Annotated in this window: 108 protein-coding genes and 3 pseudogenes (1 of these 111 running past the window's edge); 50 read left to right on the top strand and 61 right to left on the bottom strand. The window is 33.3% G+C overall.

Going from position 1 to position 115,343, the window contains the following annotated elements; all coding sequences use genetic code 11:
* Positions 1–424: the 3' end of a lactonase family protein gene (locus AC5ZCW_RS16390; protein ID WP_496120859.1), read on the top strand. 689 nt of this gene lie to the left of the window's left edge; 424 of the gene's 1,113 nt are visible here — the last part of the coding sequence; its start codon lies beyond the left edge, outside the window; it ends in the stop codon at positions 422–424.
* A gap of 143 nt (positions 425–567) precedes the next feature.
* On the opposite strand, the gene AC5ZCW_RS16385 is transcribed toward AC5ZCW_RS16390, so the two are convergent.
* The 5 genes and pseudogenes from AC5ZCW_RS16385 to AC5ZCW_RS16365 all read right to left on the bottom strand — a co-directional run.
* The gene (locus tag AC5ZCW_RS16385) at positions 568–1,914 is read right to left on the bottom strand and encodes a DEAD/DEAH box helicase (RefSeq protein WP_496120858.1); all 1,347 of its coding nucleotides are present in this window, start codon (positions 1,912–1,914) and stop codon (positions 568–570) included.
* A 102-nt stretch (positions 1,915–2,016) separates the two neighbouring features.
* Positions 2,017–2,781, bottom strand: coding sequence for a TIGR02757 family protein (locus AC5ZCW_RS16380; RefSeq protein WP_496120857.1), 765 nt, complete (start codon positions 2,779–2,781; stop codon positions 2,017–2,019).
* Positions 2,774–4,471, bottom strand: coding sequence for an LIC_10190 family membrane protein (locus AC5ZCW_RS16375; protein WP_496120856.1), 1,698 nt, complete (start codon positions 4,469–4,471; stop codon positions 2,774–2,776). Before AC5ZCW_RS16375 ends, AC5ZCW_RS16380 begins: the two co-directional genes overlap by 8 nt.
* Positions 4,471–4,917, bottom strand: a pseudogene (locus AC5ZCW_RS16370) (ABC transporter ATP-binding protein); the annotation flags it as partial. The pseudogene AC5ZCW_RS16370 and the gene AC5ZCW_RS16375, both read right to left, overlap by 1 nt.
* A 219-nt stretch (positions 4,918–5,136) precedes the next feature.
* Positions 5,137–5,349 (bottom strand): annotated as a pseudogene (locus AC5ZCW_RS16365) (ATP-binding cassette domain-containing protein); the annotation flags it as partial.
* Between the two features lie 223 nt (positions 5,350–5,572).
* Between AC5ZCW_RS16365 and AC5ZCW_RS16360 the strand changes: the two are divergent.
* Entirely contained in the window at positions 5,573–5,857 is a 285-nt protein-coding gene (locus AC5ZCW_RS16360) for a hypothetical protein (protein ID WP_343542058.1), read from the top strand.
* Positions 5,858–5,892: 35 nt separating this feature from the next.
* On the opposite strand, the gene AC5ZCW_RS16355 is transcribed toward AC5ZCW_RS16360, so the two are convergent.
* From AC5ZCW_RS16355 to AC5ZCW_RS16325, 7 genes are all read right to left on the bottom strand, one after another.
* Positions 5,893–8,673, bottom strand: a complete 2,781-nt coding sequence (locus AC5ZCW_RS16355) for a T9SS type A sorting domain-containing protein (RefSeq protein ID WP_496120855.1) — start codon at positions 8,671–8,673, stop codon at positions 5,893–5,895.
* 361 nt (positions 8,674–9,034) lie between these two features.
* Positions 9,035–9,337, bottom strand: coding sequence for a DUF6787 family protein (locus tag AC5ZCW_RS16350; RefSeq protein WP_111366773.1), 303 nt, complete (start codon positions 9,335–9,337; stop codon positions 9,035–9,037).
* A 31-nt stretch (positions 9,338–9,368) separates the two neighbouring features.
* Positions 9,369–9,803, bottom strand: coding sequence for a DUF6146 family protein (locus AC5ZCW_RS16345; RefSeq protein ID WP_496120854.1), 435 nt, complete (start codon positions 9,801–9,803; stop codon positions 9,369–9,371).
* A 192-nt stretch (positions 9,804–9,995) separates the two neighbouring features.
* Positions 9,996–10,559 carry a DUF937 domain-containing protein gene (locus tag AC5ZCW_RS16340; protein WP_343542055.1) on the bottom strand — a complete coding sequence of 188 codons (564 nt, stop codon included), beginning with the start codon at positions 10,557–10,559 and terminating at the stop codon, positions 9,996–9,998.
* 102 nt (positions 10,560–10,661) lie between these two features.
* Positions 10,662–11,612 carry a D-2-hydroxyacid dehydrogenase gene (locus AC5ZCW_RS16335; RefSeq protein ID WP_281631972.1) on the bottom strand — a complete coding sequence of 317 codons (951 nt, stop codon included), beginning with the start codon at positions 11,610–11,612 and terminating at the stop codon, positions 10,662–10,664.
* A gap of 96 nt (positions 11,613–11,708) precedes the next feature.
* The gene (gene serC / locus AC5ZCW_RS16330; protein WP_281631973.1) at positions 11,709–12,779 is read right to left on the bottom strand and encodes a 3-phosphoserine/phosphohydroxythreonine transaminase; all 1,071 of its coding nucleotides are present in this window, start codon (positions 12,777–12,779) and stop codon (positions 11,709–11,711) included.
* Between the two features lie 93 nt (positions 12,780–12,872).
* Positions 12,873–13,940 (bottom strand): acyl-CoA reductase, encoded by a 1,068-nt coding sequence (locus AC5ZCW_RS16325; RefSeq protein ID WP_496120853.1) that lies wholly within the window; start codon positions 13,938–13,940, stop codon positions 12,873–12,875.
* Between the two features lie 181 nt (positions 13,941–14,121).
* On the opposite strand from AC5ZCW_RS16325, the gene AC5ZCW_RS16320 reads away from it, so the two are divergent.
* From AC5ZCW_RS16320 to AC5ZCW_RS16270, 11 genes are all read left to right on the top strand, one after another.
* The gene (locus AC5ZCW_RS16320) at positions 14,122–14,472 is read left to right on the top strand and encodes a 4Fe-4S dicluster domain-containing protein (RefSeq protein WP_111366760.1); all 351 of its coding nucleotides are present in this window, start codon (positions 14,122–14,124) and stop codon (positions 14,470–14,472) included.
* Positions 14,473–14,643: 171 nt separating this feature from the next.
* A complete protein-coding gene (locus AC5ZCW_RS16315) occupies positions 14,644–15,807 on the top strand; it encodes a hypothetical protein (protein ID WP_496120852.1) in 1,164 nt (387 codons plus the stop codon).
* 257 nt (positions 15,808–16,064) lie between these two features.
* A complete protein-coding gene (ychF, locus tag AC5ZCW_RS16310) occupies positions 16,065–17,159 on the top strand; it encodes a redox-regulated ATPase YchF (protein ID WP_012024533.1) in 1,095 nt (364 codons plus the stop codon).
* 369 nt (positions 17,160–17,528) lie between these two features.
* Positions 17,529–18,206 carry a TIGR02117 family protein gene (locus AC5ZCW_RS16305; protein ID WP_496120851.1) on the top strand — a complete coding sequence of 226 codons (678 nt, stop codon included), beginning with the start codon at positions 17,529–17,531 and terminating at the stop codon, positions 18,204–18,206.
* A gap of 7 nt (positions 18,207–18,213) precedes the next feature.
* Entirely contained in the window at positions 18,214–18,894 is a 681-nt protein-coding gene (locus AC5ZCW_RS16300; RefSeq protein ID WP_496120850.1) for a hypothetical protein, read from the top strand.
* A 90-nt stretch (positions 18,895–18,984) separates the two neighbouring features.
* On the top strand, positions 18,985–19,899 hold the full coding sequence (locus AC5ZCW_RS16295; RefSeq protein WP_177210199.1) for a YihY/virulence factor BrkB family protein: 915 nt from the start codon (positions 18,985–18,987) through the stop codon (positions 19,897–19,899).
* 115 nt (positions 19,900–20,014) lie between these two features.
* Entirely contained in the window at positions 20,015–20,539 is a 525-nt protein-coding gene (locus tag AC5ZCW_RS16290; RefSeq protein WP_496120849.1) for an NADPH-dependent FMN reductase, read from the top strand.
* A complete protein-coding gene (locus AC5ZCW_RS16285; protein WP_496120848.1) occupies positions 20,540–21,520 on the top strand; it encodes a transglutaminase domain-containing protein in 981 nt (326 codons plus the stop codon).
* Positions 21,521–21,596: 76 nt separating this feature from the next.
* A complete protein-coding gene (gene pncB / locus AC5ZCW_RS16280) occupies positions 21,597–22,772 on the top strand; it encodes a nicotinate phosphoribosyltransferase (protein ID WP_496120847.1) in 1,176 nt (391 codons plus the stop codon).
* Between the two features lie 163 nt (positions 22,773–22,935).
* Positions 22,936–24,804 (top strand): DNA topoisomerase IV subunit B, encoded by a 1,869-nt coding sequence (locus AC5ZCW_RS16275; RefSeq protein ID WP_496120846.1) that lies wholly within the window; start codon positions 22,936–22,938, stop codon positions 24,802–24,804.
* A gap of 49 nt (positions 24,805–24,853) precedes the next feature.
* Entirely contained in the window at positions 24,854–27,574 is a 2,721-nt protein-coding gene (locus AC5ZCW_RS16270) for a DNA gyrase/topoisomerase IV subunit A (RefSeq protein WP_343542027.1), read from the top strand.
* Between the two features lie 51 nt (positions 27,575–27,625).
* Here AC5ZCW_RS16270 and AC5ZCW_RS16265 read toward each other — a convergent pair.
* Positions 27,626–28,594, bottom strand: a pseudogene (locus AC5ZCW_RS16265) (AAA family ATPase); the annotation flags it as partial.
* Between the two features lie 78 nt (positions 28,595–28,672).
* On the opposite strand from AC5ZCW_RS16265, the gene AC5ZCW_RS16260 reads away from it, so the two are divergent.
* Positions 28,673–29,176, top strand: a complete 504-nt coding sequence (locus AC5ZCW_RS16260; protein WP_496120845.1) for a hypothetical protein — start codon at positions 28,673–28,675, stop codon at positions 29,174–29,176.
* Between the two features lie 60 nt (positions 29,177–29,236).
* Here AC5ZCW_RS16260 and AC5ZCW_RS16255 read toward each other — a convergent pair whose 3' ends face one another.
* The 11 genes from AC5ZCW_RS16255 to murQ all read right to left on the bottom strand — a co-directional run bounded on the left by AC5ZCW_RS16255 (position 29,237) and on the right by murQ (position 38,999).
* Positions 29,237–31,021, bottom strand: a complete 1,785-nt coding sequence (locus AC5ZCW_RS16255) for a cytochrome-c peroxidase (RefSeq protein WP_496120844.1) — start codon at positions 31,019–31,021, stop codon at positions 29,237–29,239.
* A 68-nt stretch (positions 31,022–31,089) separates the two neighbouring features.
* The gene (locus tag AC5ZCW_RS16250; RefSeq protein ID WP_343542024.1) at positions 31,090–32,568 is read right to left on the bottom strand and encodes a PhoX family protein; all 1,479 of its coding nucleotides are present in this window, start codon (positions 32,566–32,568) and stop codon (positions 31,090–31,092) included.
* A 161-nt stretch (positions 32,569–32,729) separates the two neighbouring features.
* Complete coding sequence (locus tag AC5ZCW_RS16245; protein WP_496120843.1) at positions 32,730–33,365, bottom strand: 3'-5' exonuclease; 636 nt, start codon at positions 33,363–33,365, stop codon at positions 32,730–32,732.
* Positions 33,366–33,367: 2 nt separating this feature from the next.
* Positions 33,368–35,287 carry a DUF294 nucleotidyltransferase-like domain-containing protein gene (locus AC5ZCW_RS16240; RefSeq protein ID WP_496120842.1) on the bottom strand — a complete coding sequence of 640 codons (1,920 nt, stop codon included), beginning with the start codon at positions 35,285–35,287 and terminating at the stop codon, positions 33,368–33,370.
* 160 nt (positions 35,288–35,447) lie between these two features.
* Entirely contained in the window at positions 35,448–35,819 is a 372-nt protein-coding gene (locus tag AC5ZCW_RS16235) for a DNA topoisomerase IV (RefSeq protein ID WP_177210189.1), read from the bottom strand.
* A 280-nt stretch (positions 35,820–36,099) separates the two neighbouring features.
* Positions 36,100–36,675 (bottom strand): DUF1572 family protein, encoded by a 576-nt coding sequence (locus AC5ZCW_RS16230; protein ID WP_343542015.1) that lies wholly within the window; start codon positions 36,673–36,675, stop codon positions 36,100–36,102.
* A 98-nt stretch (positions 36,676–36,773) separates the two neighbouring features.
* Positions 36,774–37,346 (bottom strand): pentapeptide repeat-containing protein, encoded by a 573-nt coding sequence (locus AC5ZCW_RS16225; protein WP_496120841.1) that lies wholly within the window; start codon positions 37,344–37,346, stop codon positions 36,774–36,776.
* Positions 37,334–37,648 carry a type II toxin-antitoxin system RelE/ParE family toxin gene (locus AC5ZCW_RS16220; protein WP_496120840.1) on the bottom strand — a complete coding sequence of 105 codons (315 nt, stop codon included), beginning with the start codon at positions 37,646–37,648 and terminating at the stop codon, positions 37,334–37,336. The genes AC5ZCW_RS16225 and AC5ZCW_RS16220 overlap by 13 nt, the downstream gene beginning before the upstream one ends.
* Positions 37,633–37,863 (bottom strand): hypothetical protein, encoded by a 231-nt coding sequence (locus AC5ZCW_RS16215; RefSeq protein WP_111424143.1) that lies wholly within the window; start codon positions 37,861–37,863, stop codon positions 37,633–37,635. Before AC5ZCW_RS16215 ends, AC5ZCW_RS16220 begins: the two co-directional genes overlap by 16 nt.
* A 27-nt stretch (positions 37,864–37,890) precedes the next feature.
* Positions 37,891–38,112: a DUF6095 family protein gene (locus tag AC5ZCW_RS16210; protein WP_496120839.1), complete on the bottom strand. Its 222-nt coding sequence runs from the start codon at positions 38,110–38,112 to the stop codon at positions 37,891–37,893.
* A 74-nt stretch (positions 38,113–38,186) separates the two neighbouring features.
* On the bottom strand, positions 38,187–38,999 hold the full coding sequence (gene murQ / locus AC5ZCW_RS16205) for an N-acetylmuramic acid 6-phosphate etherase (RefSeq protein ID WP_496120838.1): 813 nt from the start codon (positions 38,997–38,999) through the stop codon (positions 38,187–38,189).
* A gap of 165 nt (positions 39,000–39,164) precedes the next feature.
* Between murQ and AC5ZCW_RS16200 the strand changes: the two genes are divergently transcribed.
* The 3 genes from AC5ZCW_RS16200 to AC5ZCW_RS16190 all read left to right on the top strand — a co-directional run bounded on the left by AC5ZCW_RS16200 (position 39,165) and on the right by AC5ZCW_RS16190 (position 44,064).
* The gene (locus AC5ZCW_RS16200; RefSeq protein ID WP_496120837.1) at positions 39,165–40,316 is read left to right on the top strand and encodes a helix-turn-helix domain-containing protein; all 1,152 of its coding nucleotides are present in this window, start codon (positions 39,165–39,167) and stop codon (positions 40,314–40,316) included.
* Between the two features lie 66 nt (positions 40,317–40,382).
* A complete protein-coding gene (locus tag AC5ZCW_RS16195; RefSeq protein ID WP_496120836.1) occupies positions 40,383–41,528 on the top strand; it encodes a helix-turn-helix domain-containing protein in 1,146 nt (381 codons plus the stop codon).
* Positions 41,529–41,685: 157 nt separating this feature from the next.
* The gene (locus AC5ZCW_RS16190; protein WP_496120835.1) at positions 41,686–44,064 is read left to right on the top strand and encodes a TonB-dependent receptor; all 2,379 of its coding nucleotides are present in this window, start codon (positions 41,686–41,688) and stop codon (positions 44,062–44,064) included.
* A gap of 71 nt (positions 44,065–44,135) precedes the next feature.
* Here the strand turns inward: AC5ZCW_RS16190 and AC5ZCW_RS16185 are convergent, their stop codons facing one another.
* Together AC5ZCW_RS16185 and AC5ZCW_RS16180 are read right to left on the bottom strand one after the other, a co-directional pair.
* Complete coding sequence (locus AC5ZCW_RS16185; RefSeq protein WP_177210180.1) at positions 44,136–44,804, bottom strand: ZIP family metal transporter; 669 nt, start codon at positions 44,802–44,804, stop codon at positions 44,136–44,138.
* A gap of 91 nt (positions 44,805–44,895) precedes the next feature.
* Positions 44,896–45,660, bottom strand: coding sequence for a class I SAM-dependent methyltransferase (locus AC5ZCW_RS16180; protein WP_343542003.1), 765 nt, complete (start codon positions 45,658–45,660; stop codon positions 44,896–44,898).
* 150 nt (positions 45,661–45,810) lie between these two features.
* On the opposite strand from AC5ZCW_RS16180, the gene AC5ZCW_RS16175 reads away from it, so the two are divergent.
* The 3 genes from AC5ZCW_RS16175 (at position 45,811) to AC5ZCW_RS16165 (ending at position 48,206) form a co-directional block, all read left to right on the top strand.
* A complete protein-coding gene (locus AC5ZCW_RS16175) occupies positions 45,811–46,974 on the top strand; it encodes a THUMP domain-containing class I SAM-dependent RNA methyltransferase (protein WP_343542001.1) in 1,164 nt (387 codons plus the stop codon).
* 287 nt (positions 46,975–47,261) lie between these two features.
* Positions 47,262–47,498 carry a hypothetical protein gene (locus tag AC5ZCW_RS16170; protein ID WP_177210177.1) on the top strand — a complete coding sequence of 79 codons (237 nt, stop codon included), beginning with the start codon at positions 47,262–47,264 and terminating at the stop codon, positions 47,496–47,498.
* Positions 47,499–47,510: 12 nt separating this feature from the next.
* Positions 47,511–48,206, top strand: a complete 696-nt coding sequence (locus AC5ZCW_RS16165; RefSeq protein WP_496120834.1) for an aspartate/glutamate racemase family protein — start codon at positions 47,511–47,513, stop codon at positions 48,204–48,206.
* A gap of 133 nt (positions 48,207–48,339) precedes the next feature.
* On the opposite strand, the gene AC5ZCW_RS16160 is transcribed toward AC5ZCW_RS16165, so the two are convergent.
* Genes AC5ZCW_RS16160 through rlmD form a run of 3 tightly spaced genes read right to left on the bottom strand, consistent with a single transcriptional unit; the run spans position 48,340 to position 51,103 of the window.
* A complete protein-coding gene (locus AC5ZCW_RS16160; protein WP_177210175.1) occupies positions 48,340–49,179 on the bottom strand; it encodes a DUF6048 family protein in 840 nt (279 codons plus the stop codon).
* Positions 49,151–49,684, bottom strand: a complete 534-nt coding sequence (locus AC5ZCW_RS16155) for a DUF6452 family protein (RefSeq protein ID WP_343541996.1) — start codon at positions 49,682–49,684, stop codon at positions 49,151–49,153. Before AC5ZCW_RS16155 ends, AC5ZCW_RS16160 begins: the two co-directional genes overlap by 29 nt.
* Before the next feature lie 6 nt (positions 49,685–49,690).
* Positions 49,691–51,103, bottom strand: a complete 1,413-nt coding sequence (rlmD, locus tag AC5ZCW_RS16150) for a 23S rRNA (uracil(1939)-C(5))-methyltransferase RlmD (RefSeq protein ID WP_496120833.1) — start codon at positions 51,101–51,103, stop codon at positions 49,691–49,693.
* A 159-nt stretch (positions 51,104–51,262) separates the two neighbouring features.
* Here rlmD and AC5ZCW_RS16145 point away from each other — a divergent pair, with 159 nt between their 5' ends.
* On the top strand, positions 51,263–52,312 hold the full coding sequence (locus AC5ZCW_RS16145) for a sensor histidine kinase (RefSeq protein WP_496120832.1): 1,050 nt from the start codon (positions 51,263–51,265) through the stop codon (positions 52,310–52,312).
* Between the two features lie 69 nt (positions 52,313–52,381).
* On the opposite strand, the gene AC5ZCW_RS16140 is transcribed toward AC5ZCW_RS16145, so the two are convergent.
* From AC5ZCW_RS16140 to AC5ZCW_RS16130, 3 genes are all read right to left on the bottom strand, one after another.
* Positions 52,382–53,368, bottom strand: coding sequence for an aldo/keto reductase (locus AC5ZCW_RS16140; protein WP_496120831.1), 987 nt, complete (start codon positions 53,366–53,368; stop codon positions 52,382–52,384).
* Between the two features lie 156 nt (positions 53,369–53,524).
* Entirely contained in the window at positions 53,525–54,412 is an 888-nt protein-coding gene (gene cysM, locus AC5ZCW_RS16135) for a cysteine synthase CysM (protein WP_281632029.1), read from the bottom strand.
* 1 nt (position 54,413) lies between these two features.
* A complete protein-coding gene (locus AC5ZCW_RS16130; RefSeq protein ID WP_343542633.1) occupies positions 54,414–55,205 on the bottom strand; it encodes a serine O-acetyltransferase in 792 nt (263 codons plus the stop codon).
* A 190-nt stretch (positions 55,206–55,395) separates the two neighbouring features.
* Here AC5ZCW_RS16130 and AC5ZCW_RS16125 point away from each other — a divergent pair, with 190 nt between their 5' ends.
* Positions 55,396–56,097: a DUF1003 domain-containing protein gene (locus tag AC5ZCW_RS16125; RefSeq protein ID WP_281632030.1), complete on the top strand. Its 702-nt coding sequence runs from the start codon at positions 55,396–55,398 to the stop codon at positions 56,095–56,097.
* A gap of 52 nt (positions 56,098–56,149) precedes the next feature.
* Here AC5ZCW_RS16125 and AC5ZCW_RS16120 read toward each other — a convergent pair whose 3' ends face one another.
* Entirely contained in the window at positions 56,150–56,434 is a 285-nt protein-coding gene (locus AC5ZCW_RS16120) for a DUF2752 domain-containing protein (RefSeq protein ID WP_177210168.1), read from the bottom strand.
* A gap of 108 nt (positions 56,435–56,542) precedes the next feature.
* Here AC5ZCW_RS16120 and AC5ZCW_RS16115 point away from each other — a divergent pair, with 108 nt between their 5' ends.
* Positions 56,543–56,716, top strand: coding sequence for a hypothetical protein (locus tag AC5ZCW_RS16115; protein ID WP_008462622.1), 174 nt, complete (start codon positions 56,543–56,545; stop codon positions 56,714–56,716).
* Between the two features lies 1 nt (position 56,717).
* A complete protein-coding gene (locus AC5ZCW_RS16110; RefSeq protein WP_496120830.1) occupies positions 56,718–57,269 on the top strand; it encodes a DUF8465 domain-containing protein in 552 nt (183 codons plus the stop codon).
* Positions 57,270–57,417: 148 nt separating this feature from the next.
* On the opposite strand, the gene AC5ZCW_RS16105 is transcribed toward AC5ZCW_RS16110, so the two are convergent.
* Positions 57,418–58,413: a hypothetical protein gene (locus AC5ZCW_RS16105; RefSeq protein ID WP_496120829.1), complete on the bottom strand. Its 996-nt coding sequence runs from the start codon at positions 58,411–58,413 to the stop codon at positions 57,418–57,420.
* An 87-nt stretch (positions 58,414–58,500) separates the two neighbouring features.
* Here AC5ZCW_RS16105 and AC5ZCW_RS16100 point away from each other — a divergent pair, with 87 nt between their 5' ends.
* On the top strand, positions 58,501–59,625 hold the full coding sequence (locus AC5ZCW_RS16100) for a cysteine desulfurase family protein (RefSeq protein ID WP_496120828.1): 1,125 nt from the start codon (positions 58,501–58,503) through the stop codon (positions 59,623–59,625).
* 289 nt (positions 59,626–59,914) lie between these two features.
* Here AC5ZCW_RS16100 and AC5ZCW_RS16095 read toward each other — a convergent pair whose 3' ends face one another.
* From AC5ZCW_RS16095 to AC5ZCW_RS16085, 3 genes are all read right to left on the bottom strand, one after another.
* A complete protein-coding gene (locus AC5ZCW_RS16095) occupies positions 59,915–60,475 on the bottom strand; it encodes an L-threonylcarbamoyladenylate synthase (protein ID WP_496120827.1) in 561 nt (186 codons plus the stop codon).
* Between the two features lie 122 nt (positions 60,476–60,597).
* Positions 60,598–61,761: an acyltransferase family protein gene (locus AC5ZCW_RS16090; RefSeq protein WP_496120826.1), complete on the bottom strand. Its 1,164-nt coding sequence runs from the start codon at positions 61,759–61,761 to the stop codon at positions 60,598–60,600.
* 156 nt (positions 61,762–61,917) lie between these two features.
* Positions 61,918–62,883: a WaaS/CpsH family glycosyltransferase gene (locus AC5ZCW_RS16085; RefSeq protein ID WP_496120825.1), complete on the bottom strand. Its 966-nt coding sequence runs from the start codon at positions 62,881–62,883 to the stop codon at positions 61,918–61,920.
* Between the two features lie 60 nt (positions 62,884–62,943).
* Here AC5ZCW_RS16085 and AC5ZCW_RS16080 point away from each other — a divergent pair, with 60 nt between their 5' ends.
* Positions 62,944–63,711, top strand: a complete 768-nt coding sequence (locus tag AC5ZCW_RS16080; protein WP_496120824.1) for a lipopolysaccharide kinase InaA family protein — start codon at positions 62,944–62,946, stop codon at positions 63,709–63,711.
* On the opposite strand, the gene AC5ZCW_RS16075 is transcribed toward AC5ZCW_RS16080, so the two are convergent.
* Positions 63,692–64,462, bottom strand: a complete 771-nt coding sequence (locus AC5ZCW_RS16075; RefSeq protein WP_496120823.1) for a glycosyltransferase family 2 protein — start codon at positions 64,460–64,462, stop codon at positions 63,692–63,694. The two genes, AC5ZCW_RS16080 and AC5ZCW_RS16075, sit on opposite strands and share 20 nt — an antisense overlap.
* Positions 64,463–64,483: 21 nt before the next feature.
* Complete coding sequence (locus AC5ZCW_RS16070; RefSeq protein WP_496120822.1) at positions 64,484–65,548, bottom strand: glycosyltransferase family 9 protein; 1,065 nt, start codon at positions 65,546–65,548, stop codon at positions 64,484–64,486.
* Between the two features lie 129 nt (positions 65,549–65,677).
* Between AC5ZCW_RS16070 and AC5ZCW_RS16065 the strand changes: the two genes are divergently transcribed.
* Positions 65,678–66,433, top strand: a complete 756-nt coding sequence (locus AC5ZCW_RS16065; protein ID WP_496120821.1) for a glycosyltransferase family 2 protein — start codon at positions 65,678–65,680, stop codon at positions 66,431–66,433.
* A gap of 140 nt (positions 66,434–66,573) precedes the next feature.
* Here the strand turns inward: AC5ZCW_RS16065 and AC5ZCW_RS16060 are convergent, their stop codons facing one another.
* The 3 genes from AC5ZCW_RS16060 to AC5ZCW_RS16050 all read right to left on the bottom strand — a co-directional run bounded on the left by AC5ZCW_RS16060 (position 66,574) and on the right by AC5ZCW_RS16050 (position 70,582).
* On the bottom strand, positions 66,574–67,545 hold the full coding sequence (locus AC5ZCW_RS16060) for a WaaS/CpsH family glycosyltransferase (protein WP_496120820.1): 972 nt from the start codon (positions 67,543–67,545) through the stop codon (positions 66,574–66,576).
* 177 nt (positions 67,546–67,722) lie between these two features.
* A complete protein-coding gene (locus tag AC5ZCW_RS16055) occupies positions 67,723–69,498 on the bottom strand; it encodes an LTA synthase family protein (RefSeq protein ID WP_496120819.1) in 1,776 nt (591 codons plus the stop codon).
* Positions 69,499–69,766: 268 nt separating this feature from the next.
* Complete coding sequence (locus AC5ZCW_RS16050; RefSeq protein ID WP_177210156.1) at positions 69,767–70,582, bottom strand: 2,3,4,5-tetrahydropyridine-2,6-dicarboxylate N-succinyltransferase; 816 nt, start codon at positions 70,580–70,582, stop codon at positions 69,767–69,769.
* Between the two features lie 361 nt (positions 70,583–70,943).
* On the opposite strand from AC5ZCW_RS16050, the gene AC5ZCW_RS16045 reads away from it, so the two are divergent.
* The 3 genes from AC5ZCW_RS16045 (at position 70,944) to AC5ZCW_RS16035 (ending at position 73,667) form a co-directional block, all read left to right on the top strand.
* Positions 70,944–71,477: a PAS domain-containing protein gene (locus AC5ZCW_RS16045; protein WP_496120938.1), complete on the top strand. Its 534-nt coding sequence runs from the start codon at positions 70,944–70,946 to the stop codon at positions 71,475–71,477.
* Positions 71,478–71,633: 156 nt separating this feature from the next.
* A complete protein-coding gene (gene ruvX / locus AC5ZCW_RS16040; RefSeq protein ID WP_177210155.1) occupies positions 71,634–72,047 on the top strand; it encodes a Holliday junction resolvase RuvX in 414 nt (137 codons plus the stop codon).
* 126 nt (positions 72,048–72,173) lie between these two features.
* Positions 72,174–73,667 (top strand): malate:quinone oxidoreductase, encoded by a 1,494-nt coding sequence (locus AC5ZCW_RS16035; RefSeq protein ID WP_177210154.1) that lies wholly within the window; start codon positions 72,174–72,176, stop codon positions 73,665–73,667.
* A gap of 39 nt (positions 73,668–73,706) precedes the next feature.
* Here AC5ZCW_RS16035 and AC5ZCW_RS16030 read toward each other — a convergent pair whose 3' ends face one another.
* Positions 73,707–75,929, bottom strand: coding sequence for an FUSC family protein (locus AC5ZCW_RS16030; RefSeq protein WP_496120818.1), 2,223 nt, complete (start codon positions 75,927–75,929; stop codon positions 73,707–73,709).
* A gap of 199 nt (positions 75,930–76,128) precedes the next feature.
* On the opposite strand from AC5ZCW_RS16030, the gene def reads away from it, so the two are divergent.
* The 3 genes from def (at position 76,129) to mazG (ending at position 78,134) form a co-directional block, all read left to right on the top strand.
* Positions 76,129–76,719: a peptide deformylase gene (def, locus tag AC5ZCW_RS16025; RefSeq protein WP_008462650.1), complete on the top strand. Its 591-nt coding sequence runs from the start codon at positions 76,129–76,131 to the stop codon at positions 76,717–76,719.
* Between the two features lie 60 nt (positions 76,720–76,779).
* Complete coding sequence (locus AC5ZCW_RS16020) at positions 76,780–77,265, top strand: DUF5606 family protein (RefSeq protein ID WP_095930921.1); 486 nt, start codon at positions 76,780–76,782, stop codon at positions 77,263–77,265.
* A 98-nt stretch (positions 77,266–77,363) separates the two neighbouring features.
* Positions 77,364–78,134: a nucleoside triphosphate pyrophosphohydrolase gene (mazG, locus tag AC5ZCW_RS16015; protein WP_496120817.1), complete on the top strand. Its 771-nt coding sequence runs from the start codon at positions 77,364–77,366 to the stop codon at positions 78,132–78,134.
* Here mazG and AC5ZCW_RS16010 read toward each other — a convergent pair.
* A complete protein-coding gene (locus AC5ZCW_RS16010) occupies positions 78,131–78,814 on the bottom strand; it encodes a Crp/Fnr family transcriptional regulator (RefSeq protein ID WP_496120816.1) in 684 nt (227 codons plus the stop codon). The two genes, mazG and AC5ZCW_RS16010, sit on opposite strands and share 4 nt — an antisense overlap.
* A gap of 202 nt (positions 78,815–79,016) precedes the next feature.
* Between AC5ZCW_RS16010 and AC5ZCW_RS16005 the strand changes: the two genes are divergently transcribed.
* The 8 genes from AC5ZCW_RS16005 to AC5ZCW_RS15970 all read left to right on the top strand — a co-directional run bounded on the left by AC5ZCW_RS16005 (position 79,017) and on the right by AC5ZCW_RS15970 (position 87,640).
* Positions 79,017–81,404, top strand: a complete 2,388-nt coding sequence (locus tag AC5ZCW_RS16005) for a heavy metal translocating P-type ATPase (RefSeq protein WP_496120815.1) — start codon at positions 79,017–79,019, stop codon at positions 81,402–81,404.
* A 114-nt stretch (positions 81,405–81,518) separates the two neighbouring features.
* Complete coding sequence (gene ccoS, locus AC5ZCW_RS16000) at positions 81,519–81,710, top strand: cbb3-type cytochrome oxidase assembly protein CcoS (protein WP_095930917.1); 192 nt, start codon at positions 81,519–81,521, stop codon at positions 81,708–81,710.
* A gap of 2 nt (positions 81,711–81,712) precedes the next feature.
* A complete protein-coding gene (gene ccoN / locus AC5ZCW_RS15995) occupies positions 81,713–83,899 on the top strand; it encodes a cytochrome-c oxidase, cbb3-type subunit I (RefSeq protein WP_177210149.1) in 2,187 nt (728 codons plus the stop codon).
* A gap of 7 nt (positions 83,900–83,906) precedes the next feature.
* Positions 83,907–84,101 carry a cbb3-type cytochrome oxidase subunit 3 gene (locus AC5ZCW_RS15990; RefSeq protein ID WP_202001081.1) on the top strand — a complete coding sequence of 65 codons (195 nt, stop codon included), beginning with the start codon at positions 83,907–83,909 and terminating at the stop codon, positions 84,099–84,101.
* A 2-nt stretch (positions 84,102–84,103) separates the two neighbouring features.
* Positions 84,104–85,042, top strand: a complete 939-nt coding sequence (locus tag AC5ZCW_RS15985) for a cbb3-type cytochrome c oxidase N-terminal domain-containing protein (protein ID WP_496120814.1) — start codon at positions 84,104–84,106, stop codon at positions 85,040–85,042.
* 10 nt (positions 85,043–85,052) lie between these two features.
* On the top strand, positions 85,053–86,471 hold the full coding sequence (ccoG, locus tag AC5ZCW_RS15980) for a cytochrome c oxidase accessory protein CcoG (protein WP_343543593.1): 1,419 nt from the start codon (positions 85,053–85,055) through the stop codon (positions 86,469–86,471).
* Between the two features lie 12 nt (positions 86,472–86,483).
* Positions 86,484–86,933, top strand: coding sequence for a FixH family protein (locus AC5ZCW_RS15975; protein ID WP_343543591.1), 450 nt, complete (start codon positions 86,484–86,486; stop codon positions 86,931–86,933).
* A 5-nt stretch (positions 86,934–86,938) separates the two neighbouring features.
* The gene (locus tag AC5ZCW_RS15970) at positions 86,939–87,640 is read left to right on the top strand and encodes a sulfite exporter TauE/SafE family protein (protein ID WP_496120813.1); all 702 of its coding nucleotides are present in this window, start codon (positions 86,939–86,941) and stop codon (positions 87,638–87,640) included.
* A 21-nt stretch (positions 87,641–87,661) separates the two neighbouring features.
* On the opposite strand, the gene hemN is transcribed toward AC5ZCW_RS15970, so the two are convergent.
* The 8 genes from hemN to prfB form a co-directional block, all read right to left on the bottom strand.
* Positions 87,662–89,026: an oxygen-independent coproporphyrinogen III oxidase gene (gene hemN, locus AC5ZCW_RS15965; RefSeq protein WP_343543587.1), complete on the bottom strand. Its 1,365-nt coding sequence runs from the start codon at positions 89,024–89,026 to the stop codon at positions 87,662–87,664.
* A 120-nt stretch (positions 89,027–89,146) separates the two neighbouring features.
* Positions 89,147–89,623, bottom strand: a complete 477-nt coding sequence (locus AC5ZCW_RS15960) for a hypothetical protein (RefSeq protein ID WP_496120812.1) — start codon at positions 89,621–89,623, stop codon at positions 89,147–89,149.
* Positions 89,624–89,729: 106 nt separating this feature from the next.
* Entirely contained in the window at positions 89,730–90,077 is a 348-nt protein-coding gene (locus tag AC5ZCW_RS15955) for a hypothetical protein (protein ID WP_496120811.1), read from the bottom strand.
* A 97-nt stretch (positions 90,078–90,174) separates the two neighbouring features.
* Positions 90,175–90,597: a DoxX family protein gene (locus AC5ZCW_RS15950; protein ID WP_177210142.1), complete on the bottom strand. Its 423-nt coding sequence runs from the start codon at positions 90,595–90,597 to the stop codon at positions 90,175–90,177.
* A 122-nt stretch (positions 90,598–90,719) separates the two neighbouring features.
* Positions 90,720–92,348 (bottom strand): acyl-CoA carboxylase subunit beta, encoded by a 1,629-nt coding sequence (locus tag AC5ZCW_RS15945; protein WP_496120810.1) that lies wholly within the window; start codon positions 92,346–92,348, stop codon positions 90,720–90,722.
* Positions 92,349–92,493: 145 nt separating this feature from the next.
* Entirely contained in the window at positions 92,494–93,492 is a 999-nt protein-coding gene (gene lpxD / locus AC5ZCW_RS15940; protein WP_496120809.1) for a UDP-3-O-(3-hydroxymyristoyl)glucosamine N-acyltransferase, read from the bottom strand.
* A 333-nt stretch (positions 93,493–93,825) separates the two neighbouring features.
* Positions 93,826–94,272: a peptide-methionine (R)-S-oxide reductase MsrB gene (gene msrB, locus AC5ZCW_RS15935; RefSeq protein ID WP_343543579.1), complete on the bottom strand. Its 447-nt coding sequence runs from the start codon at positions 94,270–94,272 to the stop codon at positions 93,826–93,828.
* Positions 94,273–94,366: 94 nt separating this feature from the next.
* A protein-coding gene (gene prfB / locus AC5ZCW_RS15930) for a peptide chain release factor 2 (RefSeq protein ID WP_177210138.1) occupies positions 94,367–95,465 on the bottom strand; the annotation gives its coding sequence in 2 pieces (ribosomal slippage) (positions 94,367–95,401 and positions 95,403–95,465; 1,098 coding nt in all).
* A 152-nt stretch (positions 95,466–95,617) separates the two neighbouring features.
* Between prfB and AC5ZCW_RS15925 the strand changes: the two genes are divergently transcribed.
* Complete coding sequence (locus tag AC5ZCW_RS15925; RefSeq protein ID WP_343543574.1) at positions 95,618–96,637, top strand: threonine aldolase family protein; 1,020 nt, start codon at positions 95,618–95,620, stop codon at positions 96,635–96,637.
* A 129-nt stretch (positions 96,638–96,766) separates the two neighbouring features.
* Here AC5ZCW_RS15925 and AC5ZCW_RS15920 read toward each other — a convergent pair whose 3' ends face one another.
* Entirely contained in the window at positions 96,767–97,087 is a 321-nt protein-coding gene (locus AC5ZCW_RS15920) for a YbaB/EbfC family nucleoid-associated protein (protein ID WP_008462685.1), read from the bottom strand.
* Positions 97,088–97,231: 144 nt separating this feature from the next.
* Between AC5ZCW_RS15920 and AC5ZCW_RS15915 the strand changes: the two genes are divergently transcribed.
* From AC5ZCW_RS15915 to AC5ZCW_RS15905, 3 genes are all read left to right on the top strand, one after another.
* Positions 97,232–99,292, top strand: coding sequence for a S9 family peptidase (locus AC5ZCW_RS15915; protein ID WP_496120808.1), 2,061 nt, complete (start codon positions 97,232–97,234; stop codon positions 99,290–99,292).
* A gap of 71 nt (positions 99,293–99,363) precedes the next feature.
* Positions 99,364–100,404: a cysteate synthase gene (gene capA / locus AC5ZCW_RS15910; RefSeq protein ID WP_008462690.1), complete on the top strand. Its 1,041-nt coding sequence runs from the start codon at positions 99,364–99,366 to the stop codon at positions 100,402–100,404.
* A gap of 347 nt (positions 100,405–100,751) precedes the next feature.
* Entirely contained in the window at positions 100,752–101,645 is an 894-nt protein-coding gene (locus AC5ZCW_RS15905) for a LamG domain-containing protein (RefSeq protein ID WP_496120807.1), read from the top strand.
* 105 nt (positions 101,646–101,750) lie between these two features.
* Here AC5ZCW_RS15905 and AC5ZCW_RS15900 read toward each other — a convergent pair whose 3' ends face one another.
* A complete protein-coding gene (locus tag AC5ZCW_RS15900; RefSeq protein ID WP_496120806.1) occupies positions 101,751–102,770 on the bottom strand; it encodes a DUF481 domain-containing protein in 1,020 nt (339 codons plus the stop codon).
* Between the two features lie 355 nt (positions 102,771–103,125).
* On the opposite strand from AC5ZCW_RS15900, the gene AC5ZCW_RS15895 reads away from it, so the two are divergent.
* Positions 103,126–104,031, top strand: coding sequence for a LamG domain-containing protein (locus AC5ZCW_RS15895; protein ID WP_496120805.1), 906 nt, complete (start codon positions 103,126–103,128; stop codon positions 104,029–104,031).
* Between the two features lie 45 nt (positions 104,032–104,076).
* Here the strand turns inward: AC5ZCW_RS15895 and AC5ZCW_RS15890 are convergent, their stop codons facing one another.
* The 6 genes from AC5ZCW_RS15890 to gcvT all read right to left on the bottom strand — a co-directional run bounded on the left by AC5ZCW_RS15890 (position 104,077) and on the right by gcvT (position 110,200).
* Positions 104,077–104,280 carry a hypothetical protein gene (locus tag AC5ZCW_RS15890; RefSeq protein WP_496120804.1) on the bottom strand — a complete coding sequence of 68 codons (204 nt, stop codon included), beginning with the start codon at positions 104,278–104,280 and terminating at the stop codon, positions 104,077–104,079.
* Positions 104,281–104,745: 465 nt separating this feature from the next.
* Positions 104,746–105,117 carry a hypothetical protein gene (locus tag AC5ZCW_RS15885; RefSeq protein WP_496120803.1) on the bottom strand — a complete coding sequence of 124 codons (372 nt, stop codon included), beginning with the start codon at positions 105,115–105,117 and terminating at the stop codon, positions 104,746–104,748.
* A 22-nt stretch (positions 105,118–105,139) separates the two neighbouring features.
* Positions 105,140–105,562: a hypothetical protein gene (locus AC5ZCW_RS15880; RefSeq protein ID WP_496120802.1), complete on the bottom strand. Its 423-nt coding sequence runs from the start codon at positions 105,560–105,562 to the stop codon at positions 105,140–105,142.
* Between the two features lie 287 nt (positions 105,563–105,849).
* The gene (locus tag AC5ZCW_RS15875; RefSeq protein WP_012024626.1) at positions 105,850–106,563 is read right to left on the bottom strand and encodes a YebC/PmpR family DNA-binding transcriptional regulator; all 714 of its coding nucleotides are present in this window, start codon (positions 106,561–106,563) and stop codon (positions 105,850–105,852) included.
* Positions 106,564–106,878: 315 nt separating this feature from the next.
* Complete coding sequence (locus tag AC5ZCW_RS15870; RefSeq protein WP_496120801.1) at positions 106,879–108,915, bottom strand: S41 family peptidase; 2,037 nt, start codon at positions 108,913–108,915, stop codon at positions 106,879–106,881.
* 202 nt (positions 108,916–109,117) lie between these two features.
* Positions 109,118–110,200: a glycine cleavage system aminomethyltransferase GcvT gene (gene gcvT / locus AC5ZCW_RS15865; protein ID WP_496120800.1), complete on the bottom strand. Its 1,083-nt coding sequence runs from the start codon at positions 110,198–110,200 to the stop codon at positions 109,118–109,120.
* A 281-nt stretch (positions 110,201–110,481) separates the two neighbouring features.
* Between gcvT and AC5ZCW_RS15860 the strand changes: the two genes are divergently transcribed.
* The 3 genes from AC5ZCW_RS15860 (at position 110,482) to AC5ZCW_RS15850 (ending at position 112,696) form a co-directional block, all read left to right on the top strand.
* The gene (locus tag AC5ZCW_RS15860; RefSeq protein WP_496120799.1) at positions 110,482–111,330 is read left to right on the top strand and encodes an NAD(P)H-hydrate dehydratase; all 849 of its coding nucleotides are present in this window, start codon (positions 110,482–110,484) and stop codon (positions 111,328–111,330) included.
* Positions 111,331–111,540: 210 nt separating this feature from the next.
* The gene (locus AC5ZCW_RS15855) at positions 111,541–112,323 is read left to right on the top strand and encodes a HipA family kinase (RefSeq protein ID WP_177210125.1); all 783 of its coding nucleotides are present in this window, start codon (positions 111,541–111,543) and stop codon (positions 112,321–112,323) included.
* On the top strand, positions 112,313–112,696 hold the full coding sequence (locus tag AC5ZCW_RS15850) for a DUF3037 domain-containing protein (RefSeq protein ID WP_496120798.1): 384 nt from the start codon (positions 112,313–112,315) through the stop codon (positions 112,694–112,696). The genes AC5ZCW_RS15855 and AC5ZCW_RS15850 overlap by 11 nt, the downstream gene beginning before the upstream one ends.
* 355 nt (positions 112,697–113,051) lie before the next feature.
* On the opposite strand, the gene AC5ZCW_RS15845 is transcribed toward AC5ZCW_RS15850, so the two are convergent.
* Positions 113,052–114,170: a pectate lyase family protein gene (locus AC5ZCW_RS15845; RefSeq protein WP_496120797.1), complete on the bottom strand. Its 1,119-nt coding sequence runs from the start codon at positions 114,168–114,170 to the stop codon at positions 113,052–113,054.
* 244 nt (positions 114,171–114,414) lie between these two features.
* Here AC5ZCW_RS15845 and AC5ZCW_RS15840 point away from each other — a divergent pair, with 244 nt between their 5' ends.
* Positions 114,415–114,987 carry a Crp/Fnr family transcriptional regulator gene (locus tag AC5ZCW_RS15840; RefSeq protein ID WP_343543551.1) on the top strand — a complete coding sequence of 191 codons (573 nt, stop codon included), beginning with the start codon at positions 114,415–114,417 and terminating at the stop codon, positions 114,985–114,987.
* The last annotated feature ends 356 nt before the right edge of the window (positions 114,988–115,343 follow it).

Genomic DNA, 115,343 nt, shown 5'->3' with positions numbered 1-115,343 from the left:
TTTGGTTCAAGAATTGGATGGAACTTTAACAACATTAAGTTGGGATAAAACGGGAAGTTTAAAAGTAGTTGCAGAAACAAGTATCCTTCCAAAAGATTTTAAAGGCGGCACGGGAGCTGCGGCAATCAAACTTTCGCCTGACGGAAACTTTTTATATGTTTCAGACCGTGTAGATGCCAATGCTATTTCAGTTTACAAAATTCTTAAAACAGGAGCTTTAGAATTGGTAGAGCAGCAAAGCACTTTAGGAAAAGGTCCACGTGATTTTGCAATTGATCCAACAGGAAATTATCTTTTAGTAGGACATCAATATACTAATGATATAGTTATTTTTAAGAGAGACATAGCAACAGGAAAAATTACAGACACTGGAAGAAGAATCCAGATGTGCTCACCAGTTGGGCTCTTGTTTACGAAAATTTAGTAAAAAAAGGTTCTAAGGTGCTGAGAAGCTAAGCTTCTAAGGTTAAAAAAGGGTAAAGATTCTTTGAATCTTTACCCTTTTTTAGTGTTATATAAAAAACTTAGAACCTTAGCAACTTAGTAGCTTAGCATCTAAAAAAAAAGTTATTTTTTCTTCTTCTTTTCATTTCTCGTCTTCAACATATTTCTGTTAACAGAACCATGTGTTTTCTTTTTTGTTTTTGAAGGACCACCAAGATTGACTTTTTGGTTCTTTTTAGATTTTTCGTGAAAAGCGCCGTCACCTTCTAGTTTCGGTTTTTTCATTAAAAACTTTCTTGGCAATTTGTCTTTTTCAGCTTCAATAAGCTTTTCTGAGATTTCTACTTCTTCAGGAAAATCAGCAATTTCAAGTTCCTGATCCATTAAAAGTTCTGTTGCTATTTTGAATTCTTCTTCTCTTGGAGTAACAAAACTGATTGCTGTTCCTGTTGCGTCTGCACGCCCTGTACGACCAATTCTGTGCATGTAAAGCTCTGGTTCTTCTGGAAGTTCAAAGTTGATTACGTGCGTAATATTAGAAATATCCAAACCTCTCGCCATAACGTCGGTTGTAATTAAACCACGAAGATTTCCTTCTTGGAATTCAGCCATTGTACTCAAACGATAATTTTGAGATTTATTCGAGTGAATTACACCAAATTGTCCGTCAAAAATCTCATCAATACGATTGAAAAGCATATCTGAAATCTTTTTGTTGTTTACGAAAACTAGAATACGGCTCATACTTTCGTCAGTTTCTAGTAAGTGTTTTAAAAGATTTACTTTTGTGTTAAAGTTCGGAACATTGTAAGTAATCTGAGTAATTTTCTCAAGAGGAGTCCCTGAGGGTGCTAATGTTACTTCTTCAGGAAAATCAAAATAATCATTTAAAAGATCATCAACTTCATCTGTCATCGTTGCCGAGAACAGAATATTTTGACGTTTTGTTTTCATCATTGCAAAAAGCGAAGTTAGCTGTGGTCTGAAACCTAAATTCAGCATTTCGTCAAACTCATCAATAACTAATTTTTGTGTTTCGTCAAAACGAACTACAGCATCAAGAGCTAAGTCCATAGTACGTCCAGGAGTTCCAACTAAGATGTCAACACCTTCGTAAACGGCTTTTTTCTGTGTATTGATGTTTACGCCTCCGTAGATACCTAAAGTTTTAACCGACATATATGTAGTCAGTTTTTCTACTTCTTCAACCACTTGAACTACTAATTCGCGGGTTGGCACAAGGATTACGATTTTTGGCGTATTGGTATGTGTAAATTTGTAGAGCTTTAAAAGAGGCAGTAAGTAAGCAAATGTTTTACCAGTTCCGGTTTGTGCAATTCCCATCATATCACGACCAGACATGATTACAGAAAAAGATTTTTCTTGAATAGGAGTAGGCGTAACAAATCCTAATTCGTCAACTGCTTTTTGTAATGATTTTGGAAGATTAAATTTTTCGAAAGTGCTCATTTGCTTTAAATTTTGTGCAAATGTACGTTAAATTCATGGTTTGTTTATCAAATTCTTAAAATCATCTGATAATTTATTAATCTAACTGGTTAATTTTCAATATTAAAACCCTTCAAAAACGCCTAGTCCAAACAAAGCAAAATCGTATTTTACAGGATCTTGGGCATCCATTTCTCTTAACTTGGTATCTAATTCAAGCAGCGCTTTTGCATCATTTTGCTTTCGCGAAAGAATTCCAAGTTTTCGAGCAACATTTCCAGAATGAACGTCAAGAGGACAGGATAAAACAGATGGTGAAATGCTTTTCCAAATTCCCAAATCGACTCCTTTTGAATCTTGACGCACCATCCATCGCAGATACATGTTAATTCTTTTTGCCGCTGAATTGTTTAGCGGATCTGAAATGTGTTTCTGAGTTCGAGCTAAATGATCTGTTTCGAAGAATATTTTTTTGAATTCACTTATGCTTTTCTGTAGACTGTCTTTTTCCTGATTTTTAGCAAAAACAGATTCTAGTCCGTTGTGATTTTCGTAGATATGTTTTAGACCTTTTATGAAACCTGCAAAATCATGTCCGTTAAAGGTTCTGTGTACAAAAGTTTCTAGTCTTGCCAAGTCTTCATCGGAATGTGACATAACGAAATCGTAAGGTGTGTTTCCCATTAATTCCATCATTTTATGCGAATTCTTAATAATCATTTTACGGTTTCCCCAAGCAATTGAAGCGCTTAGAAAACCGGCGATTTCAATATCTTCTTTTTGAGTAAAAATATGTGGAATCTGAACAGGATCACTTTCGATAAAATCCTGATTATTATATTGGATGACTTTTTCGTCTAGAAATTCTTTAAGTTCTGTACTATTCATTTTTAGTAAGGTCTTTGGCGTAAAATCCGTCTTTTAAATTATTGGTGCGCATTTGCGGAATAATATGATAATATTTTTCAAAATAATCCAGTTGCTGTTTGTCAACGCAAGGAAGGTCACCATTGCCATTTGCCCAGAAAAAATTATTTTTTACAGGAGAATTATATTTTAGATTTCCTAACTGAATAGATTCAAAGGTAGTGCTGCTTTTTGAGTTTTGATACGGAAAAACAATGTTTTTTATAGAAAAATTGCTGATCTTCAGCATGAATTTATGACTGGAAAATCCATTAAGATTTACAGAGAAAAACAGTACAATGCAAGTTGGAAAAAGGGATGCGATGAGAAAATATTTGATTGTATTTTTGCCATAAAAAATACATGTAAAACAAAAGAGGGAAAAGAACAATATAAAGTTCATAAAGAATCGATACTGAGGCGAAGTCAACCCTAATAGGAGTAATTGTAAGATCATTACAAAATAAAGAATCCAAAGCGCTTTTTTGTTTTGGTATTTAGAAATGAAAAAAGGCACAATCAGTATTAGAAAAACACTTATTTTATTGAATAACCCGTGCAATTTTGGCATAGAGAGCCAATGTAAAAATAATTCGGCAAGAGTCATTTTATTGTATTGTGATGCACTTACAAAAAAGCCATAGTACTTAACCTGATCGTAATAAAAATCTTGTATTACATTCGGAATTGCGTAATCTGCCGTAAAAGAATTAATCTTTGAAGGAAAAATTGGCGACCCACAGATAATCATATTTTTTATTATGAAAAGAGCGGCAATAAAAATGGCGAGCATCGCTGGTTTTAGCAGTTTTTTTGAAAGTGGGCGAAAATGATAACCCAAAAGAATAATTGGGATTACAGCAAAAGTTAAAGTCGTATTTTTTATATAAAGCAGAAACAGAACAAGTATTACAATAAGATTGAAAGTTTCAGAATTTGTGTTTTTAAAATTTTCTAAGAAATAAAAGAAAATAATAAATGAAAAAACATAAACGGGAATATCTGGAGAAGGCGCACTTATGAATTGAAAAAAGAAAATATTGAATAAAGGCAGCAATCCGACTAGTAAATAGTTTTTATTGTCATTTTTGCTGTATTCGTTGAGTTTTTGAATAGAAAATACATTTCCTAATAATAAGCAAAAGCCGCTTAAATCATTAAAATTTTTGTATAAAAAAGAAAAGCTAAAAACACTTTGTGTAATATGCCAACCACTTGTCTGCCCATAGAACAAATGGAGATTTACAAGTCCTTTTACAAAGCCATATTCGTTAAGCCATTTTATAGTTTGAATATAATAGGATTCATTATCAATTACAAAAGGAATTGAAGAACATTGTAAAATAATAAGAACAGAAATAACAGTTAGGATAATTTGTAAGCTTTTTTGTAACTGCTGTAATTCTAATAAAAATGACTTATAAACATTAATAATCTGATTGTAAAATTTTAGTAATAAAAAAACATTCAGAAGTAATAAAACGATATGAAATTCAATATTAATTCTTCCAAAAATAGCCCAAATGCTTGCAAGAATAGTCGCTAAAAATAACCCTAGGATAGAAGTAATTACAAAATTTTTAGTATTGAGGTTTAGTATCTTATCCAAACCAAAACCTAAATTAATGGTTGTAAATAAAATATAAATCCAGCTAATCGCAATTAGGATCATTAATTAAGAATTTGTCCGTCGGACATTACTAATTTTCTATCAGCCATATTAGCCAATTCTTCGTTGTGGGTTACAATTACAAAGGTTTGTCCGAATTCGTCTCGAAGCTGAAAAAATAATTGATGCAAGTTTTCGGCAGAATGTGTGTCCAGATTTCCCGAAGGTTCGTCTGCAAAAATTACATCTGGTTTATTGATTAAAGCTCTTGCAACTGCAACACGCTGCTGTTCTCCGCCCGAAAGTTCGCTAGGTTTATGGTTGATTCTATGTGAAAGTCCGAGATAGGAAAGGAGTTTTCTTGCTTCTTCTTCCGTTTCGGCTGTTTTTTTTCCTGCAATGTGAGCCGGAATACAAACGTTTTCTAAAGCTGTAAATTCAGGCAATAGCTGATGAAATTGAAAAATGAAACCTAAATTCAAGTTTCTAAAATCAGATAAGACTTTGTCTTGCTTGCTTTTCTTTTTGAAGTAACGATTGTAGTAAAAAAGTAATAAAAGAGTAGGTATGAGTATTATTGTCCATGTTCCATAACCGAAAATGTTGTTTTCTATTTTACTTCTAAAAAACAATACAAATACTGCCAATAAAATGAAATAAAAGGCTCCTAACCAAGTAATGATTTTGAAGGCTTTTTTCTGATTTGAATTGTCGTTTTTGATGTCTTGCAGTTCTAAAACATTTTTACCATTGATGGTTAGAGATGAATCTGGGTTATGGTCTGGTTTGTCAAGAGTTCCTAAAATCTGCAATAAAGTAGTTTTACCAGCACCCGAAGCTCCAACTATAGAAACAATTTCGCCTTTTTTAATATGTAGATCTACTCCTTTTAAAACTTCAAGTTTGTCGTAGAATTTATGTATGTTTTTTGCGTGTATCATGTAGTGAAACTGTTTTTACAAAGAAACGAAGATTATGGTCAAAATCAAATTCTAAAAATCAAATTCCAATATGTAAAAATCCAAATTCGAAAAAGAGCGGAGTGACTTTTCTAAAATCGGTATATAAATTGATATGGGAATGTTGGAAATTAAATTTAATAAATAAGTAAAACTACTTTGAAGAATTATTTTTAATTTCGATTAACTTAAAAGTGAATGTGTTATGCAAGATTTAGAAGTTGCAGAAGATGATAGAATGTCAAAACTGCTTATTGGATTGGTTTTGGACGGAATTGGTATGATTTCTTTCTCGATCCCGCTTCTTGGCGAATTTTCGGATGTTATCTGGGCGCCAATTGCTGGTATTATTATGGCAAAAATGTATAAAGGAAGAGTAGGTAAGGTTGCAGGGGTTTTAACTTTTTTGGAAGAGATTATTCCGTTTACTGATGTGATCCCGTCTTTCACTTTGACATGGATTTATACTTATTTTTTTCAGAAAAAATAGAAAAGACGGCTCAAAGCCGTCTTTTCTGTATGTTGCTATTGCACAATTATTTTCTTCACATATTGTGTTTTCTTTGTCTGAGGATTTACGACTTTAATCAAGAAAACTCCTTTTGAATGTAATTGAATATTCTCTTGTGTGTTTCCTCTAATTTTTTGCTTTAACAATTCTTTTCCAAAAACATCATAGATTTTTAAATCTGAAACTTCTGTTTCTTCGCTCTCAATGAGTACAAAGAAAGTTCCTTTACTTGGAATTGGCCAAACGTTAAAAGCATTATTTTTATTTTCTTTAATACTATCGTCTGTTCCTAAAGTTAAACTTTGTCCGCTAATGACGTTTACTTTTCTTTTCATAGTTCCTCCTTCAGAATCGGTTACAGTAAATTCAAAAGAGCACAATCCGTTTGAAGCAGGAGTAAAGGCAACAACATTAGTATTTAGAGTTGCGTTTCCGTTTATTACATTTGAAATTGCGTAAGAAACTCCATTTGTAAAACCTCTAGATAATTTTTGAATATTGATGTCTATTTTGTTTCCGTTTGGAGATTCGTAATGAGGCAAAGACATCCATTGTAAATATTTGTCCAGATTAGTATAACCATCTAAATCAGGATCTGCGTTAGCGTCTGAGAAATCTCCAATTGCAGAGTTTGCATTTGTTCCAATGATGTTTTCCCACCAATTTGGCAGTCCGTCCTGATCTGAGTCCCAATTTGAATCTCTAACTTCTGTTGGATAACTTTCAAAACCTCCAGCATCAGCTTCATTATCAGGGAATCCAGGTTTTCCTGTTACGCTTCCAACTGCAGAATATGTTCCGTTTAATGTTTCTGAGATGATTCGCTGATCATGATCATCAAATTCAGGCTGTGTGCATCCAACATCAGAAAGAACAATTTTATATGCATTTTTTGCAGATTGGGTAGTTACATAAGAAGGAAAAAATGGTGTATTGACGAAGTTGTCATAAGGAACCGTGTTTCCTGAAGCTTTTCTGCCTAGTGTCTGATTACTTTCATCGAAATACCCAGGCATTACATTTCCGTTAAAATAGCATCGCTGCATTCCTGTTCCAATGCCTTCATTTTGTTGATTGAAAGCGACAAATATTTTGGATCCTGCACCTGGTTTGTAATAGTTGTTTACGAAGTTAACTTCTTTTGTTCCTCCGTCAGTTGTTCTTCCTCCCCAGTTGTAAACTACATTATTGGTAATATCCATTCGTCCTGTATAAGCGCCACTGCCGTCTAATCCGCCACCAAGACTCCAGTTTCTACCATAACAATGCGCTAATAGGTTATGATGAAAACTTCCTATATCGCCGCCAATTGTGGCAGCATAACCGTGTTCTGTTCCTGCTGGGTAATTTTGGTGATTTGCTGCATTTAGAGCTTCAGAAATAAGTGTTCTTTGAAGAGTTATATTTTTCCCAGATCTTGAACTGAACGATTCATCAATCGTCCAACTAATAGAGCAATGATCAATGATGCTATTATCAGCTCCCGTAAGTCCCATTCCGTCATAAGTAGGCCCAGCGCCAATTCTAACTCTTAGATTTTGCACAACGGCATCATTTCCTGTCACGCCAAAAGGAGCAGAACGAATACAGATTCCTTTTCCTGGTGCAGTTTGTCCAGCTACAGTTACGTAAGGCTGGCTTAAAACAAGTCGAGATTGCAATTGAATAACTCCAGAAGTATGAAAAACAATTGTTCTTGGGCCAATATCATTTGTAACAGCTTCGCGAAAACTTCCAGGGCCGCTGTCATTGAGATTAGTTACAGCGACTACTTTTCCGCCACGTCCGCCACGTGCAAAACGGCCATATCCTTCAGCATCAGGGAAAGCGAGTTGGGCTGGACGAAAACGCCAAATATTTCCCTTTTCAACTCCGTTCGCTAAAACTTCGTCAATACGCCAATAATAAGTTGCGCCTGTATATAATCCATTTACTTGATAAGAATTGTTGGCTAGAGCTTGATTTCCTTTGAATTCTGGAGAAGATGTTGTAGCATTGTCAACAGCTGTTTGGTCTGTTCCAAAATAAATATTATGAGATACAGCACCAGAGCCAACAGTCCATTGCAATAATTTTCCAGTAGATGTTAATTCTACATGTTCGTCGTTTTGTTTCGGATCCGGATTTGTTGCTTGATGCGAAATATTAGGTGTATTTAATTCAAAACCATTAAAGATGAAGTTTTTCACACTTTCTGTTCCTGAAGTTTCTGCGGCGATTAGAATTACAACATCGGTTCCTGTCGTAGCTTGAAATTTTAAATAACTAGATGCTGCATCGGCAGTTTTTGTAGCTCTTACGGTCGGAATTAGATTATCAACTACCAAATTTCCATTAACAGAAATATCAATTGGACTGAAGGTACTTGTTGTAGGGCTGTCAACGTTGTTGAAGAAAGCTAATAATGTATGTTCTCCTGTAGCTAAACCGCTTATTTTAAGTTCGATTTGAGCACCTAGATTTGCGGTCGTGCCTTTTACTGTAAGTCCGTCACAGACCAATCTGGCATAGTAAGGAGCCTGAATTCCCGCTTTATACCAGTTGGTTCCTAAAGCATCTCCGTTGTTTCCAACGCGAGTAATGGTAAATGTAACTCCATTTTCGGTATAGGTGCTAGTGTTGCCAGAAGCGATTACCCAAGCAGTATAATCAGGGTCGTTTACTTCTGCTTTAGGTCTTCCTGACTGATCAAAATCAATTTTTACAATCGGATTTTGGGCAAAAATTTTGTTTACCGGAGTAATTAGGCAGATTACTGCCACTACTACGGAGAGTTTTAAGTAATTTTTCAGCATGTCAAATTGTGGTTTGGTTAGTAAGCAATAATTTATGTCGAAGAAATTAAAAGACTGATTATCAGTTATGAATAATTAATTTCGACTATTGTAAAGTTTATTATTACTTAAAATAAAACCATCCTGCACAATGCTGTTCTGCTTGATGTATTATTGTGAAATCTAGCTAAAAACAATAGTATTCTCTTCTTTTGCGCTAATTTTTTTAATACTCGATATCTGATAAATATAGGGATTGATCAAAATAAAGCTTATAAAATATAATTAATTGAAGAAGATGATAAAGAAATTAAAAAAATAAGAATGAAGGGAAATCTTAACCAGAACGGTTTTTGAAATTTAAAAGAGAAGAAGAAGAAGGCTAATCTTTAAATAAAAAACCAAGGCCCATATTTTTAAGCATTTTCTTTTCGAAGTTCCAAAAGAATTTGAACTGTCCAAAAATTGTTCCGATGGCAACCAACAAAACCTGATAAATTGGAAAGATAATAATAAGACGGATAAGTGTAAACCAACCTCCAAAATCTTCTTTAGTAATTCCCAGCCAAACGCAGAAAGGTTTAGACAGCCAAGCAGATGCCGATCCTGTGATGGCAAAAACGATAAATATAATTATGGCTTGTAAATTGGAGGTGATACCCCAACGCTTTTTTAATCTGTTCATTGCTATTTGTAATGATTACAAATATAGTGTATTATCTTGATGGAACATAACCCCAAAGCTTTTGTTTGTAAGTATTTTGAAAATAAATCATGTAATTGTAAATTAAGTAATTTACTTCGTAGCCATAATGAATATCTGGACGATAATCTATTGACATTTCATACAAATTTGGGTTATAACGCTGTGGCTGTAAAACGCGATTATTCCATTCTGTAACATATAAAATGTTTTTGTTTTCAAGATATTGTAATGAATGATAATTTCGAGGGTAGGCTCTAGAAACAAGCCAATTGCTAAATCCGTTGTCAATAATTATTACTTCGTATTCAAGAGAATCATTTGCAATTCTGACAGTATCACTTATTTTTTTTGCTGCGACATTATCCGTACTTGCAACCTTCTGAGAAGCAGAAGAACAAGCAATAATAGTAAGTAAAACAATTAATATGGAAATGCATTTTTTCATAGCCTAAATTTACGATATTTTTTTAGGTTCAGAAAGGCAAAGGTTCAAAGTAACAAAGGTTTAACATTCTTTTGAAGGTTCTAAGGTGCTAAGTTTCTAAGCTTTCTTTTTGGTTGTGTGCATAAAAGTAAAAAGCTGTTTGCTTCGCAAACAGCTTTAAAAACTTAGTATCTTAGAACCTTAGTGTCTTAACTATTTACTCCCAAACAATTTTCCAATAAAACCTGCAATTCCTCCTTTGCTTTTGGTAACTACAAGAACATCGGCAACATCAACTTTTCCGTCGTTATTTTGGTCGAGGCCAAATTGCATTCCGTATTTTGAGATGGTATCCATTATTCCAGAAGCTTGTCCGCTGTTTCCTGAAATGGAGTTTATAATATCTGAAATTTGAAAACTGTTATCGTTTGGGTCTTTTGCTTTATTTACTAAAGAGCCTAAAATCTGCGGAATTAAGTTGGAAGCAACTCCATTTGAATCGGCACTACTTAATCCGAATTTTTCTCCTAGATTTCCGCTCAATTGCTGCTGAATCTGTTGCACAACTGGATTACTGCTATCAATAGATGAGTTTCCATTGAATAAACCGGCAATTTGATCTGTGTTTCCTTCAGAAACAATCTTTTTTAAGCCTTCAAAAATAGAACTGCTTGTTTCGTTAATTACGGCTTCATTATGTTCATTTGGAACAGCAGAATTGTTTACAACTGCATCACCTCCATATTGCTGTACTAATTGGGTTAATTGTTCAAACATGATATTTAGGATTTAGATTAGAACTCAAATTTAAACAAAAAAAGAAAGGGATTTATTAAACTGTGTTAATAAATCCCTTCTAAGTAATTTAATTATAGTTAATTAGCTTAACAAAGTGATAATCTGTGATGCTAATTCTGTACCAATTCTGTCTTGTGCTTCTCCAGTTGCAGCTCCGATATGAGGAGTCAAAGAGATTTTAGAGTGCATTAAGATTGCCATTTCTGGTTTTGGCTCGCTTTCAAAAACGTCTAAACCAGCAAAAGCAACTTTTCCAGAATCTAAAGCTTTTACTAACGCTACTTCATCAATAACACCACCACGAGCACAGTTTACAATTCCAACACCATCTTTCAATATTTCAAATTCTTTCTCTCCAATGATGTATCCGTTTTGAGCAGGAACGTGTAATGTAATGAAATCTGATTCTTTAAATAAAGACTCTAAAGATTGAGAAACAATTTTAGTTGTAATTGACTGTCCGTCAAAAAACTCAACTTTTACATCAACTTCAGGAATAAAGCTATCAGCAGCGATAACTTTCATTCCTAAACCAAGAGCCATTTTTGCAGTAGCTTGTCCGATACGACCAATACCAACAATACCTAAAGTTTTTCCTCTTAATTCAGTTCCGTTTGCGTAAGCTTTTTTCAAACCATCAAAGTTTGAATCTCCTTCAAGAGGCATATTTCTGTTAGAATCATGCAAGAAACGAACACCAGAAAATAAGTGTCCAAAAACCAATTCAGCAACAGATTCTGAAGATGAAGCTGGAGTATTAATTACATGGATTCCTTTGCTTTTAGCATAATCCACATCGATATTGTCCATACCAACACCACCACGTCCGATGATTTTGATTCCAGGACAAGCATCGATAATATCTTTACGAACTTTAGTTGCACTACGAACTAAAATTACGTCAATGTTGTTTTCGTTTATATAGTTAGCTACTTGTTCTTGAGCTACTTTTGTAGTGATAACTTCAAAACCACCTTTTTCTAAGGCTAGAATTCCGCTTTTAGAAATTCCATCATTTGCTAATACTTTCATTGTATTTATTGTTTATTTGGTTAATCGTTTAATTATTTAATCGATAACCAAGCTATTTGATTTTTCTTTTTTGTAAACTGAGACTGAGACTGAAAACTAAACTTTAGATTCTAACGCTTTCATTACATCAACCAAAACCTGAACGCTTTCGATTGGCATAGCGTTGTAGATAGAGGCTCTGTAACCACCAACAGAACGGTGTCCTGGCAATCCAGAAATATTTGCAGCTTTCCATAAAGCGTCAAAAGTTTCAGTGTGATCAGGATTGTTCAATAAGAAAGTTACATTCATGTTAGAACGATCTTCTACTGCAGCAGCACCTTTGAATAATGGGTTTCTGTCGATTTCAGCATAAAGTAATTCAGCTTTTGCGTTGTTTAATTTTTCAACAGCAGCAATTCCGCCTTTTTCTTTAATCCATTGTAATGTTAAAAGAGAAACGTAAACAGCAAATACAGGCGGAGTATTGTACATACTTTCTCCTTTAATGTGTTTAGCATAATCTAGCATGCTTGGAATAGTTTTTCCGTTTTTGCCTAAGATTTCTTCTTTAACGACTACTAGAGTAGTTCCAGCAGGTCCCATATTTTTTTGAGCTCCAGCGTAGATTAAGTCAAATTTAGAAAAGTCTAATTCGCGTGAAAAAATATCAGAACTCATATCGCAAACTACAGGAACATTTGTTGCTGGAAATTCTTTCATTTGAGTTCCAAAGATGGTATTGTTACTTGTGCAGTGGAAATAATCAGCATCAGCTGGAATTTCGTAACCTTTTGGAACATAAGTATAATTGTCTTCTTTTGAAGAAGCTACGACAACAGTCTCACCGAAAAGTTTAGCTTCTTTGATCGCCGCAGTTGCCCACGTTCCAGAATCTAAATAAGCAGCTTTTCCGTTTTCTTTCATTAAGTTGTATGGTGCCATTAAGAATGCTGTGCTAGCACCACCTTGTAAAAATAAAGCCTGATAACCTTTTCCCTGAAGACCTAATAATTCTAAAGCAAGGGAACGAGCTTCCTCCATAACTGCCACGAAATCTTTGCTTCGGTGCGAGATTTCAAGGATAGATAACCCTGAATCATTAAAATTTAAAATTGCTTTTGATGCCTTCTCAAAAACTTCCTGAGGTAAAATACTTGGTCCTGCGCTGTAGTTGTGTTTTTTCATGGTTGTTGTTAATAGTCGAAAATTTTAAAGACGCAAATTTCGGCAATAAGAGCCGAAAAAGCGTTAAAATATTCGAAATAATTAAACAATTTATTACTTTGTTGTTAACAAAAACGTTATAGTATCGACATTGTCTGCGTAATCCCACAATTGCGGTTTTTGGGTTTCGCCAAATGCTGTACTATTTGCAATTAAATTAGTGCTAACAATACACTGAATTTGATCTGTGTCTTCCTGAAGGCGTTTTTCTAATTCTTCAAGATTTTCATAATATTCGTAAAAAACACTCGAAATAGGCGAAGCATAACTCGAATCTTCTTTTAAAGTCAAAAATCCGTTGTCTAATAATTTGAAATTACTCATTAAAAATACAGCTTTATTATAATCATAATTATTAGCGTATTTTTCATAATGAATAACATCTTGATATTTGAATATTGCCTGAAAAAATGCTTCAAAAGAATAGTCTTTCGGAATAAAAAGTTTAGAAACATTTCGGCATCCTAAACCAAAATATCTGAAAATATCTTCTCCAAGAGCTTCTAAATCTTCATTGGTTTCTTTTCCAGTCAAAATCGCGGCCGAATTTCTGTTTTTACGAATAATTGAAGGCTTATCTTTAAAATAATATTCAAAATAACGAGCAGTATTGTTGCTTCCGGTTGCAATTACGGCATCAAAGTTTTCAAGTTTTCCTTCTACGAAAGTGATTTTATCTTTGAAACTTTCATCAACAGCAATTAAATATTTAGCTAAAAATGGCAATAAATGCTCATCGTTTGATGAAGTTTTGATTAAAGCTTTGTTTCCTGTAATTAAAACCGATAAGAAATCATGAAAACCAACCAGTGGAATGTTTCCAGCTAAAATTAAAGCAACGGTTTTTGGCTTTTCATTATTTTCATCAATTTTATAAGCCGAAAGCCATTTGTCAATGTTTTCTTTTGTCAAAGCTTCAGCCCAAGATTGTATAGAGAAATAAACTTGTTCAGGAGTATACCATCCATTATGAGATTGCGATAAATGAATCAGGTTGTTGAAATCATCAAAAAAGATATCATTATATAAAACGTCAGATTTTTGCGCAGAAGCGTCTTCAGAAAACTGACTTAAAAATTTTCCTAATTCAACAAAAACACTTTTTTTTGTTTCTAATGTCATAATGTTTGTTTATGAATTGTTTTGATTGTAATTTTGCACAAAAATAAGCATAATTAAGTCGAAAGACAAAAAGTCCAAAGTCGAAAGTCCAAAGTTGAAAAGGCTTTTATCCTTTTTACTTTAATCCTTTCAAACTTTATGGCTTTAAACTTTATGACTTTTAAACTTTAAGACTAAAAAGATGGCAATTATTATAACTGACGAATGCATCAATTGTGGGGCTTGTGAACCAGAGTGCCCAAATACAGCAATATATGAAGGAGCAGATGATTGGAGATATAAAGACGGGACAAGTCTTTCTGGAAAAATAGTTTTACCTGACGGAACTGAAGTTGACGCTGATGATGCGCAAACTCCAATTTCTGATGAAATTTATTATATCGTACCAGGAAAATGTACAGAATGTAAAGGTTTTCACGATGAGCCGCAGTGTGCTGCTGTTTGTCCTGTTGACTGTTGTGTACCTGATGACAATCACGTTGAAGACGAAGAAACTTTATTAGAAAGACAAGCTTTTTTACATAACGAGTAAAAATTGCTATAGAAATAGTATAGAATCCTGAGCCGAAAAACTCAGGATTTTTTTTTTACCCTGATTTCAGGTATTTTAGAAAGTCAGTTTCTTGATAGTGAATGTTTTATTTTTAGACTATTGCTTAATTGTTAGAAAAATAATACTTTAGTTGAAAAAATAACAATGCCTATGAAGAAATTGCTACTTTTATTTATTGTTTTGCTCAGCTACGTAAGCGTTTTTGCACAAAAGGAAGAGTATTCTATTATTGTTAAGGATATAGAAACTTTGGAGCCAATACAAAATGCCACGGTTAAAATAATGAAAACCCAGCAGATTTTATTGAGCAATGAAGAAGGAAAAGTTACTTTTATGCTGACAGGAGGATCTAATGTTCAGGTTTCTGAAACTAATTATGAAGATTTAACTGTGCGATGGACTTCTTTAAATGGAGATCAAAAATTTGTTATTTATTTAAAGAGTAAAAACAATAAATTAGATGAAGTAGTTTTGTCTAAGGAATCTCCAGAAAAAATACTGCAGAAATTGGTTAACAATTCTACAAAGAAAATTAGTATTTCCCATAGACAGAAAGTATATGTTAGAGAATTTTTTATGCTCGACAATCAGTATACGTATTATAATGATGGATTGGTAAATTTTCAATTTGATAAAAATAATAATGCAACTACTTTATTGGTTGAGCAAAATCGCTCTTATGGACTATTAGAAACAGATGTAAGTGCTGATTTAAAAGGATATAATCTGAATAATATAATGGAGAATTATTTAAATTTTAAATACTTAGAGCCATTATTAGATCCAAAAGCCAAAAAGGAATATGATTTTACAACCAAAGGACATTCGAAAAACAAAAATTACTACATAATGTCGGTTGTTCCGCTGGATAAGGCCAAAGAAGCGATTGATAATTTCGAAATTATTTATGATCCTTTAAAAAAAATTATTGTAGAATATACTATTTCTGTTACTCCTGCGACTCTTGATAAAGTGGAAGAGAAGACAAAAGAAGGTGAAAAAAACATCACAAAATCGTTTGTCAAAGTAAATTACAGATGGGATGGAACCGATTATTATTTACTGAGTTCAAATGAGGAAATTGGTTATAATGTTGTTTTAAAAGATAAAACTAAAAATATACAAGTGAGAAATAGTTTTGTCACGACAGGTTTTAATAAGCAGAATTTTACTTATAATGAAAGTGACGTTTTTAAAGAAAAATCACTTTTCAATAAAAAGAATAAAATCTTAACGAATTACTGGGATATATCTGGTTTTACAGCTACCGATGAAGAAAAAGCAATCATCGCATCATTAGAGTTTAAATTGTAATTAAATAAATAGGAAAGAAAAATCCCGAACTTCATTTGTTCGGGATTTTCTTTTTTAAGAAATAACGTTAATCGATCAAGCAGAAAAAGAACTCTTTATCAAATTGCATTAATGTAAATATTTAATTCGCTAAAGAGTTATTAAATCTTATATTTGCAAAATTTTATTGCCGAAACGATTCATTTTGACAATAACCCAAAAAGCATATAACAGGTCTGAGTATTTAAAGGCCGATTAAAATAAATAGAAACAAACAGATGAAAGCAGGAATTGTAGGATTGCCAAATGTTGGAAAATCAACATTATTTAATTGTTTATCTAATGCAAAAGCGCAGAGTGCAAACTTTCCGTTTTGTACTATCGAACCTAATATTGGTGTTGTAAACGTTCCAGATCCAAGAATCAATAAATTGGAAGAATTGGTAAAACCAGAGCGCGTTCAAATGGCAACTGTAGATATCGTAGATATTGCAGGTTTGGTAAAAGGAGCAAGTAAAGGTGAAGGTCTTGGAAACCAGTTTTTAGGAAACATTAGAGAGTGTAATGCTATTATTCACGTTTTACGTTGTTTTGACAATGATAATATTGTACACGTTGACGGAAACGTAAATCCAATTCGTGATAAAGAAACTATCGATATTGAGTTGCAGTTAAAAGATCTAGAAACTGTTGAAAAGCGTTTAGAAAAAGTAAAACGTGCTGCAAAAACAGGAAATAAAGAAGCTCAGGCAGAAGAAGCTTTATTAAACAGAATTAGAGAAGCTCTTTTGCAGGCAAAATCTGCAAGAACAATTGTTCCTCAAAACAACGATGAAGAAGTTTTGATGGAAGCTTTCCAATTAATTACAGCAAAACCAGTTTTATATGTTTGTAATGTTGACGAAAGTTCTGCGGTAAACGGAAACAAATATGTAGATCAAGTTCGTGAATTAGTAAAAGATGAGGAGGCTGAAGTTATTGTACTTTCAGTAGGAGCAGAGGCAGATATCACGGAATTAGAAAGCTACGAAGAGCGTCAAGTTTTCTTAGAAGATATGGGATTAGAAGAGCCAGGAGCATCAGTTTTAATTCGTGCGGCTTACAAACTATTGAAACAGCAAACTTACTTTACAGCTGGTGTAAAAGAAGTTCGTGCTTGGACAATCAATATTGGAGCAACTGCTCCGCAAGCAGCTGGAGTTATCCATACCGACTTTGAAAAAGGATTTATCCGTGCAGAGGTGATTTCATACGATGATTACGTTCAATATGGTTCTGAAGCAAAAGCAAAAGAAGCTGGAAAATTCAGAGTTGAAGGAAAAGAATATATCGTAAAAGATGGTGATGTAATGCATTTCCGTTTTAACGTTTAATTTTTTTAGATAATAGAATAAAGAACAAAGAATAAAGACTAAAACTGCTGGAGAGATTCAGCAGTTTTTTTTATACCTAAAAGTTAATATTCACAAAGTATGTCATTTCGACGAAGGAGAAATCTTCGCAAGTAGCTCCGCTAGAAAATCACCAATCTTTGTCGAGTTTCTAGCGGAGATTTCTCCTTCGTCGAAATGACAAACCGTACTTTTGTGTTGTAGTTTTCAAAAAAAATCCATTTAAATCTGCGCTTTCGCGAAAGCGAATCTGTAAAATCTGCATTCCATTTTAGCAACAGGAAATTTTTGGCTCAAAAATTGGTTACAGAAAAAAATAACCAATTACTAATCTAAAATCGACCAATCAAAATGCTAAAAAAATCATTCAAAATCCTAGGCTGGATGCTTTTTGGAATCTTTAGTTTTCTTGCTTTGTATATTTCTTCTGTTTTAATTATTTCAAAAATTACAGTTAATTCAGATATTGCAAAAGTAGAAGAGCAAGATGCCGTTCCCATTTACATTCTTTCAAACGGAGTACATACCGATATTGTGGTTCCGATAAAAAATGAAATCAAAGACTGGCGAAACGAAATTCAGTTTAATCAAACTCAATCAAAAGATTCTTTAATGAATTATATTGCTTTTGGTTGGGGTGATAAGGGTTTTTATCTTGAAACTCCAGAATGGTCAGATTTAAAAGCAAGCACAGCTTTTAAAGCCGCTTTTGGAATCAGTTCATCTGCTGTACATGCTACATTTTTTAAGCAGTTAAGAGAAGGTGATGATTGTAAACGTATTTTAGTTTCTAAAGAGAATTATCAAAATTTAGTTAATTATATCTCCAATAGTTTTAGCAATCCAATTCATCCACAATGGATTGAAGGTCACAGCTACGGGCGAAAAGATGCTTTCTATGAAGCTAAAGGAAGTTATAGTCTTTTTTATACTTGCAATACTTGGGCAAATAATGCTTTAAAAGCAGCTAACCAAAAAGCAAGTTTATGGACGGTTTATGATAAAGGGATTTTCTGTCACTACAAATGATTCTGCTATGAAAAAGATAGTTTTAATTGTAGCAATACTAGCTGTAAGCATTTCTTGTAAAAAAGTAGACGCACCAGCAGAATGCGTAGAAGGATGTGCGACTTTTTATTTTGAAAAACCACAGCCTGACAATAATTCTGAGTTAGATCGTTTTCCGAGTAAATTTAGAGGATTGTATGTAAACAATGATTCAACTTTTATAAGAATTGAAGAAGATAGAATTCTAGAAGAATATTTTTGGAAGTTCAAAATTCATACGCTTAAATTAGATTCACTAAAGGCTGAATGCGATATTGTTGATGGCAAATTAGTGGTGAAGGAGACAAGATATACTTATGATATGCTACCAAAAGGCGATTCAATTGAATTAATTCAAAAAAGCATCGATACGTTGTTTAGGTTTTCTCTTTATGAAAAAGCAAAACGAATTGATGGACAATTAATTTTGAGTAAAAAAGATTCTATATTTTGGAAGGTTCGATTTGTTTCACTTGATAAAAACACACTCAAGTTTAAAAATCTGTACGATTTGAAAGATTTGAAAAAACTTGATTCTGTAACTAAAATAAAAGCAAAAAAGCTTGATTCTATTTCGTATTTGATGAAACCAGCAAGAAGCGAATTCAAAAAGATCTTTAAAATTAAACATTTAGGATACGATCAGGAATATAAAAAGGTCTCTAAATAAACATGGGAAAAATATAAAATTCGGCTAAAATCTGAGAAGTGCAACATTTTCATTAATGCTTAAATTTGAGTGAATATCAAAAATAAGCAAATGAAAAATCATAATATCTTTTCGAAAACTTGGTATTTATTAAAAACAACATTTTTAGAATTCAACGATGACAATGCGATAAAGTTAAGCGCGGCGTTATCTTATTATACCATTTTTGCTTTGCCTCCTTTGTTGATTATTATAATTACCATATGTGGCTTCTTTTTTGGGGAAGAGGCAGTCACAGGTCAATTATACGGTCAGATAAATCGATTGGTCGGGAATAATGCTGCTGTACAGATTCAGGAGGCAATCAAAAATGTTCAATTATCAGACAGTAATGTCTTTGTAACCGTGTTTGGAGTTGTGATGCTTTTAATTGGAGCATCAGGAGTTTTTGCCGAAATTCAGAGTTCAATTAATTACATCTGGGGACTTCGTGCAAAACCAAATAAAGGCTTGAAAAAATTTATTCAAAACAGATTAATGTCATTTTCGATGATCGTTTCTGTTGGATTTTTAATGCTGGTCAGTTTAATGCTCAATGCTACACTCGACGTTTTAAATGCCCGTTTAAAACTTTATTTTCCAGATACAACAATATACCTTTTTTATGTTGTAAATCTTGTGATTGTTTTTGCTAGTATCACATTGCTTTTTGCTATTATATTCCGAACTTTACCAGACGGTATTATCAAATGGAAAGATGCTTTTATAGGCGCTTCTTGCACTGCTATTCTATTTATGATAGGTAAATTTGCAATTGGACTGTACTTAGGAAATTCAACTGTTGCAAGTGTTTACGGGGCAGCGGGTTCTGTAATTATAATTTTGGTTTGGGTATATTATTCGGCTATTATTTTATATTTTGGAGCAGAATTTACAAAAGTTTATGCCAAAGCTTTCGGTGGAAGTATTTCGCCAAATGATTATTCTGTAGAAATACAAAAAGAGATTTTTGAAATAGAAAATTAATATTAAACCATATAAGTAATATAAGAAAATTTAAGTTTGTCTTCTTTAATTAAAAGGCAAAGTTTTTTAAATGAACCTATATTACTTAAATGGTTGAAAAAAACAAATACCACATATGAAAATAATAGCCTTTGGAGGAAGTAACAGTAAGCACTCAATCAATAAACGTTTAGCTACTTATGCATCAAGTTTGTTTGAAAATGCCGAAGTTGAAGTTTTAGATCTTAACGATTTTGCAATGCCAGTTTTTAGTGTAGATCTTGAAAAAGAAATAGGTCAACATGAAGTGGCGCAAGCATTCCTGAATAAACTTAAAGAAGCTGATATTCTGGTTATTTCAATGGCAGAAAATAACGGGAATTATTCGGTTGCTTTCAAAAATGTTTTCGATTGGAGTTCAAGAATCGAAAAAGACGTTTTTCAGCATAAGCCAATGTTATTATTGGCAACTTCTCCAGGAGGTAGAGGAGGTGCATCTGTTTTAGGAATTGCGCAGAATCTTTTCCCTCGTTACGGGGCAGAAATTAAAGGAAGTTTCTCATTGCCAGCATTTGGCTCGAATTTTGATTTACAAGAAAATAAAATCTCTAATCCAGAATTGGATCAGGAACTGAAAGATATTATTAAATCAAATTTTTAAATGCCACAAAAAAAGATTGCCCTTATTTTCTTTTTATTAAACATTATTTCTGTTCATTTTGCTTTTTCTCAGAAGATTAGCGAAGTTGATAAAATAGTTGCAAAATACCCAAAAAGCTTTGATAGCACAGAGAAATTAGCTGACAAAATCGAAAAAGATTTTGATTCGGATTATGATCGTGCGCGCGCTATTTATAGCTGGATTGCCTTCAATATAAGATACGATTACAATGCATATTTGAATCCGCCGAGAACACAAGGTTTCAGTTATTCTTCGGAAGCCGAAAAACAGCGAAAAATAAAACAACTGAATGATAATCTAATTCAGAAAGCTTTTAAATCTAAAAAAGCGGTTTGTGAAGGATTTACAGCTCTATATCAGCATTTAGCCTCTTTGATGGGAATTAAATGCGAAATTATTCGTGGCGATTCTAAGATTTCAGTGCGAGATATAGGTAGAAAAAACACTTCGTCCAATCATGCATGGAATATCGCTTTGATCGATAAAAAATGGCGCTTAATTGATGTGACTTGGGGACAAGGCTATTATGACAGCAGTAAAGGCAGAATGGTAAATGATTTTAATCCTGCTTATTTTGATACCGATCCAGATTATTTCTTTGCCAAACATTTTCCAGATTCTGGAACTTTTTTAGGTAATAGATTAAGTAAAGACGATTTTCTAAATGGTCCGTTAATTTACAATACAACAGTCGAAAAAGATTATAAAATTAAATCGCCCGATTCCGGAATAATTGAAGCTAGAAATGGGGATAAGATTACTGTTGAAATCAAAAATGTTTCAAAATCCAATCAGGTTTTTTATTTAAATAAAAAGAATCAGCCAGTAAAAGTTCAAAACCCGAAAGAAAAACGAGGAGGATTAGAATTCCAAATAGGCATTGATAACAATATTGGAGATTATATTACTGTTTTTGTTGACGGCAATAGTGTTGTTTCTTTCAAAATAACTTCAAAATAATCGATTAAGAAACCAGCAATTTTCATCTTTTCTGAAATTGGCGTATCTTAGCCAGAACGATCCGAATTTGAACACTATGGAAGCGACTTTTCTGAAATCAATCTTAGATAATGATTTCTATAAATTTACAATGCAGCATGCTGTAATTAAACTTTTTCCAAAAGCAAAAGTTCGTTACGGATTTATAAATCGAGGTAAACATGTCTTCCCAGAAGGATTTGCAGATTTACTTCGAAAATCTGTTGATGCATTATCTGAGCTTCGTTTAACAAAAGAAGAAAAAAGTTATTTAGCTCATTATTGTCCTTATCTTGATCCGACTTATTTAGATTTTCTTCAAGGTTATAGTTTTGATCCGTCTGAGGTTGAGATTAGTCAGGAAGGTTCAGAAATTTCAGTAACAGTAGAAGGTTATTGGTACAGGACTATTTTATGGGAAGTTCCTTTAATGGCGCTTATTTCGGAGCTTTTTTATAAATCAAATCATTTAATTCGTTTAAATGATGAAGCCATAAAAGAGCTTACAAAAGAGAAAATCGATAATTACAATAAATTAGGAGTTTCGATTTTAGAATTTGGCACTAGAAGACGTCATTCTTACGATGTTCATGATTTAGTCAATGAAACTTTAAGAGCCTACGGAGGAAACAGTTTTATTGGAACCAGTAATGTGCATTTTGCAATGGTTAACAACAGAAGGCCTTTAGGAACGCATGCTCACGAATGGTTTATGTTTCATGCCGCACAATATGGTTTTCAGGTCGCGAATTTTATAAGCCTGGAAAACTGGACGAAAGTGTACGGCGGTGATCTTGGAATCGCTTTAACGGATACTTATACTACAGAAATATTTTTCAACCAATTCGATAAAAAATATTCTAAGCTTTTTGATGGTGTTCGACATGATAGCGGCGATCCAATTGAGTTTGCCCAAAAAGTAATTGCTCATTATAATAAAATGGGAATCGATCCAAAATCAAAAGTTATTGTTTTTTCAGATTCTTTAAATTACGATAAAGTAAAAAAGATTGTCGATTTCTGTCAAGACAAAATAAAAATGTCATTTGGAATCGGAACAAATTTTACTAACGATGTTGGACTTCCTGCTATGAATATGGTTATAAAATTAACCGACACAAAACCTGATAATGTGCATTGGCAAGGAGTGGTAAAACTTTCTGACGAGAAAAACAAAAACACAGGAACGCCCGAAATGATTGCTCTGGCAAAAGAAGTGCTCGGAATCAAATAGTATTTTTTTTGACAAAAAAGCAGTTTTTTATAATTTTACGCCCCATTTTGTTTTAAAATCAATTTAAATAGATTTCAAACTGTTATTATTCATAACAAAAAGAAAATACGCTTTCATTTTTTACTAAGAAATGGTACATTAGCAAAAAATCCTAAATTCATATATGCTAGAGCAAAATCAATATACCGAAGATAATATTCGTTCACTTGATTGGAAAGAACATATCCGTATGCGTCCGGGAATGTATATCGGAAAACTTGGAGACGGTTCTTCTCCAGACGATGGTATTTATATTCTATTAAAAGAGGTTTTAGATAACTGTATCGATGAGTTCGTAATGGGCTCTGGAAAAACGATTGAGGTATCGATTAAAGACAAAACGGTTTCGGTTCGTGATTATGGACGTGGAATTCCGTTGGGGAAAGTGGTCGATGTAGTTTCGAAAATGAATACAGGAGGAAAGTATGATTCTAAAGCTTTTCAGAAATCAGTTGGTTTGAATGGTGTCGGAACAAAAGCAGTAAATGCGCTTTCTACTTATTTCCGTGTAGAATCGGTTCGTGATGATAAACAAAAAGCGGCAGAGTTTTCTGCTGGAAATTTAGTTTCAGAAGAAGATGTAATTGATACTACAAAACGTAAGGGAACAAAAGTTACTTTTACTCCAGACGAAACGATTTTCAAAAACTATAAATTCCGTTTAGAATACGTTATTAAAATGGTGAAAAACTATTGTTACTTAAACAATGGTTTGACTATTATTTTCAACGGAGAAAAATACTATTCAGAAAATGGGCTTCGTGATTTATTAGAAGAAACAATCAGCGAAGAAGATTTAGAATATCCAATTATCCACTTAAAAGAGCATGATATAGAAGTTGCGCTTACGCACAGTAAAACGCAATATAGCGAGGAATATCACTCTTTTGTCAACGGTCAGAATACAACACAAGGAGGAACGCACTTAGCCGCTTATCGTGAAGCTGTTGTAAAAACAATTCGTGAGTTTTACAATAAGAATTTCGAAGCATCAGATGTTCGTAAATCGATTGTAAGTGCGATTAGTATTAAAGTAATGGAACCGGTTTTTGAGTCGCAGACCAAAACAAAATTAGGTTCTACAGATATGGGTTCTGATGATGGAACACCAGCAGTTTCTGTTCGTACTTTCGTAAACGATTTTATCAAAACAAAGTTAGATAATTATCTTCATAAAAACCCAGCAACTGCTGAGGCTTTATTGCGTAAAATTCTTCAAGCAGAACGCGAGCGTAAAGAATTATCAGGAATTAGAAAACTAGCTACAGATCGCGCTAAAAAAGCGAATCTTCATAATAAAAAATTAAGAGATTGCAGAGCGCATCTTCCAGATACAAAAAACCCAAGAAACTTAGAAAGTACGCTTTTTATTACCGAGGGAGATTCGGCTTCTGGATCGATCACAAAGTCGCGTGACGTGAATACGCAAGCCGTTTTCAGTTTGCGTGGTAAGCCTTTGAATTCATACGGAATGACGAAGAAAATCGTGTATGAAAACGAAGAATTCAATTTACTGCAGGCAGCGCTTGATATCGAAGACGGATTAGAAAAATTACGTTACAATAATATCGTAATCGCAACCGATGCCGATGTCGATGGAATGCACATTCGATTGCTTTTGATTACGTTCTTTTTACAGTTTTTCCCAGAATTAATCAAAGAAGGGCATTTGTATATTTTACAAACACCACTTTTCAGGGTTCGAAACAAAAAAGAAACCATTTATTGTTATTCTGAAGAAGAAAGAAAAGACGCCATCGAAAAATTAAAACCAAAACCAGAAATCACCCGATTTAAAGGTTTAGGAGAGATTTCGCCAGATGAGTTTAAGAATTTTATTGGAGATACAATCCGCCTTGATCCAGTTATGATGGACAAGCATACTTCAATTGAACAGTTATTGTCTTTCTATATGGGTAAAAACACACCTGATAGACAAGATTTTATTATCAAAAACCTGAAGGTTGAGATTGATGAGCTAGAGGAGGTTTAAAAGAAAGAATTATAGAAGAATTTTTTAGTATTTATACTGAACAAAATATATGAAAGACGAAGAAGACGATAACATAATTCCAAACGACGACGAGAATAATCAAGATGAAAACCATATTGATGACAATCAAAATGGAGATGACGATGAGATTATCGATGTAGATGCGAAGCATTTCGAAGGACAGCATTTTTACGAAAATCAGGAAGAAGAAGGCGAGGACGTTATTACCAAAGTAACGGGCATGTACAAAGACTGGTTTTTGGATTATGCTTCATATGTAATTCTGGAACGAGCAGTTCCTGCTATCGAGGATGGATTTAAACCTGTTCAGCGTCGTATTATGCACTCTTTAAAAGAGCTGGACGATGGTCGTTATAACAAAGTTGCCAATGTTGTTGGTCACACCATGCAGTATCACCCACATGGAGATGCGAGTATTGGTGACGCCATGGTGCAGATTGGTCAGAAAGATTTATTGATTGACTGCCAGGGAAACTGGGGAAATATTTTAACAGGTGACGGAGCAGCTGCTTCGCGTTATATTGAGGCACGTTTATCCAAATTTGCTTTGGAGGTTTTATATTCTCCAAAAATTACCGATTGGGGTGTTTCGTATGATGGTCGTCGTGCAGAACCAAACAATCTCCCTGTAAAATTCCCATTGCTTTTAGCACAAGGAGCAGAAGGTATTGCAGTTGGACTTTCTACAAAAGTATTGCCTCATAACTTCAATGAATTGATTGATGCTTCGATCAAGATTTTAAAAGGAAAATCGTTTACGCTTTATCCTGACTTTATGACTGCTGGTATTGCTGACGTGTCAAATTATCATGATGGAATGCGTGGCGGACGTGTGCGTGTGCGTGCTAAAATTTCGCAATTAGACAAAAATACGTTGGTGATTACACAGATTCCGTTTTCGACCAATACATCGAGTTTAATTGACAGTATTTTGAAAGCCAATGAAAAAGGTAAAATCAAAATCAAGAAAATTGAAGACAATACTGCTGCAGATGTTGAGATTTTAATTCATCTTTTCCCAGGTGTTTCACCAGATAAAACAATTGATGCATTATTTGCTTTTACAGCCTGTGAAACTTCTGTAGCGCCTTTAGGATGTGTTATTGAAGATAACAAGCCATTATTTATTGGGGTTTCTGAAATGTTGAAAATTTCAACGCACAGAACAGTCGATTTGCTTCGTCAGGAATTAGAAATTCAATTAGAAGAATTAAAAAATAAGTGGCATTTTTCTACTTTGGAGAAAATATTCATACGTGAAGAAATGTATATCGACTTCAAACTTTATGGAGACAGAGAATCACTTTACAAATATTTGTATGACCGTTTTGAGCCTTTCAAGAAATCATTCGTTAGAGAAATCAATGATGATGATTTACAGCGTTTGACTCAAATCCCGATGATTCGTATTACACGTTTCGACTCTGATAAAGCTGATGATTTAATCGCTAAGTTGGAAGATGAAATGAAAGAAGTGGAGCATAATCTGGAACATTTAACAGATTTTGCAATTGCCTACTTCACCAAATTAAAAGAGAAATACGGAAAAGGTCGTGAACGCCAAACAGAACTTCGTGTTTTTGATAACGTAGAAGCTACAAAGGTAGTTTTAAGAAACACAAAACTTTACGTAAACCGTGAAGAAGGTTTCGTAGGAACAAGTTTAAAGAAAGACGAATACGTAGGAGACTGTTCTGATATTGATGATGTTATCGTGTTTTTACGAGACGGAACATTAATGATTACCAAAGTAGATGCCAAAACATTTATTGGAAAAGACATTATACACGCCGCAGTTTTCGATAAAAACGATAAACGTACTATTTACAATATGATGTATCGTGATGGGAAATCTGGACCGTCATATATTAAACGTTTTAATGTTACGGGAGTAACGCGCGATAAAGCTTACGATTTAACTAACGGAACAAATGGTTCGCAAGTAGTTTATTTTTCACACAATCCAAATGGAGAAGCTGAGGTAGTTACTATTTTGCTTCGTCAGGTAGGAACGATTAAAAAACTGAAATTCGACATTGATTTTGCTAAACTGGCCATTAAAGGCCGTGGATCAAAAGGAAATTTGGTGACCAAATATCCAATTAAGAAAATCGAATTAAAAGAAAAAGGAATTTCAACTTTATTGCCAAGAAAAGTTTGGTTTGACGATACTGTAAAACGTTTGAATGTTGATGCAAGAGGTGAACTGTTAGGTGAATTCAAGCCAAGCGATAAAATTTTAGTAATCAGCCAAAGCGGTAAATTAAAAGTTATTATTCCAGAATTATCGACTCACTTTGAGGAAGATATGATTGTCCTAGAAAAATGGAAACCTAAAAAACCAATTTCTGCTATTTATTATGATGGTGAAAAAGAACGTTACTTCTTAAAACGTTTCCTTGTAGAAAATGAAGGAAAAGAAGAAAGTTTTATTACAGACCACCCAAATTCACAGCTAGAGATCGTTTCTACGGATTATCGTCCAGTAGCGCAATTGGTTTTTGCCAAAGTCAAAGGTGTTCAAAAAGACGATTTGCATATTGATGTAGAAGACTTTATAGCCGTAAAAGGTTTCAAAGCTCTTGGGAATCAATTGACAACTGATAAATTAAGGCAGGTTAACTTGTTAGATCCGCTTCCTTATGAAGAGCCAGTCGAAGAAGTTCCTGAAAAACCAGAAATTCCAGAAGATGATTCTGTGGAGACAGAATTAGATGACGACGGCCAAATAGGCTTGGTTTTAGAATAAAAAAAAGAAACGCTAAGATTAATTTCTTAGCGTTTTTTTTATAGAGTTAAATTAATTCTCAATCACGACAGATTCTGCTATAATCCATTTCACTTCGTTGTTTTCAATAATTACTGATATATTGTCGTTGTCTTTAACTTCTCCAGAGATAATCTTTTTAGCTAGAGGCCTTCTTAAATGTGTCCTAATGATGTTTTTGATAGGTCTTGCACCATATTTAGCATTATAACCGTTTTCAGCCAAATACAGTTTGGTTTCAAAAGGAATTTCTACTGTGATTTTACTATTGTTTAATAAATCAATGAATTCTTTTTTAAGGTGAATCTCAAATATTTTTAGTGCATTTTCTTTATTAATTGGAGCAAAGGGTACGATTTCGGTCAATCGCCCTAAAAATTCGGGCCTGAAGTAATTTGCCATAATTTCCATTAAAGAACTAGAAGTTGGAATCTCACCATTATTAAATGTATTGACGATATGATCTGCGCCAATATTTGACGTAAAAAGAATTATGGCATTGGAGAAATCTCCTTCTTTGCCTAATCGATCGTGCAGTTTTCCTTCATCCATGATTTGAAGAAATACATCAAAAACTGAAGGATGTGCTTTTTCAATTTCGTCAAATAAAACAATAGAATATGGTTTTTGTCTAATCTTGTTTACTAATAACCCACCTTCTTCGTAACCAACGTAGCCAGGAGGAGCGCCGTATAATAAAGCTGCCGAATGCTCTTCTTTAAATTCAGACATATCAAAACGAATAATAGCGTTTTCATCCTGAAAAAGAAATTCAGCTAATGACTTGGCCAATTCTGTTTTTCCTGTTCCTGTTGGGCCTAAGAAAAAGAAAGAAGCAATTGGCTGGCCTGCTTTGCTAAGCCCCGAACGTGATTCTAAAATAGATCCAGCAACAGTCTCAATGCAATGATCTTGACCGATTACCCTGTGGCCTAAAACTTCTTCAATAGTATTTAGTTTTTGTTTTTCTTCTTCTTTGAGTTTTCCTGCGGGAATTCCTGTGAAATAAATCAGCTTTTAGCTTCTGTGGAACAGCAGGCCAGAGAAAGTAGTTTTTCTAAAAATAATGATCCTTATCTCATGATTAAACCAAAAATTGATGAATCTATAGGAAAGTCATTTGGAATACATTATTGGTCTACTTGTGCAGAAGAAGGAAATGATATCAAAGTAGGGACTGTTTTAGAATCTAAAGAAGATTTAGTGTTTGTAAGTAAAGAGGCAGTATTGGTTACCAATACAGTTGGCGGTATGAACAAGCAAAATAATAAAGATCGTATTTTAGCTTATCGAAATGCTTTACTGACTCGTGGCAGAATTGTAACATTTGCAGATATAAAAGCATTTGGATTTAATCATTTTAAAAGCTGTGTAACAGATATTAGAATAGAAAAAGGAACACGAAAAGAAATTTCTGTAAAAGCAGGTTTTAGCAGAACAGTAGATATTTATCTAAAAATTGATGCAACAGAAAGAAACTATTTATCCGCTACAGAATGGGATTATTTGTCTGAAAGTTTTATAAAGAACTTAAAAAATAGGTCATCAAATGTTTTTCCTTATCGTCTTTTCATAGAAGAATAAAACAAAAACGCCGAAAAATTACTTTTCGGCGTTTTGCTTAATTGGGGATTTATTTTGGTTTTACTGGTATTTCTTATCCGTTAGCGTTTTCATAAAAGCAACTAGAGCCTTTTCTTCTTTTATAGTCAAATTCAGTTTGTCAAAAGGAAGTGTTTGATTTTCTACTTCGTAGCCTAAACCAATTCCACCACCTTTATTGTAAAAAGAAACCACTTCTTCTAGGGTTTTAAAAACTCCGTTATGCATGTACGGAGCCGTAACCGCAGCATTTCTGACAGTTGGCGTTTTAAAAGCACCAATTAACTGAGGCATTTGATTGTAGATGTAACGGCCTTTATCTGGACTCAAAGATTTTCCTGAAGCTTCACTTGGAGTTCCGATAACTTCGTGTTCCGTTTTGGAATAACTTGGCGGAACTGTTCCGTTAAATAAGGGCGTAAAATGGCAAGTGGCACATTTTGCTTTTCCCATGAAAAGGTTCATTCCTTCAATTTCTTCATTGTTCAGAATGTTTTTATTTCCTCTCATGTATTCATCAAATCTAGAATCAAAAGCATTTAAGGAGCGCACATAACTCGCAATAGTATTTTGAATCTGCCACGCTTCTGGCTTTGATACTTTTGGATAAGCTTTTTTAAATAGTTTTACATATTCTTCATCCAGCTGAATTTTAGCATGAATATTTTCCATTGAGCCATGCATTTCATCTTTATTCTGAATTACATCCACACTTTGTTTTTCTAGATCCAACTGACGCATATCCCAAAATTGAGCATTCTGCAAAGAAGCATAGGTTAGAGTAGGAGTGTTTCTTGGTAAATTCATTCCAGTAAGTGAAACGTTTGTTTTTAATCCATCAGTAAAAGCTTTTTCAGGATTATGACAAGTTGCACAACTTCGGTCATTGTTTTTTGAAAGACTTTTGTCATAAAACAATTTTTCGCCTAGAATAGCTTTTTCTTTCGTAAAATTATATTCTTTAGAAAGCACAAAAGCATTTACATCAAAAGCGTCTTTATCAAATAAAGTTTCAATTGTTGGTTTTAGCGGACTGCTTTTCTTTACATTTTTAATGTTTTCTTCTTTCTGAAAAGTTTTCAGTTTTTTCGAAATCGGATTTAGATATTCAGATATAAAAATAGCACGATTAAAAGCATTGAAATTATTATTTTCAGTGCAGTATTTTTGTGCACTTTTGGTCAACTCTTTTAATTCAGATACTGATTTATTACCAGCATCAATCTTTTCAAGCGTTTCTGGAATTGAGATTAAACTCTGGCCAGCTTCTGGAATTGAAGATTGCAAAATCGGACTATCAAAACCAGTTATTCCTAAAGCAATAACTCTAAAAACATTCTGCTGCATAGCATCTAAAACGTAATCATCACTAATGGTAATAACTTCAAAAGTGCTTTTGAGTTGTTTAATATTCGATTGAAAAATATTCAATTCTCTCGTTAAATCTTCTTTACTTTCAGGATTGTATTCAGGATAAATCATTTCTTCCATAACTTGAAAACCATGGGGTTCAAAAGATCTGTTTTCTTCCAATTCCATTTCGTCAAGAGCAGGACCGTTCATAAATCTACCAGTTTCAGGAATAAAATATTCAATTGCCCATTCGACTTTTTTGTATGCTAGACGTGACTTTTTAAATTGTGCTACAATTTCTTTTTGTGAAGAATTGCTGGTTACAAGTTTTTGAAATTGTGAAATTTCATTACTAAGTTTATTTAGGTCTATAAGTAATTCTTGTTTGACCGTTGGTTTTGAGGCTTCGCTTTCTTTGCATGAACAGAAAAAAGAAAGCAGTATAAATAGAAAAGTAAAATATTTTAATTTCATAGTGGAGTTGTAATAGAAACAACCCTTATCGAAAAATAAGGGTTGTTAATAGATTTTGGTAGAAATTATTAGCGTTGTACGTTTCTAATAATTACAGTTTGTCCTCCCTCTTTGTTAGTTTGAGTTCCTGAACCGTCAGCATTTTTAAATGCATCACTTTGCCAAGTGTGAGGGTGAATATTTACAGTGAAAGTATCTGGAACACCAATGATATCTGAAATGTCTTGCATAGCCCCAAATTCCCAACTTCCAAATCTCATTTCGCCAGTTTGGTTATAAAGTGTATTCCAAGCTGTATCTGTTCTTTTGTGGTTCATGTTTAACCATGGTTTATTCTGTTTTGTAGCAATATTGTACTGCCAGATGTAAGAATCGTGTTTTGCATCTGCATAATAACTATCACCATCTTCTTGAATGTAAACATAGTTTTCAGTCACACATAAGTTATCAGGATTGATAATTCCAGTTCCAGGAGTACTGTCACCTTCCACAGCCAATTCTAAAGTTCCTTTTAATGGGTTTGTTGCATCTAATTTTACTTTATAAACTCTTCCCCACATTGTATATCCTTCAACAGGAGCATTATTTGTTGCTTGACCAGTTGCAGTAAAGTAAATTTCTCTATTGTTGCTTGCACTTCCTTTTCTGTAGTCTACGTCTTCAACTCTTGAGAAACGAATTGCTTTTAAATCATTAACCGTGGTATTGATTACCGCACCAGTTAAGTTTTTTGCATTCGGAATTTCAACAAATTCAACTGGATATGAATTGTTTAAAGTGATAGTTGTTTCAACTTGATTTCCGTCAGTTCTTTTTAAAGCGTATAATTTCCCGTTAGATAAATCGCCAACTGTACTCACATACATAATTAACTGACCAGCACTTACGTGAGAAGTTGCGTACGATTGATCTTCACCAATTAAAATAACTGTTTTTCCTGGATAAGCCTCTTTTGGAAGCGGAACAGCGTTTTCCATACTCGCTTTTCCTAAAGCTGGCAACACTCTGTCAGTTCTAGCTTTATCAGTAGATAATCCAAGAGGATTAATTCCGTGAACCATACTTTCCTGACCGCTTTCTCCAGCAGTTAAAAAGATTGGCCCAAATCCGTGGATTTCTGGAGTTGCCAAAGTGGCAGAACACAAACGAGTAAGACCCCCAACACCATCAACGATATAGTCTCCTTTTACAGGCTTGAAAGTTTTGTCTAAATATACTCTTGATACCGATTGAATAATTTCATGGTTAGTAATCATAATGTATCCATCACCTTTAGGATCTTTCATTATTCCAGCTCCGTCAGGCTGTGCGCCATAAACAAAAGATGGAGAATCTGGAAGTACATCAGCGCTTGTAATTAAAGTGCTGATCTTTAAGTTTTCAAAACCTGTCTGAGCATAAACAAAAGGAGGTACTTTTGAATGTGAAGTAAAATCGATGCTTGCGTTTACATCGTTTTTTGAATCTTTGTCATCATTTTGACAGCCAATTGCAGTAATACCTGCAATTCCAAGCAAGGTAATCGATTTTAAGAAGTTAGCTTTCATAAAGTGTTTTTTTGTGTTTTTTTTGATTAGAGCAAAGCTATCTTTCAAAAACAAAATACATGTTATGAGTATTTTTCCTTTTTGCTAACTTTTATAAGTCTTGTATTACTAAATAGTAAATTAAAAGTTTAGAATGTAAATTTTAGATTCCTAAAAAAATCTTAAAACGGTTTAAAAAGCTGATTTAGATTGACTGCTTTTTTCTCTTTTAGCTTTTTTACAATTTTAAGAAAAGCAATCGCCGTGATGTAAGCATCACCCAAAGCAGTGTGGCGATCTTTTTTTGAAATATCAAATTTGTCAGCCAAATCATCTAAGGTATAATGATCTTTTCGCTCAAATAAATGCGATTGAATTAAAGTCTTTTTGTACAAATAAGCAGTATCTAGAGTTTTATTGGTTAAATAAGGAAGGCCATTTCGTTCTAAAGCTTTATTAATCATGGTAACATCAAAAATTGTGTGATGTGCAATGATTATAGAATCTCCTAAAAAATCTAAAAATTGCTGTAAAGCCTCTAACTCGGTCGGACGTTTAATCAATAAATCTTTTAAAATGCCATGAATCTGAGCGGTCGATTTATCATAATGATCTTGTTCAAGATACACTTCAAAACTATCCTGAACATTAATGATTCCGTTTTGAAGAACTAATGCGCCAATACATAAAATACGATCGTTCTCATAATCAAATCCTGTAGTTTCGGTATCTAAAACAACAAAACGAGTTTCTTCGATGGTAATATTTTCATCGAATAGATTATTTTCTTCTTTCTTCCAAAAATTGAATAAACTCATTATTATACCAGATTTGAGATATTAAAACGTACTGAAATAAGTTCCTGAAGTTCTTTGATGGTTTTAAAAGTACGTTTCAGCTTAATTTTTTCCATTTTGGTTAAAGACTCCAATTCGATAAACTGACCCGAATCATGGTGTAAAAGACCTTGTTTGGTTCTAAATTTCAGTAAAGCTTTAAACGAATAAGAACAAGACAAATATAATTCTCTATTATTTGGCTCCAGTTCAGCCAATTTCTCAAAACGTTCTGCCGTATTGCTGATTCCTTTTACAGAATGAGATAAAATTAAAACACGCGCCGCATCTGTTAAAGGCATTAAGGCCCTTCGTTTGATGTCAAAATTATCTTTGTTTGCGCCATCTTGTTCAACTAAAAATTGTCTGAAGAAACCAGTAGGCGAAGGGCTTTGTAAAGCACCGCTCACCAAATGCATATAAAAAATCGGATTTGCTTTTACGTTTTCAAAAATAGAATCAGATAATTCGTTAACGATTTCAGAGTCTCCATAAGTTTTGCTGTAGTCAAAGAAAATAAAGGAAAGTAAAACTTCATTTTTCCCAGGATTTGTAATCCAATGATGCACCTGAGCTTTCCATTCATCTAGACTCATACACCATTTCGGACTAGAAGCCATCATATCGGCAGGACAATAATCGTAACCAATTTCAAAAAGGCCTTTATTGACAAGACCAGCAAACTTTAAGAAATATATTCTAGTTTCGTCCCTAAAAACTTCACTTACATTTTCGTAAACAATTGCATTATCTTGATCGGTGTGCAGCATTTGCTCACCGCGTCCTTGGCTTCCAAGCGCCAACCACGCAAATTTTACAGGAGGAGGACTGCTCATTTTTTCCAAACAGATCTCGATAACTCGAGTAGTGCAGGCCTCGTTCAATTCTGTAATGATTTTGGTAATCAAAGTCATCGGAATATTTTGATCCAGATAACCTTGAAGCAGTTGCATGATTCGGTTGCGAATCGGCTTTATTTCCTTGATTTTTTTTGTTCGTTTTAAGGCTTTTATCAAAACTGCGGGATTATTTCCGAGCGCCACCATAACATCGTGTTTCGATAAAATTCCTACCGCTTTAGTATTTACCGTTCCATCTTTAGTTAAACATAAATGACTGATATTACTTTTCATCATCGCCATTTGTGCCTCGGTAACCGTCATTTTTTTCGGGTAAGTAATAACAGGTTTTGTCATTATCGTTTCGGCGGTTGTTGTAATTGGAAAATCGCCGGTAACAATTTTATTTCGAAGGTCTTTATCGGTTAGAATACCAATCGGAAGCATTTCATCAACAATTAGAATAGCGCCAACTTTCTTTTTGTTCATAATCTTAGCCACTTCCTTAACAGTCGTTGTTGGACTGCAAGTAACGATTTTTTTTGAATATTTGATGGGCGCTAAATCAAAAGAATGATTGCTCGAATGCAGGTTTTCATTTAACTGATCATCGCCATATAATTTATCTTTATGAATGTCTGAATACGGATTTCGAGTATTTGAAGCGTAACTTTCAATCAAAAAATTACCAATGTTTCTGTTTTCAAGGGCGTAAGGTTTAAAAACTGCAATAGGAATAGCGTAAAGAATACTTTCTTCATGCGCTACAGCCTCCATAATGTAATTTTCTTGTGCCAAAAGCGGACGAAGTCCAAAAATATCGCCTTCGTCACACATGTCTAAAACGGTGTTTTTAGTGCTTTTTTTCAAAGCGATTGCACCTTTATGAACTACATAAAAAGAATCGTGTGTTTTATCATTTTCTGCAAAAATTACTGAATCTTTTTCTTTATAAATAATAGAAATCTGTTCAGATAGTTTTTCTAAATCTCTCTGATGCAAAAAATTAAACGGCGGATAATTCTTTAAAAAGTCGGCAACACGTTGCGAAATGGTATTTTTCATTTGGTTAGATTAGAGTTCTAATGTACTATTTATAATAGAAATGTAAAAGAAACACATTATTTTAATTTGCCACAAAGACGCAAAGGCACAAAAAAATAAATTCTTAGCGTCTTTGTGCCTTTGTGGCAAAAAAAAAGCTCCAAATTGGAGCCTTTATTATTTAATCAACTTTATAAACAGTACCTCGCTGTTTCTCTTCAGAACCAACCAAGCCAAATTCAAACGTATAAGAATCTTTAGAAGTTGTTAAAATCTTCATGCTGATTGCTTTTTCTTCAGCCATGTTTTTTGGATGCTTTTTCTGCAGCACATATTCGCAGTCACTTACCCAGCGAATGGTTGCAGTATCTGTTTTTCCTTCAAAAGTTTCGATTTCGATATCGTCTTTGCGCTCAAAATAGGTCGTTTTTTTCTCTCCGTTGACTTCTGTTTCAAATTTGAATTTTCCAGTTTTAAAATCTTTACAATTATGTTCAGCATTATAACATGAAACTAAAGTCAGAATAGGGAATAAGAATAGTATTTTTTTCATTTTAAATAAGTTGTTTTTTAGGAGCTAATCCCGCTGTCCGCTATATCTTTTGTGGTGAACCCCACCACAAAAGGATGCCGCTACCATCGGGGCTAGGGCTTTAGTTGTCAAAAGTCCTTTTTTCAATTAAAGAATAAAAAGAAAATTACAAGAGTTATAAAAGCTATAAAAAGTAAATTCCGTTTTTTGTTTTTAGAACTCTGTTCTTCGGTTAAATTTGTTTTGCAGAATTTAATTAAGATCCACCAACATGTTCCGCCAAAATTTGCATAATATTCGATCATTTCAATCTTTTTAATTCATCGTCAGTAAAGTTCTTGATTTCTTTTTCTTTGGCAAACTTTTCAGCATTATAATTTCCCGATTTATTCTTCGGAATCGATAAGCTATTCCATTCGCTGTTTTTCAATTGTTTGGCGTAAAAAACAATCTGTCCGACATGATAAGGATAATGTGCCAACTGACGATTGATAGCTTCAATAACAGTATGACCTTCGTTTCTAATGTAAATGATATCTGAAAGCTGTTCGGGTTTTAAGCTTTCTAAAGCATTTTCTAGACAAGTCCAGCCTTTGTTCCAGACTTCCAAAACTTCTTCTTTAGATTGTAAATCGTTTTCAAATTCTGCATCACGATTTCGCCATTCTTTCTCTCCATCAGAAGTTAGAAAGTCAGTCCAGCGCGAAAGCATGTTGCCAGAAATGTGTTTTATGATGGTAGCAATGCTGTTGGTGTCTTCATTAAACGATACGAAAAGTTGCGAAGGCTCAAGCTGCTCTATAGCTTTTTCTCCAAGCATTTTATAGTATAAAAATTGTTTTTTGACACTTTCTAGATAAGATTCAGATAATTTCATAGCTATTTTTTTTGCCACAAATAGTACAAGTATTAATTGAATCGCAAATTGATCGAAATCTCAATTCGTGTTAATTCGTGTAATTCGAGGCGTTGTTTTTAAACAATCTTGATATCGTATTTGTGTAATAATCCAACAATTCCGTCTGTAGAAAATTGTGCTTTTTTCATCGGATTAAATTCAGGATCGATTTTATAATTATAAGCTGTTTTAAAATTAACTCCAGCCAATTGTGTTTCGTTAAAAATAGCGCCATCAAGATTGCAATTATCAAAAATAGAACTCGTTAAATTAGTTCCGATAAAAGTTACTTCACGCACGGAAGAATTGATAAATTTGGTTTTTGGCATTTTTTTATTCGAAAAAAGCGCATAATCCAAAACGCAATCTTCAAAATATACCTGAAATAAGAAATCGTCACATTCGTTAAAAGCGATTCCTAGAAGTTTACAATTTTTAAAAGTGACATTTTTTAAACTTGTTCCAGCCAAACTTGTCATAGATAAATTACAGTCTATAAATTCGCAGTCAAGAAAAGTATTAGAACTAAAATTACTGTTGGAAAAATCACAATTTTTAAACACACAATCTTCAAACTCCCGATTGTTTATTCGTTTATCAATATAAACAACTTTGTCAAATGTTTTCTGAATGTGAATTAGACTTTCCATGAATGTTTTTTAGGTTTTTGTGCATTGTGGCGCACTCGAAGTATATAGATACTCTCGTTCGTTATTTGATAAGAAATAGCGTAATCGTAAACAGAATAAACTCTAAAATTGCCATCATTTTTGGCTTTCTGTATGTCAAGTTTATAGATTTCAGGCTGTATTTTAAGAATTTCTGTACTTTCAAAAATAGTATTAACTACTTTGTCAGCAATCGTGATTGATTTACTTTCAAAAAAAATGTAAAAATGAATATCTTCTAATTGGCTCAAAGCACTGTTTGTCCAAATTATTTTCTTCCCCATTTTTTTGCAATTTCTTTAGCTTCATCTTCAGTATAAAAATTACCTTTTTTAATATCATCTAAGGCATTTTCAATATCTAAATTATAAGCTGCATCCGAATCAATTGCAGTATTGTTTATTGATTGTAAAAGGTGTTTTAGTTTTTCAACAAAAGAAGGATCTTTTACTTTATCAATTTCTTGATGAATCCAGTTTATTTCTGCTTGTATATCCATAACAAAGAATTTTAGTAAAGATACAAATTAGTCATTAAATATACCTTTCATAATGGTTTTCAATCCCAAAAAGATCAAAACCATAGAAGACAAGCAAGCTATAATTCCGATTCCTAAAACAAGATAGTGCCAGTTGTTGCTTTGATTCTGAAAAGCATTATAAATCAACGATGGACCAAGAAACATTAAAGGCAAAGCACCTGTTAAATATTTAATTCCTTTTCCTAGTAATTGTCTGTTTGTTGCCATTTTGTTTTTGTTTCAAGTTTTCTTTGTTTCAAGTTTCAAATTGCAGTTTGAAACAACATTTCACAGAAAACTTTTTACTTATTATAATTATCGACTGCATTTCTCACGCTGCCGTATTTTTTTAATAATTCTGATGCTTCATCATACGATACTGGAATTTCGTCCATAATCATTTTTACGCCGCGATCAACCAGCTTAATATTACTTAGCTGCATATCCACCATTTTATTGCCTCTCACTTTTCCTAGCTGAATCATTGCAGCGGTCGAAATCATATTTAAAACCAGTTTTTGAGCAGTTCCAGCTTTCATTCTTGAACTTCCGGTAATAAATTCTGGTCCAACAACAACTTCAATAGGAAATTGAGCCGTCAATGCCAACGGACTTCCGGCATTACATGTAATACATCCTGTAACGATATTATTTTCATTACAAGCTTCTAAACCACTAATTACATAAGGAGTTGTGCCAGATGCCGCGATTCCAATTACAACATCATTTGAATCGATATTATGATTTTGAAGATCGATCCAGGCATTTGTTGTACTATCTTCAGCGTTTTCGACAGCACGTCTGATAGCGGTATCTCCACCAGCTATAATACCATTTACTAAATCAAAAGGTACTCCAAATGTAGGCGGACATTCAGAAGCGTCAACAACACCAAGTCGGCCAGAAGTTCCCGCTCCAATATAAAACAACCTACCACCCAACTTTAATTTGTCGACTATTTGTGGAATCAAAACTTCGATCTGTGGCAAAGCTTTTTCGACAGCATAAGGAACAGTTTTGTCTTCTTGATTAATATTAGATAACAATTCATGAACAGACATTTTCTCTAAATGTTCATATTTTGATGATTGTTCCGTGGTTTTTGTAAATGTCATTTTATAGTTATTTAGACGCGCCAAAATTAATATATTTTATCTCAATCTCGCAAAGTTCAAAGCTTTATAATCTTCATTTTATTTTATTTTTTTGAATAAAGACGCTTCTTTCTCATCATTGTTACATAAACTAAAATATTATATTTGTTTAATATAAAAAGATAAATGGATAAATTAGGATTTTTAGATAGCGTTGCCCGTATTGCTGTCTTTGTTTCGTTATTATTGGCACTTTTTTTACTTACTGTAAAGACGGAGAATAAATTGGCTAACCGACTTTTTGCTTGTTTTATTATTTTGTCAGCGATTGATTTTAGCGGTTTAATGGATTATTCATTTCCGATAGAATATATAAATATAGATTTGTTTAGAAGTACAGTGTGTTTGTTAGAAATGCCGTTGATTTATCTCTATGTTTTGGCAGTTTGTTATTCTGATTTTAGACTAAAATGGAGGCATTTAATCTATACACTTCCATTTATAGTGATGAATTTTGTTTTAATGCCGAGAGTTTATTTGAAATCGGGTGCTGAAAAGCAGTTTATTTTAGAACATTACAGTACAATGTTTGAAATTTACTTTTTTCAAATTCTAATCGAATTTCAGTATTGGTTTTATATTGTGAGTATATTCTTGATTTTAAGAAAATACAAAAGAATTTATCTCGAAAATTACACCAATCCTAGTACGTCTACCTACAAATGGCTTTTTCAGATGAATTGTGTTTTTGTAGTTATGCATTCTATTACAGCTTCAAAAAATTTATTGCGCTATACCGCTTCCAGAGATACTTTTTTGTGGGGAAATGTTTTAATGGTGATTATGGCTTTAAGCGTAATATGCTGGTTTGTTATGAAAGCATTAAATCACCCAGAGCTTTTTAGAGGAATTAATTCAAGATTGACGTTAACTAAAGACTTTCTTCCTAAAGAAAATAATGAAGTCATCGAAATTACAAACAATCAGGATGAAGCTGTTTCTGCCCAGATTTCAGCATTAAAAAATTATATGGTTGAAAAAGAACCATTTCTAGACCCATCGCTTACAATTCAGGAATTGGCAAATCAAATTAATATGCCTGTTCGAGATTTATCTATTTTGATTAATCATCATATGGACCAGCATTTTTTTGATTTTGTGAATGAATATCGCATTCAGAAGGCGATGACTATTTTGAAAGACTCTTCAAAAAATCAGTTTACAGTTTTAGAAATATTGTACGAAGTAGGTTTTAATTCGAAATCTTCATTTAATACTTCTTTCAAAAAATATACAAATTTAACGCCTACGGCTTACCGAAACGCTATTGTAAATTGATCTAACTTCTAATGAGTTTATGTTTAAGGACTAAAACATTATATTTGTTAATTAATCAAAAAAGTAATGAATACAGTCACTTTTTTAACAGGTATGGCCGGAATATCAGTTTTTGTTTCCTTATTGTTGGCCTTCTTTTTACTCACTGTGCAAACAAAAAACAAACTTGCAAATAGGCTATTTGCTTGCTATTTGATATTTTTTGCCATTGATAATAGCGGTATTTTCATCGATGAGAACTTCATTAGAGATCATTTTAATTTCGAATTTTTTAGATGGACTATTTGTGCGTTAGTACTGCCAGCTTTCTATCTTTATGTCTTATCCGTTTGTTTTGCTGATTTTAGGTTGCGTTCAAAACATTTGTTGCATTTAATTCCGTTTGTTCTAACAAATGTGGTTTTCTTGTTTAGACTCTATCTATTAAATGAAGCTAACAAAAGACTGTTTTATGACCATCGTGACCAATCGCCAGAAATGTTTTATTTGTTTCTTATCCTAGGTTTACAAACAGTCTTTTATAGCATAGGTGTCTTTTTGGTTTTGAAAAAGTACAGAGAAATATTTCAGGAAAATTATACGAATCCGAGAACTTCTATTTTTAAATGGCTGTTTCAAATCGCAATGGCACTTTTTGTTTTGTATTACCTATCGATAGCCAAAAATATATTGCGATATGCTGCCATTGATTTCTTATTGATTTGGTCTCACACCATATTGCAGTTTTTGGTTTTGACGATCACTTGTTGGTTCGTTTTAAAAGCGCTCAATTATCCTGAACTTTTTAGAGGCATCGATTCTAAATTGTTATTAGCGAGAGATATTCTTCCTAAGAAAAAGAATGAAAGTACTGGTGCAAAAGACAGCCAAAACGAAATAATTACAAACCAAATTTTGGCATTGAAACACTATATGACAGAAAAAGAACCTTTTCTTGATCCGTCGCTTACAATTCAGGAACTTTCTAATCAAATTGAAATTCCAGTTCGAGATTTATCTGTTTTGATTAATCAACATATGGATCAGCATTTTTTTGATTTTGTGAATGAATATCGTATTCAAAAAGCGATGGAAATTCTTAAAAATCCTTCCAAAAAAGATCTAACGGTTTTAGAAATCTTGTACGAAGTAGGATTTAATTCAAAATCATCTTTTAATACTTCGTTCAAAAAATATACAAATTTAACACCGACAGCGTACAGAAATAGCTAAAAATAAAGGCTTTGTAAAAAGTCGAACGCATTACAAAAAAAGGTCGAACCAATTTCTATTTGAGAAAATGGTTCGACTTTTTTTTATCGGTCGCACATGGAAATTTTCTATAGCAACTTTGCTTCAAATTAATCGAACAAGTTAAAAATTAGAAATCATGAAAAAATTAAATCTCCTAATCTTTTTACTATTGCCTTTATTTTGTTTAGCACAATCAACATTAAAAGGAAAAGTAGCTAGTGAAACAAAAGCTTTAGAATGGGCAGAAATTTCAATATTAAATAAAGAAGGAAAAATTATCGATGGAACTACAACTAAAGAAGATGGTTCTTTTGAAATAAAACTTAAAAACGGCTTTTATAAGATAGAAATCGATCTTTTAGGATTTACTAACTATGAAAAAGAAATTTCGCTAGAAAAAAATACCGATTTAGGAATTATTATTCTCAAAGAAAATGAAACCAAATTAGTTGAAGTTGTGGTTCAGTCTAAAAAGAAAACCATCGAACAGAAAACAGATCGCTTAGTTTATAACTTCGAAAACAATGTTACAACAACTGGTGGCGATGCTTTAACCGCCATTAATACAGCGCCTGGGGTTGTAGTAAAAAATGATGTAATTACCATTTTAGGAAAAGGAACTTCACGCGTGATGATAGACGGGCGTTTGATTGAATTGACTGGCGAGGAATTGAATAATTTCTTGAAATCGATTTCTGCAGCAGACATTAAGAATATTGAAATTATAAGCAATCCGCCAGCAAAATATGAAGCCGATGGGACTGGAGGATTGATAAATATTATCATGAAAAAAGGAGTTCGTGATTCGTGGAAAAATTCGACAACAGTTTCTTACGATCAGAATAAATACGGGATTTATACTTTAAGAGATAATTTCTTTTATAATAAAAATAAGTTTCGTCTTTCAGCAAGCGTCAACGGAAAAACAGGATATATGAATATAGACGAAATTTCAAAAGTATATTTTGAAGAAGGAATTTCAAATATGAGCGCGATGACAAAAATGAAAAATGAAAATCTATCAGGGAAATTTGCTTTAGATTATGATTTTTCAGAAAAAACAACAGCGGGTTTTCAATTTATAAACGATAGAAATAATCCGGATTTTCAATCGGATATTGTGATAGACAGATATGATGCTGAGAATCAATTAAAGAATTATACAATCAATAAAAGTTACGCAGACAGAGCATCGGGAAGTTTAACGTATAATGCGCATTTGATAACAAAACTGGATTCGCTGAACCGAAAATTGTCTTTTGATGTGGATTACTTTAATTACAATTCAAAATTTGATCGTGAGTTTATTGCAAACGACTATTTAGCAGATGGAACTTTTGTTACGGTGAATCAGTCAGGGCAAAATATCTCAAACCAAGATATTCATAATTGGAGTTTTAAGGCAGATATGGAACATCCGTTTGAAGTCCTGAATTTATCTTATGGCGCGAAAATGAGTTTTACAAACAGTGTAAGTGATGTACTTTATTATAATACGATTTCGGGAACTCCAGAATTAGATCCTTTACAATCAAACCGATTTAATTATACGGAAAATAATCAGGCGTTTTATGTTAACGGAGATAAAAAAATCAATGAAAAATGGAATTTTCAAGTTGGTTTGAGACTGGAAAATACGCAAACAAAAGGCTTCTCTGAAACTTTAAATCAGGAAACGGTTAATAATTATTTGAAATTGTTTCCAACGGTTTTTGCATCTTATAAGAAAAACGACAGCAATACTTTTACCTTAAATTACGGAAAAAGAATCAATAGACCACGTTTTGATTTATTGAATCCGTTTCGAATTTATATAAGCAGTAATAGTTATTCAGAAGGGAATCCGTTTTTGCAGCCTTCGTTTAGTGACAACTTTGAGTTTGGATATTCTTATAAAGAAATATTGCGAACTACTGTTTTTGTCAATTCAATTACAAACGGCTACGGCGTTTTGTTTACCTCAAATCCGGCAACAAATACACAAATTGTAACAAGAGATAATTATTTCAAAAGTTTGAATTATGGAGTTGGAGAATCATATTCGGCAACTTTTACAGATTGGTGGACAAGTGAAAATTCTTTGTATTTTTTAGGCGCAAAAACAGAATTTATTAAAGAGATCAATGCAACTCCCTCAAATAGCTTAGAAGTAGATTTTTCGACAAATAATACTTTTGTTTTAGGAAAAAATTCTAAACTTCAAATTGATTTTAGCTACACTCCACCTTATGAAAGCGGTTTATACAAAATAGGTTATACATCAAGTTTTGATATTGGTTTTAAGCAGGATTTGTTTAATAAAACAATGCAAATTGCTTTTTTGGCAAATGATATTTTTAATACTTCTTACTTAAAAGATTTCACTTCTGTGGTAAATGGCGTAAAGCAAGTTTACAGTCAAAATAATAGTAACCGATTTATTCGTTTGTCTGTGGTTTATAATTTTGGAAATAAAAAAATCAACGTTAAAGAACGCAATTTTGGAAATCAAGAGGAGAGAAAAAGAGCTAATTAAATTAGATAATTAGAAAATGTGCCAATTAGATAATAATAATTTTCTAATTGGCACATTTTCTAATTGACACATTATAAAAAGAATGCCAATAAAATTCCGAGAACGATCATAGAAACTTTGGCGATATTAAATTTATGCCCTTCGCTACTTTCGAAAATAATCGTCGACGAAATGTGGAATAAAATACCGATTACGATTGCTGTTATTTCGGTGTAATATTTACTTAAAAAAGGCAAATATTCAGATGCTACAGTTCCTAGTGGCGTCATGATGGCAAATGTGAGCATGAAGGCAAAAATGGCTTTTTTGTTTAAATCTGCATTAATGAAAAATGTTGTTAAGATAACAGCAATTGGCAGATGATGAATAGCAATTCCGACAGCTAAGCCATGATGATGGCTTACTGGAAAACCTTCTAAAAAGGCATGAATGCAAAGACTGATAAACAATAGCCACGGAATCTGAGACATTTTTGCATGCCCGTGTACGTGTCCGTGTTCGGCACCTTTTGAGAAAAATTCGAGAACGATCTGGAATAAAATCCCGACCATTATGAAGATTCCGATATTGTGGTTATGCGATTCGTAAACATCTGGAAGCAGATGCATTACGGTTAAAGACAATAAAAAAGAACCGCTGAATGCAAGCAGCAGTTTTAAATTGGTTTTGTTTTCTGGTTTTATAAACAAAGCCACACTATATCCTAAAAGTACAGAAATTAAGGGTAGTAAATAGTTCATTTTTATTTTGTTTAATCGTTGATTCGTTTAATCGGTTAATTGTTTTTTTGTTTAGCGATTAAACGGTTCAACAATTAAACGATTAACCAATTTATTTAAAAATCATGATTAATCTTTCGCTTTCGGTTTTATGGAATTTTTTGAGTTTATAATCTCCAAAAATGTCCAGCAGGAAAATTCCAGCCTCGTCCATTAAATCCTGAAAGTCTTTCAAAGTTAGTGCTTTTACTTTTTCTGTAAAATGATATTTTCTGCCATGGTCTTCAAAATCAATTTCTTTGAAAATATGCCCGTCCTCTACATATCTTTTGATGTGAAAATCTATTTCGTCAACCGTTTTTACTTCTTCTGGAACAAGGTTTTCAATTACGTTTGCAACATTCATAAAATCAATAACCGCAAAACCGTATTCAGATAAGCTTTCTTTGATTGCTTTTAAAGTTGTTAGATTATCGTCATCACTTTCGAAGTAGCCAAAACTGGTAAAAAGGTTGAAAATGGCATCGAACTTTTCTTCAAAAGGTTCGCGCATGTCGTGCACTTTAAAATGCAGGGTTTCGTTGCTATTTTTACTAGCTTCAGTAATGCTGTTTTCAGACAGATCGGCTCCTAAAACATCGTAGCCTAATTGATTTAAATAAATAGAATGACGGCCTTTTCCGCACGCTAAATCCAATACTTTTGCTTTCTCAGGCAAATTAAGGTAATGCGTTAAATTGTCCATGAAAACCTGAGCTTCACGATAATTACGATCCTTGTAAAGAATGTGATAATAAGGCGTGTCAAACCACGAAGAGTACCAGTTTTGATCGTCGCCTTCTTGATTTGGGATGGAGTCGTTATGCTTTTCGGACATTTATTCTATTTCAATTAATTCAAAGTCCGGCAAATTTAGTGTATTTTTGCCGAAAAATTACTATTTAGCAGCGATACATTGTTGCATTATGCAAAGAGATGCAGGAATGCATCTTTTAAATTTTTAGTTTTTTTTAATTTAAAAGACAAGATGGAAGAAAATTTTAAAATGATTGCCAAATGTTTTTTTGGCTTTGAAGAAATATTAGAAAAAGAATTACGTGCACTTGGCGCTCAAGATGTCGAAAAGGGGGTGAGAATGGTGAGTTTTAAAGGAGATAAAGGTTTTATGTATAAAGCCAATTTGTCTTTGCGTACCGCGCTTAAAGTCTTAAAACCAATTTATTCTTTTAGAGCAAATAATGAACAAGCGTTGTACAAAGGTATTTCGGGTTTAAACTGGTCTAAGCTTTTAAATGCGAATCAGACTTTTGTGATCGATGCAACGGTGCATTCTACTTATTTCAATCATTCTGAATTTGTTTCGCAGAAATGTAAAGATGCGATTGTAGATCAATTTAGAGAAAGAACAGGTCAAAGGCCGAGTATTGATAAGCAATATCCAGATTTACGTATTAATATTCATATCGATAAAGATCAGGTTTCTGTGGCTTTGGATACTTCTGGAGCTTCGCTTCATCAGCGTGGTTACAGAACAGCTACCAATATTGCTCCGATTAATGAGGTTTTAGCAGCTGGAATTCTTTTACTATCTGGCTGGGATGGACAAAGCCATTTTCTAGACCCAATGTGCGGCTCTGGAACTTTCTTAGCAGAAGCAGCAATGATTGCCTGCAATATTCCGGCAAACATTAACAGAAAAGAATTTGCTTTTGAAAAATGGAAAGATTGGGACAATGATTTGTTCGATACAATTGTTGACAGTTTAATGAAAAAAACAAGAGAGTTTCATTATACGATTAAAGGTTTTGATAAAGCGCCAAGTGCTGTAAGCAAAGCCAAAGACAATATTAGAAATGCCAATTTAGAGGATTATATTAAAGTGTACGAAGAGAATTTCTTTGATACGGAAAAAGAAACAGAAGGAAAACTTCATATTGTTTTCAATCCGCCTTATGATGAACGTTTAGATATTCATATGGAAAGATTTTACGCCAGCATTGGAGATACCTTAAAGAAGAATTATCCAGGAACAAACGCTTGGTTTATTACAGCAAACCTAGAAGCTTTGAAATTCGTAGGATTAAAACCTTCAAGAAAAATTAAACTTTTTAACGGAAGCCTTGAAGCACGTTTGGTAAAATACGAAATGTACGAAGGAAGTAAGAGAACGAAATTTCAGGTTTCTGAATAGGTGCAAAGTTGCAAAGGTTCAGAGGGACAAAGTGAAATTTTTTGTCGTTTAGAAAACTGAAACTTTAACCTAGAAAAAGAGTATTAAAAATATAATTTGATTATCAGTTCAAAGAAAAAGCTTTGAAACCGCAAAGTCGAAAAACTTTGCCACTTTGAGCCTTTGCAACTCTGAACCTTAAAAAAAAAATAATTTAAAATAAATAGTAAGCTTCTAAGAATATAAGCTGCAAGAAGAAAAACTTAGCAGCTTAGCATCTTAGAACCTTAGCAACTCTAAAAAAAAACATGTCAAAACTACAACTACGCGCTTTTTTATACCAACTGGCAGCTTTTGCCATTTTATTTCTTGCATTTAGATATTTGATTGCTGCTTACACAGGATTAACCGGAATCTGGATTCCGATGACAGCATTTGTAATCGGAACTATTATTGGACCTAAATTCCAAGCTGTAAGAACCAAAGACGGTGAAAAGCTTTTTATGAAATGGCTTTTTATAAAAGGAATTAAAGAAATCGGATAATTTGGAAAATATATGAGGAAAATTGGACTTATCGGCGGAATCAGCTGGGTTTCTACATCTGATTATTATACTTTGATTAATAAAGGAATTAATGAGAAATTGGGCGGCCTGAATTTTTCGGAATGTCTAATCTACTCTTTTAATTATTCCGATATTAAAAAGAATAACGATGCTAACGATTGGGATTCGACTTTTAATATGCTTTTAAAAGCTGCTGAAGTTTTAAAATCGGGTGGGGCAGAAGCTATTCTTTTATGCGCTAATACCATGCATTTAATTGCTGATAGGATACAAGAAGCTATTGATATTCCTCTTATTCATATTGCAGAAGAAACAGCGATTGAAATTCATAAAAAACAATTGAAAAAAGTTGGTCTACTAGGAACGAAATTTACAATGGAATTGGATTTCTTTAAAGATAAATTGGCTGAGAAAGAAATTGAAACGATAATACCACTAAGCGAAGCTGATAAAGATTTTATTCATTACACCATTTTCGAAGAATTAGGAAGAGGAATTGCAACAGAAGAAACGAAAAAGCGTTACTTAGAAATCGCAAACGGATTGATTCAAAACGGAGCAGAAGGAATCATTTTAGGATGTACCGAAATTCCGCTAGTTATAAAAGAAGGCGATTTAAATGTTCCAATTTTTGATACTACTTTAATACATACACAAGCAGCGATTAATTTTCAGTTAACTTTTTAGGTGCTGAGGTTCTGAGATACTAAGGTTCTAAGTTTTCTTAACAACATAAAAAAAGCGGTAAATCAACTTGATTTACCGCTTTTTTTAGCCTTAGTATCTTAGTATCTCAGAACCTTAGCATCTTAAAAAAGAACTATTTCTTCTTCTTAGGTTCTTCTTTTTTTGCAGTTTCAGACGCCATTGTTTTTTTCTTGTAAATCGGAATAAAGTAAGAAACTGTATAGTTGAAACCAATTCCGAAGCTTCCATCATAAGTTCTGTTGAAACCTGGAATATAAAGGTTTTCAAAATTATTAGGCTCTTTATTGGTTGCCAGAAGTTTAAGCTGTACGCCAAAACCAACAAATACATTTCTAAAAACTTGTGCTTTTAATCCCATTGCAACCTCGATCCAAGTTGCTGTAAGGCCATTATATTTTTGACCTTCTGCTATAGGCGGTAATTCTCCCCAATACGGATTCGGATTATAGATTTTGTAATTAATCAGTTCTTGGCTAAAAGTACTGAAACCGCCTCGCATTCCAATCGTAATTAAGTTTTCCATATCCAACCAGTTTTGATAAAAATTATAATCAAAACCTGCTTTTATGTACGTTCCGTTAGCCGAAGAAGTTAATCGGTCATCCTCGGTAGTTTTGTCTTCGTAGCCTAACTCTGCAGCGATATAGTATTTTTTTGTCAAGCGCCAGTCTCCAACAAATTCGACTCCTTTATAATTTTTGTCATAAAGTCCGCGGGTAAGTTTGTACAAATCGACACCGACACGAAGTCCATAGCGGTCTGTTTTTACAACGCTGTCTTTTTGGGTTTCCTGAACTTCTGGTTTTGCCGTCTTTACAGTTTTTTCTGTTTGAGGCTTTTTAGTCACTATTGTATCTTTATTTTTAGAAATCTCAGGAACATCCTGAGCGTAACCTAAAAACATTGAAAACAATAATGAAAGACTAGAAATAAACTTTAATGTGTGTTTCATTTTCAGATTCAATGTTAGGGTTTTCTAATACAACGTCGGTCATCCAAATACTACCGTCTGGATCAGTTTGAACAATAGGTAGAACGTTTCTTAACTGAAATATAGTTTTAAATCCACATGCTCTAGAGACGTATACATTTTGCGATGTATAATTAAATTTTAACACATCAGTATTGATTGAAGCAGGATTAAATGAATTGGAAATAAACTTGAAGGTTGTTGTACTGTCGTTTACTTTTAAAGGAAGCATAACAGTGCTTCCATTGGTTACATATCGTAGTGAATCATTAACCGCAAGACTTTCATTAAAAACAATTCCCTGTTCCATTCCTTCACCAATAACTTTTAAGTTACTCACATTTCTGGTTTTGGTCGGATTGGAAATATCATAGAATGTAATCACCAATCTAGGTGTAGTTGGTGTATTAGGATCACAGACATCATCTTTCTCGCAGCTAGATAAGCCAAAAGTAAAGAGCAGTAAAAGAGAGATTAGTTTTTTCATCTATTTTTATCGAAGTTCTAAAAGTACAACATTTTCAACATGATGCGTCTGTGGAAACATATCTACAGGTCTCACACGTGTTACTTTGTATTTTTCATCCATTAAAGCCAAATCACGTGCCTGCGTTGCAGAATTACAGCTTACATAAACAACTCTTTTTGGTGCAATTTTTAAAATTTGCTCCACTACATCTTTATGCATTCCGTCACGAGGCGGATCTGTAATAATAACATCTGGTTTTCCGTGCTGTGCAATAAAAGCTTCATTGAATACCACTTTCATGTCACCAACAAAAAACTCGCAATTTGTAATATTATTGCGTTCTGCATTGGCTTTAGCATCAAGAATTGCCTCAGGAACACTTTCTACTCCGATTACTTTTTTTGCTTTTTTAGAAACGAATTGAGCAATTGTTCCCGTTCCTGTATACAAGTCATAAACCGTCTCGTTTCCGGTAAGACCAGCAAAATCTCGGGTTATTTTATATAATTCGTAAGCTTGGTCAGAATTGGTCTGGTAAAAAGATTTTGCGTTAATACTGAATTTTAAACCTTCCATTTCTTCCAAGATGTAATCTCTTCCTTTATAAAGAACAACATCTTGATCGTAAATAGTATCATTTTGTTTTCCGTTTACAACATATTGCAATGAAGTAATTTGTGGAAATTTCTCGTATAAATGATCAAGAATCAACTCTCGGTTTTCTTTATCATCTTCAAAAAACTGAATCAAAACCATAATTTCGCCTGTAGAAACAGTACGAATCATTACAGTTCTTAATAATCCAGAATGTTCTCTCGGATTAAAAAACGCCAAGTTATGTTCATTAGCAAAAGCTCTGATTTCGTTACGAATAGCATTTGAAGGATCTTCTTGTAGATGACATTTGTTGATATCAAGAATTTTATCCCACATTTTCGGAATATGGAATCCTAAAGCATTTCTGTTTCCTAAATCTTCAGTGCTTCCAATTTCTTTTTCTGTTAGCCAACGGCTGTTAGAAAAAGAAAATTCCATTTTATTTCTATAAAAGAACTGTTTTTCAGAACCTAAAATATCTTCAAATTCTGGAAGTTCAATTTTTCCTATTCTTTGTAAGTGATTTTTAACCTCATTTTGTTTAAATGCAAGCTGCTGGCTGTATTTCATATTTTGCCATTTGCAGCCTCCGCATACTCCAAAATGTTCGCAGATTGGTTCTACTCTATATTCAGATAATTCGTGAAATTTTACAGCTTTACCTTCGTAGTAAGCCTTTCTTTTTTTTAATGTCTGTACGTCCACAACATCTCCAGGTACCACATTCGGAATAAAGATTACTTTTCCGTCAGGTGCTTTGGCTACTGAAACGCCTTTTGCACCAGCATCAAGAACTTGAATTTGATGAAAGACAACTTTGTCTGTATTTTTTCTTCCCATAGCGCAAAAATAAGCCTTTGAAAACTTTTACAAATTTAATTTTTGAAAAAATTTAGAAATTCTTCAAAATATTAGTTTAATTGAGCATAAAAGTTAATTTTGTTTTTATAATTACCCCAATAAAAATAGCTATTAACCTGCGCTTATCCTCCTCTTTTTATGAAGTTGTATCATAAACTCTCTCAAATCAGTTTTCTTAAAAAAAGTTATGCATTTAAATTCCTATTTGTCGCTTTTATAGGCATTCATATTCCCTTAATCGGAATTTTGTTTTTTGTTTTATTTTTTGAACATAGTATTTCTCCATCTTCAATTCTTATCTTTTCTTTAATTATGACATTGCTGGCAACGGCAATTACACTTTTAGTTTTAAATAGACTGATAAAGCCCATTGTGATAGCATCAAAAGCATTAGATGAGTACAGAGATTCAAGAAAATTATCTGATTTGCCAACAGACTATACAGATGAAGCAGGACTGCTTTTGTGTAATATACAGGAATCTATTAATGAAGCGGAGAATTTTATCAATGAAAAACAGGATTTAATCTATATGCTTTCGCATGATTTGAGAAATTTTGCAGGGAATCCGCAAGGTTTGGCGCAATTGATTATAAGTGAAAATCCATCAGAATCGGTTAAAAATTTGGCCGAATTAATTTGCGAATCGACTGATCTTCAATTTAGATATATTGAAAATTTCATCAAATTGCTTAAAGAACAAGATGAAGTGGTAAAAGTAAATCAAGAAGTTAAAACGGTTTTATTTCCTAATATCATTCCGTTTATTAATGAACAAGTAGAACAGCGCTTGTTTGATAAAAACATAAAGCTGGATTTGGCTGTAGAATGTAATGAAGCAAAGCTAAAAATAGACGAGGGGCTTTTAATTCAGGTTTTGGTGAATCTGATAAGCAATGCGGTCAAGTTTTCTTATTTTGATAGTGAAATTAAAGTCAGGATCTTTTCAGAAAATTCAAAATTAATTGTGACGGTAAGAGATAAAGGAATGGGCTTTGATAAAAATCAAATTGAAGAGTTGTTTAAAAAGTTTACCAAAATGAGCCGTCTAGGAACCGCAAATGAAGGTTCTACAGGAATTGGATTGTATTTGTGTAAAAAAATCATTGAAAGAAACAAAGGCCTATTAACCGCATCAAGCGAAGGAAAAAATAAAGGTGCGGAGTTTAGAATTGAATTTGATATCTAAAAAAAATAAAAAGGGTTATTAAGATTTGTAAATGCTTAATAACCCTTTAAATTTTTCTTTTTGTATATATTACCAAAGCTGATGAACAGAAGGTTTAATAAGATTGCTGTAGATTTTATTCATTGCTGTAATCTGTTCTGAGGTTAATTTTGGAGTGTCATAAACCGATAAATTCGATAAAACGTGTTCTGTTTTTGACGCACCTGGAATAATACAGCTTACTTCATTAAAACTTAAAATCCATTGAAGTGCAATTGCAGCAAGGTTTTTCGATTCAGGAAATAAAGCTTTTAATTCTTCAACTGCTTTTAAGCCTAATTCATAATCAATTCCAGAAAAAGTTTCGCCTTTATCAAACGCTTCTCCGTTACGATTAAAGTTTCGGTGATCCTGAGGTTCAAATGTGGTTTTTGAATCAAATTTACCTGTTAAAAGTCCGCTTGCCAACGGAACTCTTGCGATGATTCCAATGTCTTTCTTTTTAGCTTCTGAGAAAAACAGCTCAGATGGGCGCTGGCGAAACAAATTGAAGATAATTTGAACCGTAGTTACATTCGAATATTCAATAGCTTTTAATGCTTCTTCAACCTTTTCGACACTTACGCCAAGATTAAGGATTTTTCCCTGATCTTTCAATCGGTCAAAAAGTTCAAAGATTTCCGGACGATAGTACACTTCTGTTGGAGGACAATGTAATTGAATCAGATCAAGCGTTTCTAATCCTGTTCTTTTTAAGCTGTCTTCAACAAATTTTTGAAGTACTTTTGGAGTATATCCTTCATTAACATGTGGATTTATCTGGCGTCCACATTTTGTGGCAACAAAAATTCGTTCAGAGCGCGAACGAACGACTCTTCCAACGGCAGTTTCGCTCAATCCGTTTTCGTAAACATCGGCAGTATCAATAAAATTAACGCCATTGTCAATAGCGGTATTCAATAGCTCGTCGGCAGTTTTATCATCAAAACCCGATCCCCATTTTCCGCCAACCTGCCAAGTGCCAAGCGAAATTTCAGAGATATTAAAGTTTGTTTTTCCTAGTTTTCTGTAGTTCATTTTTTTTCTTTTGAGGTTCTAAGTTGCTAAGGTCCTGAGGAGCTAAGTTTTTTTTTGTAGCTTCTAAGTCTATAAGATTCTGAGATGCTAAGATTTTATATTTATAATTCTTTAAAAAACTTAGAACCTTAGCAACTCAGAACCTTAGAACCTTTTTCAATCAAATAAATCCGAAGACAAATAACGGTCACCTCGATCGCAGATCACGGCAACCACAACTCCAGATTCTAATTGTTCTGCAATTTTTAAGGCAACAGCAACAGAACCTCCGCTGCTCATTCCTGCAAAAACGCCTTCTTCAAGAGCTAATCTTTTCGTCATGGCACGAGCTTCTTCTTCGCTTACATCAATAACGGTATCTACTTTTGAGGCATCAAATATTTTTGGTAAGTATTCCTGTGGCCATTTACGGATTCCAGGAATCTGAGAACCATCGCTTGGCTGTGCACCAATAATCTGTACGTTTGAATTCTTTTCTTTTAAATAAGTTGATGTTCCTATGATTGTCCCGGTTGTTCCCATAGCAGAAACGAAATGCGTTACCGTTCCATCAGTATCATTCCATATTTCGGGACCGGTTGTTTTGTAGTGCGCTTTCCAGTTATCATCATTAGCAAACTGATTCAGCATCAAATAACCGCCTTGAGCTACTTTTTTATCCGCGTAGTCTCTAGAACCAATAATTCCTTCGCTTGCAGGCGTAAGAATAACTGTAGCGCCATAAGCACGCATCGTTTGAGTACGTTCTTTGGTAGAATCTTCTGGTAAAACCAATTCGATTTCAATACCAAATAGCTGCGCAATCATGGCTAAGGCAATTCCTGTATTTCCGCTGGTTGCTTCAATTAATTTATCTCCTTTTTTAATGTCGCCTCTTTCCAAAGCGGCAGCGATCATATTGTATGCAGCTCTGTCTTTTACGCTCCCTCCAGGATTATTTCCTTCTAGTTTCAGTAAAAGCTTTACATTTTTATTTTTAACTAGATTGACAGTTTCCATTAACGGAGTATTGCCAATTAGGTTTAATAATTTATGTGAATTCATTTTATTTTTTTTCTTTTATTTTAACTTCAGTAGTAGTGGTGTTTAAGACGATAGAATCTTCTGGAATCGATTTGGTAATCCAGGCATTTCCTCCAACAACACTATTTTTCCCAATCACTGTTTCTCCACCCAAAATGGTGGCATTGGCATAAATGCAGACATTGGCCTCAACTGTCGGATGCCTTTTTGCATTTTTCATTTCCTTGCTTACGCTTAATGCACCGAGCGTAACACCTTGATAAATTTTTACATGTTTTTTAATAACAGTTGTCTCACCAATTACGATACCTGTTGCATGATCGATAAAAAAAGGTGAAGCAATATCGGCTCCTGCGTGAATATCTGTTCCTGTAATTCTATGCGCATATTCACTCATTAAACGAGAAAAAAGCAATAAATCGAGATGGTATAATTCGTGGCTTAATCTGTAAATTGCGATGGCATAAAATCCAGGGTATCCCAGATAAACCTCGTCAATGCTATTTGAAGCGGGATCGTTCTCAAGAATATATTCGGCATCTTGATTTAGCTTTTCTAAAACTCCTGGAAGTTTTTCTAAAAAACGGTCCCATATAGATTCGCATAAATTTTGAGGCTTTTTACATGCCAAAACCGCAATTTCTTTGAAGCGAAACTCTAGTTCGTCAATACTTTCGTCAAGCGCCGCATTCGAATCAAAAAGCGTGTAAAAAAGCTTTTCTGTAAAGTCTTCCGTTTTGGTTTTAATGCCGTAATTTATGTGAGAGTGGCTCTTTAAAGCTCTTATGTTTTGTATGATATTGTCTTTTGTCACAATGGTAAAAATGAATGAATAATTTTGGAACGTTAAAAGTAAGGCGTTTTTTGGAAATAAAATCACGATTTAACGAAAGAAATTTTCTTTACAAAGTCTGATTTGTGATAAAAAGCAAATTCTAAACTGTTCTTATTTATGCAATTCTTAAGAAGTTAATTGCGTAAATTAGCTTTCAAAATATACTAAAATGAAAAATAAGCCAACATTTACAAGTGCAATTTCTGGACTTTCTTTTGATGAAAATGAGAAAATTTACGGAAGGGCAATACATGACCCTATTTTGGGATTGATAAAAAAAGAGTTTCCAGATTTTAGTGCCGAAGATTGCATTTCTATAAATGAATTAAATCTATATCGCCAAAAGTATATTTCAAATTACCTTTCTACCGAAATTGGAGCACTTTCTGCAATGGAGAAAAATGTTATTTCTTCATTAAAAGAAGATAAATCTATTGTAAGTATTGTAGAAGAGGAGGAAGAAACTCGAAATTTAGGACAAAAAGTGGCAGATAAAGTAGCCGATTTTGGAGGAAGCTGGACGTTTATTATTTCGTTTGTGGTTTTTATTTCGATTTGGATTATTTCGAATGTGTATATTTTTCTAAACAAAGGTTTTGACCCCTATCCGTTTATTCTTTTAAATTTAATCTTGTCGTGCGTTGCGGCTTTGCAGGCACCTGTTATTATGATGAGTCAAAACCGTCAGGAAGAAAAAGACCGTAATCGTGCTAAAAAAGATTTTATGATCAATCTGAAATCAGAGTTAGAGATTAGATTAATTCACGATAAAATTGATCATTTAATTATGCATCAGCAACAAGAATTAATTGAAATTCAAAAAGTGCAAATTGAAATGATGAATGATATTTTGGATCAGATTAAGAAATAAAAGTTTTTTGAAATTCCAAAAGGAGCAAAGCGACTTTTAGAAAATTTAAAATCTAAAAATAAAAGTGCTTCAGATAATATCCACCAAGCATAAAAAATAGATTTATAATAGCCATTCTCCAGATTAGTTTTTTATAGTTTCTAGACTTGTCTAAAAAATGAAAGGCGATAAAAACGGAGAGTAAAAGGCAGGTATAAATGGCAGGATACATTTTAAAAGCAGCCAAAAAATCACCTTGAAAAAGTAAGAATAAAGATCGCTGAAATCCGCATCCTAAACAGTCATAACCAAACACGGTTTTGAACAGGCAAGGAATCATGTATTTCTCTAAACTCATGGCAGATTTTTTTTGCAATTTTACTAAAAAAATATGACAAACGTTTAGGGAAGTAGTGGAGCGCTATCTGAAAGTTTTATATTTTTGAAATCTTAAAATAAAGAAAGGATGAAAACTTTTAAAATTATAATAATGATTCTTGCGATTTCGGTTGCGTTATACGAACAAGTTTCGGAAGAGAAGAACATCTATATCATGATTGCTGCAATTGTAGTTTTCATGTTCGGAATGATGCAGCTGAGTGCAAAAACGCCAAGTAAAAATAACGATAAAGAAGAGTAGGATGTTGGCAAAAGGAGATAAGGTTTCGGTACTAGACGAAGCTATAAACGGAACAGTAGTTTCGGTTAAAAATAACGAGGTTTTGATAGAAACTGAGGACGGATTTACGATGACATTTTTAGTCAGCGAATTGCTTAAAATTCAAGAAACCAGTAATTTAATGAATTCTATTAAAAGAATTGATTTAGATGAAATTTCAAAAGAGAAAACAGAGCCAAAACCAAGAAGTTTTGTTAAAGAAAAGAAAGAGAAACGAGATGTTGGAGTTCCTGAATTTGATTTACATATCGAAAAATTGGTTCCTAATAAACGCGGAATGTCGAACTATGATATTTTGACATTACAGACCGAAACGGCAAAAAGACATATCGAATTTGCGATAAGAAACCGCATTCCGAAAATCGTTTTTATTCATGGTGTTGGTGAAGGGATTTTGAAAGCTGAACTTGATTTTTTATTAGGACGTTATGACGGGATTGATTTCCAAGATGCCAATTATCAAAAGTATGGTCTTGGTGCTACCGAAGTTTATATAAGGCAAAACAATAAATAAAACGGCTCTTTAAGCGTATAAAAAGCTTACTTATAAAGCATAAAAAACGTCTGTTTTTTGATTCGATTTTATTGTAAAATCACCTCAAAAAACAGACGTTTTTTTGTAAGAATTATTTCTACTGATTTCTTTTCGGAAATCTACTTTTTTAGTTTGTTTTTGGTCTGGTGATTTTTCCAAGAACGAAACTGCTTCCCAATTTAAAGCTGCTATTACCCTTCTCTAAAATTACATTTTTAAGTACTATTGTGTGCTCATAAATTTGTCCAGTTAAAGTAGTGGTTACTTCAATAATTCCACTTTCATTTGGCTTGCCGAGCTGTCCTGTCCAGGTTTCTTCAATTGCAGGTGCAGACGGCTGTAATTTGGCACAAACAAAAGCTGGTGTTATAGATCCAGTTCCTTCTTTTGCAGTTTTATAAAATACTTTATTCTGTGTTGCTGTTATTAAACTTGTACGAGCTTGACCTGGAGTAATGGGCTCTGCAAACAATGTTGGATCGATATCATCAATAGATAAATAAAACGTATTGTTGTAATTGTATACTCTAGCAACTTCATCGCACTCATAAGCAGAACCATTCGGATTGGTTTTGAAAGTCAGATTGGCTGGCGTTATAGAGGTATTGTATTTTCCAAACACAAATTCTGCTTCCGTTTGGTTTCCAGCCGGTTTTGCAAATGTTATATTTTTAAAAACAATTGTGTGTTCGTAACCTGTAATTCGAGTTCCTCCGTCATTATTACTATTGGGCGGATCTATTTGTTTAGTGGTAATTTCTATTATTCCATCAATTCCATTCCATTCTTCGGTTACTTTTGGATTGCTCGGCGGAATTGTACCACAGATATTGTCTTTTGCAACAGCTCCATCATAGGCTCTGTAAACTACACGATACGCACCATTGCCTTTTGAATCTATTGTGTATGTTTTGGTACCGTTATCATTGATGATCGCTCCTTCTGGCATTTGAAGTAAAAGAGCTTCCTGAGGTTTTAATTTATAAATTAAAGTATTAGTTGTAGGATCACAGGCTTGTGACGTTTCAATATCTGAAAAGTCTATATCATCCACAGTCAAATCCCCATCATCGCAACCATTCAAGAGAAGGGCAAATAATAGGAGGGCAGCATATTTTTTCATCGTAAAATTTATTTGGGTCAAAAATAGTGAAAAAATTGCCAAATGATATTTAAGATTTGACAATTGATATTTCTTAACTTTGCAGCAATGAAAAAAGTATATCTAGATAATGCCTCAACAACAGCCATGCGTCTTGAAGTAATTCAGGAAATGACAAGGATTATGCTTGAGGATTATGGAAATCCGTCGTCTACACATAGTTTTGGACGAAATGCTAAAACCATCTTGGAGCTTTCAAGAAAAAGCATTGCCAAACATCTCAATTGTACTGCTCAAGAAATCATTTTTACTTCTGGCGGAACGGAAGCTGACAACTGGATTCTACGTTCTGCTGTTGAAGATTTAAAAATAGAAAGAATCATTACTTCAAAAATTGAACATCATGCTGTTTTGCATACCGTTTGGGTGCTTCAGGAAGAGTATAATGTTCAAGTTGATTACGTAAATGTAAATGAAGACGGAAGTTTAGATTTAACGCATTTGTCTAATTTATTGGCCGAAGAAAAAAAGACTTTAGTTAGTTTAATGCACGTAAATAACGAAACGGGAACAATTTTAGATTTAGATCGTGTTAGTTTGATTTGCAAGCAGTATAATGCTTTGTTTCATTCAGATACAGTTCAGTCTGTTGGAAAAACCGAGATTGACCTGCAAAAGACTCCTGTTGACTTTATTTTGGCTAGTGCGCATAAGTTTCACGGACCAAAAGGAATTGGATTTGCTTTTATCAGAAAAAATTCTGGTTTACAGCCGTTGCTTTTTGGAGGTGAACAAGAAAAAGGGCTTCGTGCAGGAACAGAAGCTGTACATCAGATTGCTGGAATGGCAAAAGCGTTGTCTATTTCATACGAAAAACTAAATGAAGAAAGAGTTTATATCTTGGGAATAAAAAACTATTTGATTGAGCAGTTAGAAATTCATTTTCCAGATTTTAGAATCAACGGAAAGAAAGATGATTTCTATAACATCATCAATATTATTCTGCCGTTTTCATCAGATAAAACTTCGATGCTGCTTTTTAGTTTAGATATGAAAGGAATCGCGGTTTCTAGAGGAAGTGCCTGTCAATCTGGAAGTATAAAACCTTCACATGTTTTAAATGAAATGCTTTCGGAGGCTGATTTAAAATTACCAAATCTCCGAATTTCATTTAGTCATTATAACACTAAAGAAGATATCGATTGGCTTATTGAGAGTTTGAAAACGGTCTAAGTTGCTAAGATGCTAAGGTTCTGAGATTCTAAGTTTTTTTAACCGCGAAGCACGCTAAGAATTACGCAAAGGTCGCAAAGAAGCTTTTATTGAGAATCTAAATAGAGTTAAAAAAAGTTCGCAAAGCTTTGTCAAAATAAGCTTTGCGAACTTTTTCATTTTAATAGCTGTAAAAAAAACTTTGCGACTTTTGCGTAATTCTTAGTGTGCTTTGCGGTAAAACTATACTCAAAGTTTTTTCAAAAACTTGAAACTTGAAACTTGAAACCTGAAACCTGAAACAAAAAAACTATTTACGAATTACTTTTACTTGCGAATCTTTAGTCAATTTGATAATGGTTGAAGATTTTCCGTTGACTTTGTCTTGGTTTAATTTTACGACATAATCAACGCCGTTGATAATTTCAGGGCTAATGTCTTTGAAACTCTGAGGTGTAGGCTGTCCAGAAATATTAGCCGAAGTAGAAACTAGAGGTTTTTTCATTCTTTCCATCAATTTGTAGCAGAAAGGTTCTTTTACCATTCTAACTCCAAGAGATTTGTCGGCCGCAATGATGTTTGGCGCAACGTTTCTGGCGTCGTCTAAAATTAAAGTAGTTGGCTTTTCAGATAAATCCATAATTTGCCATGCAACTTCGGGAATGTCTTTAAAAACATTGTACATCATTTTTTCGCTATTCATTAAAACGATCATGCTTTGTGTTTCTGCACGTTGTTTTAATTTGTAAATTTTAGCAATGGCCTCTGCATTTGTGGCATCACAGCCAATTCCCCAAACGGTATCAGTTGGGTACAGAATTATGCCTCCGTTTTTAATTACCTCGTATGCGTTGATGATTTCCTCGTTCATTTTACAAATTATAATTTACTTCATTAAGGTTGCAAAGTTATAAATTTTACTTGTAAAAGCTTTTTAGAGTTTGAAAATAGAAGCGTTTAAAGTTTTTGTGGCTATTTACTGGAAGTAGATGTTTATGATTTTACTACAGAAGATTTTAATTTAACCTTCGCCAGTTCCATCAAAGGATGCTCAATATATTTGAATGTTAATTGGCTGATGAAAATTAACGGGAAAATTGACAAGGAAATGATCGACCAGAATTCTAACTCAGTTAGATTTTTTGCTCTTTCAAATCCGATGACAAAATAAAAAAGGACGAATAATAAAATGCCGTGCAGTAAATAAATGCTATAGGTGATTTGTCCAAATTTGCGTGAAAAAGTGCTTGACAGAAGCCCAAAAAAGCTATTTCCAGAAGCAATTATGATAAATACAATCGTAGTGATGATGATTGGAATAGGCTTTCTTCCGCTATTGAAGAAATAAATAGAACTTGCAATTAGTAAAATAGCTAGAAAAGCATATTTTTTCTGTTTTAAAACAGCTCCCCATTTATTTTTGCTAATTACTAAAGCCGCAATAATGCCTCCAAGAAAAGGGAAAAAGTGTCGTAATGAAGATTCATTAATAATCATTATAATAGCTGCAGTCGAGATAAATAGCAATAATGTCTTATAGTTTACTTTAATCTTAAAAAACAACGCAATAAGAGGCAATATAAAGTAGAAAGCCCATTCGTAAGGAAGCGTCCAGGTTACTCCAGCATTAAATAAAAAACTGTCTTCTAGTCCGTTAATGCTTAACCCCTTTCTTACGTTGAAAAATATCCATGAAAGCAAATGCAGGAGGTTTTCAAAAAAGGGAATTCTTGTTTTAAAATTGGTTAAATAACCTGCGATAAAGAATATAATTCCAACAGAAAAAAGATACATCGGGAAAAGTCTGTACAGACGAGCATTGATATAAGCCGACCAATCGATTTGTTTGTTTTTGCTGTTGATTAATTTTAGGGTAAATAAAAAAGCGGTGATTACAAAGAAAAAAGCAACCGTAGTCTGTCCAAAGTGATTGAATAAATTTGATTTTGGTTCTTCCCATTCTTCATTTTGAAGAAAAAAACGCCAGATGTAACTGTGATGAAGGAAAACAAAAAATGCTAAATAACCTCTTAAGCCATCAATTTCTGGATAACGAACTTCTTGAGCATCTATTTTTACTACCCTATTAGTAATAATTACTGAAAAAATAAGAGCAAGTAAGATGAGGGAAAAACAAAGCAAGAAGGTTAATGTCATTTTTTGAGAGGATAGCTTTTTATTGAGATATTTTTTAACAGATTTTTAATATTTGAGCAAAAATAGAAAACATTTTCAAATGCAAAAATATTAGGGTTAAAATTATCCTAAACAAAATAGGAATCCTTACAAGCGTAAAATGATTTTTATTAGCAATTAAGAAGAAAGACTTTCTTGAAAAATAACTCGATTTGTCCAGCCTTTTAAAGTGTATTGGCTTAAAATAGAATCTGGAATTTTCTCGTATTCATTTTCAAAAAAAGCTACGGGGATAACTGGATTTTTTTCGTCAATAATTAAAATATTATTTGGATTGTAAAAATCGTAGTTTTTAATATCTGTATTTGTTGTTATAAGTTTCTTCTCTAAACCCAAACTTTCAAAAACCCTAAATGTAAGTCCGATTTGACCAAGTCGATTAATGTCTAAAAGCACTTTTGATCGATTGATATAATCATTTACTTCACTCAAAGGCATATGACTTTTTATATAAGTAATGTTTTTATCACTGTCTTTTTGCTTTTTATCGTAAACAATGAATTTAAATTTTGAATGTTGCGAAGCCAGATTGGCTGCGATTCTTTTTAATATTGGTAGTCTTTTGTCAATTGAACTAATATTGAAAACATCATATTCAAATTGATTATTTTGGATAGCGTTTTCTGAATTATAAATCCAATTTGGCGCAAATTTTAAATTGAATTTTTCGCAGTCTTCTTTTTCAAATGAGAAAACTTCATCAAAACAATGAAGGACACGTTTAATTTTTGGACATCGATAAATGTTGTCATTAAAAAAACCGACTGATTTTTTAGTGTAATTTTTGAATTCTAAAATGCTTTCAGGAGTTATAAAGTCTCCTTTTATGGTTAAAATTACATCTTGAATCTGATCGTTTTTCTTTAATTCATTGATGATTTCTTTTCCGTAGTGCTGATGTTTTAAGTTCGTTTTAAAGAACGCTTTTAATACAAGATTATATGCTTTATGAAATATAGAAGGATATTTGTATTTGAAAGTATTAAAATCGATATGGCGAACAGTATGTCCTTGTTTTTCTAAGTCTGCCGCTATATGTTTGTTAAGTCCCCAGTTGTCTAAACTTATAAGAGTAATATGCATTATCTACGAAATAGTTTTTATTAGTTGGTAAAACTAGCTAAATTTGCTGAAACAATTTTTATGATTTTAAGATTAAATCGCGGATATGAAAAATTTGAAAATATTCTTCTAGAATATATTCGTTTTTTCGATACAAAAGGAGAGGACTTTGTAATTGGCCAGCGCAATCAGATAAAACTTTTTGATTTAGACGATAAAAAGATAAACATAAAATCGTTTAAGGTTCCGCACTTTATCAATAAAATCGCTTATAAATACTTCAGAAAATCAAAAGCAAAACGCTCTTTTGAGTTTGCAAACAAATTGTTGGAATTAGGTGTAGGAACTCCAAAGCCTATCGCATTTGCCGAATTTTCATCACTATTAGGTTTAGAAAAAAGCTTTTACGTAAGTGAGCAATTACAATGTGATCTTACTTATAGAGAATTGGTAGAAATACCTGATTTTCCAGATCGCGAAAATATCTTAAGACAGTTTACTAAATTTAGTTTCGATCTTCATGAAAAAGGAATTGAGTTTTTAGATCATTCTCCAGGAAATACTTTAATTAAAAAGAGTGCCAGCGGAAATTATGATTTCTTTCTGGTAGATTTAAACAGAATGGAATTTCACAATTCTATGTCTTTTGAAATGCGTATGAAAAACTTGTGCCGTTTAACACCGTTGAAAGAAATGGTTGCGACAATGAGCAATGAATATGCGAAATATTATAGAGAAGCATCTGAAGAGAAAATTTTTGAGACTTTATGGAAATACACTTCAGATTTTCAAGAGAAGTTTTATAGAAAAAAACGCCTAAAAAAGAAGCTTAAATTCTGGAAGAAGTAATTTTTCTTAGTTCTTTATAGCGAATATAAACGCTGTAGGCATTCAAATAACATATAATTATACCTTTTTTGCCATCCAAAAAACCAAAACGGATTATAAACTGATACAAGAAAGTATATAAAGGGTGGAAAAGTTGCATTAAGAAATAAGACTTTTTTCCTTTTGCTAATTTTTCATTTGCTTTAAGAATGCCGTAATTATACATTTTTGATTTATAATCTTCATAAGAAGAATAAGAATAATGTATGATTTTGTGTTTTAAAGAAGCAATTTTTCCGTCGACAATTAATTTTTCGTGAACGGTTCTTTCCTCATTGTATCGGCATTTCGATTTATTAAAAAGCCTGAAAATCTTATCAGTTTGCCAGCCACTGAAATTCAGTCGGCTATTTTTAAACATAAAAATACGATAGATAAAATAAGCACTTGCCGCATTTTTAGAATTAATTGCTGTAACGATTTCAGATTTTAATTCAGATGTTAGCCTTTCATCTGCATCAATAAATAAAACCCATTGATTTTTGGCTTGATCTAAGGCAAAATTTCGCTGTGTAGTATAATTAACAAAATGATTCTGGATTAATTTTACATTGGCAAAAGATTCAACAATGCTTACTGTTTTATCGGTGCTGTAGGAATCAACAACAATGATTTCATCAGCAAAATCAACATCTCCAAGAAGCGATTTTATATGCTGTTCTTCGTTAAGCGTAATAATCAGAACTGATAATTTCTGCTTTTCACTATTCATTAGAGATGCATTTTACTTTTTTCAATTTTTATATTCTTGAAAATAAGTCTCTAGCTTTTGAAGCATTAATTCCAACGGATATTCCGCATAATATTCAAAAGTATGTTCTTTTATATATTGTTCCGTGTGCTTCTCGTAGATCTCAGGTTTTAAGTCTTTTAAATGGATAGAAGCATTTTTCGCTTCATTTTCAAAAAGCTGCCAAGTTTCTTTTCTAACAGAAGGAGTAAAGATAGAGAAAGTTGGAATTTCAAGTGCTTTTGCCATATTTACAGCGCCACCTTCGTTTCCGATCAGCATTTCGCATTGAGAAAGCAATGCTAAAAACTGACGTAAATCAGTAGCGTATAAATTAAAAAGAATATGCTTTTTTGTTTCTTCAGAACAATGATTGTATACTTCTAACGCTTGTTCTTTCTGGTTTGGAATATAATTAAAGAGAATAGTAGCGTTTGTTGTAGCAACTGTAAAATCAATAATTTTTGCCATTCCGTCAAGTGGATAGGTTTTGTAATGCTCGCTCCCTAAAATTCCAAACATGATCAATGGTTTTTCAGGATCTACATTATAGCTTTTTAAAATATTTTTTGCTTCGGTAATCTCAGATTCTTTTAAAAAGATTTTCGGTTTTACGTTTGTTATCTTTTCAGAGAAAAAAGGTTTAAGCAATAATAGTCTGTTTTCAATCGCCAGACCAAATTCTGATTTTATAGCATCAAAACGTTTATAGCTATAATTGTAAAAAATATTAGAATACCATTTATGGTAAGAAACTTTATATTTTGCGCCAGAGAAAAATGTGATTAGGCTAGTTCCTAATTTACTATAAACATCAATTACAGCATCATATTTTTTTCTTCGCATCTCAAAAATGAACTTAATAAACCCAAAAGTCGATTTTCTGATTTTATTAGTTACTGGTATAATGTTATCTATATTCGGATTTTCTAGAAGAACATCAATCGAATTAGGATAACACATATAGTCAATTGTTGAGTCAGGAAATTTGGCTTTAAGATTGTTACAAATAATTGTGCTCGTTAAGACGTCTCCAATTCTCTTTTGTTGGATAACTAATATTCTCATTTGTTTTTGTGGTATCAATTTTCAAGGCTAAAGTACAAACTATTTTATGAAGTGTACAAGTGATGGTATTAATAAGATTAAACTAAATTAAAAAGTTATATTTTTGTGCTCAACAAATTAAAATGAACAATGGGAATTAGCGGTTTGGTTATTACTTTCAATGAAGAAAAAAACATTGGGAAATGTATAGATGCCTTATTTAAAGTTTGTGACGAAGTTATTATTGTAGATTCTTTCAGTAAAGATCGTACGGTAGAAATAGCTCAAGAGAAAGGAGCGCAAGTTATTCAGCAGACATTTCTAGGAGACGGTCCGCAGCGCACACACGGATTGCCTTTTTGTAAAAACGACTGGATTTTGAATCTTGATGCAGATGAGTTTCTGGATAAAGATGCTGAAGAATTTATTTTGAAGAAAAAATATCTGGAAGGAAATTACGATGCTTTCAGCTTTAGAGTAAAAAACTTTTTAGCCGATAAATTAATTGATTTTTCAGGATGGTATCCAGATCATAAAGTTCGTTTTTTTAATAAACAAACAGCGCATCCTTCTGATTCTAAAGTGCATCAGAAAATTGTTGCTCAAAATGAGAAAAAAGTTGCTGTACATATTTTGCATTACGGATGGGATTCTTTTGATCAGATTATTGCTAAAAAGAACCAATATTCAGGATGGCATGCGCAGCAATTATATGATCAAGGTAAGCGAATTGGCGCTTTTAAACCTGTTCTTAATGGAACTGTAGCTTTTGTACGTTGCTATTTCTTCAAGAAAGGAATCTTCAATGGTCTTGATGGATTGTCAATTGCAATGATTCAGGCTTTTTTCTCTTATATGAAATATGCTAAGCTTATAAAGCTTCAAAAAAGTAAAAAAAAGAGGTGATTTTAAATCACCTCTTTTTTTTGTAATTTTCTATTAGAACTGATTTGATTTATATCTTGATAGATATTTAAAATTTGAGTCAAAATAGAAAAGAAGATCTCTTAAATAGGTTAAAATGAAGTTCTTAAATCATTCAAGTTTCATGATATTTGGCTATTGCTATCTAAAGTAAAAACCGTTTCGATCCAATTTTCAATAGTATATTTTTTATAAATATCATCAGGAATTGGCTCATAAGAAGATGTAAAGAAATCCATATCAAAATTTATGTTCTTTTCATCAATGACTAAAATGTTTTTAGGATTATAAAAATCATATTGAACAATGTTATGATTTGTTGTAATTAGTTTTTTTTGCAGGCCTAAACTTTCAAATACTCTAAAAGTTAACCCGTTTTGCTCTTTACGATGGATATCTAGTAATAGTTTCGAATTATCTACTAATTTATTTACTAGATCAATATGAATAGATTCTGAAATGAATTCTACATTAAGATCTTCAAGTTTGTTTTTCTTATCATGAATGATGAATTTAAATGATATTCCTTTTCCTTTCAATTCTTTAGCGATTTTACATATAGTCCTAAATCTATTGTCTTTTGAACTAATATTAAAAACGTCATATTTAAAAGCTCTTCCTGTATTTAACTTTGATTCCCTGTAAATAAAGTTTGTTATGAATTTTAGATTGTATTTTAAAGCATCTTCTTTTTCAAATGTATAAACTTCATCAAAATTTGAAATTGTCGATATTATTTTTGGACAACGTTTAATATTGTCATTGAAAAAAGCAATTGATTTTTTGGTATATTTTTTAAAATCCAAAATCTTTTTCGGATCGATAAAATCGCCTTTTATAGTTAAAATTATATCTTGAATTTGTCCTAGTTCCTCTAAACGATTATTTATCTCAGTGCCAAAATGAATGTTCTTTATGTTCTTATTAAAAAATGCCTTTAGAAAAAAATTATAAATGCGGTATGAAAAATTTGGATACTTATATTTAAATGTATTCAAATCAATATGGTTTACGATATGTCCTCTTTTTTTTAGTGCTTCAACAATATTTTGATTGTATCCCCAATTGTCATGGCTAATGATAGTTATTTTCATTTATAAGAATGTTTTTGCTTTTTGATTGTAAAGCCAATTAAAAATGTAATTGGCAAATGTTTTACTTAAAAATGTGGTATCATTCTTATGTTTACAGAAAAAACAGTTTAAAAAGTTTTAAAACCGTGAAACACATTCTGGGGAGAAAATTTTAATGCTTTGAGTGAAAAAAGACAATCAAAAACTAAGTTTATTATCAATAACTCTTTCGTTAAAGTTTTGAATATAGGCTTTTAGAAAATTTGAAATTTCTATTGTCTTGAATGTATTTTGAGTTTGTAAATTGTTTTTTAATAAAGGGTCTTTTTTCCAATTGTATAGTCCAATAACTTGATTGTTCGCAAAGGCTAGATAATAGTCGTCTTGAACACAATGATAAATTCCTTGCAAATAGAAGACGGCAAAATTTTGATTGCTTTTAAAGCTCTTTCCAAAAGAAATTAAATCTGTTTTTATGCCTAGATAGTCTATTATGCTAGGCATAATATCGATTTGTTGAAAGTTCTTTTCGTTTATACCGGAAAAATTTGGATTGCCTGGATCAAAGAATAAAATTGGAATATGAAATTTGCTAATTATAGTTTTGTCTATTTCTGATTCTCCGCTAGAAGAAGTATGATCTGCTGAAATGACAAACAATGTATTGTTGTACCATTTTTGCTTTTTGGCATTTTCAAAAAAACGTTTCAGAGAATAATCGGTATATGAAATACTTTCATGGATAACTGTTGTTCCTTTTGGGAATTTGTCTTTATATCTTTCTGGTATCGTGTATGGATTATGAGAAGAAATGGTAAAGATAGTGCTAAAGAAAGGTTCTGTAAAACTGGATAATTTTCCAGCAAAAAACTGTAAAAATTCTTCATCAAAAATTCCCCATTTTCCGTCAAAAGCTTCTGGGCCGATGTATTCGTCTTTGCCAAAGTATTTATCAAATCCTGCAGCCTTTGCATATTGATCAAAATTTTGACTTCCGTTAAAGGCACCATGGAAAAAAGAAGTAGTGTATCCTTCCTTTTTAAGAATTGTAGGCAAACTATTCGTTTTGTCTAAAGAATAGCTAGAAATAATAAAAGAGTTGTTCATTAAGCTAGGTATGCTTGAAATAATTGATGGAACAGCGTCGATAGAGACTTTTCCATTGGCAAATCCATTTTTAAAGTAATAAGATTTTGTTATCAACGAATCTAAAAAAGGAGTTTGTTTTATGCCGATATTTTCATGACCAAAACTTTCTAAAATAATAATTACGACATTTTTTTTGCTTATTGTTTGAGCTTTTTTAAAAGACAAGATTGGTTTATATATTGAATCAAGATCTTTTTTATCAAAATAATTGACTTTCTCTATATCTTCTTTTTGAGATATTGTTTTTAATATACAGAAAGGAGTATTTAAAATAAGCGGAGCGTTATTTAGAGAACTGTATTTGGCTGCGTCTACAATTCTAAGAGGTTTCTTTTGAAATCCCCCGCGCCCAATTATTAGCAATAGAAAAACTGAGGTTAAAAAATAAAAAGATTGTTTTAAGAATTTTTCTTTTGTAAAACTTTTTATTTCGTTTTTGTTTTTAAAATTAGGTATCGATTTCCAAAAAAAGATGCTTAGGATAATGAACAGTAAAAGGATGTACCAAAATTCTTTTGCAAAAGAAAAAAACAAACCTAAAGCTTCTTTTTCCATTCCTTTTGCAGTAATCATGTTAAAAGTGCTTCTTCTTCCTGTGAATCGGAAATATATAACATCAATGAGATTTGCAGCAATGAACAAAAGATTGATTATGAAGAAAGAAACTTTTAATACTGTTTGATACGTTTGACGATACTTGAAATTTCCGGGAATTGCATGTGCTATTAAAAAAATTAAAGTTACATATGAAATAGCTGACAGGTCAAACAAAACGCTTCCCAGAATATTTTGAGCAGTTATATGATCAAAGTATTTAGTGTTCAAAACATAAAAAAAGATATTGCAAATTTGATAAATTAGAAAAATTAAGAAATATCTATGAAGAAATAAGTGTAAGCTGGAAGTGTAATTTTTCATTAATAGGCATGTAAATAAATGGTCTTCTCAATTTTATAGAAGATTTTTAAAAACAGCAAAATTAATATAATTTTCTTACTTTTTTATATCTGTAGGATTTTTATTTAAATATTGATGTATTAAATAAAAAAAGGGCGGTAAAGACCGCCCTAATGTATCAAGATTTTTATATCAATTATACTGCAACATCGTACTCACGAAGCGCATTGTTTAAAGAAGTTTTTAAATCTGTAGATGGTTTACGAGTTCCAATGATTAATGCACAAGGAACTTGAAATTCGCCAGCAGCAAATTTCTTAGTATAGCTTCCAGGAATAACTACAGAACGAGCTGGCACATATCCTTTCATTTCAACTGGCTCGTCACCTGTAACATCAATAATTTTTGTAGAAGCTGTCAAACATACGTTAGCCCCAAGAACTGCTTCTTTACCAACGTGAACACCTTCAACAACAATACAACGAGAACCAATAAAAGCACCGTCTTCAATAATTACTGGAGCAGCTTGCAATGGCTCAAGAACACCACCAATACCAACACCACCACTTAAGTGTACATTTTTACCAATTTGAGCACAGCTTCCTACAGTTGCCCAAGTGTCAACCATTGTTCCTTCATCAACATAAGCACCAATGTTTACGTAACTTGGCATTAAAATTACACCGCTTGAGATGTAAGCTCCGTAACGCGCAACAGCATTTGGTACCACACGGATTCCTTTTTCAGCATAATTTCTTTTTAGCAACATTTTATCATGGTATTCAAAAATACCAGATTCCCATGTTTCCATTTTTTGAATCGGGAAATACATTACAACTGCTTTCTTAACCCATTCGTTTACTTGCCATTTGTCACCAACTGGTTCAGCAACACGTAATTTTCCAGCGTCTACCAATTCGATAACTTCTCTAATGGCATCAGTAGTTGTAGTTTCTTGCAATAAAGCTCTGTTTTCCCAAGCTTGTTCAATTATAGTCTGTAAAGAATTCATACGTTTAATTTTTTGGCAAAGATAAGGTATTTGTAGAAATGCAAAAAAGCAAAACAGCTTGAAAATGTTATAGATTTAACTTTTTGTTTCTTATTTGTAAGGTTAGTGGTGGGTTTATGTGTTTTTGATTAATCCTACTGCCACTAGAAGTTTTTTTTATATCAAAATATGACAAAAGTCAGGATTTCTGCTTTTTCTTCGCTTTAATTTCGCAGTGTTGATCAACATTCCATTCCATAAATAATCATATAAGCAGTAAAATATGAATCAAGAAAATCACCTTCAAAACAGAGTAATTATAGATAAAGAAGTAAGCTGGGATAAAACTCAGGTTATTATGAGTAAAACAAATGCATAAGGAATAATCGAATACGCCAATGAAGTATTTGTAGATGTTTGCGGTTACGAGGACTATGAATTAATGGGACAGCCTCATAATATCATACGTCACCCGGATATGCCTAAAGTTATTTTTAAAGTGCTTTGGGAAAATCTTAAAAACGGAAAAAACTTTCACGCCATTGTAAAAAACCTTGCAAAGTCTGGAAGATACTATTGGGTAATTACAGATTTTGAAATTGCCCGCGATGAAAACGACGCTATTGTAAATTTTTTTGGTAGAAGACAAGCTGTACCACAAGAAGTAATTGCATTGCATATTGAACCTTTGTATAAAAAGTTGTTACAGATCGAAGCAGCAAGTGGAGTAGAATTTAGCGAAAAATACCTAATTGGATTCTTAGAAGAGAAAAAGAGAACTTACGTTGAATATATTAAGGAGCTGATTTACGAACATGAAAAGTCACAATCTAAGTTTGCTAATTATTCTGAAGAAGAGGATGCAGGAGAAGAGGAGGAACATAGAGGTTTTTTCAGCCGTTTGTTTGGAAGATAAATTGAGTTATTTTTTAGGTTTGAATATTTGGATAAAAGTCCGTCTTGAGTTTTCAAGGCGGATTTTTTTATCGAAAGAAATTTTGAAAAAGTTTATTTTTAGTGAAATGAAAAATTAGAAAAATATTTTAAACTAAATTTGTTGAAAATTTAAAACATGCCAAGAATCCTTTCGATAGATTACGGACAAAAACGCACAGGAATTGCAGTTACAGACGAAATGCAGATTATTGCTTCAGGCTTAACAACGATTCCGACACATACTTTGATTGATTTTTTGAAAGACTATTTTGCTAAAGAAAAAGTCGAAGCAGTTTTGATTGGCGAGCCAAAACAAATGAACGGTCTTCCATCTGAAAGCGCTTCTGTGATTAACGGATTTGTAACTCACTTTTCGAATATCTTTCCAGACATGAAAGTAATTCGTGTTGATGAGCGTTTTACCTCAAAAATGGCATTCCAAACAATGATTGACAGTGGTTTAAATAAAAAGCAGCGTCAGAATAAAGGTTTGATAGACGAAATTTCTGCCACAATTCTGCTTCAAGATTATCTTTCCGCAAAAAAATAGCGCTGTTCGTCGTATTTTTTATTTATAATTTAATGGTTTTTAGAAAATCCTAACTTTTATCATCTAAAAATTAGTTTTTTTTTGCAATTAAAAAAGTACCTTTGCACTTTAAATAAAAATACTGTTATGCCTGACGAAACCATACGTTCAAATAGTGATGTAGTACTCATTGGCGCTGGAATAATGAGTGCCACTCTCGGAGTAATTTTGAAAGAATTACAACCAGATATAAAAATTGAAATTTACGAAAGATTAGATGTTGCCGCAGCAGAAAGCTCTGATGCTTGGAATAATGCAGGAACTGGACACTCTGCTTTTTGTGAACTAAATTATACTCCAGAAAAGGCAGACGGCAGTATCGATCCTAAAAAAGCAATTAGCATTGCAGAATCATTTGAGATTTCTCGCCAGTTTTGGTCTTACTTAGTGCAGCAAAACAAAGTGCCTTCTCCGGATAATTTTATTAAAAGTGTGCCTCATATGAGTTTTGTGTGGGGAGATAAAAATGTAGATTATTTAAAAAAGAGATTCGAAGCACTTCAAAGCAATCCAATCTTCGCCGACATGACTTTCAGTACCGATTTTGAGCAACTTCAAAAATGGATGCCATTGGTAATGGAAGGCAGAAATGCTGATGAAAAATTAGCAGCAACACATATGGAAATTGGTACCGATGTTAATTTTGGTGCTTTAACAAGAAGTATGTTCAATTACTTAGAAAAATTAGACGGGGTTTCTTTATTTTTTAATCACGAAGTTAAAAAACTAAGACAGCGTGAAGATAAATCTTGGAGAATTAAAATTAAAGATTTGTCAACAGGAAAAACTCGTAAGGCTTATACTAAATTTGTGTTTATTGGTGCAGGAGGAGGATCTCTTCCTTTATTAGAAAAAGCAAACGTGCCAGAAGGAAACGGATACGGTGGTTTCCCTGTAAGCGGACAATGGCTGAAATGTACCAACCCAGAAGTAATTGCAAAACATCAGGCAAAAGTATACGGAAAAGCAAGTGTTGGAGCTCCTCCAATGTCTGTTCCGCATATCGATACTCGTGTAATTGATGGAGAGAAAGCGCTTCTTTTTGGTCCATTTGCAGGATTTTCAACTCGTTTCCTTAAAAATGGTTCTTATTTAGATTTGCCTATGTCTATTAAGTCTAATAACCTAATCCCGATGTTGGCTGCTGGATATCATAATATTCCATTAACGAAATATTTAATCGAGCAGGTACGCCAATCTCCAAAAGATAGAATGAAAGCTTTACGCGAATATCTTCCAACAGCACGTTCTAAAGATTGGAAATTGGAAAAAGCAGGACAGCGTGTTCAGGTTATCAAAAAAGACGAAAAAGAAGGTGGGGTTTTAGAATTTGGTACAGAAGTAATCAATACACACGACGGAAGTTTAGCGGTTTTATTAGGTGCTTCTCCTGGAGCTTCTACAGCTGTGGCAATTATGGTGGATTTGATTAGCAGATGTTTTACTCATCAAATTAAAACGCCAGAATGGCAAGCAAAATTAAAAACAATGATTCCTTCTTACGGTCAGACTTTAAATGATAAGCCAGAACTTTTAGAACAGCTTAGAAAACAAACAGCAGAAGTTTTAAAATTAAATTAAGCTTCTCATATTTCAATATAAAAAACAAATCCAGATGAATTAATCTGGATTTGTTGCTTTTAAGTCGGTTGTGTTTTTTAGAATCTTTTCTGCTAGATTGCTCATCCAGATTAATTGTTCTATAACCATCTGTGCTTCCTGCATTTTGGCCTGACGCGTTTCTTTGTCTAAATCATCATCTTCGGCCAAACTTGTGAAATGCCTACGCTTTAATTCTTCAAATTGTAAAGTCACATCTTCTTTTTCGAAAAAAGTATCTTGAATTACAACTTCATTTCTTAAAACAGAAATAGAATGATCTAGATTGGCGAGAATAGTTTTGATAATATAATTGAAAGAATCGGATGCAGATGTTGTTTGGTGTGACTGAATATACGTTGATAGCGATGCCAAAGCAGATAATAGCGAGTGATTTAAAACCACAAGTTTATTTACTAAAGGCATTGTTTTTTGTTTCGACTTTGGTTCCTGCATCATGCGTTGAAAAGAAGTCATTAGATTCCCTATTTCAACAAAGGCATTTTTTCTTGCTAAACGATACGAAGTCGGCACTTCACCTTTTTTATTATAAAAATCGGCAATTTCTTTTAAGTAATTTCTATTGGCCCGAATTGTATTTTCAATATGAATGGGCGTATTAATGAATTCCCAAGCAGGCCATAAAAACTGATTAGCAATAAAAGCTAAAGTTGCTCCAGCGAGAGTATCTAATATTCTGTATTGAATAACTTCATTGATGTCTGGAGTTAAAATTCCGTAGATAAAAACGACATACATTGTAACAAATGTCGCGCTAATCTTGTAATTGATTTGGGTAAATGAAATCCCAAGCAACATACATACAATAGAGAAAATACTTAGTGCAACGTGGTTCTGAATGATAGATACAATTCCGAAAGCTATAATTCCCCCCAAAACAGTACCGAACATTCTATTGTAGGATCTCTCTTTGGTTAAACCATAACCAGGGCGCATGATTACGACGATAGTAAGGAGAATCCAGTATACATTTTGAAACGGCAGAACCTGTCCAAGAAAAAAACCAATCAAAATAGTGATTGTTAATCGTATCGAATGCCTAAAAATTGAAGAAGAATAACTTAAATTCTCAGTTAAAGTTCGCAGCGGATAATACTGAGGTGTTAAGAATTTTTCAAGCTCTTTATCTTGATCTTTCAGTTTATAGGACTGCATTGCTAAAGAAAGTGCACGCTGAATAGTTTTAATTTTCCCAACCTGATTTTTAGCATATTTCAGCATATTGGTCAGCATTAAAACACCTTCTGCAGCTTCTTCTTTTCCTAATGTTTTTTCATAATCAAAAATGGCAAATTCAAGTGCATCCAATTCATTTTTTAAATCATGCTTATCGACATAAACACTAATATGATTGACATTTTTTGAAAGTTTTTTGAGGGTTGAAGCTAATTTATAAGCCACATTTTGATACGTTCTTAAAACATCAGGATGCTTGGCAAATTTTTCATGAAGTTTGCTGTGGTCAAAAGATGTATATAGTGCCAATTCTTGAATTTCTACTAAAGTAATAAAAACCAAAAGCATTTTTCGGTTTTGACTCGTAGTTCCTGATGCATTTTGGTTTCCAATCAGCATCTTTCTTAAATCTTCGTGAATAAGATTCAATTCGACTTGTACAGCAAGCTGCTTCTCGATAATAGCTGTTCTGTTCGCTTCGGGACTCCACAAATCGCCTCTTAATTTGAGATATTTTGCGGTGAGTTTTATTCCTTCGGCAATTTGTAATTCTACATATTTATAAGGCTGAACAAAATGAAAAACAAGAGATACTATTAAATAGAGAATTCCTCCAATGAAAATAAAACCAGAGTATTCAAAAGCTTCCCAGCCTTCATGCAAATGCCCAAATGATAGAGAAATTGATAATAAGGCAGAGAAAGAAATCAAAGTGGCTCGCTGTCCATAAACCGAAATCATAGAACATAAGAACAGCAAAAAACCTAAAAATATGTAGAAAAGTAAAGGAAATGGATAAATTAGATTTACTAGAAGATTAACCCCAGAAACAATAAAAGAGGCTGCTATTAATCCTTTTATTTTATGGCTAAGAGAACTAGGGATGTCGCTGGGATAAGTATAAAAAGCACCAAGCGCAATTGTAAACCCAATTTCAAAATGACCGAGAAAATTTAAAACTAAAACAGGAACAACAGAAGCAATAGTTACTTTAGAGGCGTTGAGGAAGGAAGTACTGTTAGTAAATTTCGAAATCTTATCAATCATAAAAAGAGGTTTACTAACAAAGGTAAGAATTGTAGTAGTGATTTTGGCATAATTATGGATGAGATTTTTAGGATCAAGTAAAAAATACGAATAATACATTATAAGAATTATTCATTGACTATTTTTTACTATTTTTGCCAGCTGAAATATCAGAACTTTAATTCTGTTTTTACAGCACATAAAACATAAATAAAAACAAATGATTTTACCAATTGTAGGATACGGTGATCCTGTTTTAAGAAAAGTTGGACAAGATATTACACCAGAATATCCAAACCTAAAAGAAACGATCGCAAACATGTACGAGACAATGTACAATGCGTATGGAGTTGGACTTGCTGCACCGCAGGTTGGACTGCCAATTCGTTTGTTTGTGATAGATACAACGCCTTTTAGTGATGATGAGGATCTTCCTTCAGAGGAACAAAAAGATTTGAAAGGTTTCAAGAAGACTTTTATCAATGCTAAAATCGTTAAAGAAGAAGGAGAAGAGTGGGGATTTAATGAAGGCTGTTTGAGTATTCCAGATGTACGTGAAGATGTTTACAGAAAACCTACAGTTACAATCGAATATTGCGAAGAAGATTTCGTTATGAAAACGGAAGTATTTGACGGATTAATTGCAAGAGTTATCCAGCACGAATATGACCACATTGAAGGAATCTTGTTTACAGATAAAATTTCATCTCTTAAAAAACGTTTAATCCAAAAGAAATTGAAAAATATTACCGAAGGAAAAACGTCTCAGGAATATAGAATGAAGTTTTTTGCAGCTAAAAAAGCAAGATAAGTTTTCTAAATACTTAGAAACAAAAAATAAATAAAATTCTTAATACTAATTTTAATAAAAATGAATTTAACGAAAATTTTAGCCATTTCAGGAAAACCAGGTTTATACGAATTGAAAGTTCAAACTCGTACAGGTTTTGTGGCGGAATCATTAATTGATGGGAAGAAGATTACTGTAAATCTAAAAAGCAATGTAAGTTTATTGTCTGAAATTTCGATTTATACTTATGAAGGCGAAAAACCGTTAACTGAAGTAATGCAGCAGATTGCCGTTAAAGAAAACAAAGGTCAAGCGATCTCTCACAAAGAAGACAACGCTACTTTGTCTGCATATTTTAAACAAATTCTTCCTGACTATGACGAAGAAAGAGTTTACCCATCAGATATCAAAAAAGTATTAAATTGGTACAACACGCTTCAAGCAAAAGGTTTAGTAACAGATTTAGCTCCAGCAGCTGAAGAACCAAAAGAAGAAGCTCCAGTTGCTGAAGAAAAACCAAAAAAAGCGCCAGCAGCTAAAAAAGCAAAAGCTAAAAAAGAAGAATAGTAATTTTTCTTTAAACATAAAATAATCCTGTTGAGATGTTTTCTTGACAGGATTTTTTAATTTTACAGAATCGAGTTTAAATCATAAGAAACTTCAAAATGAATAGAGAAAACCAGTTAAAGGCATTTGATAGATTATTGAATATCATGGATGAATTGCGTGAACAATGTCCGTGGGATAAAAAGCAAACGTTGCAGACCTTGAGACATTTGACAATTGAAGAAACTTACGAACTGGGAGATGCTATTCTGGATAATGATTTAAATGAAGTAAAAAAAGAATTGGGAGATTTGCTTCTTCATATTGTTTTTTACGCCAAAATAGGCAGTGAAACCAATGATTTTGATATCGCTGATGTCTGCAATGAAATCTGCGAGAAACTAATTCATCGTCATCCTCATATTTATGGTGATGTCAAAGTGGAAAACGAAGAAGAAGTAAAGCAAAACTGGGAAAAACTAAAGCTTAAAGAAGGTAAAAAATCAGTTTTGGAAGGTGTTCCAAGAAGTCTTCCTGCTTTGGTTAAAGCAAGCAGAATTCAAGATAAAGTAAAAGGAGTGGGTTTTGATTGGGAAGAGCCTCATCAGGTTTGGGATAAAGTCCAAGAAGAATTACAAGAATTGCAAGACGAAGTGAAATCTGGAAATCAAGATAAAATCGAAGACGAATTCGGAGATGTTTTGTTTTCTATGATTAATTACGCTCGATTTTTAAATGTAAATCCAGAAGACGCTTTAGAAAGAACCAATAAAAAATTCATTAAACGTTTTCAATACTTAGAAAGTAAAGCAAATGAATTAGGAAAACCATTAATGGATATGACACTTACAGAAATGGATGTTTTTTGGAATGAAGCTAAAAAGCTTTAATTGTCCGCTAATTTCTTTAAAGCGCGAACGTCTTTAAGCATGATTTTTTTACCAACCAATTCTATTAATCCCAATTTATTAAAATCAGATAATAATCGAATACAGCTTTCGGTAGCAGTTCCAATAATACCTGCAAGTTCTTCTCTTGTTAGTTGAACTTTAAGTGTTTTGTCAGCATCTTCGCCAAATTCATCATGCAGGTGCAGTAACGTTTCAGCAAGTCTCTGCTTAACTGTTTTTTGGACTAAAGCAATTTTTTCATTTTCAGATTCCTTTAAATCTTCGCAGACAGACTGCATCATATTTAAAGAAAACTGATTGTTGCTATTAAAGAAATTGATGATTTCTGTTTTAGGAATAAAACAAACTTCCATGTCTGCGATTGCTTTTGCAGTTAAATTTGCTGGCTCATTGCTAATCATAGAACGCTGTCCAAGAAGTTCACCAGATTTGACCAATTTTACGATTTGATCTTTTCCGTTCGCACTCAATTTTGAAAGTTTTCCAACACCGTCTTTTACACAGAAAACACCATTGGTTACTTCGCCTTCTTCAAAAAGAGCTTCACCTTTTTTAATTTTATAAGTCGTTTTACTGCTGGCTAATTTAATAACTTCTTCTTTATTAAGGGCTTTTAATGAGCTTAGCTGGCGTACAATGCATTGATCACATTTATTCATGACAATATTTGTTTGCTGCAAAAATAAACTTTTTTAAGGGTTTTAACTACCATTGTAAGGTAAAATTATTATAAATTAGGGCTAACTCTAATCGGGGCTTCTTATTTTATAAATTTAGGAATCCGATTTCAAAATAACATGACAATTATCATCTTAATAATTGTGCTTTAATTGGAAATTTGCATCAAATAAAAACAAGTTTATGAGGGAGCAAAGTTGTTTTCATTGTGGTTTAACTATTGAACAAAATGAAGAAATTGATTTTGATGATAAGAAGTTTTGTTGCACAGGCTGTAAAACAGTTTACGAAATTTTCAGTATCAACGATCTAACATCTTATTATGATTTTGAAAAGTCTCCGGGAGCCACTCCCCAAGACATCAAAGGGAAATATGATTTTTTAGAAAATGAAACTATACTAGCAAAAGTTTTAGAGTTTCAAGAAGGAAACACATCAATTGTTTCACTTAATATTCCGCATATCCATTGCAGTTCTTGTATCTGGATTTTAGAAAATCTTCATCGTCTTCAGTCTGGAATTAGTACTTCTCAAGTTAATTTTCACGAAAAGAAAGTTAGAATTACCTTTAATTCTGATGTCGTTTCTTTAAAAGAGATAGTTTACCTCTTAAGTTCTATAGGTTATGAACCTTACATTAGTTTAGAAAATTACGGGTCCGCAAAAGCTAAGATAGACAGAAGTCTAACGTATAAACTTGGTGTAGCATTTTTTTGTTTCGGAAACATCATGCTGCTTTCATTTCCGGAGTATTTCGAAATGAAAGAATTTTGGCTAGATAGCTACAAACCGTTTTTCAGATTACTTATTTTTCTTTTAGCATTGCCAACTTTTTTATACTCAGCGAGCGGATATTATGTTTCTGCTTATCATAGTATTAGAACCAAAATGCTTAATATTGATATTCCGATTGCTTTAGGAATTATCGTGATGTTTATTCGTAGCACATACGACATGCTGATGGATCACGGTCCAGGATTTTTTGACAGTTTGGCCAGTTTGATATTTTTTATGCTTCTTGGCAAAATGTTTCAAATTAAAACGTATAGTTTTTTAAGTTTTGAGAGAGATTTTAAATCCTATTTTCCAATTGCAGTTACTAAAATCAATAAAGATGCTTCTGAAGAAAATGTAGCCATTTATGATGTTCTAAAAGGAGATCGATTGTTGATTAGAAATCAGGAGCTTATCCCTGTTGATGGAATTTTAATTAGCGAAAGCGCCGAAATAGATTATAGTTTTGTTACGGGTGAAGCAGTGCCAATCACAAAAAAGTCTGGAGATAAAGTATTTGCTGGAGGAAAACAGATTGGAAAAGTTATAGAAATGGAAGTTTTACATTCCGTTTCTCAAAGTTATTTAACTCAATTATGGAGTAATGAAATTTTTCAGAAAAAAGTAGACCAGAAACACAAAACCATAACAGATGCGATAAGCCGATATTTTACCCCTATACTATTGCTCATTGCATTTGCTGGTTTTGGTTATTGGATTTTTATAGATGCTAATACAGCTTTTAATGTTTTTACGGCCGTCCTTATCGTAGCTTGTCCTTGCGCGTTGGCTCTGACTGCTCCGTTTACTTTTGGAAATATATTGCGTATTTTGGGTAAAAAGAAATTTTACTTAAAAAATGCTGTTGTGATTGAGCAGCTTGCTAAAGTTGATACTATTGTTTTTGATAAAACAGGAACTATTACAACCAACAAAAAGTCGAATATAATGTATGAAGGAAATCCTATTTCAGATTCAGATATTGTGTTGATTAAAAATGTATTGCGCGGTTCAAACCATCCGTTAAGCAGAATGCTTTATGATTTTCTGCCGGAAACTAAGCGTATTAATGTAGAAGACTTTCAAGAAATTACTGGAAAAGGTATTTTGGCGATTGTTGAAAGTAAGGAAATAAAAATAGGATCTGGACAATTCGTTGATGATATAGTTGCGGATGGTTCAGAAATTGAAAAAACTGCATTACACATTAAGATAGGTGGCACTTATTTTGGAAAATACACTTTCCAAAACCAATATAGAGAAGGTCTGGAGAAACTTTTTGTAAGTCTAAGTAAGGACTATCAAATCAAAGTGCTTTCTGGTGACAATGATGGCGAAAGATCAAATTTGGAAGCCATTCTGCCAAAAGGTACTGAGTTGATATTCAATCAAAAACCCGAGCAAAAACTAGAATACATAAAGAAACTTCAGGAGAATGGACAAAATTTAATGATGGTTGGAGATGGGTTAAATGATGCTGGAGCATTAGCACAAAGTAATGTTGGGATTTCGATATCAGAGAACGTAAATGTCTTTTCGCCTGCATGTGATGCCATTTTAGATGCAACAGAATTTTCGCGTCTCAATTACTTTTTAAAGCTTTCTCACAAAGCTATTTTAATTATAAAAATGAGTTTTGGATTATCATTGCTCTACAACGTTGTTGGACTTGCGTTTGCGGTTACAGGAAATTTACTTCCATTGGTTGCGGCAATCATTATGCCGTTGAGTACAATTACGATTGTAAGTTTTGTGACTTTTATGTCTAACTATTTCAGTAGCAGAAATTTAGAATGATTATAAATTATTAGAGAAGATATTTTATTAAATTTAACATAACTAATCTTCTATGATAATTATCATATTTTATGCGCCTTTAACAAGCTAATTTTGTTAATATAAATCCAGGGTATGAGTGTTATTTATCTATTAATTTCAGTAAGTATTTTTGTGGCAATCTGTTTCTTTATTGCCTTTATCGCAGCTGTCAAATCTGGGCAGTATGATGATGATTATACACCTTCAGTCAGAATTCTTTTTGATGACGAAACCAAAATTAATTCCCAAAATAATAATTCACCAATCGAAGAAAAACAAGTATAATTATGGAAATGGAACAGTTTTATTACGACAACAAAATTGTAAAAAAATTCATTTACGCCACAATACTCTTTGGTGTTGTGGGTATGTTAGTGGGACTTACCTTAGCGGTAATGTACCTTTTTCCCAACATGACAGATGGGATTCCGTGGCTGAGTTACGGACGATTAAGACCGTTACACACTAATGCAGTTATTTTTGCCTTTGTGGGTAATGCCTTCTTCGCTGGTATGTACTACTCGCTACAAAGATTGCTAAAAGCCAGGATGTTTAGTGATTTTTTAAGTAACCTTCATTTCTGGGGATGGCAGTTGATTATTGTCGCTGCAGCAATTACACTTCCGTTAGGTTATACTTCTTCTAAAGAATATGCAGAGCTAGAGTGGCCAATTGACATTGCAATCGCTTTAATTTGGGTTGTAATGGGGATTAATATGATTGGTACAATGTTACGTCGTAGAGAGCGCCATTTGTATGTTGCAATCTGGTTTTATTTAGCAACATTTGTAACAGTAGCCGTACTTCATATCTTTAATAATATCGAAATTCCGGTTTCAGCTTTAAAAAGTTACTCAGTGTATGCAGGTGTTCAGGATGCACTTGTACAATGGTGGTACGGGCACAATGCGGTGGCATTCTTCCTTACAACTCCATTCTTGGGATTAATGTATTATTTCGTTCCAAAAATTGCAAACAGACCTGTTTACTCTTATAGATTATCTATTATTCACTTTTGGTCTTTAATCTTTATCTATATCTGGGCGGGACCACACCACTTATTATATTCTGCATTGCCAAACTGGGCTCAGAATTTAGGGGTTGCATTCTCAGTAATGTTAATTGCTCCATCTTGGGGAGGTATGATCAATGGTCTTCTTACATTAAGAGGAGCTTGGGATAAAGTTCGTGAAGAACCAGTTTTAAAATTCTTTGTAGTAGCGATTACGGGTTACGGTATGGCAACTTTTGAAGGTCCGATGTTATCTTTAAAAAATGTAAATGCTATTGCGCACTATACTGACTGGATCGTAGCGCACGTTCACGTAGGAGCTTTAGCTTGGAACGGTTTCATGTCATTTGGTATTATCTATTGGCTGATTCCAAGAATGACAAAGTCGGAGCTATTCTCTAAGAAATTAGCAAACTTCCATTTCTGGATTGGGACTTTAGGTATTATTGTATATACAATTCCGTTATATGTAGCTGGTTTCCAACAAGCATCAATGTGGAAACAGTTTAATCCAGATGGTACTTTAACTTATGGTAACTTCCTTGAAACGGTAACAGCTATTATGCCAATGTATTGGATGAGAGCTATCGGAGGTAGTTTGTATCTGATTGGTATGTTGACATTAGTTTACAACATTATCATGACAGTAAAAGCGGGTAATACAATTGAAGATGAATTGGCTCAGGCTCCAGCTTTACAAACAATAAAAAGCAGTAGATTAAGTGGAGAGAAATTCCACTCATGGTTAGAAAGAAAACCAATTCAATTAACCATTTTAGCAACAATTGCGATTTTAATTGGAGGTATAATTCAGATTGTGCCAACGATTATGGTAAAATCAAATATTCCGACAATTTCAAGTGTAAAACCATATACACCGTTAGAGCTTGAAGGACGTGACTTATACATTAGAGAAGGTTGCGTTGGATGCCACTCACAGTCAGTTCGTCCGTTTAGAAGTGAAGTGGAACGTTATGGAGTACAATCAAAAGCGGGTGAATTTGTTTACGACCATCCATTCTTATGGGGATCAAAACGTACAGGACCAGACTTATTAAGAGTAGGTGGTAAGTACAATGATAACTGGCACTTTAACCACATGTGGAATCCTCAAAGTACATCTGCAGGATCAATAATGCCAGGTTATAAATGGTTGTTTGATAACAAACCGATGGACATTTCATTGACTCAGAAAAAAATGCAGGCAATGATTTCTTTGGGAGTGCCATATACTCCAGAAGAAGTTGCAAATGCGCAAAGAACATTAAGAGAGCAGGCTGTTAAGATTGAAAAAAGCTTAGAAAGCGATCCTGATTTTGTTAAGAGTTATGAAGACAGCCGTAAAAAAGCTGCTGCAAAAGGCGAGAAGTTTATTCCGATGAACGAAAGAGAAATCGTTGCTTTGATCGCATATATTCAAAGACTTGGTACTGATATTAAAGTAAAAGAAACTTCAAAATAACAGCATTATGTTTGAACAAATAAAACACAATATGGAAACAATATCGGGTATAGAAATTTACCCGATTATTTCCCTCTTGATTTTCTTCTTATTCTTTGTAGGATTAGGCATTTGGGTATTCTCTTATAGAAAAGAAAAAATTCAAGAAATGAGTAATATACCTTTAGATGAAGGACTTAGTGTAATCACAAAAGATAGATAAAAATGAAAAAGTTTTTCCCAGTATATGTTAGAGTACCGTTGATTTTCTTCATCGTATTTGCTTTGATGGAATATTTTATAGACTCAGGCGATAAACCAGCTTTTATAAAATTCCCAATGGTTTCGCTCTTTTTATTTGTCTTTTTGTTTATTCTGATTGCAATCGAAATTACGCTTAGTGCTGTAAATCGAGTAATGTTCCAATTATTGTCACCAGAAGAGAAAGCGCAAAAAGAACTTGAAGAAAGTTTAAGCTTCAAAGAAAGTACTTGGTTCAAGAATCTAATGCATAAATTGACTAAAACAGAGCCAATTGAAAAAGAAGGTGACTTATTGATGGATCATGACTATGATGGAATCAAAGAGTTAGATAATAATTTGCCGCCATGGTGGGTATATTTATTCTATATCTGTATCATTTTTGGAGTAATTTATGTTGTTCGTTACGATGTTTTAGGAGCTGATGATCAAGAAATGGAGCTGAAAAAAGAATTGGCTCAAGCAAAGATTGACGTTGCAGAATACATGAAAACAGCGCCAGATTTAATGGACGAAAAAACAGTTGTTTTACTAACAGATGCACCAAGTTTAGAGGAAGGTAAAACAATCTTTACAACCAATTGTGCAGCCTGTCACCGTGCAGATGCTGGAGGACAGATTGGACCAAACCTTACAGATGATAAATGGATCTTAGGCGGAGGGATTAAAAATCTATTCCACACTATCACAAATGGGGGTAGAGACGGTAAAGGGATGATTGCTTGGAAAGGAACCCTTAAGCCAAAAGAAATACAAAAAGTGGCAAGTTACATTCTGTCTTTACAAGGAAGTAATCCTAAAGATCCGAAAGAAGCAGAGGGAGAAGTTTGGGTAGATGATAGTGCTCCTAAAACAGATGCAGCCTCTTCAGCCCCAAAAGATACTACAGAAGTTAAAAAATAATTAGAATATCATGTCAAATTTACCAGACGAAGCTTTTAGAGATACCATCGGAACAATAGATGAAGGTGGGAAACGAAAATTTATATTTCCTAAAAAACCGTCTGGTAAATTTTATGAATATAGAAAAATTGTCAGCTATGTTTTATTGGCAATTTTATTCATAAATCCTTTCATTAAGGTTAATGGGAATCAGTTTATGATGTTCAACATCTTGGAACGTCGTTTTAACATATTTGGATTTCCTTTCTGGCCACAGGATTTTTATCTCTTCGTAATTTCAATGCTTGTCGGCGTTGTATTTATAATATTGTTTACTGTTGTTTTCGGAAGAATATTTTGCGGATGGATCTGTCCCCAGACGATTTTTCTTGAAATGGTTTTCCGTCGTATCGAATACTGGATTGATGGTGACCGAGGTTCTCAGTCTCGTTTAGCAAGAATGGAATGGAATGGTGAGAAAATTAGAAAACGAGTTTTAAAATGGACTATTTTCTTTCTTATCTCTTTTCTTATTGCCAATGTCTTTTTGGCTTATTTAGTAGGAAGCGATACTTTGTTCTTAATGATAGAGCAAGGGCCTATTGCTCAAGCTAGCAATTTTATTGCACTGCTTATATTTACTGGAATTTTCTATTTTGTTTTTGTATGGTTTCGTGAACAGGTTTGTATTATAGCTTGTCCGTACGGAAGATTGCAGGGAGTTCTTTTAGATAATAAATCGATAAATGTTGCCTACGATTTTGTGCGTGGAGAGAAAGAAGAAGGACGTGCAAAATTCAAAAAAAATGAAGATAGAGCGTTAACTGGAAAAGGCGACTGTATTGATTGTCTTCAATGCGTTCATGTTTGCCCGATGGGGATTGACATTAGAAACGGAACGCAACTTGAATGTACAAACTGTACAGCTTGTATTGATGAATGTGATCATATTATGGAATCTGTAGGATTGCCAAAAGGTCTTATTCGCTATGCATCTGAAGATGAAATTGCAAAAAAAGAACCTTTCAAATTTACAGCAAGAATGAAAGGTTATACGGCAGTTTTGTTTATTTTATTGAGTATTTTTGTTGGTATGCTGTTTTTAAGAACAGATGTTCAAGCAGTTGTTCTACGTTTACCTGGTCAGTTGTTCCAACATGACGGTGAAAAAATCAGTAATGTTTACACCTATAAGATTGTAAACAAAACTATGAAAGATTACAACGACATTCATTTTGAATTAATCGATCAAAAAGGTGAAATAAAAAATGTTGGTAAAAGACATTTTAAAGTTCCAAAAGAAGGAATTTCTCAAGGAACATTGTTTATCGAAATTGATGAAGTTTTATTAGAAAGTGATAAAACTAAAGTAAAAATAGGAGTTTATAATGGTTCTGAACTCATAGAAACTACATCAACAAATTTCTTAGGACCACGCAGTTTTAATTAAAACATTTACATCATGAAATTTAATTGGGGAACAGGGATTGTCATTGCATTCGGCTTGTTTATGACATTTATTTTATATTTTGTTTTTGAAGTGCAATCAAACTCTAAATATGATAATGATTTGGTTGTAGAGGAATATTACAAACATGATACACACTTTCAGGAAGAAATGGCAAGAATTCAAAATGCACATGACTTACAGCATAAGCCATCAATCAAGTATACAGAAAATGGTGTAGCAGTAATTTTTCCTGCAGGATTTGAAAGTGATAAAGTGAAAGGAAATATTCAATTATACAGACCTTCAAATAAAAAATTTGATTTTAATACTCAAATAGCTTTAACTAATTCAGAAATAATTATTCCGCAGAAAAAATTATTAAAAGGACGTTGGGATGTTAATATGGAGTGGCAGTACGAGGGCAAAAAATATCTCACTAAAGAAGTTATTTACGTAAATTAAAAAAAATGTTATTCTCTGCTTTCTTTTTAGGATTAATCAGTAGTCTGCATTGCGTTGGAATGTGCGGGCCAATTGCCATGATGCTTCCTGTAGATAGACAAAATGAAGCTAAAAAGGCAACGCAGATTATGACGTATCACTTAGGGCGATTAACAGCTTACTCAACAATTGGATTGATTTTTGGATTACTGGGAAGAGGTTTTTTTCTGGCAGGATTACAGCAGAAAATGTCGATAATTATTGGGGTAATCATGATTATTGTGGTTTTGATTCCTGAAAAAAAAATTGCTCAATACAATTTTTCTAAACCAGTTTATAAAATCATTTCAAAAATTAAAGCCAATCTAGGAAGTCAGTTTAAAAATAAGAGCTATAAATCGCTGTTTACTATTGGCCTTTTAAATGGATTTTTACCATGCGGAATGGTCTATGTTGCATTATTTGGAGCAATTGCAATGCAAAGTGCTGGTTATGGTGTGCTTTACATGCTTTTATTTGGAATAGGAACCATACCTCTAATGACAGTTGTAGTTTATGTCAACACATTATTAAAATTGCCTTTCAGAAACAAAATCCAAAAGGCAATCCCTTATGTTGCGGTTATAATTGGAGTTTTATTTATCCTTCGCGGATTAGGTTTAGGAATTCCTTATATTTCTCCTTCAAACATGAGTTTGTTTGTACAGCAGACTCCAAACTGCCACTAGAAATAGGTTTAAGATTTTAAATTATACAGTCATCGAAAACAGATTTGTTTCCGGTGACTTTCTTTTTAGATGCAAATCAAAAGCCATGCAGATATTGCGGACAAAAGGTCTTCCTTCTTCTGTAATCTTGATTTTATTATTTTCAATAACAATTAAATTATCGTTTTCTATTTCTTTTAAAGCTGTTAAAGCTTCTGGAAGTTCCGTAAAGTTTAAAGATTCGTCAGTCCAGGAAGTTTCTAATTCGCACGTTAAATTCAGAATATGTTTTCTGATGGTTAAATCTTCGTCAGTTAAAATATGGCCTTTTACAACAGGAAGTTTACCTGAATCTAAAATTTCATAATATTCTTCAAGGTTCTTCGTGTTTTGAGCGAAACTATACCAGCTGTCGCTTATTGAAGAAACGCCTAAGCCAATCATAACTTGAGTTTTAGACGCACTGTAACCCATGAAATTTCTATGCAGATTTCCGTTGTGAGCAGCTTTGTATAAACTATCATCTGCTAAGGCAAAATGATCCATTCCAATTTCGTGATATCCGTTTTGAATAAGGAGTTGTTTACCAATTTCATACAACTTTCTCTTTTCTGCATCTTTTGGAAGATTTTCGTCATTAAAACCGCGTTGTCCGTTTCCTTTTATCCAAGGCACATGCGCATAGCTGTAAAATGCCAGTCTATCTGGTTTTAATGAATTGGTTTTTTCAACCGTATCAACAACATCTTCAATAGTTTGAAATGGAAGGCCAAAAATAATATCGTGTCCAATAGAAGTATATCCAATTTCTTTTGCCCAAAAAGTAACTTTGGCAACATTATGAAATGGCTGAATTCGATTAATTGCTTTTTGAACTGTGGCAGAATAATCTTGCACTCCGAAACTTACTCTGCGAAAGCCTAAATCATATAATTTTTTAAGTTGTTCGTGAGTAGTGTTATTTGGATGTCCTTCAAAACTAAATTCGTGGTTTTCTGCTCTTACAGCATGATCAAAAATTCCGTTAATAAGACATTCTAAATTTTCTTTTGAAAAAAATGTAGGGGTCCCTCCACCTAAGTGGATTTCTTTAATTACGGGTTTTTCAGGAAGTAAATCACAATACATTTTCCATTCTTTCAAAACAGCCTGAATGTATTTTTCTTCTACTGAATGATTTTTGGTAATGCGCTTATTGCATCCACAGAAAGTACACATACTCTCACAGAAAGGAAGATGAATGTATAAACTTATTCCGTTCTTTGAATTGCTTTCAGAAAATGATTGCTTTAAAGTAGTAATCCATTTTTCTGCAGTAAAGTCTGCTTCATTCCAGTATGGAACTGTCGGATAACTAGTATATCTTGGACCTGGGACATTGTACTTTTGAGTCAAAGAAATTTTCATAATGACGGATTTAGTTTACATCAAAATTAAAACTTTAGGCTAAGACATAAAATGACAAATATCATGAAACTTGTAAATAAAAAGAGGCCCAAAATTGAGCCTCTTTTCTGAATTAAATAACTAACGTGATATAGAATCTTGGATGATTTTAAGCCATTTTTTCGCAAACTGATGATCTTGATAGACACTAATCTGTTTGATGCGGTCGTCATCAAAATCATAGAATGGAATTATTAATTTTTTAGATGTTTCTTTTTCTTGAAATTCAAAATCTATTTTCATAATAGTATCTGAGCCGGCGTCCGTTGTTGGAATTAACTTGCATGAAGAAATAGTATTCAAATCGACATAAATTGATTCTTGCTGATTTGGATTGAAATTCATCAAAATAAATTTATTGTTTTTCTGATCAATCGTTAAAGTCTTATTGTTGATTGATTCTGTCAAGTCAAAATCCTCTGGATGAGTGGGATTGAATCTTTTTTTAATATTTAAAATTCTTGATTTGCTTGCAGCTGATGAACGTGCAGAAAAATAAATTGGGATAGCAACAATAATTAAAATTACAATACCCATTATTGTGGTAGTAGTTTCCATAAAGTTTTAATGTAATAAATAAATGATATGCAAAACAGTTTTCGGCTTGAAAACGGCTATGTAAGTACAGAAGAATTAATTCTTCTAAAGAAAATCAAGTATTTATTTACCAGAAAAAATGGAAAGCATAGAGTATGACCGAAACTTTTTTACTTTGAGTTGTAAAGAGTTTAGTATATGCTGTAACAGATGTAACGGTTTGATGCTGCGGGATCAGCGGTAAAAGAGTATCAAAACATTTAATTATTCCCGTTGGATTTGTTTTGATGTTTGCTGCAAATTGGTAGCTTCCTTGTGGCTGTATAAAAGCAGACGAATCAGGAATGTCTTTGCAGAAGTTAGTATCGGATTTTTCCGTTTCGATTACGCGTACAGAAGTTTGGTCTGCTTGATAAGCAAACAATCCTGCGAGCAAAAGCGTAATAAAAATAACGGTTTTACGAATCCAATTCATGTCGGCGAATTTAAGTCATAAAACGCAATTAAAGAAATTTTATGGAATTAATTAACACTCAAAAAAAAGTCCTCAGCTAAACTGAGGACATATGAGGCTATTGTTGCATTTTAAAATAATAATCTGCCGAGTGTTTTCCACTTCCATAAAACAAGAAGAATATGCAGACTAATAAAACGATGATAGCTAAAGCCAAACTTTCAGAATGCATTCTTCCCATAGAATTTACAAGAACAGCACCAAATAAAATGGGTAATTGGGCTGCGATTGCCCATCTGGTTAAAAGTCCGAAAATAATCATTATACCACCAATCATGTGGGCAGGAGCAATGTAATGCAGCATAAACATACCTCCTCCAAACTTGTCAATTGGGGAAATCAAATCATGCAGGTACTGAATATTGGTGACGAAAGAGACACCTTTCATAAATAAAAATCCACCCAAAACAATACGTACTAAATCAACTGGTAAATAAGTGTGCGAATTCGCCCATTTATTCAAACTTTTTACATTTTCCATGATGTTGTGTGATTAAAAATTATGTACTAAGTTACTAATTTTTAATGATATGTATATTTTAAACAGCTGGAAAATGAGTTTTTTGCTTTTTATTTAACGTCTTGTTGAGAATTCTTAAATCACTAAACTTGGATTACTCCCAAATTAAATGGTTTTTGAATAGGAGCGTGGTTTGCAGCTTCGATTCCAATCGAAATCCAGTTACGGGTTTCTAATGGATCGATAATAGCATCTGTCCATAGTCTTGAGGCCGCATAGTACGGTGAAGTCTGTTCGTCGTAACGTACTTTTATTTTGTTGAATAATTCGGCTTCTTTTGCTTCGTCAACGGTTTCTCCTTTTGCTTTAAGCGAAGAAGCTTCGATTTGCGCCAATACTTTTGCAGCTTGAGTTCCACCCATAACGGCAAGTTCCGCACTTGGCCAAGCAAATATTAATCGAGGATCGTATGCTTTTCCGCACATCGCATAATTTCCTGCGCCATACGAGTTTCCTACAATAACGGTAAATTTAGGAACAACAGAATTACTTACGGCATTTACCATTTTGGCACCATCTTTAATAATTCCGCCATGTTCTGATTTTGAACCCACCATGAAACCTGTTACGTCTTGTAAAAATACCAATGGAATTTTTTTCTGATTGCAATTTGCAATAAAACGTGTGGCTTTGTCAGCACTATCAGAATAAATAACGCCTCCAAACTGCATTTCGCCTTTTTTGGTTTTTACCACTTTTCTTTGATTGGCTACAATTCCCACAGCCCAGCCATCAATTCTGGCGTAACCTGTAATCAACGATTGCCCGTAACCTTCTTTATAGGCTTCAAATTCTGAATTATCAACCAAACGTTTGATGATTTCCATCATATCATATTGTTCAGTTCTAGCTTTTGGAAGAATTCCGTAAATTTCATTTGGTTCTAAAGCTGGTTTCTCCGATTTGATTCTGCTGTATCCAGCCTTATCAAAATCGCCAATTTTATCTACAATATTTTTGATTTTGTCCAAAGCATCTTTGTCGTCTTTGGCTTTATAGTCTGTAACACCCGAAATTTCGCAATGTGTTGTAGCGCCACCTAAAGTTTCATTGTCAATTGTTTCGCCAATTGCAGCTTTTACTAAATAACTTCCCGCAAGGAAAATACTTCCAGTTTTGTCAACTATTAAAGCTTCATCGCTCATAATTGGAAGGTAAGCGCCTCCAGCAACACAGCTTCCCATAACGGCAGCAATTTGAGTAATTCCCATGCTGCTCATTTGAGCATTATTTCTAAAAATGCGTCCGAAATGTTCTTTATCAGGAAAAATTTCATCTTGCATTGGCAGATAAACGCCAGCGCTGTCTACTAAATAAATAATAGGAAGTCGGTTTTCCATGGCAATTTCCTGTGCACGAAGGTTTTTCTTTCCTGTAATAGGAAACCAAGCTCCAGCTTTTACAGTAGCATCATTAGCAACTACTATGCATTGTTTTCCTTTGATGTAACCAATTTTTACCACAACACCTCCCGAAGGACATCCGCCGTGTTCTGGATACATTCCTTCGCCAGCAAAACCTCCAATTTCAATACTTTTAGAATTTTCATCCAATAAATAAGCAATTCTTTCGCGAGCGGTCATTTTTCCTTCAGAATGTAATTTCTCGATTCTTTTTTCGCCTCCGCCCAATTTTACTTTTGCGAATTTTTGTTTTAGTTCAGAAAGAAGTAATTTATTGTGATCTTCGTTTTTATTGAAGTTTAAATCCATGATGTAGTATTGATTTGATAAAATAGTGTTGGCTAATTTACAAAATCAATTGAAATAAATGAGTTGCTTTAAGAATTAAGAAATGCTCTTAAATAAAAAAACATCCGTTTAGTGGATGTTTTTTTATTTGGAGTTTGAATTAAATTTATTTTTTAGGACTACAAACCATTTGTTTAAGTAAAGCCCATTGTTTTAAAGCGTCTCGAGCTTCAACAGCTGGATATCCAAGCATTGTTTTTCCTGCAGGGACATCTCCAGTCACGCCGGATCCTGCGCCAATTATAGCACCGTCGCCAATAGAAGTATGATCTTTTATAGAAGCGCTTCCGCCAATAATAACTCCGTTTCCTAAGGTTACAGAGCCTGCTAAACCACTGTTTCCAGCCATAATGCAGAACTTGCCTAATTTGCTATTATGTCCAATCTGAACTAAATTGTCTATTTTGCATCCGTCGCCAAGTATTGTAGAACTGAATTTTCCGCGATCAACACACGAATTTGCTCCAATTTCTACACCGTTGCCAATAATTACATTTCCAATTTGCGGAATTTTCACCAAACCTTTTTCAGTGCAAGCACGAAATCCGAAGCCATCTGCGCCAATTGTTGCATTCGGGTGAATGATGCATTCGCTTCCAATATGACAACGTTCACGAATAACGGTTCCAGACCAAATAGTTGAGTTTCTTCCAATTGTGCATTCGTCTAAAATGGTCACATTCGGGTAAATTACTGTATTAGCGCCAATTTCAACTTTTGGACCAATGTAACATCCGGCACCAATTTTAACGCCTTCGCCAATTTTAGCGGTTTCGTCTATCGTGGCTGTTTTATGAATATTGTTATGAAAGATTGGGGCAGGGGGAGCAAAAAGGGTAAGGATTTGTGACATTGCCAAATCGGCATTTTTAACTTTTATAAAAGCACGGTTTTCTCCAGGCTCTATTGAAATATCTTCGTTTACGACTGCAATTGAAGCATTAGATGTCGACCAGTATTTTTCGTATTTTTTATTTCCGATAAATGAGATTTCCGAAGTTGTTGCTTTTTCTAATTGTTCTGTAGCAGTTATGCTTTGTGAAGTGCTGCCGTAAATTACGCCATTAATAACTTCGTTAATTTCTTGGATAGAATAGGATCTCATTGATAAATTTTAATCGACTAAAGGGTTATTTTTTGCCAAATAAAATGAATTACATTTTAATTACCTAATTATTTTTTTACGTTTCTTAATAAATATTTAAAATAAGATGGTAATTTTTGTAAAATTAACATTTAGGTCATTAATTTAATGAGGTTTTTTTAATCTATTGAATAGCAGTATGTTGATAGTTCTGTCTAAAAGCAATGAAAATTTTGATGGAGAAAATAAATAATTTAATTGTTAGGTTATAGCTTACATTTGTTTTGTTAAATCATTTATTGATTGGGGATTATATAAAAAAAGCGATTCGTTTTAATGAACCGCTTTTATAAATTATTCTTTAATTTTTGATAGTGAAACTGCGTTGATGCAGTAACGTAAACCGCTTGGTGGTGGGCCGTCAGGGAAAACGTGACCTAAATGTGCATCGCAGACATTGCAAACTACCTCAACACGAATCATCCCGTACGATTTGTCGGCATGGTAGCCAATTGCATTTTCTTTAATTGGCTGTGTAAAAGAAGGCCAGCCAGTTCCTGATTCAAATTTTTCGCTTGCATCAAAAAGAACCGTTCCGCAACATTTACATTCGTAAATTCCAGGATCAAATAAACTGCACAATTCAGAACTAAAAGATCTCTCTGTTCCTTTTAAACGTGTTACTTGAAATTCTTCTGGAGTTAGAATCTGTTTCCATTCGTCCTCCGTTTTCTCCACTCTTTTGTCTGGAGCTGGATTTCCTTTATTTGTAAAATGAATTACATCTGCCCATTTTATCATAACTTTTTTGTTTTAAAGTTTAAAGTTTCAGGTTTAAAGTTTCAAGTTTACTGTGACTGCAAACTGCAACTGAACACTAGAAAAGAACTGAACACTATTCCTCCTCTTTCTGTCCCATCATCATCAGATAGGCTTTCAAGAATGGGTCGATATTTCCGTTCATTACACCGTCAACATCGCTGGTTTCATAACCTGTACGAACATCTTTTACTAATTTATAAGGTTGCATTACATAATTACGAATTTGCGATCCCCATTCAATTTTCATTTTTCCAGCTTCGATATCCGCACGCTGCGCTTGCTGTTTCTTTAATTCGATTTCATACAATTGAGAACGAAGCATTTGCATAGCACGCTGTCTGTTATCTTGCTGAGATCTAGTTTCAGAACACTGAATTTGAATTCCAGTTGGTTTGTGAACCAGTTGTACTTTAGTTTCAACCTTGTTTACGTTCTGTCCACCAGCACCACTTGAGCGAGAAGTTGTAATTTCGATATCAGCGGGATTAATGTCGATTTCGATACTGTCATCTACAAGCGGATAAACGTAAACGGATACGAAAGAAGTATGACGTTTCGCATTACTGTCAAAAGGCGAAATACGAACTAAACGGTGTACACCATTTTCTCCTTTTAGATATCCGAATGAATAATCACCTTCGAACTCTAAAGTTACGGTTTTAATTCCGGCAACCTCGCCTTCCTGAAAGTTAAGCTCTTTAATTTTGTAGCCATAACTTTCTCCCCACATCATGTACATACGCATTAGCATTCCTGCCCAGTCGCAACTTTCAGTTCCTCCAGCACCTGCTGTAATCTGGACCACAGCGCTTAAACTGTCACCTTCGTCAGAAAGCATATTTTTGAATTCGATATTTTCAATATGCGCTTGTGCAGCTTCATATTGTTCATCTAATTCATCTACAGAAAGTTCTCCTTCTTTGTAAAAATCATAAGCTAGCTGTAGTTCTTCTGTTAATGCTACTGCTTTATCATAATCTTCAATCCATTTTTTCTTGTTTCGAAGGTTTTTTACAATGTTTTCTGCTTCTTTCGGATTGTTCCAAAAGTCTGGAGCGAACGTTTTTTCTTCTTCGTTTGCAATTTCGATTAGCTTGGCATCAACGTCAAAGATACCTCCTCAACGCACCAAGGCGCTCCACAATACCTTTTACTTGTTCGGCTGTTGTCATAAATTAATTAATAGGTTTTTATATGTTTTTTAGAATTATTACGTTAATTTGGTCTAGAGAAACCAGCGAGTTAAATTTTACCAAAACTTGCTGAGAATAACTATAAGTAATACGTAATTTTGCATACAAAAATAAGATATAGTTTTTAGAATATGGAAATAAATTTAATCAGCGATACCATAACAAAGCCTACTTATGAAATGCTGCAGTATATGTTTAACGCCCATGTTGGCGATGATGTATACAAACAGGACCCAACGGTGATTGAATTGGAAAACAGAACAGCAGAGTTTTTTGGTATGGAAGCTGGTCTTTTCTTTCCGTCTGGAACTATGGCAAACCAAACTGCAATTAAACTGCATACACAACCTGGAGAACAGCTAATTGCTGATAAATATGCTCACGTGTATCATTACGAAGGAGGAGGAGTCTCTTTTAACAGCGGTGTTTCTTGCTGTTTAGTAGACGGAAATCGTGGAATGATAACGGCTGCACAAGTTAAAGCTGCAATAAACGATCCGGAGTTTTATCATAGTCCGCTAACAAGTTTGGTTTGTGTTGAAAACACAACCAATAAAGGAGGCGGAGCGTGTTACGAATTGGAAGATTTAAGAGAAATAAAAAAAGTTTGCGATGCTCATGATTTAAAGTTCCATTTAGATGGCGCTCGAATTTGGAATGCGTTAGTGGCTAAAAGACAGAATCCCAGAGAATTTGGAGCAATTTTCGATACAATTTCCGTTTGTTTGTCTAAAGGGTTAGGTGCTCCAATTGGTTCAGTTTTACTTGGGAGTAAAGCTGATATTCACAGGGCGTTGAGAATCAGAAAGATACTAGGTGGAGGGATGCGTCAAGTAGGTTATTTGGCTGCGGCTGGATTATATGCTTTGGCTCATAATATCGAAAGATTAGCAGAAGATCATCGTCGTGCAAAGGAAATAGCAAAAATCTTAAGCACAAAACCTTGGATTTCATCTATCGAACCTGTAGAAACTAATATTTTAATTTTTTCGCTTGCCGAAGGTTACAGCGATCAATTATTAATTGAGAAATTGAAACAGAAAAATATCCTGATAAGTTCATTAGGACATAATAAACTCCGAATTGTAACGCATTTAGATTATAAAGAAGTAATGCATACTTATGTGTTGGAAACACTTTCGAAGTTTTAGGAGAAAGATTCTAAGCTTCTAAGGAACTGAGGTTCCAAGGAAGAAAGAAATAAAGCTTTAAAAAAAAGAGGATGTTAATACATCCTCTTTTTTTTATCAAAAAAATAAAACTTAGAACCTTAGCCAAACTTATTTAAACAAATTATCCATTCCAGGAATAGACGGCATATCCATTCTTGCCACAGCGTCTAATTCTCTTTCGTTTACACTAGTTGCTTTTTCTATTGCTTTATTTAACGTTACAATTAAGTAATCTTCTAATTGTTCTTTATCTTCTAAAAGAGAATCATCAATAGAAAGTGATTTTATTTTTCTACTAGCTGTAATAGTAACTTTTAATAATCCGTCAGCGCTTTGTTCATCAATCAAAACAGTATCTAAACGCTTTTTGGTATCTTCAATTTTTTGCTGGGTTTCTTTAAGTTTACCCATCATTCCCATTAAATCCATTTTTGTTGATTTTTTAAATTATTTCAGACAAAATTACTATATTGCTGTGTTAATTCAATAGAATATTTTATGAAAAAATTAATTTTGTTCTGTTGGGTTTGTGCTATTTTTGCGTCTTCATATTAAAAAATTAATGCTTAATAAATGCAAAATGATATATCGGCTCCAAAGGCTAAAATAATTCCAAAGACATTAAAAAAACATAAAGAAGCTAGAATTGACAACTATTTCTGGCTTAATGACAGAGAGAATTCAGAAGTAATTGATTATCTAAATAAGGAGAATGCTTATTACGAAAGCATGACTTCTCATACCCAAAAATTAAAAGATAGTCTGTTTGAAGAAATGAAAGCAAGGATTAAAGAAGACGATTCTTCTGTTCCTTATTTCTACAACGGCTATTTTTATATCACACGTTTTGAAACTGGTCAGGATTATCCAATTTTTGCCAGAAAAAAAGGAAGCCTTTCTGCAGAAGAAGAAATTCTTTTTAACTGCAACGAAATGGCAAAAGGACATGCTTATTTTAAATTGGGAGGTTTAAGCATTAGTCCAGATAATAAATTTGCCAGTTTTGGAGTAGATATTGTCGGAAGAAGAATATATACAATTCAATTTAAAAATTTAGAAACAGGTGAAATTTTAGCTGATAAAATAGAAAATGTTACAGGAGCTTCTGTTTGGGCAAATGATAACAAGACTGTTTTTTATGTTAGACAAGACCAAGTAACATTAAGAGCTGATAAAGTTTTCAGGCATAAATTAAATACAACTTCAGATAATGATGTTTTAGTTTATGATGAAGTTGATGATACTTTTAATGTGTCTATCAGCAAAGAAAAATCAAGAAAATACATTGTTATTGGTTCTGGAAGTACTTTGACAACTGAATATAGAATCTTGAATTCTAGTAATCCAGAAGGAGAATTTACTGTTTTTCAGCCACGCGTTCGCGGATTAGAATACAGTATTTCTCATTACGAAGATTCGTTTTATATTCTGACCAATAAAGATAAGGCGACGAATTTTAAGTTAATGAAAACGCCAGAAGACAAAACAGGAAAGAAAAACTGGGTGGATCTTATTCCGCACAGAGAAGATGTTTTGTTGGAAGATATTGAGATATTTAAAAACTATTTAGTTGTAGAAGAACGTTCTAATGGATTGAATCATATTAGAATTATGCCTTGGAATGAGGAGCCAGATTATTATCTTCCTTTTGGCAGCGAAACGTACAATGCCTATACAACAACAAATGTTGATTTTGATACTGATATTTTGCGTTACAGTTACCAATCATTGGCAACGCCATCTTCTGTGATTGATTTTAATATGAAGACTAAAACCAAAGAAATCTTGAAAGAGCAAGAGGTTTTAGGTGGAAAATTTGATAAAGACAATTATATAGAAGAACGAGTTTGGGCAACAGCAAGAGATGGAGTAAAAGTGCCTATTTCTATGGTTTATAGAAAAGGATTAGAGAAAAATGGTAAAAGTCCGTTGTTGCTTTACGCATACGGTTCGTACGGAATTACGATGGATACCTATTTTTCTTCAACAAGATTATCGCTCTTAGACCGCGGATTTGTGTATGCAATAGCTCATATTAGAGGAGGTGAGGACTTAGGAAGGCAATGGTATGAAGACGGAAAACTGTTAAAAAAGAAAAATACCTTTACAGATTTCATTGATTGCTCTAAATTTGTAATAGACCAAAAGTATACTTCTCCTGAACATTTGTATGCAGAAGGAGGGTCTGCTGGCGGACTTTTAATGGGAGTAATCGTAAATGAAGCTCCTGAATTGTATAATGGCGTTATCGCTCAGGTGCCTTTTGTAGATGTAATTACTACAATGTTGGATGACAGTATTCCGCTTACAACTGGAGAGTATGACGAATGGGGAAACCCAAACAATAAAAAGTATTATGATTATATGTTGTCGTACTCACCTTACGATAATGTAAAAGCACAAGAATATCCTAATATGTATGTTTCTACCGGATTACACGATTCGCAGGTACAGTATTGGGAGCCAGCTAAATGGGTTGCAAAATTGAGAGATTTAAAAACAAATAATAAGCTTTTGTTTTTAGATACCAATATGGATGCAGGTCATGGTGGGGCTTCGGGACGTTTTGAGGCTTTAAAAGACTTAGCAAAAGAATTTAGTTTTTTATTAGATTTAGAAAAAATTAAAAGCTAATTAGAAATTTTTTGTTAAATTTGCAACCTATCAAGGTTAATTTGAAAAGGCCTTTGATTAACTATTTTTTTATGAAAGAAGAAATAACTGCTTATAATAATGTTTTAGAGTTAATAGGAAACACCCCCCTTATTAAGCTAAATAAAATTACCGAAGAGTTAGAAGGAAATTTCTACGCAAAGGTAGAAGCTTTCAACCCAGGTCATTCCTCAAAAGATAGAATAGCGTTATATATTATTGAAGAAGCCGAGAGAAAAGGAATTCTATCTCCAGGAGATACCATTATCGAAACTACCTCTGGTAATACAGGATTTAGTTTAGCAATGGTAAGCATTATTAAAGGTTACAATTGTATTTTGGCCGTAAGTTCAAAATCATCTAAGGATAAAATTGACATGTTGAGAAGTTTAGGCGCCAAAGTGTATGTCTGTCCGGCTCACGTTTCTGCAGATGATGAAAGATCTTATTATAATGTAGCCAAACGTTTGCACGAAGAGACTAAAGGGTCAGTCTATATTAATCAATATTTTAATCAGCTAAATATTGATGCCCACTACAACACTACAGGTCCTGAGATTTGGGAACAGACAAAAGGACAAATTACGCACTTAGTTGCTTGCAGCGGAACAGGAGGAACTATCTCTGGAACTGCAAAATTCTTAAAAGAAAAAAATCCAAATATTAGAATTCTAGGAGTTGATGCTTTTGGTTCTGTATTGAAGAAATACCACGAGACAAAAGAGTTTGACAGCAAAGAAATTTATCCATACCGTATAGAAGGTTTAGGTAAAAACTTAATCCCGTCAGCTACAGATTTTGATATTATTGATAAATTCATGAAAGTAACCGACGAAGAAAGTGCTCACTCTGCAAGAGAGATTACTAGAAAAGAAGGTTTATTTGTTGGGTATACTTCTGGAGCAGTAATGCAAGCTATTAAGCAATATGCTGAAGAAGGCGAATTTACAAAAGACAGTAATATTATTGCTATTTTCCCAGATCACGGTTCTCGTTACATGAGTAAAGTATTCAGCGATGATTGGATGAATGAACAAGGTTTCTTTGATAGTGTTAACGAAGAAGAAGCACAAAAAATTGAATTTGTAAAGTAATAAAGTACTTTTAAAAATATTTAAACTCCATTCGTAATTTTCGAATGGAGTTTTTTTTTGGAGCAAATTTCCATGAAATACTAAACGATTCAAAAAGTATAATTTATAGTATTGTTGAGTATACCGTATTTATACGTAGGAAATTATGATTTTCAATGATTTTAATTTAATAATTTAATAGTTTTTATGAGTTTGTGTAAAAGTTTTTTGTTGATAAAATTGTTGAAAAGTGTTACTTTAACGAGTATTTAGGTCAGTTGTCGGAAATATTTCCGCTCAAAATCATAATAATCTAGTTTAGAGGTGTTAAAATAACATAAGTTGTTTAATCCCTAAAATCTACTATTATGAAAAAATTACTACTAGCAGTATTGTTTGTAAGTTTTTTGAATGTGAATGCGCAAACACCGATTCAGGAATTTAACTTTAACGGAACTTTAAACAATACAGCAAACACCATCTCATTTATCGGAACCAACAATTTCGTGGCTGACAGAGCAGGAGTTGTAAGAGGAGCTCAACGATTAAATAATAAAGCTTTAGAAGCTGTAATCGATGATCTGCCTCAAGGAAAGAGCTCAAGAACAATTAGCATTTGGGTTAAATTCAATGATATTTCGAATCCAAACTATGTTTGGGGTTACGGAAATCCTCTTAATGCACAATATTGCGGTTTATTACAACAAGGAACAACCTCTTCTAACTCTGATTTGAGTTTGGCTGCTTGGGGCGCTTCTAATGATGTAATTGTCTCTACACCGCTTGAAAAGAACGTATGGTACAATTATACTATTACTTATGAAGGTACGACTTCTAAAATATATCGTGATGGTAAATTATTAAAGTACTTGGAAGGTATGGTAAGATCTACTAATGGAAATATTTTTAGATTGGGCGAAATCAATACGACGGTGGGAATTAATGCAGATATTGACGATTTGAAGATCTATAATGTAGCTTTGACTCCAGATCAGGTAAGTCAGTTATATGAGAACGAGAAAGCATCTAATTTAATTGCAGTGGCTGCAGAGGCGAAGACGACAAAAACTGCAATAAAAGCAAAACCAAATCAAACAATAATTACTTCGGGCGATGTTAACGGAACAGCAAAAAGCATCGAAGTTTATTCGCAAGGGCAAAAAATAGTGGGAAGTAATGCAACGAATTTAAGCGATCTTCCAGAAGGGACTTATTTATTAAAAATTACAAGTACTCCATCGAAAAAAATTACTTCAAAATAAATGGTTTTTTAGTTTACTTTTTAAATGTTAGTTAGTTTTTTATTGCGCATGCAATTGGGTTTTTGGAATAGTAATGAAAGCTTTCTGTATTCAGAAGGCTTTTTTTTAGTCTAATTTCCATCCAAAAGTAGTCTGAAATACATAATCATCTTTTGATGCGCCAGGTTTTGGTTTGTTATCATAGTTATAAACAAACGAAAGTTTAATGAAGAAATCTAACGGTAAATCATATTTGGTATCTACAGAAAAATCGGCACGAATTCTTTTGCTTTCTGTTAAACTCGGAAAAAAATTCACTTTAGACTGAATGCTAAAATCTCCAATATCATACAAGTTAAGGTCACTTCCTAGAAATAACTCCAAACTTTTATTAGGCGCTGTAGTTTCAGTAAAACGCTCGTGGTTAAAAGACAATCCGGAAGCAATTCCCCAGTATTTTTTATTGCTATGCATAAGGTATTTTCCGTAACCTGCTTTTGAGACAACTCGAAGATCAATATCTTGTTCTGTATTTTTTAAAGTTACAACAGATAGTGGAATAAAATAGTCTTTGGGCAGTAAATGGATATAGCTGACATCGGTGTCAATTCTTCGTATAGGATCGCTATCATCTTGTATAGATTGAATTTGTTTGTAGGTTGCAGTGCCGTACCATTTTTTAGCAGTGTAGCCTAAATTTACATTTATTGTCAATTGCTGTAAACTTTGTGCTTTGGTTAATTTGATTCCTGCATCAAAGCTAGCATCAAGCCTTCCCCAAAAGCTTTCGTCAACAGGCTTAATGCGTACAATATCAGTGAGATCAGCGATGCTTTTGGTTTGTGTTTCAATATTGGTTATTTCACATTTGCCGGGAGTTTCAATTTTGACGATTTTTCCGTTTAGTAAATTTCCGTTAGAAAGATTGATAATATAAATTCGATCTGAACTAATATTTTTAACATGTTTCCATTCTAATTTAAAATCCTCTTTGCTGTAATCGGTTTCTATTTGTAATATGCCTTTGTTCATTGTTTTTATTTCGCCAACGATGATATCATTGTTTTTTAAGACAAGAGTATCAGAAACCTGTGCACTGATTTTTAAGAAAAATAAAAGAAAAAATAGAAATATAGTTTTCTTCATATTTAAGTTTATTTCTTTGATTTACAGCTTATAATATTAAAGTTAGAAATAAAAATGTAATGTAAGATAGAATTATAAAAAATTAGTGTTTTGAATGTTTCAATTACTGCAGATAAATTAAATTGAGTTTAAAAACAGTTTGAAAAAATGGTATTTGAACTATAAAAGTATTTTTGTGAGAATTATGTATTTCTATGTAGGAATGGTTTGGATATGCTGAATTTTAATTATAGTTTTAACAAATTTTTTAAAAATAATAAACGAAATTTTAAAATTGTAAAATCTTAATCGTTTAAATTTTACAATCAAATACTATTTGCCTTAACCCAAAACTATTCTGATAAAAGCTATAATTATGAAAAAAATATTACTCACTTTAATGTTTGTAAATTTTTTAACTGCTAATGCGCAAAATCCGGTGCAAGAATTTAATTTCAACGGAAATTTAAACAGTGCCGATAACACCATTTCTTTTTTGGGTACTCCAGTTTTTGTAAACGACAGATCGGGAAATCCTAAAAGTGCTTTACGACTTGCAAACAAAGCTTATCAGGCAGTGGTTGGAGAGCTTCCTCAGGATAATAAACCAAAAACAATATCTATTTGGGTAAAATTTAATGCAGTCAATATTCCGAATTACATCTTAGGATACGGTGCGGCGGTAAATGGACAATATTTTGGTTTGGTGCATCAGCCAGTAGCTGGTGGCAGTGCAGATTTAAGTTTAGTGGGTTGGGGAGACACAAATAATGTAATAGTTTCAGTGCCATTAGTAAAAGAGACATGGTATATGTATAGTGTCACTTATGATGGAAATGTATCAAAAATTTATCGTAATGGCGAATTGCTAAAATCTGTAGAAAGAATTCAGCGTTCAGCAAAGGGCTATATTTTAAATCTCGGAAAATTAAACACTTCAACGAGTATTAATGCAGATATCGATGATTTAAGATTATATAGCGTTGCTATGACAGACGAACAAGTGAGGGAAGCATATAATAGCTCAAAACCAAGCATTTCTTCAGTATCTCAAGCAGTTGCTGTGGCTACTAATACTGTAAATGTACCTAAAAAAGCAGCTGCTACACCTGTAAAAGCTTCTGCACCTGTCAACGCTCCAGCAGAAACCAATAAAAGCATTAAAACTATTGAGGTTTTTTCGCAAGGAAAACAAATAATGAGTGCTAATGTTTCTAATATAACCGATTTGCCTGAAGGGACTTATTTGATTAAGGTCATTAATTCGGCTGGAAAAAAATAACTGTTTATAAAAAAGCCCTCCATATTTTGGAAGGCTTGACTGTAATTATCTTTTTTTCTGCTGGCCAGGAGCATACGCTTTAGCGCTTTTATCTCCATTCATTTTTTTAGCTTGTCCTGGCGGTATTTTTTTACCTGATGGAGCAGGTGTGTAAGTGTGACTGTGTGTACTGCAGCTGATTACGCTTAATACTAAGAACAAAAGAACTAATACTACGACAGCAATTCGGGTGATTTTTGATGTTTGCATTTTTAAGTTTAAATTTATTTGGGGTGTTGCAAATATAATCTAAATGTTATCTTTAGTTTGATCTAAGCTTAGTTTAAAATGAGTTCAAATAATAATCTTAACCGAGTTTATTTTAGTTTTGATCTCCTAAATATTTACACGGTAATATGACAATAAAAGAAAAGTTTTTATTAATTGGATTTACAGGTTTTGTTCATTTAGACAAAAAAAGAGAGACGGAAAGGAAAGAATAACCTTTTGTTCTAAATACTGCAACGAATGGATTTTTCTATTATTGGTTAATGAAGACGATATTTGGAAAATCGAAAAAAATGAAGACAATGACATTATTAGCACTACATTAAACAAAAATAAATCTTCAATTGATACAGAAGATTTGCTTCTGTTTTTTAAAAACTATTATTACGCGAATAATGATTTCTCGAATGATTTATAAGTAGAATTATTTTTATAAAGAATTATTATCTATCTGTAAAACTCCATATATATATAAAAGCCATAATAACCTCTATTTTCATGAATATCAAAAATTAAAAGGTAAGTGTTCTGGCAATCTTTAAAATTACAAATTTGATATCTAAATGAAATCGCTGTATTGGGATCTTCTAAATATTCTAACTTAACAATATTGTTTTGGGCTAATTCCTGATTGGTTATCACGCCAGTTTTGATTAATGAACTTAAGAAATTAGAGGTTTTAAAAGAAATAATAGCTTCATGTTTTATTCGTCCGTTTCCGCAGTAGAAATTAAAATGTACTTCAGAATCAGGACTTTCAATTGGAAGCGATCTTCCGCCACCTAATTGTATTTTTTTTATAATTGAAATTTTGGTCATAATTAGCTCAGAGAATTTGGCTTTAAGTTTTCAGCAGTTTAGGGATATAAATATAGCCAAGAACTATAAGTATTACAGAAATAAAACTGGCGTAATCTACAAAGCCATAATAATTCCGGACTTGTTCTCCATTTCGTTTTATCATACGGACAGCTTTTGAATCGCCATTGTGAAGTTTTCTAAACACAACTTGATCTCCAATTAAAAAACCATATTGATTGGTATCGCTGTTGCCACTATCTTCATATTTTATTCCGTCTTTACCTATAATGGAATAAGAATATGTTCTGGCAGAATTAGCGGCTCTCTTGTAAGAGCTACTGTCATAAATTTTGCCTTCGCCAAGATTATTTTCGTTTGTATAGATTACATTAATGACAATTCTCTGAAGGAAAATGAGAAAAATTATTAATATAAAACCATGAAAAACAATTTTCTCTTTCATTTTGTGTTGGCCTTGAGAATTTTATAATGCAAACAAATAAAAAAGTCTTCTGAAAATCAAAAGACTTCTATTTTTTTAGCTAATAACACTAATCACAATAAATAAGATTACAAGCGCTATTACAGCAAATTTCATAAATTTTGATGATTGCATAAATCGAGATTTAAATTAGTTTATTTCTATAAATAACAAATATAATTTTTTATTAGAATTAAGGGGAAATTCTCTAAAACAAAAAAGCTCCAGAAAAATCCAGAGCTTTTTTAAAATATATTTTTATAGAAAGACTATTCTTCCTTCATGGTATGATAAACGTTCATAACATCATCATCTTCTTCGATTTTCTCGATTAATTTCTCAACATCAGCGATTTGAGCTTCAGTTAATTCTTTTGTAATTTGCGGAATGCGCTCAAAACCAGAAGATAAAATTTCAAGACCTCTGTTTTCTAATTCTTTCTGTAAAGCACCAAAGCTTCCAAAAGGAGCGTAGATTAAGATTCCGTCTTCGTCTTCAAAAACTTCCTCAGCACCAAAATCAATTAATTCTAATTCTAATTCTTCTGCATCGATACCATCTTTCGCAATTCTAAAGTTACAAGTGTGGTCAAACATAAACTCAACAGAACCTTGAGTTCCCATTGTTCCGTTGCATTTGTTGAAATAACTGCGAATGTTTGCTACAGTTCTATTATTGTTATCAGAAGCAGTTTCAATTAAGATTGCAATTCCGTGAGGAGCATATCCTTCAAACAAAATTTCTTTATAGTTGGCAGTATCTTTATTACTTGCATTTTTAATAGCGCGCTCCACATTGTCTTTAGGCATGTTTGCGGCTTTTGCATTCTGTATAACAGCTCTTAATCTAGAATTGGCGTCTGGGTTTGGTCCGCCTTCTTTAACAGCCATTACGATATCTTTACCAATTCTGGTAAATGTTTTGGCCATTGCAGACCAACGTTTCATTTTTCTTCCTTTTCTAAATTCGAACGCTCTTCCCATTTCTAATTTTTAGTTTTGTGATGCAAAAATACGGTTTTCCTATTTTTTACAAAAACAAAATTGTTCTTTTTTGTTTCAAGTTTCAGGTTTCAAGTTGAATGGCTTACGCTGATTTTAACCGCAAAGTTCGCAAAGTTTTTTTATTTAAGATTATGCTTATAAACACAAAGTTCGCAAAGCTAAAGGGATAAAGTTTTGCGCACTCTTTTATTTTGTAAATTAACTTAAAAATTTCTTAGCGTTCTCTGCGTAAACCTTTGCGCACTTTGCGGTAAAAAAACTTCTCATGCGGTTAAACCTGAAACCTGAAACAAACTATTTGCTTCCGCCATTAAACTCATTAATAATATTTACAGCTTCGTTGAGGTACGGATTGGTTTTTAGATTATCCATTTGATATTGGTTAATCGTTTTATCATTTGGATAAGCTCCTAAAAGAAACTGATTAACACTCGAGTTATACACATCAAGCGGATTGTTTTCATCGTTAAAAGTATTGATCTCTGTCCAAAGTGCGTCTAATGTTTTTTTCTGTTTGTAAACAGCATCAAGCGTCAACGGAATTTCAGCTTTTGGAGTATTTACAAGTTGATCTATTTTGAGATTAATCTTTTTAATATTGTTAAAAAAGTAATTGTCGGACAGTCTTACTGAACTGTTCTTGGCAATTTTATCGATTAAATTTCGCTTTACATACGTTCTGTATTTTAGGAAAGGTTCGATACTATCGTTTTTTATGGCTGTCGGAAAATCGCTTTCTTTCTGGTAAACATCCTCATAAAATTCAGGAAGTACCACATCTGGTTTTACGCCAATATATTGATGGCTTTTGCCTGTAATCCTGTAAAATTTATTGATTGTTATTTTTAAGAAATCGGTATTTTTTTCTTCGTCAAGCGGAAGAATAGTCTGCATGGTTGCTTTTCCTAATGTAGTGCTTCCTAATAAAAGTGCACGATTATAGTCTTGCATTATAGAAGAAAAAAATTCGCTTGCCGAAGCCGTATTACTATTAATTAATACCACAATTGGACCTCTGTAAATTACACCTTTAAAAGGGTCATTAATTACAGATTTCTCTTTTTTATTGTCAATTACAATCGACAGCGGACCATAATCTACAAACATTCCTGCCAATTTTATAGCTTCTTCCATAGAACCGCCGCCATTGTCAATAAGGTCAATCACAAGACCTTTTATGCTATCTCTCTGCAGTTTTATAACCTCACGCGCAACGTCATCGGCGCATCCTTTTCTGCTATTGCCGTCAAGATCTGCATAAAAACTCGGAATTTTTATATAACCTATTTTACTGTCTTTACCAATGATGAAACTGAAAACCGAATTTTCTTCATCTTTCATCATTTGTTTTTCAATATAAACATCAAAGCTTTTACCTGAGTTGCGTTTTAAGGTAAGCGTAATATGTTTGTTGCTTTCAGATAAAATCATGGTCGATATAGACTCTAACGAAGCGCACGAAACCTGAAGCGTTTCTTTCTGATTTGAAATTGAAATAATTTGATCGCCTTTTTTTACTTGCCCTGTCTGATACGCTGGTCCGTTTGGGTCAACCTCATCAATAATAATTTCGTTTTTCTCGTTGAGGTTTACCGTCATTCCTAGCGACAAATGCTCTTTGGATAAAGATGCAACAAAACTTGTTTTAGAGTCATCACTAAAATAAGCGGTATGCGGATCAAAATACGTACAAAAGAAATTGTATAATTTTTCTTCTTGTTTGCCGGTATTGTCAATTAAAGTTGTAAAACGGCAAATTTCATTCGTCAGAATTTGATTTTTAGAAGCTTGTTCGATCGATTTAAAATTAGCTTTTACAGAATCTAAATTCTCGCTCATCTCAGCAATATCGTCCAAGATTTGATAGCGTAGCTTTTTCATCCAAACCTTTTCCATGTCTTCTTTCTTCAAATAAAAGGCAAAAGACTTCTTGTAAAAACGGATTGTATCTTTCTTAGCGTAATCAATAGGGATTGTCTGAATTTTTTCTAAGACTTTTTTTGTGCGTATAAGGCCATTTATGTACACTGCCTTTATATCAGTAAGAAAACTGCAATCATTCTTTAGAATCAGATCGTCTAAATTGTAACGGTATTTCTTAGCTAAGTCATCGTATTCACTCTTAAAAAAAATATTGCGTGAAGGGTCAAGTTCGTTAATTAAGTTGTCAAAAACGAACACAGATAAACTGTCATCAACTGGTTTTGGTCTTAGGTGTTCTGCTTGAATAAGCGCATTTATTTTGTTTAATATTTCACAAGTTTCTGCGCTGTTCTGACCAATGGATATAGTTGATGTCAGCAAAAAAAGGAGTAGTGAAATCTTTTTCATAAATGGAAATTCATGGGTTCATGATTAAAGTTACATCAATTTTTTTACAAATTGTAGTATTTTTAGCAAAATATCGACAACGAAAAGTTTTTCATCGTTAAACGAACGCGAACCAAATAATTTAACTTGAATTTGCTTATTTTAAAGCAAAAAAAATGCGTTACAACCGTAACGCATTCTTTAAAATTATAAAGTCAAAAACTTATTTCTTGTAAAAAGGTAATTTTACCACTTTTGCAGGAACATCATTTTTTCTGATTCTAATAAAAATATCGCTGTCAACTGCACTGTTTGCAACGGTTACATATCCTAAACCAATTCCTTTATTCATAGAAGGAGACATAGTTCCAGAAGTTACAATTCCGATTACCGCTCCAGAACCATCAACAATTTCGTAATCGTGTCTTGGCACGGCACGCTCCTGCATTTCAAAAGCAATTAATTTTCTAGTAACACCTGCTTCTTTTTGTTTTTTAAGCGCCTCAGAATTAGTAAAATCTTTAGTAAATTTTGTAATCCATCCTAAACCAGCTTCAAGCGGAGAAGTTGTATCGTTAATGTCATTTCCGTAAAGGCAGAATCCCATTTCTAAACGTAAAGTATCACGAGCAGCAAGACCAATTGGCTTAATGCCAAAAGAAGCTCCAGCTTCAAAGACTTTGTTCCAAATAGCTTCAGCATCTGCATTTTTGCAGTAAATCTCAAATCCGCCAGAACCAGTATAACCTGTAGCTGAAATAATAACATCGCTAAAACCAGCAAAATCTGCTACTTCAAAATGGTAATATGTAATTGCAGACAAATCTACAGAAGTTAGAGACTGCATAGCTTCAACTGCTTTTGGCCCTTGAATTGCCAATAAAGAATATTCGTCAGAAAGATTCTTCATTTCAACTCCTAAATCATTGTGAGAAGTAATCCAGTTCCAGTCTTTTTCAATGTTAGAAGCATTTACAACGAGTAAATACTCTTCCTCTTTCATTTTGTAAATAATCAAATCGTCAACAATTCCGCCTTCGTTATTTGGAAGACAAGAATATTGTGCTCTTCCGATCGTCAAAGTAGAAGCATCGTTTGAAGTCACTTTCTGAATCAAAGCCAGGGCATTTGGACCCGTTAACAAAAATTCACCCATGTGCGAAACGTCAAAAACGCCCACGCCATTACGAACCGTTTCGTGTTCTGCATTAACCCCTTCATAAGTAATAGGCATATTGTAACCAGCAAAAGGAAGCATTTTTGCTCCTAAACCTTCATGTATGTGCGTAAGCGCAGTATTTTTCATTGTGTTGTTTTATAAAATTGTTTTGCAAATCTATTCAAAAAATATCAAATTAAAAGAGCTTAAATTATAAATTTCGCAATAATTAGGAGCTATTTCCTGCTATCCGCTATATCTTTTGCTTTTTAAAGAAAAAAGCAAAACGATGCCGCTGCAAATGAAGTTCACTGAACTCCAATAAAAAAATAAAATATAGTGAAGTAATCAGGGCTAAGGCTGTCGTTTTCAAAAGAACAATCAGGATTTCGATTTTTTACGTAATTTTATTATATAAAAGTATTCAAATGAAATCACTGTATTTAATTAATAAAGAAGAGATTCAGAAATTATACAAACCCGTAAATCCTCAAAGTCATAAAGGAACACAAGGTCATGCGGTGATTATTGCCGGAAGTTATGGCAAAATAGGAGCGGCGGTTTTGGCTTCAAAATCTTGTCTCAAAACAGGCTGTGGACTCGTAACAGCTTTTGTTCCCAAATGCGGTTATCAAATACTTCAAATTTCCATGCCGGAAGTAATGGTGGCAACCGATGAAAACGTGAATTTTATAACCAATATACATTTGCCTTTAATTCCGCAAGCAGTAGGAATTGGACCTGGAATAGGGAAGGAGCTCGGAACACAAAAAGCCTTGTTTGAATTTTTAAGAGTCAATAAAGCGCCTTTGGTTCTAGATGCAGATGCGTTGAATATTATCTCAGAAAACTTATCTTGGTTAGAATTAGTTCCAGAAGACACCATCTTAACGCCACATCCAAAAGAATTAGAACGTTTGATAGGAAAGTGGAATTCAGAAGCCGAGAAATTCCAAAAAACGATCGCTTTTTCGGAGAAGTACAAAGTCATTGTGGTTATGAAAGATGCACCAACTTACATCATCAATAGAACTTCAGTTTACGAAAACACAAGTGGAAACGCAGCACTCGCAACCGCTGGAAGCGGAGATGCCTTAACCGGAATGCTCACAAGTCTTTTAGCACAAGGTTACGAACCCAAATATGCTTCCAAAATGGGCGTCTACCTCCACGGATTAACAGCTGATTTGGCTTTGCCTAAAACAGGTTTTGAGTCTTTTACAGCTTCAACAATTATTAAGTACTTAGGAAAAGCTTTTCTTGAATTAGAGAATTAGAGAATGTGTCAATTAGATAATTAGTTGTACGTTTTGTCATCCTTCGTTCCTCAGGATGACAAAAAATGAGAGTAAATCTGCCAAGATCTGCTCAAATCTTTTTGAATCTGCGTGAAAGGAAAAATCTAAAATCAAAAATCATTAAGTTTGTAACATCCAAGATTAGAGACTTAGCAACTTAGTTTCTTAGCATCTTAGAATCTTAAAAAAATGAAAAACAACTTCGATCTCAGAACGGTAAACGTCATGCGATATATAACGCCACTGCGCGAAGGCGGTTCTTTACCCGCATTAGCAGAGGCCGATGACGACTTTAAATACGTATTAAAATTTAGAGGTGCCGGACACGGCGTAAAAGCCTTAATCGCCGAATTAGTGGGCGGACAAATCGCTAAAGCCTTAAAACTGCAATTGCCAGAATTAGTATTCGCTAACTTAGACGAAGCTTTCGGAAGAACGGAAGCCGATGAGGAAATTCAAGACTTACTGCAAGGAAGTCAAGGATTAAACTTAGCGTTACACTTTTTATCTGGCGCTATTACTTTTGATCCTGCTGTAACAACCGTAGATGCTAAATTGGCTTCTCAGATTGTTTGGCTAGATGCTTATATCACAAACGTAGACAGAACTTTCAGAAACACAAATATGCTGATTTGGCATAAAGAATTATGGCTGATCGATCATGGTGCATGTTTGTATTTTCATCATTCTTGGCATAACTGGGAACAACATGCTAAAAGTCCATTCGCGTTGATAAAAGATCACGTTTTATTGCCTCAGGCGTCACTTTTAAAAGAAGTTGATGCTGAATTTAAAGCGATTTTAACACCAGAAGTTTTGGAAGAAATTGTCAATACAATTCCGCTAGATTGGCTGCAATGGGAAGACGCAGACGAAACTCCAGAAGGATTGCGAAATGTGTATCTGCAGTTTTTAAAAACACGATTAGAGAATTCAGAAATATTTGTAAATCAGGCGCAAAATGCAAGATAACCACTTATACGAATATGCTGTGATTCGCGTTGTGCCAAGGGTAGAGCGCGAAGAATTCCTGAATATCGGAATCATTTTGTTTTGCAAAAAAGCCAAATTTATAAAGGTTCTTTTTCATTTAAATAAAGAAAAAATACAAGCCCTTTCTGCCGATTTTGATGTCGAACAGTTAGAATGTAACCTGACTTCGCTAGTAAAAATAGCCAACGGAGCCAGAGACGGCGGCCCAATTGCCGAATTTGAGATTCCAGAACGTTTTAGATGGTTAACAGCCATTAGAAGTTCTGCAATTCAAACCTCAAGACCTCATCCTGGATTGACTCAGGATTTGGAGAAAACGATTCAGCGTTTGTTTGAAGAGTTAGTTCTTTAAGAAGGTTCAAAGGAGCAGAGGTTCAAAGGGACAAAGGTTTTTCTGTAGAGACGCACTGCAGTGCGTCTATTTGTTTGCCACAGATTAAATGGATTAAAATGATTTTTTTTCACGCAGATTTCGCAGATTCAGGCAGATTTAATTTGATAAATATCTATTTGGATCTGCTTAAATCTTTTTAAATCTGCGTGAAAAATCTTTGTGCTTCGGCTTGCATAGCTATCGACTTTGCGAGATTAAAAAAAACTTAGTGTCTTCGCGTCCTCGTGGCAAGAAAATAAAAACCACGAACTACATCTAAATGCAATTCGTGGTTTAAAAACTAAAAATAACTTATTTTTAATGGTGATTCTTTTTAGAAAGAACCACAAACATTACCGCCTAAAGTAGGTCCTGCATTTGTAGAAATATCAGATTTAACGGCAGTATTAGCCAATTTTACGATAGAATATGGCGGAGTAAAAGCAGTTCCGCTTCCAGCTTGAGTTCCTGTTACACTTGTAAATATATTGCTCGTAGAAGTAACGGCTGTAAAACCAGTCATTAATTCGATTGGGTTTTTTACGCCTTCAAAAACATTGCTTTCTACGCGAATGTTTGCTTCAAATCCTGCAGCAATACATTTATTGCTTACGGTGCTGTTAAAGAAACTGTTTAGAATATGCACTTGTCCAAAACGAACTCTTGGCATTCTTTCTCTACAGCCTGGAGCCCACCAGCATCTTGCAAAAGTGATTCTCAATTTTCCGCGATCAGCAGTTGCACCATCGCTTGAACCAATTAAATTTGAATATCTATGATCATCTGATCCTCCAGAACCGCCCGCTTTTGGAGGTTTTAGGTAATGGAATTTAGTGTAGGTAACCGAAATATAATCTGATTTGTTTTTGATGTCGAAGTTTCCGTCAACACCATCTCTAAATTCGCAGTGGTCTATCCAAACATTTGTACATTCGTCTAAAACAGCATTATCCCATCCGTCAGTATCATAAGCGCCAGGGCCTTCAAAAATCAAGTTTCTGATGATGATGTTTTTGCATCGTTTGATATTGAAAATTCCAGAACCGTCTTTAGTTTGGTCAGTAGAAACTAATTTAGCACCGCTTGCGCCATAAATAGTTTTTCCAGTTTGATCCTGAAAAGACAGTCTAGCTGTAACTGTAATAGTGCCTGAAACTTTTATCACTTTTACAGCCGTGTTTTCTACAGCCGATTTTAGTTGAGCGTAAGTGGTAACTGTAGTTTCAGCAGCAGAACCGCCACCAGTTGTTCCGCCGTTTTGAGAAGCCCATCCCGGAACCTCAGCACAGTTTCCGATTTTACCAGTCGGATTGGTTGCAGAAGCATCAATCGCTGTTTCGTTTGTTGGTTGAATACTTGCTTCTGTGTTTGAAGCGATTTCTTCAGAGTTACATGCCGTAAATCCGAAAATCAATGTTACAGCGAACATTGAAAGTGTTGATTTTAAGTTCATAATTAAAGTTTGGTTATTTAATAAGTTAACAACGCAAAACTCAATATTATTTGTAGGAAAAAAGTTGAACAAGTTCAAACTTTCGTAAAAAAATCTATGAAATATGTTTTTTTAACACTTCTAAATTTACAAAAATGTATTTTATGTCTATTTTTACGTAATCGATTACATTAATTTAAGCCCCTAATTAATAATGAGTTGAAAAAACAAATTTAACCTCACCAAAAACCACAAAAACCACAAGATGTACAACCTACTAAGAACCAACATTGAGCGAAAGATTCCGCTCACAGATGAAGAATGGAATATTATTGTTTCCAAAGCAGAGCTCATTAAACTGAAGAAAAATCAATTCCTACAAGTTCAGAACTCCAATAGCAGTTATGAGGGATTTATTTTGAAGGGATCTTTCAAAACCTACATTCTAAACGAAAACGGAACAGAAACCGTCATTTTTTTCTCATTCGAAAATGAATGGATATGCGATCTGGAAAGTTTTTACCATCAGAAACCAACGACATACAATATTAAAGCCATAGAAGACAGCGAAATAGTAGTTATCAATAAAATGCAGAAAGCGTATTTGTTTGCTGTAATTCCAAAACTAATTAAGTTTCATGTCTTAATGATCGAACGGGCCAATGTCGCTATTCAGCAGCGGCTTTTAGATGTGCTCCATAAAACCTCAAAACAGCGTTATTTGGATTTTAAAGAACGTTACCCGCAAAAAGTAACTTCGATAAACAATAAGAATTTGTCATCGTATTTAGGCGTTTCTCACGAGTTTCTTTCGAAGATTAAGAGAACGGTTTCTTAGTTTTTGAGGTTCAAAGGTGCAGAGATGCAAAGTGACAAAGGTTTTTCTGTAGAGACGCACTGCTGTGCGTCTCACGTTGCTTAAAAAAATCTCGCAATCCCGATAGTCATCGAGAGCAGAGGCGCAAAGTTTTATTCTCATTTTTTGTCATTTCGACGAAGGAGAAATCTTCGCAAGTAACTCCGCAATGATAATCCAATCTTTGTCGAGCTTCTCGCGAAGATTTCTCCTTCGTCGAAATTGTAAAGGTTAGATATTTCGGTAACAAAATTTAAATTTAATAAATTTTGTTACGATGAGAAATAATAGTCAAGATTGTACATTAGAGAGGAACTATTTAGAGAAGTATCGTTTCT

The sequence above is a fragment of the Flavobacterium sp. PLA-DH12 genome (assembly GCF_059511845.1).
Note: the sequence above shows the minus strand (reverse complement) of the source record. Positions and strands in the feature narration are given on the sequence as shown.

Excerpts from the sequence above, each read along its gene's own strand:
- AC5ZCW_RS16385 (WP_496120858.1), bottom strand. The coding sequence starts at position 1,914 with ATGAGCACTTTCGAAAAATTTAATCTTCCAAAATCATTACAAAAAGCA.
- AC5ZCW_RS16380 (WP_496120857.1), bottom strand. The coding sequence starts at position 2,781 with ATGAATAGTACAGAACTTAAAGAATTTCTAGACGAAAAAGTCATCCAA.
- AC5ZCW_RS16375 (WP_496120856.1), bottom strand. The coding sequence starts at position 4,471 with ATGATCCTAATTGCGATTAGCTGGATTTATATTTTATTTACAACCATT.
- AC5ZCW_RS16360 (WP_343542058.1), top strand. The coding sequence starts at position 5,573 with ATGCAAGATTTAGAAGTTGCAGAAGATGATAGAATGTCAAAACTGCTT.
- AC5ZCW_RS16355 (WP_496120855.1), bottom strand. The coding sequence starts at position 8,673 with ATGCTGAAAAATTACTTAAAACTCTCCGTAGTAGTGGCAGTAATCTGC.
- AC5ZCW_RS16350 (WP_111366773.1), bottom strand. The coding sequence starts at position 9,337 with ATGAACAGATTAAAAAAGCGTTGGGGTATCACCTCCAATTTACAAGCC.
- AC5ZCW_RS16345 (WP_496120854.1), bottom strand. The coding sequence starts at position 9,803 with ATGAAAAAATGCATTTCCATATTAATTGTTTTACTTACTATTATTGCT.
- AC5ZCW_RS16340 (WP_343542055.1), bottom strand. The coding sequence starts at position 10,559 with ATGTTTGAACAATTAACCCAATTAGTACAGCAATATGGAGGTGATGCA.
- AC5ZCW_RS16335 (WP_281631972.1), bottom strand. The coding sequence starts at position 11,612 with ATGAAAGTATTAGCAAATGATGGAATTTCTAAAAGCGGAATTCTAGCC.
- serC (WP_281631973.1), bottom strand. The coding sequence starts at position 12,779 with ATGAAAAAACACAACTACAGCGCAGGACCAAGTATTTTACCTCAGGAA.
- AC5ZCW_RS16325 (WP_496120853.1), bottom strand. The coding sequence starts at position 13,940 with ATGACATTAGAAACAAAAAAAAGTGTTTTTGTTGAATTAGGAAAATTT.
- AC5ZCW_RS16320 (WP_111366760.1), top strand. The coding sequence starts at position 14,122 with ATGGCAATTATTATAACTGACGAATGCATCAATTGTGGGGCTTGTGAA.
- AC5ZCW_RS16315 (WP_496120852.1), top strand. The coding sequence starts at position 14,644 with ATGAAGAAATTGCTACTTTTATTTATTGTTTTGCTCAGCTACGTAAGC.
- ychF (WP_012024533.1), top strand. The coding sequence starts at position 16,065 with ATGAAAGCAGGAATTGTAGGATTGCCAAATGTTGGAAAATCAACATTA.
- AC5ZCW_RS16305 (WP_496120851.1), top strand. The coding sequence starts at position 17,529 with ATGCTAAAAAAATCATTCAAAATCCTAGGCTGGATGCTTTTTGGAATC.
- AC5ZCW_RS16300 (WP_496120850.1), top strand. The coding sequence starts at position 18,214 with ATGAAAAAGATAGTTTTAATTGTAGCAATACTAGCTGTAAGCATTTCT.
- AC5ZCW_RS16295 (WP_177210199.1), top strand. The coding sequence starts at position 18,985 with ATGAAAAATCATAATATCTTTTCGAAAACTTGGTATTTATTAAAAACA.
- AC5ZCW_RS16290 (WP_496120849.1), top strand. The coding sequence starts at position 20,015 with ATGAAAATAATAGCCTTTGGAGGAAGTAACAGTAAGCACTCAATCAAT.
- AC5ZCW_RS16285 (WP_496120848.1), top strand. The coding sequence starts at position 20,540 with ATGCCACAAAAAAAGATTGCCCTTATTTTCTTTTTATTAAACATTATT.
- pncB (WP_496120847.1), top strand. The coding sequence starts at position 21,597 with ATGGAAGCGACTTTTCTGAAATCAATCTTAGATAATGATTTCTATAAA.
- AC5ZCW_RS16275 (WP_496120846.1), top strand. The coding sequence starts at position 22,936 with ATGCTAGAGCAAAATCAATATACCGAAGATAATATTCGTTCACTTGAT.
- AC5ZCW_RS16270 (WP_343542027.1), top strand. The coding sequence starts at position 24,854 with ATGAAAGACGAAGAAGACGATAACATAATTCCAAACGACGACGAGAAT.
- AC5ZCW_RS16260 (WP_496120845.1), top strand. The coding sequence starts at position 28,673 with ATGATTAAACCAAAAATTGATGAATCTATAGGAAAGTCATTTGGAATA.
- AC5ZCW_RS16255 (WP_496120844.1), bottom strand. The coding sequence starts at position 31,021 with ATGAAATTAAAATATTTTACTTTTCTATTTATACTGCTTTCTTTTTTC.
- AC5ZCW_RS16250 (WP_343542024.1), bottom strand. The coding sequence starts at position 32,568 with ATGAAAGCTAACTTCTTAAAATCGATTACCTTGCTTGGAATTGCAGGT.
- AC5ZCW_RS16245 (WP_496120843.1), bottom strand. The coding sequence starts at position 33,365 with ATGAGTTTATTCAATTTTTGGAAGAAAGAAGAAAATAATCTATTCGAT.
- AC5ZCW_RS16240 (WP_496120842.1), bottom strand. The coding sequence starts at position 35,287 with ATGAAAAATACCATTTCGCAACGTGTTGCCGACTTTTTAAAGAATTAT.
- AC5ZCW_RS16235 (WP_177210189.1), bottom strand. The coding sequence starts at position 35,819 with ATGAAAAAAATACTATTCTTATTCCCTATTCTGACTTTAGTTTCATGT.
- AC5ZCW_RS16230 (WP_343542015.1), bottom strand. The coding sequence starts at position 36,675 with ATGAAATTATCTGAATCTTATCTAGAAAGTGTCAAAAAACAATTTTTA.
- AC5ZCW_RS16225 (WP_496120841.1), bottom strand. The coding sequence starts at position 37,346 with ATGGAAAGTCTAATTCACATTCAGAAAACATTTGACAAAGTTGTTTAT.
- AC5ZCW_RS16220 (WP_496120840.1), bottom strand. The coding sequence starts at position 37,648 with ATGGGGAAGAAAATAATTTGGACAAACAGTGCTTTGAGCCAATTAGAA.
- AC5ZCW_RS16215 (WP_111424143.1), bottom strand. The coding sequence starts at position 37,863 with ATGGATATACAAGCAGAAATAAACTGGATTCATCAAGAAATTGATAAA.
- AC5ZCW_RS16210 (WP_496120839.1), bottom strand. The coding sequence starts at position 38,112 with ATGGCAACAAACAGACAATTACTAGGAAAAGGAATTAAATATTTAACA.
- murQ (WP_496120838.1), bottom strand. The coding sequence starts at position 38,999 with ATGACATTTACAAAAACCACGGAACAATCATCAAAATATGAACATTTA.
- AC5ZCW_RS16200 (WP_496120837.1), top strand. The coding sequence starts at position 39,165 with ATGGATAAATTAGGATTTTTAGATAGCGTTGCCCGTATTGCTGTCTTT.
- AC5ZCW_RS16195 (WP_496120836.1), top strand. The coding sequence starts at position 40,383 with ATGAATACAGTCACTTTTTTAACAGGTATGGCCGGAATATCAGTTTTT.
- AC5ZCW_RS16190 (WP_496120835.1), top strand. The coding sequence starts at position 41,686 with ATGAAAAAATTAAATCTCCTAATCTTTTTACTATTGCCTTTATTTTGT.
- AC5ZCW_RS16185 (WP_177210180.1), bottom strand. The coding sequence starts at position 44,804 with ATGAACTATTTACTACCCTTAATTTCTGTACTTTTAGGATATAGTGTG.
- AC5ZCW_RS16180 (WP_343542003.1), bottom strand. The coding sequence starts at position 45,660 with ATGTCCGAAAAGCATAACGACTCCATCCCAAATCAAGAAGGCGACGAT.
- AC5ZCW_RS16175 (WP_343542001.1), top strand. The coding sequence starts at position 45,811 with ATGGAAGAAAATTTTAAAATGATTGCCAAATGTTTTTTTGGCTTTGAA.
- AC5ZCW_RS16170 (WP_177210177.1), top strand. The coding sequence starts at position 47,262 with ATGTCAAAACTACAACTACGCGCTTTTTTATACCAACTGGCAGCTTTT.
- AC5ZCW_RS16165 (WP_496120834.1), top strand. The coding sequence starts at position 47,511 with ATGAGGAAAATTGGACTTATCGGCGGAATCAGCTGGGTTTCTACATCT.
- AC5ZCW_RS16160 (WP_177210175.1), bottom strand. The coding sequence starts at position 49,179 with ATGAAACACACATTAAAGTTTATTTCTAGTCTTTCATTATTGTTTTCA.
- AC5ZCW_RS16155 (WP_343541996.1), bottom strand. The coding sequence starts at position 49,684 with ATGAAAAAACTAATCTCTCTTTTACTGCTCTTTACTTTTGGCTTATCT.
- rlmD (WP_496120833.1), bottom strand. The coding sequence starts at position 51,103 with ATGGGAAGAAAAAATACAGACAAAGTTGTCTTTCATCAAATTCAAGTT.
- AC5ZCW_RS16145 (WP_496120832.1), top strand. The coding sequence starts at position 51,263 with ATGAAGTTGTATCATAAACTCTCTCAAATCAGTTTTCTTAAAAAAAGT.
- AC5ZCW_RS16140 (WP_496120831.1), bottom strand. The coding sequence starts at position 53,368 with ATGAACTACAGAAAACTAGGAAAAACAAACTTTAATATCTCTGAAATT.
- cysM (WP_281632029.1), bottom strand. The coding sequence starts at position 54,412 with ATGAATTCACATAAATTATTAAACCTAATTGGCAATACTCCGTTAATG.
- AC5ZCW_RS16125 (WP_281632030.1), top strand. The coding sequence starts at position 55,396 with ATGAAAAATAAGCCAACATTTACAAGTGCAATTTCTGGACTTTCTTTT.
- AC5ZCW_RS16120 (WP_177210168.1), bottom strand. The coding sequence starts at position 56,434 with ATGAGTTTAGAGAAATACATGATTCCTTGCCTGTTCAAAACCGTGTTT.
- AC5ZCW_RS16115 (WP_008462622.1), top strand. The coding sequence starts at position 56,543 with ATGAAAACTTTTAAAATTATAATAATGATTCTTGCGATTTCGGTTGCG.
- AC5ZCW_RS16110 (WP_496120830.1), top strand. The coding sequence starts at position 56,718 with ATGTTGGCAAAAGGAGATAAGGTTTCGGTACTAGACGAAGCTATAAAC.
- AC5ZCW_RS16105 (WP_496120829.1), bottom strand. The coding sequence starts at position 58,413 with ATGAAAAAATATGCTGCCCTCCTATTATTTGCCCTTCTCTTGAATGGT.
- AC5ZCW_RS16100 (WP_496120828.1), top strand. The coding sequence starts at position 58,501 with ATGAAAAAAGTATATCTAGATAATGCCTCAACAACAGCCATGCGTCTT.
- AC5ZCW_RS16095 (WP_496120827.1), bottom strand. The coding sequence starts at position 60,475 with ATGAACGAGGAAATCATCAACGCATACGAGGTAATTAAAAACGGAGGC.
- AC5ZCW_RS16090 (WP_496120826.1), bottom strand. The coding sequence starts at position 61,761 with ATGACATTAACCTTCTTGCTTTGTTTTTCCCTCATCTTACTTGCTCTT.
- AC5ZCW_RS16085 (WP_496120825.1), bottom strand. The coding sequence starts at position 62,883 with ATGCATATTACTCTTATAAGTTTAGACAACTGGGGACTTAACAAACAT.
- AC5ZCW_RS16080 (WP_496120824.1), top strand. The coding sequence starts at position 62,944 with ATGATTTTAAGATTAAATCGCGGATATGAAAAATTTGAAAATATTCTT.
- AC5ZCW_RS16075 (WP_496120823.1), bottom strand. The coding sequence starts at position 64,462 with ATGAATAGTGAAAAGCAGAAATTATCAGTTCTGATTATTACGCTTAAC.
- AC5ZCW_RS16070 (WP_496120822.1), bottom strand. The coding sequence starts at position 65,548 with ATGAGAATATTAGTTATCCAACAAAAGAGAATTGGAGACGTCTTAACG.
- AC5ZCW_RS16065 (WP_496120821.1), top strand. The coding sequence starts at position 65,678 with ATGGGAATTAGCGGTTTGGTTATTACTTTCAATGAAGAAAAAAACATT.
- AC5ZCW_RS16060 (WP_496120820.1), bottom strand. The coding sequence starts at position 67,545 with ATGAAAATAACTATCATTAGCCATGACAATTGGGGATACAATCAAAAT.
- AC5ZCW_RS16050 (WP_177210156.1), bottom strand. The coding sequence starts at position 70,582 with ATGAATTCTTTACAGACTATAATTGAACAAGCTTGGGAAAACAGAGCT.
- ruvX (WP_177210155.1), top strand. The coding sequence starts at position 71,634 with ATGCCAAGAATCCTTTCGATAGATTACGGACAAAAACGCACAGGAATT.
- AC5ZCW_RS16035 (WP_177210154.1), top strand. The coding sequence starts at position 72,174 with ATGCCTGACGAAACCATACGTTCAAATAGTGATGTAGTACTCATTGGC.
- AC5ZCW_RS16030 (WP_496120818.1), bottom strand. The coding sequence starts at position 75,929 with ATGATTGATAAGATTTCGAAATTTACTAACAGTACTTCCTTCCTCAAC.
- def (WP_008462650.1), top strand. The coding sequence starts at position 76,129 with ATGATTTTACCAATTGTAGGATACGGTGATCCTGTTTTAAGAAAAGTT.
- AC5ZCW_RS16020 (WP_095930921.1), top strand. The coding sequence starts at position 76,780 with ATGAATTTAACGAAAATTTTAGCCATTTCAGGAAAACCAGGTTTATAC.
- mazG (WP_496120817.1), top strand. The coding sequence starts at position 77,364 with ATGAATAGAGAAAACCAGTTAAAGGCATTTGATAGATTATTGAATATC.
- AC5ZCW_RS16010 (WP_496120816.1), bottom strand. The coding sequence starts at position 78,814 with ATGAATAAATGTGATCAATGCATTGTACGCCAGCTAAGCTCATTAAAA.
- AC5ZCW_RS16005 (WP_496120815.1), top strand. The coding sequence starts at position 79,017 with ATGAGGGAGCAAAGTTGTTTTCATTGTGGTTTAACTATTGAACAAAAT.
- ccoS (WP_095930917.1), top strand. The coding sequence starts at position 81,519 with ATGAGTGTTATTTATCTATTAATTTCAGTAAGTATTTTTGTGGCAATC.
- ccoN (WP_177210149.1), top strand. The coding sequence starts at position 81,713 with ATGGAAATGGAACAGTTTTATTACGACAACAAAATTGTAAAAAAATTC.
- AC5ZCW_RS15990 (WP_202001081.1), top strand. The coding sequence starts at position 83,907 with ATGTTTGAACAAATAAAACACAATATGGAAACAATATCGGGTATAGAA.
- AC5ZCW_RS15985 (WP_496120814.1), top strand. The coding sequence starts at position 84,104 with ATGAAAAAGTTTTTCCCAGTATATGTTAGAGTACCGTTGATTTTCTTC.
- ccoG (WP_343543593.1), top strand. The coding sequence starts at position 85,053 with ATGTCAAATTTACCAGACGAAGCTTTTAGAGATACCATCGGAACAATA.
- AC5ZCW_RS15975 (WP_343543591.1), top strand. The coding sequence starts at position 86,484 with ATGAAATTTAATTGGGGAACAGGGATTGTCATTGCATTCGGCTTGTTT.
- AC5ZCW_RS15970 (WP_496120813.1), top strand. The coding sequence starts at position 86,939 with ATGTTATTCTCTGCTTTCTTTTTAGGATTAATCAGTAGTCTGCATTGC.
- hemN (WP_343543587.1), bottom strand. The coding sequence starts at position 89,026 with ATGAAAATTTCTTTGACTCAAAAGTACAATGTCCCAGGTCCAAGATAT.
- AC5ZCW_RS15960 (WP_496120812.1), bottom strand. The coding sequence starts at position 89,623 with ATGGAAACTACTACCACAATAATGGGTATTGTAATTTTAATTATTGTT.
- AC5ZCW_RS15955 (WP_496120811.1), bottom strand. The coding sequence starts at position 90,077 with ATGAATTGGATTCGTAAAACCGTTATTTTTATTACGCTTTTGCTCGCA.
- AC5ZCW_RS15950 (WP_177210142.1), bottom strand. The coding sequence starts at position 90,597 with ATGGAAAATGTAAAAAGTTTGAATAAATGGGCGAATTCGCACACTTAT.
- AC5ZCW_RS15945 (WP_496120810.1), bottom strand. The coding sequence starts at position 92,348 with ATGGATTTAAACTTCAATAAAAACGAAGATCACAATAAATTACTTCTT.
- lpxD (WP_496120809.1), bottom strand. The coding sequence starts at position 93,492 with ATGAGATCCTATTCTATCCAAGAAATTAACGAAGTTATTAATGGCGTA.
- msrB (WP_343543579.1), bottom strand. The coding sequence starts at position 94,272 with ATGATAAAATGGGCAGATGTAATTCATTTTACAAATAAAGGAAATCCA.
- AC5ZCW_RS15925 (WP_343543574.1), top strand. The coding sequence starts at position 95,618 with ATGGAAATAAATTTAATCAGCGATACCATAACAAAGCCTACTTATGAA.
- AC5ZCW_RS15920 (WP_008462685.1), bottom strand. The coding sequence starts at position 97,087 with ATGGATTTAATGGGAATGATGGGTAAACTTAAAGAAACCCAGCAAAAA.
- AC5ZCW_RS15915 (WP_496120808.1), top strand. The coding sequence starts at position 97,232 with ATGCAAAATGATATATCGGCTCCAAAGGCTAAAATAATTCCAAAGACA.
- capA (WP_008462690.1), top strand. The coding sequence starts at position 99,364 with ATGAAAGAAGAAATAACTGCTTATAATAATGTTTTAGAGTTAATAGGA.
- AC5ZCW_RS15905 (WP_496120807.1), top strand. The coding sequence starts at position 100,752 with ATGAAAAAATTACTACTAGCAGTATTGTTTGTAAGTTTTTTGAATGTG.
- AC5ZCW_RS15900 (WP_496120806.1), bottom strand. The coding sequence starts at position 102,770 with ATGAAGAAAACTATATTTCTATTTTTTCTTTTATTTTTCTTAAAAATC.
- AC5ZCW_RS15895 (WP_496120805.1), top strand. The coding sequence starts at position 103,126 with ATGAAAAAAATATTACTCACTTTAATGTTTGTAAATTTTTTAACTGCT.
- AC5ZCW_RS15890 (WP_496120804.1), bottom strand. The coding sequence starts at position 104,280 with ATGCAAACATCAAAAATCACCCGAATTGCTGTCGTAGTATTAGTTCTT.
- AC5ZCW_RS15885 (WP_496120803.1), bottom strand. The coding sequence starts at position 105,117 with ATGACCAAAATTTCAATTATAAAAAAAATACAATTAGGTGGCGGAAGA.
- AC5ZCW_RS15880 (WP_496120802.1), bottom strand. The coding sequence starts at position 105,562 with ATGAAAGAGAAAATTGTTTTTCATGGTTTTATATTAATAATTTTTCTC.
- AC5ZCW_RS15875 (WP_012024626.1), bottom strand. The coding sequence starts at position 106,563 with ATGGGAAGAGCGTTCGAATTTAGAAAAGGAAGAAAAATGAAACGTTGG.
- AC5ZCW_RS15870 (WP_496120801.1), bottom strand. The coding sequence starts at position 108,915 with ATGAAAAAGATTTCACTACTCCTTTTTTTGCTGACATCAACTATATCC.
- gcvT (WP_496120800.1), bottom strand. The coding sequence starts at position 110,200 with ATGAAAAATACTGCGCTTACGCACATACATGAAGGTTTAGGAGCAAAA.
- AC5ZCW_RS15860 (WP_496120799.1), top strand. The coding sequence starts at position 110,482 with ATGAAATCACTGTATTTAATTAATAAAGAAGAGATTCAGAAATTATAC.
- AC5ZCW_RS15855 (WP_177210125.1), top strand. The coding sequence starts at position 111,541 with ATGAAAAACAACTTCGATCTCAGAACGGTAAACGTCATGCGATATATA.
- AC5ZCW_RS15850 (WP_496120798.1), top strand. The coding sequence starts at position 112,313 with ATGCAAGATAACCACTTATACGAATATGCTGTGATTCGCGTTGTGCCA.
- AC5ZCW_RS15845 (WP_496120797.1), bottom strand. The coding sequence starts at position 114,170 with ATGAACTTAAAATCAACACTTTCAATGTTCGCTGTAACATTGATTTTC.
- AC5ZCW_RS15840 (WP_343543551.1), top strand. The coding sequence starts at position 114,415 with ATGTACAACCTACTAAGAACCAACATTGAGCGAAAGATTCCGCTCACA.